111 protein-coding genes and 2 pseudogenes (1 of these 113 running past the window's edge) are annotated in these 115,343 nt (G+C 39.9%); 25 read left to right on the forward strand and 88 right to left on the reverse strand.

The window, feature by feature from the left end:
• Positions 1-1,595: 1,595 nt before the first annotated feature.
• A complete protein-coding gene (locus LF817_RS13045; protein WP_253936261.1) occupies positions 1,596-2,132 on the reverse strand; it encodes a GrpB family protein in 537 nt (178 codons plus the stop codon).
• 415 nt (positions 2,133-2,547) lie between these two features.
• Here LF817_RS13045 and LF817_RS13050 point away from each other — a divergent pair, with 415 nt between their 5' ends.
• Together LF817_RS13050 and LF817_RS13055 are read left to right on the forward strand one after the other, a co-directional pair.
• Complete coding sequence (locus LF817_RS13050; protein ID WP_253936262.1) at positions 2,548-2,913, forward strand: hypothetical protein; 366 nt, start codon at positions 2,548-2,550, stop codon at positions 2,911-2,913.
• A gap of 352 nt (positions 2,914-3,265) precedes the next feature.
• The gene (locus tag LF817_RS13055; RefSeq protein ID WP_253936263.1) at positions 3,266-3,850 is read left to right on the forward strand and encodes a hypothetical protein; all 585 of its coding nucleotides are present in this window, start codon (positions 3,266-3,268) and stop codon (positions 3,848-3,850) included.
• Between the two features lie 42 nt (positions 3,851-3,892).
• Here the strand turns inward: LF817_RS13055 and LF817_RS13060 are convergent, their stop codons facing one another.
• The 6 genes from LF817_RS13060 to LF817_RS13085 form a co-directional block, all read right to left on the reverse strand.
• Positions 3,893-6,829: an immune inhibitor A domain-containing protein gene (locus LF817_RS13060; RefSeq protein ID WP_253936264.1), complete on the reverse strand. Its 2,937-nt coding sequence runs from the start codon at positions 6,827-6,829 to the stop codon at positions 3,893-3,895.
• A gap of 224 nt (positions 6,830-7,053) precedes the next feature.
• Positions 7,054-7,497, reverse strand: coding sequence for a hypothetical protein (locus tag LF817_RS13065; protein ID WP_253936265.1), 444 nt, complete (start codon positions 7,495-7,497; stop codon positions 7,054-7,056).
• 128 nt (positions 7,498-7,625) lie between these two features.
• A complete protein-coding gene (locus LF817_RS13070; protein ID WP_253936266.1) occupies positions 7,626-8,333 on the reverse strand; it encodes a FadR/GntR family transcriptional regulator in 708 nt (235 codons plus the stop codon).
• 141 nt (positions 8,334-8,474) lie between these two features.
• The gene (locus LF817_RS13075; RefSeq protein ID WP_253936267.1) at positions 8,475-10,061 is read right to left on the reverse strand and encodes an L-lactate permease; all 1,587 of its coding nucleotides are present in this window, start codon (positions 10,059-10,061) and stop codon (positions 8,475-8,477) included.
• 285 nt (positions 10,062-10,346) lie between these two features.
• Entirely contained in the window at positions 10,347-10,886 is a 540-nt protein-coding gene (locus LF817_RS13080) for a GNAT family N-acetyltransferase (RefSeq protein WP_253936268.1), read from the reverse strand.
• A 34-nt stretch (positions 10,887-10,920) separates the two neighbouring features.
• On the reverse strand, positions 10,921-11,631 hold the full coding sequence (locus LF817_RS13085; RefSeq protein WP_253936269.1) for a sulfite exporter TauE/SafE family protein: 711 nt from the start codon (positions 11,629-11,631) through the stop codon (positions 10,921-10,923).
• A 214-nt stretch (positions 11,632-11,845) separates the two neighbouring features.
• Here LF817_RS13085 and LF817_RS13090 point away from each other — a divergent pair, with 214 nt between their 5' ends.
• The 3 genes from LF817_RS13090 (at position 11,846) to LF817_RS13100 (ending at position 14,671) form a co-directional block, all read left to right on the forward strand.
• A complete protein-coding gene (locus LF817_RS13090) occupies positions 11,846-13,033 on the forward strand; it encodes a cation:proton antiporter (protein WP_253936270.1) in 1,188 nt (395 codons plus the stop codon).
• Between the two features lie 289 nt (positions 13,034-13,322).
• Positions 13,323-13,868, forward strand: a complete 546-nt coding sequence (locus tag LF817_RS13095) for a sporulation protein (protein WP_253936271.1) — start codon at positions 13,323-13,325, stop codon at positions 13,866-13,868.
• 23 nt (positions 13,869-13,891) lie between these two features.
• Positions 13,892-14,671, forward strand: a complete 780-nt coding sequence (locus LF817_RS13100; RefSeq protein ID WP_253936272.1) for a TerC family protein — start codon at positions 13,892-13,894, stop codon at positions 14,669-14,671.
• A gap of 86 nt (positions 14,672-14,757) precedes the next feature.
• Here LF817_RS13100 and LF817_RS13105 read toward each other — a convergent pair whose 3' ends face one another.
• From LF817_RS13105 to LF817_RS13115, 3 genes are all read right to left on the reverse strand, one after another.
• Positions 14,758-14,931, reverse strand: coding sequence for a hypothetical protein (locus LF817_RS13105; protein WP_371925058.1), 174 nt, complete (start codon positions 14,929-14,931; stop codon positions 14,758-14,760).
• 50 nt (positions 14,932-14,981) lie between these two features.
• On the reverse strand, positions 14,982-15,695 hold the full coding sequence (locus tag LF817_RS13110; protein WP_253936274.1) for an LppM family (lipo)protein: 714 nt from the start codon (positions 15,693-15,695) through the stop codon (positions 14,982-14,984).
• Between the two features lie 125 nt (positions 15,696-15,820).
• Positions 15,821-16,147, reverse strand: coding sequence for a hypothetical protein (locus tag LF817_RS13115; RefSeq protein WP_253936275.1), 327 nt, complete (start codon positions 16,145-16,147; stop codon positions 15,821-15,823).
• Between the two features lie 207 nt (positions 16,148-16,354).
• On the opposite strand from LF817_RS13115, the gene LF817_RS13120 reads away from it, so the two are divergent.
• Positions 16,355-16,849 carry a GNAT family N-acetyltransferase gene (locus LF817_RS13120; protein WP_253936276.1) on the forward strand — a complete coding sequence of 165 codons (495 nt, stop codon included), beginning with the start codon at positions 16,355-16,357 and terminating at the stop codon, positions 16,847-16,849.
• A 60-nt stretch (positions 16,850-16,909) separates the two neighbouring features.
• Here the strand turns inward: LF817_RS13120 and LF817_RS13125 are convergent, their stop codons facing one another.
• The 6 genes from LF817_RS13125 to LF817_RS13150 all read right to left on the reverse strand — a co-directional run bounded on the left by LF817_RS13125 (position 16,910) and on the right by LF817_RS13150 (position 23,610).
• Complete coding sequence (locus LF817_RS13125; protein ID WP_253936277.1) at positions 16,910-17,392, reverse strand: GNAT family N-acetyltransferase; 483 nt, start codon at positions 17,390-17,392, stop codon at positions 16,910-16,912.
• Positions 17,393-17,526: 134 nt separating this feature from the next.
• Positions 17,527-17,817: a hypothetical protein gene (locus LF817_RS13130; RefSeq protein WP_253936278.1), complete on the reverse strand. Its 291-nt coding sequence runs from the start codon at positions 17,815-17,817 to the stop codon at positions 17,527-17,529.
• A 219-nt stretch (positions 17,818-18,036) separates the two neighbouring features.
• Entirely contained in the window at positions 18,037-18,675 is a 639-nt protein-coding gene (locus LF817_RS13135; protein WP_253936279.1) for a YczE/YyaS/YitT family protein, read from the reverse strand.
• An 890-nt stretch (positions 18,676-19,565) separates the two neighbouring features.
• A complete protein-coding gene (locus LF817_RS13140; RefSeq protein WP_253936280.1) occupies positions 19,566-21,020 on the reverse strand; it encodes a glycoside hydrolase family 32 protein in 1,455 nt (484 codons plus the stop codon).
• Positions 21,021-21,040: 20 nt separating this feature from the next.
• Positions 21,041-22,453: a PTS transporter subunit EIIC gene (locus LF817_RS13145; RefSeq protein ID WP_253936281.1), complete on the reverse strand. Its 1,413-nt coding sequence runs from the start codon at positions 22,451-22,453 to the stop codon at positions 21,041-21,043.
• A 194-nt stretch (positions 22,454-22,647) separates the two neighbouring features.
• Complete coding sequence (locus tag LF817_RS13150) at positions 22,648-23,610, reverse strand: LacI family DNA-binding transcriptional regulator (RefSeq protein ID WP_253936365.1); 963 nt, start codon at positions 23,608-23,610, stop codon at positions 22,648-22,650.
• Between the two features lie 422 nt (positions 23,611-24,032).
• Here LF817_RS13150 and LF817_RS13155 point away from each other — a divergent pair, with 422 nt between their 5' ends.
• From LF817_RS13155 to LF817_RS13165, 3 genes are all read left to right on the forward strand, one after another.
• Complete coding sequence (locus LF817_RS13155; RefSeq protein ID WP_371925059.1) at positions 24,033-25,169, forward strand: S8 family peptidase; 1,137 nt, start codon at positions 24,033-24,035, stop codon at positions 25,167-25,169.
• 468 nt (positions 25,170-25,637) lie between these two features.
• Positions 25,638-27,401, forward strand: a complete 1,764-nt coding sequence (gene ggt / locus LF817_RS13160; protein WP_371925060.1) for a gamma-glutamyltransferase — start codon at positions 25,638-25,640, stop codon at positions 27,399-27,401.
• A 183-nt stretch (positions 27,402-27,584) separates the two neighbouring features.
• Positions 27,585-27,845, forward strand: a complete 261-nt coding sequence (locus tag LF817_RS13165; protein ID WP_253936283.1) for an AbrB/MazE/SpoVT family DNA-binding domain-containing protein — start codon at positions 27,585-27,587, stop codon at positions 27,843-27,845.
• A gap of 78 nt (positions 27,846-27,923) precedes the next feature.
• On the opposite strand, the gene LF817_RS20275 is transcribed toward LF817_RS13165, so the two are convergent.
• The 7 genes from LF817_RS20275 to LF817_RS13195 form a co-directional block, all read right to left on the reverse strand.
• Positions 27,924-28,049 (reverse strand): hypothetical protein, encoded by a 126-nt coding sequence (locus LF817_RS20275; RefSeq protein WP_256558311.1) that lies wholly within the window; start codon positions 28,047-28,049, stop codon positions 27,924-27,926.
• Between the two features lie 75 nt (positions 28,050-28,124).
• Positions 28,125-28,424, reverse strand: a complete 300-nt coding sequence (locus tag LF817_RS13170; RefSeq protein WP_253936284.1) for a hypothetical protein — start codon at positions 28,422-28,424, stop codon at positions 28,125-28,127.
• Between the two features lie 83 nt (positions 28,425-28,507).
• Positions 28,508-28,675: a hypothetical protein gene (locus LF817_RS13175; protein WP_253936285.1), complete on the reverse strand. Its 168-nt coding sequence runs from the start codon at positions 28,673-28,675 to the stop codon at positions 28,508-28,510.
• 108 nt (positions 28,676-28,783) lie between these two features.
• Entirely contained in the window at positions 28,784-29,224 is a 441-nt protein-coding gene (locus tag LF817_RS13180) for a hypothetical protein (protein WP_253936286.1), read from the reverse strand.
• Between the two features lie 196 nt (positions 29,225-29,420).
• On the reverse strand, positions 29,421-29,876 hold the full coding sequence (locus LF817_RS13185) for a hypothetical protein (protein ID WP_253936287.1): 456 nt from the start codon (positions 29,874-29,876) through the stop codon (positions 29,421-29,423).
• Positions 29,877-29,924: 48 nt separating this feature from the next.
• Positions 29,925-30,545 carry a hypothetical protein gene (locus LF817_RS13190; RefSeq protein WP_253936288.1) on the reverse strand — a complete coding sequence of 207 codons (621 nt, stop codon included), beginning with the start codon at positions 30,543-30,545 and terminating at the stop codon, positions 29,925-29,927.
• Between the two features lie 337 nt (positions 30,546-30,882).
• A complete protein-coding gene (locus LF817_RS13195; RefSeq protein WP_253936289.1) occupies positions 30,883-31,254 on the reverse strand; it encodes a VOC family protein in 372 nt (123 codons plus the stop codon).
• Between the two features lie 399 nt (positions 31,255-31,653).
• Here LF817_RS13195 and LF817_RS13200 point away from each other — a divergent pair, with 399 nt between their 5' ends.
• From LF817_RS13200 to LF817_RS13210, 3 genes are all read left to right on the forward strand, one after another.
• Complete coding sequence (locus LF817_RS13200; RefSeq protein ID WP_253936290.1) at positions 31,654-32,025, forward strand: PH domain-containing protein; 372 nt, start codon at positions 31,654-31,656, stop codon at positions 32,023-32,025.
• A gap of 227 nt (positions 32,026-32,252) precedes the next feature.
• The gene (locus LF817_RS13205) at positions 32,253-32,477 is read left to right on the forward strand and encodes a hypothetical protein (RefSeq protein ID WP_253936291.1); all 225 of its coding nucleotides are present in this window, start codon (positions 32,253-32,255) and stop codon (positions 32,475-32,477) included.
• A 399-nt stretch (positions 32,478-32,876) separates the two neighbouring features.
• The gene (locus tag LF817_RS13210; RefSeq protein WP_253936292.1) at positions 32,877-33,215 is read left to right on the forward strand and encodes a YolD-like family protein; all 339 of its coding nucleotides are present in this window, start codon (positions 32,877-32,879) and stop codon (positions 33,213-33,215) included.
• Between the two features lie 600 nt (positions 33,216-33,815).
• Here the strand turns inward: LF817_RS13210 and LF817_RS13215 are convergent.
• The 15 genes from LF817_RS13215 to LF817_RS13285 all read right to left on the reverse strand — a co-directional run bounded on the left by LF817_RS13215 (position 33,816) and on the right by LF817_RS13285 (position 45,451).
• Positions 33,816-33,971: a hypothetical protein gene (locus LF817_RS13215; RefSeq protein WP_253936293.1), complete on the reverse strand. Its 156-nt coding sequence runs from the start codon at positions 33,969-33,971 to the stop codon at positions 33,816-33,818.
• 276 nt (positions 33,972-34,247) lie between these two features.
• Entirely contained in the window at positions 34,248-34,763 is a 516-nt protein-coding gene (locus LF817_RS13220) for an NUDIX hydrolase (RefSeq protein WP_253936294.1), read from the reverse strand.
• Between the two features lie 312 nt (positions 34,764-35,075).
• Positions 35,076-35,264, reverse strand: a complete 189-nt coding sequence (locus LF817_RS13225) for a helix-turn-helix transcriptional regulator (RefSeq protein WP_253936367.1) — start codon at positions 35,262-35,264, stop codon at positions 35,076-35,078.
• Positions 35,254-35,586 carry a hypothetical protein gene (locus tag LF817_RS13230; RefSeq protein WP_253936295.1) on the reverse strand — a complete coding sequence of 111 codons (333 nt, stop codon included), beginning with the start codon at positions 35,584-35,586 and terminating at the stop codon, positions 35,254-35,256. The genes LF817_RS13225 and LF817_RS13230 overlap by 11 nt, the downstream gene beginning before the upstream one ends.
• 389 nt (positions 35,587-35,975) lie before the next feature.
• Positions 35,976-36,389 (reverse strand): hypothetical protein, encoded by a 414-nt coding sequence (locus LF817_RS13235; RefSeq protein ID WP_371925061.1) that lies wholly within the window; start codon positions 36,387-36,389, stop codon positions 35,976-35,978.
• The gene (locus LF817_RS13240; RefSeq protein ID WP_253936296.1) at positions 36,386-36,595 is read right to left on the reverse strand and encodes a helix-turn-helix transcriptional regulator; all 210 of its coding nucleotides are present in this window, start codon (positions 36,593-36,595) and stop codon (positions 36,386-36,388) included. The genes LF817_RS13235 and LF817_RS13240 overlap by 4 nt, the downstream gene beginning before the upstream one ends.
• A gap of 239 nt (positions 36,596-36,834) precedes the next feature.
• Complete coding sequence (locus tag LF817_RS13245) at positions 36,835-37,134, reverse strand: hypothetical protein (RefSeq protein ID WP_253936297.1); 300 nt, start codon at positions 37,132-37,134, stop codon at positions 36,835-36,837.
• Between the two features lie 910 nt (positions 37,135-38,044).
• Positions 38,045-38,467 carry a hypothetical protein gene (locus LF817_RS13250; protein WP_253936298.1) on the reverse strand — a complete coding sequence of 141 codons (423 nt, stop codon included), beginning with the start codon at positions 38,465-38,467 and terminating at the stop codon, positions 38,045-38,047.
• A gap of 115 nt (positions 38,468-38,582) precedes the next feature.
• Positions 38,583-38,921, reverse strand: coding sequence for a hypothetical protein (locus LF817_RS13255; RefSeq protein ID WP_253936299.1), 339 nt, complete (start codon positions 38,919-38,921; stop codon positions 38,583-38,585).
• Positions 38,922-39,246: 325 nt separating this feature from the next.
• The gene (locus LF817_RS13260; RefSeq protein ID WP_253936300.1) at positions 39,247-39,825 is read right to left on the reverse strand and encodes a rhomboid family intramembrane serine protease; all 579 of its coding nucleotides are present in this window, start codon (positions 39,823-39,825) and stop codon (positions 39,247-39,249) included.
• A gap of 468 nt (positions 39,826-40,293) precedes the next feature.
• Positions 40,294-40,629, reverse strand: coding sequence for a hypothetical protein (locus LF817_RS13265; RefSeq protein ID WP_253936301.1), 336 nt, complete (start codon positions 40,627-40,629; stop codon positions 40,294-40,296).
• 117 nt (positions 40,630-40,746) lie between these two features.
• The gene (locus LF817_RS13270) at positions 40,747-41,571 is read right to left on the reverse strand and encodes a hypothetical protein (protein WP_253936302.1); all 825 of its coding nucleotides are present in this window, start codon (positions 41,569-41,571) and stop codon (positions 40,747-40,749) included.
• Between the two features lie 333 nt (positions 41,572-41,904).
• Entirely contained in the window at positions 41,905-42,192 is a 288-nt protein-coding gene (locus tag LF817_RS13275) for a hypothetical protein (protein ID WP_253936303.1), read from the reverse strand.
• A 288-nt stretch (positions 42,193-42,480) separates the two neighbouring features.
• Positions 42,481-44,292, reverse strand: coding sequence for an ATP-binding protein (locus LF817_RS13280; protein ID WP_253936304.1), 1,812 nt, complete (start codon positions 44,290-44,292; stop codon positions 42,481-42,483).
• Between the two features lie 10 nt (positions 44,293-44,302).
• Positions 44,303-45,451, reverse strand: a complete 1,149-nt coding sequence (locus LF817_RS13285) for an SIR2 family protein (RefSeq protein WP_253936305.1) — start codon at positions 45,449-45,451, stop codon at positions 44,303-44,305.
• A gap of 165 nt (positions 45,452-45,616) precedes the next feature.
• Here LF817_RS13285 and LF817_RS13290 point away from each other — a divergent pair, with 165 nt between their 5' ends.
• Positions 45,617-46,054 carry a hypothetical protein gene (locus LF817_RS13290; RefSeq protein WP_253936306.1) on the forward strand — a complete coding sequence of 146 codons (438 nt, stop codon included), beginning with the start codon at positions 45,617-45,619 and terminating at the stop codon, positions 46,052-46,054.
• A gap of 432 nt (positions 46,055-46,486) precedes the next feature.
• Here the strand turns inward: LF817_RS13290 and LF817_RS13295 are convergent, their stop codons facing one another.
• From LF817_RS13295 to LF817_RS13315, 5 genes are all read right to left on the reverse strand, one after another.
• Positions 46,487-47,740, reverse strand: coding sequence for an aminopeptidase (locus LF817_RS13295; protein WP_253936307.1), 1,254 nt, complete (start codon positions 47,738-47,740; stop codon positions 46,487-46,489).
• Between the two features lie 108 nt (positions 47,741-47,848).
• On the reverse strand, positions 47,849-48,328 hold the full coding sequence (locus tag LF817_RS13300; protein WP_253936308.1) for a GNAT family N-acetyltransferase: 480 nt from the start codon (positions 48,326-48,328) through the stop codon (positions 47,849-47,851).
• Positions 48,329-48,865: 537 nt separating this feature from the next.
• Complete coding sequence (locus tag LF817_RS13305) at positions 48,866-49,021, reverse strand: hypothetical protein (RefSeq protein ID WP_253936309.1); 156 nt, start codon at positions 49,019-49,021, stop codon at positions 48,866-48,868.
• A gap of 247 nt (positions 49,022-49,268) precedes the next feature.
• Positions 49,269-49,673, reverse strand: a complete 405-nt coding sequence (locus LF817_RS13310) for an acyl-CoA thioesterase (RefSeq protein WP_253936310.1) — start codon at positions 49,671-49,673, stop codon at positions 49,269-49,271.
• A 13-nt stretch (positions 49,674-49,686) separates the two neighbouring features.
• A complete protein-coding gene (locus tag LF817_RS13315) occupies positions 49,687-50,862 on the reverse strand; it encodes an iron-containing alcohol dehydrogenase (RefSeq protein WP_253936369.1) in 1,176 nt (391 codons plus the stop codon).
• Between the two features lie 192 nt (positions 50,863-51,054).
• Here LF817_RS13315 and LF817_RS13320 point away from each other — a divergent pair, with 192 nt between their 5' ends.
• The 4 genes from LF817_RS13320 (at position 51,055) to LF817_RS13335 (ending at position 55,539) form a co-directional block, all read left to right on the forward strand.
• The gene (locus LF817_RS13320; protein WP_253936311.1) at positions 51,055-51,744 is read left to right on the forward strand and encodes a response regulator transcription factor; all 690 of its coding nucleotides are present in this window, start codon (positions 51,055-51,057) and stop codon (positions 51,742-51,744) included.
• A complete protein-coding gene (locus LF817_RS13325; RefSeq protein ID WP_253936312.1) occupies positions 51,741-52,748 on the forward strand; it encodes a sensor histidine kinase in 1,008 nt (335 codons plus the stop codon). The genes LF817_RS13320 and LF817_RS13325 overlap by 4 nt, the downstream gene beginning before the upstream one ends.
• A 99-nt stretch (positions 52,749-52,847) precedes the next feature.
• Complete coding sequence (locus tag LF817_RS13330; RefSeq protein ID WP_253936313.1) at positions 52,848-53,609, forward strand: ABC transporter ATP-binding protein; 762 nt, start codon at positions 52,848-52,850, stop codon at positions 53,607-53,609.
• Positions 53,599-55,539, forward strand: coding sequence for an ABC transporter permease (locus LF817_RS13335; protein ID WP_253936314.1), 1,941 nt, complete (start codon positions 53,599-53,601; stop codon positions 55,537-55,539). The genes LF817_RS13330 and LF817_RS13335 overlap by 11 nt, the downstream gene beginning before the upstream one ends.
• A 43-nt stretch (positions 55,540-55,582) precedes the next feature.
• Here LF817_RS13335 and LF817_RS13340 read toward each other — a convergent pair whose 3' ends face one another.
• Entirely contained in the window at positions 55,583-56,200 is a 618-nt protein-coding gene (locus tag LF817_RS13340; protein WP_253936315.1) for an NUDIX hydrolase, read from the reverse strand.
• 149 nt (positions 56,201-56,349) lie between these two features.
• Here LF817_RS13340 and ymzB point away from each other — a divergent pair, with 149 nt between their 5' ends.
• Together ymzB and LF817_RS13350 are read left to right on the forward strand one after the other, a co-directional pair.
• On the forward strand, positions 56,350-56,715 hold the full coding sequence (gene ymzB, locus LF817_RS13345; protein ID WP_253936316.1) for a protein YmzB: 366 nt from the start codon (positions 56,350-56,352) through the stop codon (positions 56,713-56,715).
• 93 nt (positions 56,716-56,808) lie between these two features.
• Positions 56,809-57,717: a Gfo/Idh/MocA family protein gene (locus LF817_RS13350; protein WP_253936317.1), complete on the forward strand. Its 909-nt coding sequence runs from the start codon at positions 56,809-56,811 to the stop codon at positions 57,715-57,717.
• A gap of 40 nt (positions 57,718-57,757) precedes the next feature.
• On the opposite strand, the gene LF817_RS13355 is transcribed toward LF817_RS13350, so the two are convergent.
• Positions 57,758-58,315: a histidine phosphatase family protein gene (locus tag LF817_RS13355; RefSeq protein ID WP_253936318.1), complete on the reverse strand. Its 558-nt coding sequence runs from the start codon at positions 58,313-58,315 to the stop codon at positions 57,758-57,760.
• A 193-nt stretch (positions 58,316-58,508) separates the two neighbouring features.
• On the opposite strand from LF817_RS13355, the gene LF817_RS13360 reads away from it, so the two are divergent.
• A complete protein-coding gene (locus LF817_RS13360; RefSeq protein ID WP_253936319.1) occupies positions 58,509-59,144 on the forward strand; it encodes an FMN-dependent NADH-azoreductase in 636 nt (211 codons plus the stop codon).
• Positions 59,145-59,264: 120 nt separating this feature from the next.
• Here LF817_RS13360 and LF817_RS13365 read toward each other — a convergent pair whose 3' ends face one another.
• The 31 genes and pseudogenes from LF817_RS13365 to LF817_RS13515 all read right to left on the reverse strand — a co-directional run bounded on the left by LF817_RS13365 (position 59,265) and on the right by LF817_RS13515 (position 88,238).
• A complete protein-coding gene (locus LF817_RS13365) occupies positions 59,265-59,738 on the reverse strand; it encodes a GNAT family N-acetyltransferase (RefSeq protein WP_253936320.1) in 474 nt (157 codons plus the stop codon).
• 71 nt (positions 59,739-59,809) lie between these two features.
• The gene (locus tag LF817_RS13370) at positions 59,810-60,844 is read right to left on the reverse strand and encodes a serine hydrolase domain-containing protein (protein ID WP_253936321.1); all 1,035 of its coding nucleotides are present in this window, start codon (positions 60,842-60,844) and stop codon (positions 59,810-59,812) included.
• Between the two features lie 52 nt (positions 60,845-60,896).
• The gene (locus LF817_RS13375) at positions 60,897-61,088 is read right to left on the reverse strand and encodes a hypothetical protein (protein WP_253936322.1); all 192 of its coding nucleotides are present in this window, start codon (positions 61,086-61,088) and stop codon (positions 60,897-60,899) included.
• Between the two features lie 14 nt (positions 61,089-61,102).
• On the reverse strand, positions 61,103-61,342 hold the full coding sequence (locus LF817_RS13380; protein ID WP_253936323.1) for a hypothetical protein: 240 nt from the start codon (positions 61,340-61,342) through the stop codon (positions 61,103-61,105).
• 152 nt (positions 61,343-61,494) lie between these two features.
• Positions 61,495-61,686 carry a hypothetical protein gene (locus tag LF817_RS13385; RefSeq protein WP_253936324.1) on the reverse strand — a complete coding sequence of 64 codons (192 nt, stop codon included), beginning with the start codon at positions 61,684-61,686 and terminating at the stop codon, positions 61,495-61,497.
• Between the two features lie 17 nt (positions 61,687-61,703).
• Positions 61,704-62,096, reverse strand: a pseudogene (locus LF817_RS13390) (recombinase family protein); the annotation flags it as partial.
• A gap of 267 nt (positions 62,097-62,363) precedes the next feature.
• A complete protein-coding gene (locus LF817_RS13395; RefSeq protein WP_253936325.1) occupies positions 62,364-63,791 on the reverse strand; it encodes an SLC13 family permease in 1,428 nt (475 codons plus the stop codon).
• A 598-nt stretch (positions 63,792-64,389) separates the two neighbouring features.
• Entirely contained in the window at positions 64,390-64,608 is a 219-nt protein-coding gene (locus LF817_RS13400) for a hypothetical protein (RefSeq protein WP_371925062.1), read from the reverse strand.
• A 106-nt stretch (positions 64,609-64,714) separates the two neighbouring features.
• Entirely contained in the window at positions 64,715-64,957 is a 243-nt protein-coding gene (locus LF817_RS13405) for a DUF6429 family protein (RefSeq protein ID WP_253936326.1), read from the reverse strand.
• Positions 64,958-65,049: 92 nt separating this feature from the next.
• Positions 65,050-65,331, reverse strand: coding sequence for a DUF4190 domain-containing protein (locus LF817_RS13410; protein WP_253936327.1), 282 nt, complete (start codon positions 65,329-65,331; stop codon positions 65,050-65,052).
• A gap of 54 nt (positions 65,332-65,385) precedes the next feature.
• The gene (locus LF817_RS13415; protein ID WP_253936328.1) at positions 65,386-66,417 is read right to left on the reverse strand and encodes a replicative DNA helicase; all 1,032 of its coding nucleotides are present in this window, start codon (positions 66,415-66,417) and stop codon (positions 65,386-65,388) included.
• Between the two features lie 486 nt (positions 66,418-66,903).
• A complete protein-coding gene (rbsB, locus tag LF817_RS13420) occupies positions 66,904-67,836 on the reverse strand; it encodes a ribose ABC transporter substrate-binding protein RbsB (protein ID WP_253936329.1) in 933 nt (310 codons plus the stop codon).
• 24 nt (positions 67,837-67,860) lie between these two features.
• A complete protein-coding gene (locus tag LF817_RS13425) occupies positions 67,861-68,796 on the reverse strand; it encodes an ABC transporter permease subunit (protein ID WP_253936330.1) in 936 nt (311 codons plus the stop codon).
• Positions 68,797-68,799: 3 nt separating this feature from the next.
• Complete coding sequence (locus LF817_RS13430; protein WP_253936331.1) at positions 68,800-70,299, reverse strand: sugar ABC transporter ATP-binding protein; 1,500 nt, start codon at positions 70,297-70,299, stop codon at positions 68,800-68,802.
• A gap of 17 nt (positions 70,300-70,316) precedes the next feature.
• Entirely contained in the window at positions 70,317-70,712 is a 396-nt protein-coding gene (rbsD, locus tag LF817_RS13435; protein WP_253936332.1) for a D-ribose pyranase, read from the reverse strand.
• The gene (gene rbsK, locus LF817_RS13440; protein WP_253936333.1) at positions 70,709-71,605 is read right to left on the reverse strand and encodes a ribokinase; all 897 of its coding nucleotides are present in this window, start codon (positions 71,603-71,605) and stop codon (positions 70,709-70,711) included. The genes rbsD and rbsK overlap by 4 nt, the downstream gene beginning before the upstream one ends.
• The gene (locus tag LF817_RS13445) at positions 71,605-72,600 is read right to left on the reverse strand and encodes a LacI family DNA-binding transcriptional regulator (protein WP_253936334.1); all 996 of its coding nucleotides are present in this window, start codon (positions 72,598-72,600) and stop codon (positions 71,605-71,607) included. Before LF817_RS13445 ends, rbsK begins: the two co-directional genes overlap by 1 nt.
• A 469-nt stretch (positions 72,601-73,069) precedes the next feature.
• Complete coding sequence (locus LF817_RS13450) at positions 73,070-74,572, reverse strand: malate:quinone oxidoreductase (RefSeq protein WP_253936335.1); 1,503 nt, start codon at positions 74,570-74,572, stop codon at positions 73,070-73,072.
• A 245-nt stretch (positions 74,573-74,817) separates the two neighbouring features.
• Positions 74,818-75,516 (reverse strand): ABC transporter permease, encoded by a 699-nt coding sequence (locus tag LF817_RS13455; RefSeq protein ID WP_253936336.1) that lies wholly within the window; start codon positions 75,514-75,516, stop codon positions 74,818-74,820.
• Positions 75,516-76,364: an ABC transporter ATP-binding protein gene (locus LF817_RS13460; RefSeq protein WP_253936337.1), complete on the reverse strand. Its 849-nt coding sequence runs from the start codon at positions 76,362-76,364 to the stop codon at positions 75,516-75,518. The genes LF817_RS13455 and LF817_RS13460 overlap by 1 nt, the downstream gene beginning before the upstream one ends.
• 207 nt (positions 76,365-76,571) lie before the next feature.
• A complete protein-coding gene (locus LF817_RS13465; RefSeq protein ID WP_253936338.1) occupies positions 76,572-77,630 on the reverse strand; it encodes a LytTR family transcriptional regulator DNA-binding domain-containing protein in 1,059 nt (352 codons plus the stop codon).
• A 129-nt stretch (positions 77,631-77,759) separates the two neighbouring features.
• Entirely contained in the window at positions 77,760-78,785 is a 1,026-nt protein-coding gene (locus LF817_RS13470) for a restriction endonuclease (RefSeq protein ID WP_253936339.1), read from the reverse strand.
• Between the two features lie 109 nt (positions 78,786-78,894).
• Positions 78,895-79,047, reverse strand: coding sequence for a PDDEXK family nuclease (locus tag LF817_RS13475; RefSeq protein WP_253936340.1), 153 nt, complete (start codon positions 79,045-79,047; stop codon positions 78,895-78,897).
• A gap of 160 nt (positions 79,048-79,207) precedes the next feature.
• Positions 79,208-80,140, reverse strand: coding sequence for a selenium metabolism-associated LysR family transcriptional regulator (locus LF817_RS13480; RefSeq protein WP_253936341.1), 933 nt, complete (start codon positions 80,138-80,140; stop codon positions 79,208-79,210).
• Positions 80,141-80,414: 274 nt separating this feature from the next.
• Complete coding sequence (locus tag LF817_RS13485; RefSeq protein WP_253936342.1) at positions 80,415-81,653, reverse strand: DegT/DnrJ/EryC1/StrS family aminotransferase; 1,239 nt, start codon at positions 81,651-81,653, stop codon at positions 80,415-80,417.
• A gap of 29 nt (positions 81,654-81,682) precedes the next feature.
• Positions 81,683-82,948, reverse strand: a complete 1,266-nt coding sequence (gene hisD, locus LF817_RS13490; RefSeq protein ID WP_253936343.1) for a histidinol dehydrogenase — start codon at positions 82,946-82,948, stop codon at positions 81,683-81,685.
• Positions 82,949-82,987: 39 nt separating this feature from the next.
• Positions 82,988-84,439 (reverse strand): APC family permease, encoded by a 1,452-nt coding sequence (locus LF817_RS13495; RefSeq protein WP_253936344.1) that lies wholly within the window; start codon positions 84,437-84,439, stop codon positions 82,988-82,990.
• A 323-nt stretch (positions 84,440-84,762) separates the two neighbouring features.
• The gene (locus LF817_RS13500) at positions 84,763-85,986 is read right to left on the reverse strand and encodes a threonine synthase (RefSeq protein WP_253936345.1); all 1,224 of its coding nucleotides are present in this window, start codon (positions 85,984-85,986) and stop codon (positions 84,763-84,765) included.
• A gap of 39 nt (positions 85,987-86,025) precedes the next feature.
• Positions 86,026-86,400: a Rid family detoxifying hydrolase gene (locus LF817_RS13505; protein ID WP_253936346.1), complete on the reverse strand. Its 375-nt coding sequence runs from the start codon at positions 86,398-86,400 to the stop codon at positions 86,026-86,028.
• A gap of 4 nt (positions 86,401-86,404) precedes the next feature.
• Positions 86,405-87,067: a helix-turn-helix transcriptional regulator gene (locus LF817_RS13510; RefSeq protein ID WP_253936347.1), complete on the reverse strand. Its 663-nt coding sequence runs from the start codon at positions 87,065-87,067 to the stop codon at positions 86,405-86,407.
• Positions 87,068-87,182: 115 nt separating this feature from the next.
• Positions 87,183-88,238 (reverse strand): YeiH family protein, encoded by a 1,056-nt coding sequence (locus LF817_RS13515; RefSeq protein ID WP_253936348.1) that lies wholly within the window; start codon positions 88,236-88,238, stop codon positions 87,183-87,185.
• 363 nt (positions 88,239-88,601) lie between these two features.
• On the opposite strand from LF817_RS13515, the gene LF817_RS13520 reads away from it, so the two are divergent.
• Both LF817_RS13520 and LF817_RS13525 read left to right on the forward strand, forming a co-directional pair.
• The gene (locus LF817_RS13520; protein ID WP_371925064.1) at positions 88,602-88,757 is read left to right on the forward strand and encodes a kinase/pyrophosphorylase; all 156 of its coding nucleotides are present in this window, start codon (positions 88,602-88,604) and stop codon (positions 88,755-88,757) included.
• 16 nt (positions 88,758-88,773) lie between these two features.
• Positions 88,774-89,197 (forward strand): annotated as a pseudogene (locus tag LF817_RS13525) (putative PEP-binding protein); the annotation flags it as partial.
• A gap of 199 nt (positions 89,198-89,396) precedes the next feature.
• Here the strand turns inward: LF817_RS13525 and LF817_RS13530 are convergent.
• Positions 89,397-92,129, reverse strand: a complete 2,733-nt coding sequence (locus LF817_RS13530) for an AAA domain-containing protein (protein WP_253936350.1) — start codon at positions 92,127-92,129, stop codon at positions 89,397-89,399.
• 206 nt (positions 92,130-92,335) lie between these two features.
• Between LF817_RS13530 and LF817_RS13535 the strand changes: the two genes are divergently transcribed.
• Positions 92,336-93,535: a PDDEXK-like family protein gene (locus tag LF817_RS13535; RefSeq protein ID WP_253936351.1), complete on the forward strand. Its 1,200-nt coding sequence runs from the start codon at positions 92,336-92,338 to the stop codon at positions 93,533-93,535.
• Positions 93,536-93,808: 273 nt separating this feature from the next.
• Here the strand turns inward: LF817_RS13535 and LF817_RS13540 are convergent, their stop codons facing one another.
• Genes LF817_RS13540 through LF817_RS13555 form a run of 4 tightly spaced genes read right to left on the reverse strand, consistent with a single transcriptional unit; the run spans position 93,809 to position 98,614 of the window.
• Complete coding sequence (locus LF817_RS13540; RefSeq protein ID WP_253936352.1) at positions 93,809-95,260, reverse strand: NAD-dependent succinate-semialdehyde dehydrogenase; 1,452 nt, start codon at positions 95,258-95,260, stop codon at positions 93,809-93,811.
• A gap of 22 nt (positions 95,261-95,282) precedes the next feature.
• Positions 95,283-95,810: a formaldehyde-activating enzyme gene (locus tag LF817_RS13545; RefSeq protein WP_253936353.1), complete on the reverse strand. Its 528-nt coding sequence runs from the start codon at positions 95,808-95,810 to the stop codon at positions 95,283-95,285.
• 43 nt (positions 95,811-95,853) lie between these two features.
• The gene (locus LF817_RS13550) at positions 95,854-97,446 is read right to left on the reverse strand and encodes a BCCT family transporter (protein WP_253936354.1); all 1,593 of its coding nucleotides are present in this window, start codon (positions 97,444-97,446) and stop codon (positions 95,854-95,856) included.
• Complete coding sequence (locus LF817_RS13555) at positions 97,439-98,614, reverse strand: Zn-dependent alcohol dehydrogenase (protein ID WP_253936355.1); 1,176 nt, start codon at positions 98,612-98,614, stop codon at positions 97,439-97,441. The genes LF817_RS13550 and LF817_RS13555 overlap by 8 nt, the downstream gene beginning before the upstream one ends.
• Positions 98,615-98,900: 286 nt before the next feature.
• Here LF817_RS13555 and LF817_RS13560 point away from each other — a divergent pair, with 286 nt between their 5' ends.
• On the forward strand, positions 98,901-99,665 hold the full coding sequence (locus tag LF817_RS13560; protein ID WP_253936356.1) for an IclR family transcriptional regulator: 765 nt from the start codon (positions 98,901-98,903) through the stop codon (positions 99,663-99,665).
• Between the two features lie 354 nt (positions 99,666-100,019).
• Here the strand turns inward: LF817_RS13560 and LF817_RS13565 are convergent, their stop codons facing one another.
• The 7 genes from LF817_RS13565 to LF817_RS13595 all read right to left on the reverse strand — a co-directional run bounded on the left by LF817_RS13565 (position 100,020) and on the right by LF817_RS13595 (position 111,047).
• Positions 100,020-102,497, reverse strand: a complete 2,478-nt coding sequence (locus LF817_RS13565) for a restriction endonuclease-like protein (protein WP_253936357.1) — start codon at positions 102,495-102,497, stop codon at positions 100,020-100,022.
• Positions 102,469-104,208, reverse strand: a complete 1,740-nt coding sequence (locus LF817_RS13570; RefSeq protein WP_253936358.1) for an MrcB family domain-containing protein — start codon at positions 104,206-104,208, stop codon at positions 102,469-102,471. Before LF817_RS13570 ends, LF817_RS13565 begins: the two co-directional genes overlap by 29 nt.
• An 800-nt stretch (positions 104,209-105,008) precedes the next feature.
• Complete coding sequence (locus tag LF817_RS13575) at positions 105,009-105,275, reverse strand: hypothetical protein (protein ID WP_253936359.1); 267 nt, start codon at positions 105,273-105,275, stop codon at positions 105,009-105,011.
• 253 nt (positions 105,276-105,528) lie between these two features.
• Positions 105,529-106,953 carry a class III extradiol ring-cleavage dioxygenase family protein gene (locus LF817_RS13580; protein WP_253936360.1) on the reverse strand — a complete coding sequence of 475 codons (1,425 nt, stop codon included), beginning with the start codon at positions 106,951-106,953 and terminating at the stop codon, positions 105,529-105,531.
• 220 nt (positions 106,954-107,173) lie between these two features.
• The gene (locus LF817_RS13585; protein WP_253936361.1) at positions 107,174-108,280 is read right to left on the reverse strand and encodes a hypothetical protein; all 1,107 of its coding nucleotides are present in this window, start codon (positions 108,278-108,280) and stop codon (positions 107,174-107,176) included.
• Positions 108,270-109,118, reverse strand: a complete 849-nt coding sequence (locus tag LF817_RS13590) for a hypothetical protein (RefSeq protein ID WP_253936362.1) — start codon at positions 109,116-109,118, stop codon at positions 108,270-108,272. Before LF817_RS13590 ends, LF817_RS13585 begins: the two co-directional genes overlap by 11 nt.
• Before the next feature lie 3 nt (positions 109,119-109,121).
• Complete coding sequence (locus tag LF817_RS13595) at positions 109,122-111,047, reverse strand: hypothetical protein (protein WP_253936363.1); 1,926 nt, start codon at positions 111,045-111,047, stop codon at positions 109,122-109,124.
• 1,713 nt (positions 111,048-112,760) lie between these two features.
• Here LF817_RS13595 and LF817_RS13600 point away from each other — a divergent pair.
• On the forward strand, positions 112,761-115,343 hold the 5' portion of the coding sequence (locus tag LF817_RS13600) for an Eco57I restriction-modification methylase domain-containing protein (protein ID WP_253936364.1). 513 nt of this gene lie beyond the right edge of the window; 2,583 of the gene's 3,096 nt are visible here — the first part of the coding sequence; its start codon is at positions 112,761-112,763; its stop codon lies beyond the right edge, outside the window.

Here is a 115,343-nt window from a genome sequence, read left to right on the forward strand (position 1 = left end):
TCGGTGACATCACGCCTTCTCGATCTTTGATAGGAGCCGCTGACTGTACTATACTAATACCCGCTAGGGAACCATTTTCATATGTCATGGTGCGAAAAATTAGCATGAACGTCTATGTTAAAGGTGGTTGTTGATGATCATAAGAGAGTTATCCAACCATATGGCAGCATTGTGGTTGTTTTCGAGACATTGGGTGAGAGGAACAGGGCGGCGGGGAATGGTTCGCTTTCCGTGGGAGCGCGGTGAGCTTCCTCGGACGTTCCGTCCTGCGGGATCTCACCAAGCACTCTCTTCCCACAGGAGTCTTCACCATTCCCCGCCGCCCTTCACTAGATATGTGCTTCTCGAAATCGCTTCAAAACCTTTCTTAGTAATACTGGGGGAGTTAAACTCAAGTGGAGGGTATATAGTATTTTAGGTTTAATACTCGCTGTACTTTAAGGTTTCTCCAAGCATTTATTTGCACAAAAAAGTCTCTTTGGTTATCGCTCTAAAGCGGTTATTTTTTATACAAGCACCGTATATGATGTTTCCATTATCATCACAAAAGCAAGATAGTCCATGACATAGCGAGACTCCAAGGATGCCCAATCATATTTAATTATTTCAATAACTGGTTAATATTTCTGAACTTGGTGGTAGTTTCGAGTACCTTACAATCATATGGCGGCTTTAGAAAACGGTGAGACTCCTGCGGGATGTACATGTTCGGTGAGATCCCGGAAGGCGAAGCCTGAGGAAGCTCACCACATGCCCGCGGAAAGCGATCCGTTTTCTGAAGCCGCCGTATTCTCATACAAATCGCCATTCCATTAACAGCTTTTGTCCTACTCCAATTATTGTCCAGATCATAGCCATTCATCCTTCAACAACACATACCTGATTTTTTTCATAATTGGCCCTGATTACTTAAGTATTGATCTCAAGGTGATTCAGCACCATCTGATTTTCTTTCCCAGGTCGCCTCATACAGCCATTTGAAAAAAGTCGCAAATAAGGAGATCCCCATTATATCTAGCGGGGCAAATGTTAAGAACAATACCTGCCATAATGAAAGACCCCCAACCATGAATAAGAAAAACCAAAAATAACGCAACACTTGAATCACCTCTACCTTTACATCATCTTTTATGATAGACCCTTTAGTTGAAAAGAATATTTCCTACTAACCCGACTAAAATGATTAAGAAGAAGCCTCCGAAAAGAAAATACCCAATTAACTTTATTGGTAGTGGTAATTTTCCTCGGCCAGTTTTAGGGTAACCTTCAATATTCTGTTTATGGGCTATAACGTCGTTGAAAGGTTTGTTTTGGTTTCCATTACTCATAGACGATTTAACACCTCCATTATAGAAATTCCATTGACTTTCTCTTTCTCCTCTATTGAAATTTTCTTATTACATATACGATACAGGCCAAATTTAGTTTCATTTTGTCTATTATCTCGAAACTGAGTCTTTCACAGTTCTGCCCCTTAGCGCAATAAGCGATAGCCACTTTGCAGCTGCCGCCTCCTTTATCGGAAAATTGATTTCGTGATCCTCGAGTTGAGTGGAAACTACCGCAACTGCTTGTTGAAGACAAAAATCGAAAAATCACCTATCATGATTACGTTTCCACTCCATCGCTTTTCGTTCCAGATCTTGCACAAAATCATTTTTACCCTCACTATATCGTTCGATGTCTTTTGGGAACTGTTGAGCAAGCCTTTCTTTTAAATTCCCGTATTCATTCCTATCTTCACTATGAGATTTCAGGTAATCACGGACTGCAAGATGGCGTTCTATTTCAGATTTATTATCATTTTGAAAAAAATGAATTTGGTGTGTCCTGTTCTCTCCTCCTTTTCTAAAATACCTTCTTCCTACAATCCCCAACTCCCCAAGCGGCTCATAGCCTATTTCAATCATTTGTTCATTAAAATCATCAACTTTTTCCACATGATTTACTACTGGCATTATATCGATGATCGGTTTAGCTTTTAAGTGGGGTACTGCTGTACTGCCTATATGATGAATGTCAACAAGTTCACCATTGAATATTTCTCGTATTTTTAGTGCTTCCTTTTTGTACAGCTCATTCCAGTTTTCATCATACTTTGTAACCATAATGTTCATATCACGGTTAACCATTATAAACGCCTCCTTTCCTTCTTGCTTAGATAAGAGAAGCTTATCAATTAATAAACTATAAGGGAATTCTCCAATAATCATAAAAAAGTTTATGCGTAATTAAGATCATTCCCGCCTCGATTACAGGACGCTCATTCGTATATTCTCCTCAGCGGCCATATATAGCTTAATTTATCTGCGCTTCATTTCAAAATACACGTAAGAACCATTACCTTTTCCAATGGTCAAATTTAACTTTACATTTTTTCCCTATTATTAAATGGAATTCTAAGCCAATAATAAGTAATAACAAATACATAAAAAAGCGGTGATCTTCATTCTTTTTAATTTAATCGTTGCCTTTATTATTCCTTGGACGATTGCTATTGTGGCCTGCCGGCGGGTTCCTGTTTTATTTTTGACAGTGGCCCCACTTATGTCGTTAATGTCGATTACCTTTAACCAGTTAGGTATGGAAATGGGATTTTGGACCCTTAACCCTCAAACTGATTTGTTAATCTTTAATTCCGTCAATATAGACTTTGGCTATAACCCAGCGGCCGGATTGCTGTTTGTATTTATGGTTTATTTTAAGAAATGGAAGCGGTGGATCGTGTACTTAGGGTTTTTATTATTTTTAAACGGGGCGGAAATCGTAGCTCTGTCCTTCGATAAAGTCGTATACAGCGCCCCCTGGAATGTCTTCTATACGTTTCTTGCTTACTTCTTCGGCCTGATCGTGTTGGATTTGTATTATTTCTTCCTGAAAAAATCAATCCGAAAGCTAGTAGATTCAAATTGATATCATATGGATTTCATTGACGCTGCAATGATGGTTTCGACTTCTATCGTTACAGCAGTACTTGAGACTCGGACAACCCAAAAGTGTTTTAATTTCACAAAGATAGCCGCACACGTAAAAATAAGAGTTTATCTTATTCGCAGATCGGATATATTAAAGATGTAGCGTTAAACCACCGCTCCCCCTATTTTAAATAATCAATTGGTGGATATAAGCTAAGCCGAAAAGGAGTTCCGTTTCCTTTTCGGCTTTTTGTATGTTTGCTGTAATTCCCATCTTTTTGAAACGAATCTCCAGTTGGTACGTATGCATACCATGAGGGATAACCTATTCAAAGAGATGAGGAGATATTTTGAGACTCAGACATGTTTCTAGACGATGGAGCGTAGCCGCTCTGTTCTTCATGCTTTTAATCACCACCGCCTGTGCTTCTTCTACCTCCCCTTCAGGTGCAGAAGATAAGAATGGCGAGACTCTCGAAGCTTTTTTAACTAAACATTTTTCAACTGCGGATGAGGAACTTGTGGAATTAATAGAATCTCCGGAAAATAACACTATTATTGGAGAAGAGGGCGATGATGCCGCGGAACAGCCAGACTCCCCCACAGAGCTGGATGTGTATCTTGAAGAGGAGTATTCGGCTTATTTCACCGAACATGCGTATAGTGAATATATTGGCAGCCAGGCGTTCAGCTATGGATTAGCAGCTTATTACAATGACTATCAGCTGCAAGTCGATCGTGTGGATTACAAGGAAAGTTCAAGCGGTGAAGAAGCTTATGACTTCACGGTCACCGTCGATTACAAAAAAGAGGGCAGAGAAGAAAAGTCCGCTGACGTTTCCGGCAGAGTGAATGTTAACGAAGAAGGAAAGATCAGCAGGTTTATGATTCATGAGGATGAAGGGTTATTAGAAGCGATAGAATCCAGACGCTAAGCGATCAAAAAAGGAGCACCTATGGAGTGCTCCTTTTCCTATTTATTCATCTTTTGTAAGAGAAACTCTTCCGACAGAACGATCAGACGCTTCCCCTGTCACTTTGATCTTTAATCCATACTCAGGTACGTTACGTCCGGCGTCCGGAATCGCTTCGTTCAAGTAGCTGAGGCTGTCATCGAAAACTTTGACCGGCTTTCTGTTTTTATCCTTCAAGGTCAGCCCGGTAATATCCCGATAATCGACAAACAGTTTCTCGTCTTTCCTGAGACTGAATGCAGCATCGTGGATCTGGTAGCGTGTCTGTGCGACTGAGTCGTCACTCCAGAATAATTCCTGCTGATCGGAATCTACAACTCCGAGGAACCCTTCTCCTGGGTGGATACCTGTCCAGTTGTCCGTGTACTTATTATCGGCGTACCAGATGACAAGACCGGGGTCGTAAGCCATAAGACTGTTTCCGCGGCGGATGTTGCCTAATCCTTCATCCACTCCCTGATGATTTCTCCATTCCAGCAGATAGTAATGTTCGGATATTTTCACTCCATCGCTCTTCGTGAATCCATCGAGTGTCACTTTCGGCTCGCCTTCTGCATCATCAAATAGGAGCTCAAATTCTTCTCCTTCCGTCACGCTGCCTTCAAGCTGCAGCGTACCGGCTAGATCAGCGGAAATCGGTTTTTTTGGATCTCCGTCTTTAAGAATCATCATGCCTTTTTTATGGTGCTTGACGAGGACATATGGCTCGTCATTCATAATGAATAATCCATGGAGTGTTCCGTTATCTCCGTTCCCATTCGTGCGGAACAGCTGCATGCCGTGATAGAAAACAGAGACCCGGTTGCTGCCTTTATCATATTTCGCTTCATAGTTTCCTTCTTTGATAGATTCCTGATTTTTATCAAAATAGGAGCCTGCTTGCTTAGCGGAAATCTCTTTTTTCGGATCGGCATCCAGTAAGATCATATTTCCTTTCTTATAATGCTCGACTACGGTGACGGCTTCCCCGTCGACATCAGCAAGAGCTTTCAGTTTGCCGTTGTCACCATTTCCATTCGTGCGGTAAATTTGCTTGCCGTTTTTATAAACGTACACCCGCTCCCCTTTTTGTTCAGCGGTGAATTCTCCATCTTCATACGTTTCTTTTCCTTCCTGGGCGGTGACGCGGATTTCATCCACATATAATCCTGGATGGATGGCGGCTACATCTGTCCAGTAGTTGACTTTCACTTGAATATCCTTGCCTGCATAACTGCTCAAATCAAACACCGCATCAACCCAGCCATCCGATTTCCCAGTAATGCCGTGACCCGGGTTCTGTTCATTTGGATTCGTATCGGTCGTAATATTACCTGGAATGGACGTCCATTTCTCGCCATCCTCACTCACTTTAACCGATCCGTAATCCCAGTCGGTTTCGATGTCATACCAGGCTTTGAACGTCAGTTCGCCGGCTGTGGCGTTAGACAAGTCGGCATCGAATACTGCTGAGTTATCGAGCTCATCATCACTTCCGCTGAAATATTCATACTCTCCGCTATACGGGGTATTTATTCTCGTTTCTTTATTCGGAAGATTGACCCTCAGGGCATCCAGGTTGGTACCTTTCGTGTTGGCCTGATCGAGATACACGTCCATCCCCTTGCTGTCAATTTCATCTATATCGACTTCATCGTACTTCAACCAGTTTCCGTCATGCTTCGCTTGCAGGAACTCTTTCGACCAGGCGCTGAAACCAGTCGGCTCGGTGCCTGGAATATCTCCCGCCCAGCTGCCGCTCGACATAAGCGACCAGTAGCCGACCGCTTCACCTGCTCCTGTATACTGGGTATCGTACTCATCGGGAAGTCCGAGGTCATGGGCATATTCGTGAGCGAACACACCGGCTGCTCCGTCAGCGGGTTCAATCGTATAATCATAGGCGTACATTGAACCTTCACCCCAGTAATCCACTTCCGGTTCCGGCGATCCAGGAATAGGGAAAATCGATCCTAGGTTCCAGCGATGAGACCAAATGGCATCGCCGCCTAACTGACCACCGCCTGCTTCTTCACCGACCGCTGAGTGCACAACCATTAAATGGTCCACCAGTCCATCCGGCTCATGATAGTCCCCATCGCCATCAAGGTCGTAACGGTCTTCTTTGTCATAGTCAGCCAGATTTACGTCAGGGTCTTTTGCAGCTGCGGCTAACGCTTCTTTGACAAGCGAGCGGGGGTCCTTATCATTGCCGTCGGGCTGGGGATTATTTCCCCCGTAATAAGCGGCAGGCTCCGAGGCCTCATACCACCCGGCAACCTGCCCGTCCACCGTATACGCTCCGTTTGTCTGTTGTTCATAGAATTGCTTCATCGATACTAGATTTTCTCCGTTAGGTCCTTCATACCCGTCCTCGCCGAAAATCAAGTCTTCATAATGTTCTTTCACGTAATCTTCATAATACATATCCGTTTCTCCAGGCTCGATGCTGTTTTTAGGGAAGTCGGAAAATTCCATTAAGATGACAAGCACATCATCGGAGCGAACTTCTCCGTTATACTCTTCCTCAACGACAGGATCGAGGTTTTTCTTTCCGCCCTTTTTCTTCGCTTGATCGTTGGCCTTCCCTTCATTTTCTTTTTTCAGCTTTTCTTTTACGTCGCTTTCAAGCTCCAGTTCTTCTTTATGAAGCTCTCCGTTGTCTTCCATCTCTTTAAGGCCTTCCGCTTTGCTGTCCAGAAATTCATCGACCGCTTTTTCTGCTTCTTTAGCCGAGGCATCTTCAGGTATGTCCCCGCGTTTCTTCAGCATGTCAATCAATCGCTCTTCATTAGCTATCGCTAAGTCAAAAGGTCCTTGACCGTGGGAATGCTCCTCCTTCGCTTCTTTTTTTGTTGAAACCGTACTTGCCGCTTCTACACTGCTCGTTGCTGGTGCTGCAAATAACCCTAAACATAAAGACGCTATCATGGCCATGGACATTACCCGATTTGCTCCCAAGCTCTCACTCTCCCAATTTATGTATATTTTCACAACGTCTTTACTATATGTTATTTTCTGAAAAAAAAGAATATGACGTTGGACTTATTGTTTCTTGTTATTTTTACAATGTTTTACGAGAGGAGCCGGGACATGGATAAAAGTCGACATCAAGGCTTCTGCTTCGGCAGAAAACTTCATAGCAGCCATAAAAAAAGACTTAGGAGAGTCCTAAGTCCGCACGTTCAGCTTTCACTGTTTATATCCTGTTCGATCTCTTTTTTCAATTCTTCCAGGTAGGCTTTAGAATCCTTTTCATTAAAATCATGACCTTCCGCCTTTTCCTTCACATACTCGTTTAGGGCCTGTTCAATTTCTTCAGGGGTGGCATCCTCGGAAATGAAGCCCGATTCCTTCAGCATGCTGATTATGCGCTCATCATTAGCCATCATATCTACATGCTTCGGTTCGGCTGTGCCTTCCTCGTCTGCTTCTTCATTGGTTATCTCATCATTTTCTTCTTCGTTCGTAGTTGTTTCGTCTTTGTCCTCTTCTTCATTCGTGGCGGTACCATCATTGTCTACTTCTTCATTCGTATCGGAGTCGACCGGCGGATCCTGGTCCTGCGTTCCGCACCCGGCGATTCCAATTAGCAGCACGCTTAGCAGCAGCAAGCTTTTCCGTTTCATAGAATGTCCTCCATCCCATTTATAATCGCCTTCACTTAATTAGACGTCTTCTGTTGGAAAATAGTTACACTTTATAAGCTGATAAGAACAGCTGGTCCATGAAAAAGCGGAGAATACCCTTTTTCAAATTAAATGTCCAAATAATCGACCAGTGACTGCTCCACATTCCGCAAGTGCTCGTACATCATCTGGCGCGCCTTCATCTCATCTCGTTCGGCGATTGCTGTAAAAATCTGCCGGTGCTCTTCAAGCAGCCGCTCAGTCCCCTCTTTCGTATGAAGAAGCTTGCGCGTTTCCCGCATCGCCTGCACCATAATTTCTGAAACGCTTTGCATCAGATGAATCAGCATCGCGTTATGAGTCGCGTGAACTAACGCCACATGAAAATCGAGATCCGCCTGCTCGCCAAGCTCTCCGTCTCCTTTGGCTTTTTCCATCGCAGACAGCGCCGCTTCGAGCGCCTCAAGGTCTTCCTCACGATGATGAACAGCCGCCGAAGCCGCCGCGCCTACTTCAAGAATATGGCGAACCTCAAGTAAATCCTTAACATCCTCACGCTTCATCAAAAAGGCGACCGACACCGGAAGCGAAAAACGGCTGACATCAAAAGCCTTAACATACGTCCCTTCCCCCTGGCGCATTTCCAGAATGCCCATCGCCCTCAGTGCGCTTAACGCCTCACGAATCGCTGATCGGCCGACGTTGAAACTCTTTGCCAGATGCTCCACACTGTCGAGCTTATCGCCTGGTTTCAGCTCTCCATTTTTCAATGATTCCAGCAGAACATCCGCTACCTGTTCATAAATCTTTTTCGCACGCACTGGTTTAAAATCCATTTGTCCTTCACTCCTGCCTATCTAAATAAGGTCATCAGATGACCTGCTTAACACAATTGTATGTCTTTCGATTGGAAAAAACAAGGTGGCTAATCCAATTAGAAAAAAATCAGGCTGCCTCCTCCAGAACAGCCTGAAATCCTATATAAACAAAGTGAACACAAGCCCTACGAGTCCAGCTAGCGCTCCATACAACAACGCGGGCCCCAGCGTTTTGCGGATAATATCGCCTTCTCTGCCAGACAGGCCTACAACTGCACCAGCCGCTACTACGTTGTGCACACAGATCATGTTCCCCGCGGACGCTCCGATGACCTGCAGAGAAAGCACCGTATTCGTATCCAGTCCTGTCTCCTGAGCGATGTTGTACTGGATCGGAGCGAACGTTAACGACGAGACCGTCGCGCTCCCGGTAATGAACGAGCCAAGCTCCCCGAGAAACGGAGCCACCAATATCCACATCGGACCAAAACTTCCGGCCAGCGTCTGCGCAATGTACTGCGGCATACTGACGAGATCCTGAGCATTCATTCCAGAGTTTGTAAATACTTGAACAAGCGCAAGCGTAGCAATGAGCGCAAGCGCTGCATCTTTCATAGAAGAAAAAGATTCCTTAGACGCTTCCACAAAGTGACGAAACGGCTTTCTTTGGATGACGACCGCAAGCAGGGCAGCTGCCACGAGCACAGCTCCCGGAGAATATAGAACTTCCCAGTCTGAGGTAATCCCTTCGACTCCAAGGATATCCGTCCACGTCCAATCGACCCACGTGAGAGCCGCTTCCTTTATAAAAGGGACGATGCGCGTCACGAGCAGCAAGACGACAATGATCAAGTAAGGGGACCATGCGGTCAATAAAGACATAGAAGGCGCGTCACCGCTAGGCTTCATGTTCTCATCAAGTGCATCCTTCCACTCTTCCTTCGGCAAAAGGAACCCTTTTTTAGCCGTAGTCGTTGCCACTATAAGTCCGGTAAGCGATGCTAAAATCGCAACGAATTCATGACCGAACAACGTCGCATACAGCAAGGCGGAAGACGTGTAGGTAATGCCGACGAAGAACGCCCACGGAAACAGCTGAAAAGCATCCTTCCACCCTTTTTTCTTCCCAAAAAATATCGTTAAAATGACGACCAAAACGAAGGGAATGAACGTCCCGGCAAAAAGATCGAGGAAAGCGACCTGAGCCCCGATTTCTTTATACAAAGAAAGTCCGGCATCAGGCAGATTGCTTAAACCGACCTGGATCGGCGTACCGACAGCTCCATAAGATACGGCTGAACTGTCCGCAATCAACGCAAGAGCCGCCGCTGCCATCGGCGTAAAACCAAGCGCGACCATCAGCGGACCCGTGACCGCGGCCGGGGTGCCGAATCCGGAAGCCCCTTCAATCAAAGAACCGAACAGAAAAGCGACGATGACGACCTGGACCCTCATATCTGTAGAAATACTGCGGAAGCCTTGATTGATCCGGTCCACAGCTCCCGTGCGCCGAAGCGTGTTCAATACGACAATCGCACCGAATAAAATAAAGAGGATCGTCAACGTCTTATGTGTGCCTTCAAGTACCGAGGCAGCAATGACCCGTCCGTCGACCCCCCACACAAAAAACGCCAGAGCAAGGACGATCAACGCACTGAAGAACATTCCTATCTTAGCGGACATCCTTAACAGCACAAGAAAAATGAAAGGGGTGATAATGGCACTGAACGCAACAAGCAATAACATAACGATGACGCCTCCTCTTTAACTATTTTACCCATCTATAAGTCAGGTCATCAGATGACCTGATTTCCTAATACAAGTGTATGCTATTTTTCAGAAAAATGCAATATAAAAAAGCCCTTTCTTTCTTTGAATAGAGTCGTGGGATTCCATTTGACCTCCACGACCATCACAACAAATTCAAATTCACTAAGTCATACAATATTGATAGGGTTTATTTATAAATTCTACTATCTGTACATACCCCTGCTTCCCGCCCGACTCCATGAATCTATTAAAAAACGACCATCAATCCTCAGGGTTGATGATCGCCAACACTTGGTGATCTTCCCACCGGCCATTGATTTTCACATTTTTGCGGGCCAACCCTTCCTTATGAAAGCCCGCTTTTTCAAGCACACGCATCGAACCCGAATTATGAGGCATGACGCCCGCTTCAATTCGGTGCAGCTGCAGCTCCGCAAAGGCATAGTCCACAATCAGCTTAACAGCTTCCGTCGTGAACCCCCTCCCATTGTGCTTTTCATCCAGGAAATAACCGACGAAGGCACTCTGCAAAGCCCCGCGCATGACTTGAAATAAGTTGATCGTGCCGACGAGTCTATTGCTTTCTTTAGTAAAAATACCAAAATTATACTCCTGATCCTCTCTGCTTCGCTCTTCATACTCCTGAACCTTTTCCAACTGCCTGTCCATCGTATAAAATTCATCCTTGCGCGGCATGGAAGCCCTTTCAAAAAAGGTCCTGTTTTCCTCTTGTAAAGCAAGCAGAGCACGGGCATCAGCTGGCTGGAACATTCTTATGTATATACTTTTTCCTTTTTTCATTAAATGCTCCTTCCGTTTGTCAGACCAAAGACTTTCAATTTTCCATGAGCAAATATAAACCGGTAAACAACAAGATGAGATAAGTGAACACTCGAAATAATCCAGGATTTACCCAGTGAAACAAACGCTGCCCTGCATACATTCCAAGAAAAACGAGCGGCAGAGCAAGGAAGCTCGACTTCCAAACAGTTGAGTTCGTGCCCGCAAAAACGACCTGGATAATCAAACTGCACGCATAAATGAATAAATAGAATGCAAGGGTAGTCGCCCGTAATGTTTCTTTTTGCGTATCCGTACCTGAAAAATAAAGTAGCAATGGCGGTCCCGGCATCCCGATACTCGTCGTCATTATGCCGGATAGTCCACCCGTTAACCCATCTCGTCTCTTCGTTTGCAGGATGCGGACATTCAGTATAAGCAAAAGGGTTAAAGTGATAATGGTAATACTTACACCCAGTTTCAGTCGGCCGATATCCAGCCACAGAAAAACAGCCATCCCTATAGGCAATCCGACTAAACTCCCGATGACAAAGCGTTTGACCACGCCGAAATCTACATCATTCTGAATCTTGCGTAATAACGAGAATGAAATAACCAATGATAGCAGCAAATTGATTTGAATGGCTTCTCTCGGTTCAAACAGCAGCAACAGGAAAGGCGTAGCTAGAATCGAGAAACCGAACCCTGTACTCGTTTGCAAAATGGAAGCAATTATAATGATGAAAACAAATAGTAAAATATTCAAAACCCCAGACCTTTTCTAATCTGACTTTAATTTTATCACAAAAACCTCACCAGAGAGCCGCTTCTCCTCCCTCAACCCAACCAAATCTTAGTAGGCAATTGAGTCTATTACTCACACGATGTTTAACACCTGTATAAAAGATGGTATACACCAACAAATCCCACCGAACTGGAAAAACACCCTTTTTACACCAGCCGGGAAAGGAGTTTACGAGATGCACACGACCCCTATTATTCTCTTATTATTTATCGGATACATCATATTCACGCTGGATAAGAAAAAAGAAGATATTCCCGTGCCGCCGATTTTGGCCTTAATCGGCATCGGACTATTTTTCATTCCATACTTTTCATCCATTGAAGTGACGGAGAACTTGATCTACCACATCTTTCTGCCGGCTCTTCTATTTACTTCAGCTTACCGTTTTCCCCCTTCAGCATTGAAAAAGAATGGAGGAATCATTGGGTTTCTCGCTACAGCCGGCATCATGTTAACCGTTCTCCTATTAGGAGCGGTCATTTATGCGCTCAGCAGCCCGTTCATTTCCCTATCATTTATTGGGGCTCTAGTAATTGCGGCCATGCTGACACCGACGGATCCGGTCTCGGTGGCGTCGATTCTCAAGCAATCTACCGGAGATGAAAAAATGGCCGATGTCGTAGAGGGAGAGTCTTTGATCAACGACGGAACAAGCATAGTAATTTTTTCAGTCGTCACCGGCATGTTCCTTACGAATGAATCCTTTTCCATCAGCAGTTTTTTCGGTGAATTTTTATTAGTATCTCTCGGAGGAATTGCCATCGGACTGCTGTTCGGATGGATGTTCAGTAAGGCGATTCATTTCACCCACCACCGGGAATACCAGGTGATGCTCAGTATCGTCGTCGCCTACGGAATATTCAACCTGGCCGAATCTATTCATCTCTCAGGTGTATTGGCGACGGTTTTTGCCGGCATTATGCTTTCTTTTGAATTCGGACGCACCATTAAGGAAGATCATTTCCGGGAATCGCTGGACAGCTTCTGGGGCATCGTGGAAATTTCAATCCTTTCCTTATTATTTTTGCTGATAGGAATCGAGGCGGCCAACCATCTTTCCTTCGATTACTGGGGACTGGCTGTATTGATTTTCATCGCTTCTTTATTGGTGAGGTTTGTCATCATTGCAGGAACGATCCAGCTTTTCCCGATGTGGCGAAAAGAAATCAGCTGGCAGGAATCGCTCATTCTCAGCTGGTCCGGGTTAAAGGGTTCCATGTCCGTCTTCTTGATTTTAAGTCTGGCGACCCAGGCCGGGGACAAGGCTGACGTCATCATCTCGTTAACGTTTGCCGCGGTGCTGCTTTCTTTAGTCGTCCAAAGCGCAGGCATTCACCCTTTATCAAAAAAATTGTTAAAATAAATATTGACTTAATTGTAAAAATAATCTAATATAAGATTACAGTTACAGAGTAAAAACTGTGCTCTACATGAGCTTATAACACTCCAAAGGGGAGTAGCTTACAGTTATGTCGACATTACGTGATGCTTATATCACCGGCTTAACTGGCAACATAACGTTGTTTGCGAGACCTTTGCCATTTTTGGTAAAGGGATAAATATGACGATCCCAACCTTTACCAGATTGCTGGTAAAGGTTTTTTATATGTATTAGGAGGAGAACGACCATTCATTAGTTAGACGTTTCATTCATGAGACAGCTTCTGATTTTGCTTACGATGACGGTTACGCTTTCTTTATATGCCGTAACGATCATTACGCTCGACACCCATAACCCGCCCCGGAGTCTATCGTTACAACAGGGGCATACAAACACAACCCCTTTACAAAAAATTACTAGGAGGTCCGGAGTATTGATTGCCAGAATGTTTAGTTACTTTAAAATTGGTTCACCAAAAGTTGACCTTGTATTACACTCCCACAAAATTGAGGCTGGAGGGCATGTTTCCGGCTCCTTCCATTTATACGGAGGATGGTTCGCTCAGAAGATCAAGCGGCTGGAATGCGACTTAGTCAAGGTGTCAGCCGGCAAGTCGCAACCGATTCAGCCGGTCACGACCGTATTGATGTCACAGGTGATCGAACCCCGTGATCAAAAAGAGTTTCCCTTCCGATACCTCGTGCCGGAGGCTCTGACACCGACAGACGACGGATGCACGTATCGACTGCAGACGAAGATTGTATTTGAAGATGATATACAAACCTTTGATCACGATGAACTCATCGTCATCACATAATATAATTTAAAGGAGAACATGAATTGGACGTTACGTTATTAATGGAATACGGATGGGTACTGCTGATCCTTATTGGGCTAGAGGGAATTCTGGCAGCAGATAATGCGCTTGTCATCGCGACCATGGTCAAACATTTACCAGAGAATCAAAGGAAAAAAGCTTTATTCTATGGTCTGGCCGGAGCTTTCATCTTCCGCTTTGGATCACTATTCATCATTTCCTACCTCGTCCACATTTGGCAGGTGCAGGCGATTGGAGCGCTGTATCTTTTCGGAATCGCCGCCTACCACCTTTTGAAGAAGCATGTATTGAAGCCTAAATTAATCAAAGCCGCTGAACAGAAAAAAGGCTCAGGCTTCTGGATGACCGTCGTGAAAGTGGAGTTGGCCGATATCGCCTTTGCGGTTGATGCCATCTTAGCCGCTGTGGCGTTAGCGATCACTTTGCCAGCCGCCAACCTGCCTGAAATCGGCGGGCTCAATGGAGGACACTTCGCTGTCGTCCTTGCCGGGGGCATCATCGGCCTAGTCATCATGCGATTTGCCGCGGGATATTTCGTCATCCTGCTCGACCGTCGGCCAGGGCTCGAAACGACGGCTTATCTCATCGTCGCCTGGGTAGGCATCAAGCTCGCCGTCTATACGCTGGCTCACCCGGAACTTGCTGTATTAGCTGAAGGTTTCGCTAAAAGTGCAGAATGGAAGGCGATTTTCTGGACGGTCCTTCTTTCGATCGGAATCGGCGGCTGGTTTTTATCAAAAGAAAAACCTGTTCGTGCTGAGGAAACGACAAAAGCTGTTTAATTCAATTAAAGCTACAATATAACTGACGGATATGAGATACAAAATGGGGTGCAGAATCGCAAAGATTCCAGCACCCCATTTTTGGTTTATAGAACTTTAAACATATCTTCAAAAAGTGTAAGAGTAATAATCAAGGTGGATAACGTACCAACAGAAGTTAATGCAATGAGTTTGCGGCTGTTTTGTTCCTTCGAAGGTTTGATCAGCTCATAAATCGCGGCAATCCATATAACCACGGACGCAAGGATGATAAGGTTCATAATCATATCTCCTCTACCTCTTCCCTATTTTTATAATCCATTCACTTTTCTTATGCCTCTTTCTGCTTTTTTCTCCGTCTTACAAAGAACATCAAACCAGCAACAACCACAAGAACAACAACACTCGCCACAATTATGTTCGTAATATTGGGCGCTTTCGCCTCTACCATGATGTTATTTGTGCCGGTCAGGTCCACGTCCCACGTCAGCACCCTGCCGTCCGCTTCATCGGCGTTATGATCTGACGGCCGGATCGGCAACTCCAAAGTGAACGTCATATCCATTTGACTGGCCAGCATTTGCTCCATGCCGCCGAGCCCTGCAGAATTGGAAAGATCCATTTCCCCTTCAAAAAGGTACGTATCCGTAAACAAGCCTTCTTCCATCTTCAAATCAACCGGACTGTTCACGACACTGGAGTCATCAGCGGGAGCATCGATGCCCGCTTCGCTCAGCCCCTCTGTATCAGGAACAAGCTGCATGTCACTCACTTCTTCAAATTCCTTTGTGGCACGGAATCCGACGTATCCATCTTCATTATAATTTTCTACCGTATACCCTTGCGCTTCCAGGTCATCATTCGTCGAATCAATCGTCTCTCCTTCACTTCCCCCGAATTGTTCAAACACACTTTCCTCTATCCCGAGCGTAATCGTATGGACGCCGCTTCCATCCTTATTGATCTTCACACCGAAATCCCCCTGCACACACCCCGCCAAAGCAAGGACGAGCACAGCCCCTATCATGATTTTCACCCTATTCATATCGGTCTCTCCTCTTCTCGCAGCCAATGACAATATATACTAATTCTACTCCTATTGATTGAAGAATTACAATATGACCTTATGTAAAATTGAACAAGTCCCATAACAATAGAAAAAAGCCAGTCTCAACGCAGACTGGCTTTTTCCATCACTTCATCCTTCTCATTAAAAACAATCTCTTGAGGAATGAGACGGTATGTCGTGCTCGTTTCATATTCTTCTCTAAGTTCAACGTAGCCTTCCTCTATCAATTCGTCTTTCGCCCGGTTAAAAGACTCCTGATTCAAGGCTGCCCGCTTCATCAACAATTCATTATCCGCCGTACATTCCTTTTTCGGTCCCGATCTGAAGTTCGCCCACAGCAGCGCCAGCCAGAGGAGGCGCGCTTCAGCAGAGACGGTATGCCGCTCCGCATTCGTGAAAAATAAGATGAATTCCTTTTGATAATTCAATACCTCTCCCCCTTTTCTCGGTTCATCATTATAATCGAAAGAAAAAAGCAGTTGGTGTACTCTATGTTTCTAGTGTTTCACATAGAACTCTTAGGTATACTAAAAATAATAGCTATGTTCAATCTTTTCGTATGGACTCCCTTCTATTGATAGAAGGGAACGTGCAAGCTTTTATGAGTGAAGTAACCGTTTAAAGGAGGGATTTGATTGTTACACACAAGAGACGCCGTACTAGAAGATCTGCCTATTATGCTGGATATTTATAACGAAGCGGTACGCGACCTGACGGCTACTTTTGATTTAGAAGAACAAACGCTGGAGGAACGGAAGAGCTGGTTCAGCAAACACGGAGAGAAATATCCCCTGATTGTTGCAGAATTGGATGGCCAGGCATCAGGGTATTGCGGATTGAGTTCCTTCAGAGGAAAACCCGGCTACGCCTATACAGCCGAGGTCTCAGTCTATGTGTCCTCCATCCAGCAGGGCAAGGGAATAGGGTCTGTTTTGTTGAAAGAGATCCTGCAGCGAGCATTTGATCTGGGCTATCACACGATCATTGGCGGAATCAGCGGCGATAATCCCCAAAGTGTACAGCTTCATAAAAAATTCGGCTTTACATATGCAGGCAGTTTAAAAGAAGTGGGGTACAAGTTCGGGGAATGGCAGGATGTCCATTTCTATCAATATATCATCAGACCGTGATGGATAAGCTGAAAGGCCGGGACACTCCGGCCTTTCAGCTTTTTAATGCAGACTAAGAAATTATGTGTCTAAGTATTTTTTCATGAGGTACTGTTCACCAATTGGCCCTAATATTCTTTTTCCCGTATCGTGAAACCCTGCTTTAACGTATAATTTCTGGGCTGCTATATTTGTATGATTGACGGCTAATACAATTTCGTTACATTCAGGAAATTTTTCACGGACAAAACTTTCTAATAACAACATCCCCTGCCTGGCGTATCCCTTCCCCTGTTCTGGATGATTGATAGATAAGGCAGTCAGCAGCATAGCATGAGGGTTGGTGGAAAATTCTTTGACCCTATCGGTTTCATGCAGCAAAAAGAACCCGACTGGCACATCATCACTTACGATGACCACTCGATGCTCCCCTTCGGCCACTTCTGAAAATCTGTTTGGTAATGCAGTAAATCTTTCTTGTTCGTAAGGGAGTTTAAAAGCATGCAGTACGTCTGCGTAGCGGTTAGAGTAAAGTTTGAGTTGTATGGAATGTGCTGGATTCATTGGACTTCTCCTCGTTTTCCTTAAGGGGATCATTTTTATATGGAACATTATACAATATTTAGTGGGTTCTAGTTCACTTCACACAAAAAAGAGACAATGTTCACGATTGCCTCCGCTCATTTGACTCCTTTTTATTATCTTCTCTGCGTCACCCGTTCGGAATTCGCACTTTGCAGCTGCTTAATCTGTTCCTGAAGATCATCCAGCTGCTGCTGCATTTGCTGCTTCTCCAATTCCTGCTCCTGCTGGTCGATGATGTCCTGTATTCTTTCTTGCCTATCTTGTTCAATGGCAATGGTTTGACCGGCCAATGTTATAAAATCACCGGTTGATACGAGCCACTGTCCGAATAATTGCAGGAGGTCCGCGAAATTATAATCAACTTCTACTTCTTCACTTTGGTCATTATTAATTAAAAAGCTCATAATATCCACCCTCTTCGGAACTGTTTTATGTTATGTATGAAGGGCTTGGATTGCTTCTCCAATTCCGTTCTTCTTATCATTCAGCGACTAATAAATTATATGTGGAAAGCGGCAAAGAGTGAATCAAACTCTTTGGAAGCTTCTAACTCTCTCCTTATTCAAACTCAGCGAAAATAAAAAACTCTTACCCTGACCACGCTCCAGAGTAAGAGAATCCTATTACATTGCGAGTTCAAAGCGCTCGCGGTAGTGCGGATGCGCCATATAATACAAAGGATACCCCTTCGTATAAAAGAATTGAATGAGCGTACCGGCAAAAACAACGCCAAGCACCGTACCAAGTCCAACGGGTCCGCCAATCAGCAGCGCTGAGGTGGATGTGGTGAAAGCGATAGCCGTCTGGCTTAGACGCAAGCTCAAGTTGAACCTTTTGGCAACGACGAGAAATAGTTGGTCAACCGGTGCACGCGGCAGCTGAGGTAAAATATAAATCGCAACGCCTAATGCACTGAAGGCTACGCCCATGGACAGAATGACGACCTGAAGGGCAAGCGGCAGAGAAGCGAAACTGATATTTTTAAACACGATCTCTACCCAAAAGTCCAAAATCAAACTTTCCAATACGATAGGAAGCAAAGCTCTCACTTCCGGCGACTGCTTCATCAGCCTGCCATTCACAAAAATAATAGCCAGTTGAAAAATCGCGTACCACATCCCCACAGTTAAACCGAGGTGATCGGAAATCCCAACAAACAACGCCGTCCAAAACCCCGCCCCTAACGCAGCATTAATGATAAGAGCGACTCCAAAATAATTAACAAACATCCCAAGAATATACACAGTCATACGGTAAAACATATCTGATCCTCATCTTTCCTTTTAATTGCCGAGAGCTACCGTCATTGATTTATTATCCGGCCATTTTAATAGCGATGAAGGCTGTGGTCAATTACATTTATGTAAAAATGAATAGGCGGAGTTTTCTCAATTTTTCAGGTGGGGTTCCGGCGGCGAGATAAGGTCATCTTCAGGAATAAACACGACGTCTTCTTCTAGCGATAATTACAATTTCTTTTGGTCACAACAGAGTATGTCTTAATGAAAAATAAAGCGGTATGTTCTCGATAATCAATGGAGAACATACCGCTTTATTCTATTTATTTAGCTCTGTTAATTTTTAGTGTTGATATTCAAACAAGCTCCCTATTTTTGAAGTTTAGTTTCGAGACATAGTGAGAGTTTAGGGGCTGCAGGAAACGATTCGCTTTCCGTGGGACGGGCGCTGAGCCTCCTCGAGCTTCGCTCTGTGGGGTCTCACCTGTCCCGCTAATCCCACAGGAGTCTCAACGTTTCCTTCCGCCCCTCTGCCTAATAGGTATCTCGAAACCGCTTAAAGCAGAAATCTTAATGTAAGCATGTGGTTGTTATTGAAATACTTGCTATAGAGCGTTTGCTACTTCTAGGACAAGAATGATAGAAGACGCTCTCTCTCTGAGCAGGCGGTTCGTTTCTCCTCTTATCGAACGGGGTGGTTGGGAAGCTGCGAGACTCCCGTGGGAGAAGGAGGTAGGCGAGATCCCACAGGGCTTTAGCCCGAGGAAGCTCGCCAGTTCCCCCACAGGAAAGCGAGTAGCTTCCCAACCACCCCTGACTCTCAATACGGCAACGAACCCGGTTATCTCGGAATCAAGTCTTCCGCATTCCTGCCGTATTGTGGAATAACTCTCTTATAAACACCTATAGTAGAGTTACCCTGTTTCCACATGAGTGGTAATAGACCCTAAACAAAACAAGTCGCCTGTGACACTTTCTGAATGAACTACAGAGAGATCAGCTATGAACATCCGGCTTGTAAAAATGGTTTGCCCGTTATCACAAAAAATTTCAATGCTGGAGGAATCCACAAAGATACGAATACGATGGCTCTCTTTGTTCTGTCGTAAAGCATACCTTTTCACCCCATAACGTTCCGCAAAAAGGTGAGTCATGTTTGAACGGTCTAAACAATACTCCCCTCCATTAGAAGAGAACGTGATGGATTCCCCATCCTTGTTTTTAAATGTCATTTCAAATCTTTCATCCACAGACACTTCGATTTCAAACGCCCGGGAAGACAAAACGTGATTTTTCTTCAACGTTTCACGACCGGTTCGCAAACTCTCAAGCTCTTTTATTGGATGTTGAAGAAGACGATTTCCGCTTATCGTAATTTCCCGGGGGATAGTCAGCATGTGCGCCCACATATTTGAATCCGTCGGGTAATCACTCTTGGAATTACCGAGCCAGCCAATTAGAATTCTTCGACCTTGCTCATCTTGATACGTTTGCGGAGCGTAGAAGTCAAACCCTTTATCCAGCTCGATGAACTCACTTCCACCAAAGCTCAATTGGTCAACATCAAGGGGCTGACCGACCGCATACACGACAGAAAATACATTGTTGAAATTATATTTATCTTTTATTAAATCTCCCTGCGGAGAAAAAATCAGAACGCCTTGATCTTCCTCTTCGAAATAATTCGGACATTCCCACATATAACCCGGATTTTTCATCGTAGTATTCACAATGCCTTGATACGTCATTTCATGAATGGAGGGTCCGCTGTATAGAGCTAACGCCCCTTGCTGATGGACGGTTTCCCCTCCAACGAGCATGTAATACACTTCATCCCGTTTAAACACGACTGGATCCCGGAAATTATGTGTGAATTGCGGGGCAGGTGCTTCTGTAATGGCACCGTGCTTCGTTACGTTCAAGTTTTCATCCATAGACGCATATACCTGATTCTGGTTGACCTGGCCGTCTTTGCTGACTTGGTTCCCCGTATAGAAGAGATGAAGATCCTCTCCTTCGATAAAGCTTGATCCTGAAAAACAACCATGAGAATCATAGTTCTGATCTGGATAAAGTGCGACTCCGTGATCTTCAAAATGGATAAAATCCTTTGTAGACACATGATACCAATGCTTCAGGCCATGCACCGGACCAAGCGGAAACCATTGATAAAAGATATGGTGTCTCCCCTTATAGTAGGAGAGACCATTGGGATCATTCAAAAGCCCGTGACGGGGAGCCACATGATACGTCGGATAGTAAGGATCCTGTTTCGTTTTATTTTCGATCATATTCAAATAACCATCGGATACGTCCGTCATTGATAAAAATCGGTTCTGACGGTTAGAAAAGTCGATAGGCTGGATCATAGGAGGCTTCCTTTCTTTTATTAACCATGATTGACCTTGTAGTTTAGTGCCGGCTGTTCCGCTTCTTGTTTTTCACGGTACGCTGCGAATGTGACTAAGAAGGAAGTAGCAAGCGCTACTAGAATGACGAGAATGTATTGGAAAAATCCATCTCCGATATACAGCAGTAAACCTGGCAGCATCGTTGAACCCGTTCCTTGAGCTGCGATGCCGAGAATAGAAGCTAAACCACCGCCAACTGCTCCACCTAAACACCCGAAGAAGAACGGTTTCACTTTAGGCAGGTTAATCGCAAACATAACAGGTTCAGTGATTCCTAAAAAGGCCGGGATGACAGAGCCGTACATGTTGGAGCGTTTGATCTTGTTTTTCTGTTGAATGATCACAGCAATCGCAGCCCCGGCCTGCCCGGCGATGGCAGCTGTGCCGATCGGATTAATGAGATCATAGCCCGTTTCTGCTACCATTTTTACCGAAATGGGAACAATCGTATGGTGCATGCCGGTGATCGTAAGAAATTGAATGGCCCCTCCATAGACGAAACCACCGATTCCGAATGGCAATTCAAAGAAGTACATGATCCCTGAAGTGATCAAGTTTTCAATTCCTAGAATCAGCGGTCCTACCATGATTAAGCCGAGAACTAAAGAGAATAGCAACGTAATGAACGGTGTCAAAATCAAGTCCAAAGCTTCTGGAACAAACTTTCGTGCCTTCTTTTCAATCGTTGCTGCTAACCAACCCATAAAAACAGCTGGCAGGATCGAACTTTGCATACCGGTGATCGGGATATCAAATCCGAGGAACGGAAGCAGTAAAGGTTCAGCATCCCCAAAGGTCACTGCCCACTTATCCGGCAGCTGCGGCGCCACGAGCATCAACCCGAGCGCAACACCAAGAACAGGAGAACCGCCGAAGGTTTTCATGGCTGACCAGGCAACGAATACTGGAATGAACGTAAAGGCCGTGTCTGTCAGTACTTGAGAGAGTACTAATACGGTATCGGACATTTCCATCCCAAATCCGTTGATTAATAAACCACGCAGCCCCATCAATAGCCCGGTTGCAATCAAGACAGGGATTACAGGAATGAATATATCAGCAAACGTCTTCGTCAACTGCTGGATTTTAGTTTTATTCGAGCCGCCGGACGGTTCCTCTTTTTCACCTTGCTCTTCAGCCACGCCTTGATTAACCAATTCAGCGAACACCTTGTTTACAAATCCAGTACCCAAAATGATTTGATGCTGGCCGCTTTGAAAAAAGTAACCGCTCACGCCTGGAATCGAGTCAAAAGCCTGCTTGTCCAATTTTTGATCATCGTGCAGTTCCACTCTCAACCTTGTGGCGCAATGCGATACTCGATAAATGTTCTCTTTTCCACCGAGGGCTTCCAAAACACTATCGGCAACTACTTTAGGGTTCTTTGCCATTACATTTTCCTCCTAAGTTAGATTACTAAAGTGGAAACGTTTCCACTTTAATGAAAAATAAAAAGATCATTCAAGTAAAAAAGTTTCATTTTTTGGAAACGTTTCCACTTTTGTTTTTAAAAGAAAGCGACTCTAGAAATCGCTTTTTGTTAATAACCATAATAGCGCTTTCACTTTAGAATGTCAACACTATTTTATTTAGTACTCGTTCCGTTATGAAATTCGACAGGCAATATCACCTTCTCATCAGTCGGTTGATCGTTGATCATGCTGATAATCGCTTCAGCTGCCTTTTCCGCCATCAAATGCACAGGCTGCTTAATCGTTGAAAACGTCAATTCTTCTTCCTTACTGGCTGTAATTCCATCGTAGCCGATGACCTGGACATCCTCTGGAACGCGTTTTCTTTCGTTTTGTAAGGTGCTGATAATAATCCTGGCCCATTTATCATTCATGGCAAAAACGCCATCCACATCAGGATGCTCATGGAAGAATGTGCGTACACTTTCACTAATATCCTCCACCGGTTCTTCCAGTTCAAGCACATGGTAGGAAATGCTGCTCTGCTTTGCTTCAGCTTCAAAGCCCTGGCGGCGTCTCATCGATTCGTTCTTAATGTCCGAGACGCTTCCTAAGAAAGCGATCTTCCTGCATCCTCGTTTAATCAGTTCATCCGCTGCGATTTGGCCGCCTTTTTCATTGTCACTGGTGACGTAAACGACATCTTCCGTGAAGTGGCGGTCAATGCTGACGATCGGCAAATGGCTGGTGATATATTGATCAAGATCATGACTGTACGTAATCGCAATCAATCCGTCGATCTTATTTTTCTCCAGCATCGATATATAGTTGATTTCTTTCATTACATCACTCTGCGAATTACATAAGATCATTTTGTACCCATTGTTAGAAAGCACCTGCTCCACGTGGTAGGCGAATTTCGAGAAAAAAGGATGCCATATTGTAGGAACAATCAAGGCTACCGAACGCGATTGCTGCATCTTGAAGTTTCTGGCCACTTCATTTGGTTTATATTTCAATGTCTCAATCGCTCGCTCTACTTTGAGCCGCGTTGATTCTTTAACGGGACCATTTTTATTAATCACTCGAGAAACGGTGCCAAGGCCGACTCCTGCTTCCTTAGCTACGTCTTTCATATTGACCAAAGTATCACCTGCTTTACTAGTTCTTTATTAGTAATAGTTTATCATAGATCAATCCATTATAATCTTTCCTATTACCTGGAGAGTGTAATTACATGAAGATTTGAATTCAAAATATCAAGATGAATCTCCCTTATGCTTCTAAAATAATGAGGGACTCACTAAAGATCAAGTCCTAAGATGAGGGTCACCGGACTATAGCAACCTCACCATCATTTGTGTGGAATATATCTATAAATGACGCTTCAAGAATAATACCCTTGTTAAACTTTCCCAAGTTGATGCTTCCACACTGCCTTGAGCAGCCTCTTTTACATAGGTATTTCCCAAACATCCGTCATACTATCGACGTTATCATAATATTAGAACTATTCAGAATTCTATTGGAACTCTGAGTAAAAAATTAAAGGAGGACTTTGATGCGTAAACACATGTGGAAAGTAGCCGGGTTTATTTTAATGTTTGCTCTAGTCTTTACATTCAGTAACATAGCCCAAGCTTCAGCTGAAAAAGCGGCTGAGCAAAAGGCAGTGGTAGAAGAATACTTAATTGGCTTTAAATCAAAAGTGAACCAAAATGCCGTAAAAGGAGTCGGAGGAAAAGTAATTCACGAATATGAATATATGAATGTCGTGCATGCCAAGCTTCCGGAACAAGCAGTAAAAGCCTTATCCAACAATCCTAATGTGGCGTATGTAGAAAAAGATCATGTCGCACAGGCAACTAGTCAAACGACGCCCTACGGAATCTCACAAATTAATGCAGATGATGTACAAGCTCAAGGAACGACTGGGAATGGTGTAAAGGTAGCTGTACTGGACTCTGGTATTGATGGAGCACATGAAGATTTAAATGTAGCTGGCGGAGAGAGTTTTGTAAGCGGCGAACCTAACCCCTTAGTAGATGAGAATGGCCATGGTACACATGTGGCTGGAACGGTTGCAGGGGTAGATAATTCACTAGGTGTGCTAGGTGTAGCGCCATCTACTGACCTCTACGCCGTTAAAGTATTAAGTAGTGAAGGCAGCGGTTCTTACAGTGGAATTGCTCAAGGGATTGAGTGGGCAATTAGCAATGACATCGACATTATTAACATGAGTCTGGGTGGAAGCCGCGGATCAGCCACTTTAGAACAAGCAGTAAACAATGCTGATGATCAGGGCGTATTAGTAGTAGCTGCTGCTGGAAATGAAGGGTCTAAAGGGAAGAAAAACACAATCGGTTACCCTGCTAAATATGACGCTGCGATGGCTGTTGGCGCCGTAGACGATGTCAATAACAGAGCCTCATTTTCCAGTGTTGGGGACGAACTTGAAGTGATGGCTCCGGGTGTAGATATTTTAAGTTCTGTACCGGGTAATGATTATGAGCGCTTTAACGGTACTTCCATGGCAAGCCCGCACGTTGCTGGGGCAGCTGCTTTACTATTAGCAGATGATTCTGGATTGACTAATGATGAGATCAGACAAACGTTGAATGACACAGCTGTTCCTCTTGGTGATTCCTTCTCCTATGGAAACGGAGTTATCGACGTGCAAGCAGCTATTCAATAATATTCAAAAGAGGCTCCAATATAAGTAAAAAGTGTTTCTAATAATGAAAAAGCGTGTGAAATTATCGATTTCATGCGCTTTTTCATTTCCCTACTGGGTGGAAGTTGAAAACCCGCACAATACCGCGCCTTCATCAATAAAGACTGCGCACCTCCAACACGGCACTAAGAAGAAGTTTTCAACCCACTGGCTCAAGAGCAGTTTGGAATTTATAAAACTTAAATAAGTGTAGCTATTATTATATATAAACAGTCCCTTTCCTTTTACCTAGAAGCCAGCAGTCGATGCGTGTATTTTTATAACAGGTAAAGACAAATGGTGTCGATTACTGAGTTACACTTACTGTAAGTTTGAGAAAAGCGGATAAAGCAGCTGCATTAAATTGAAATTATTGGGAGTTATCGTCTGTATATACAATTCAGAATGTTCTGTAAAATGTAGAATAATATGGAAAGGAGGAGAATTTTATTGAATGTTAAACGAAGACAAACCTGGTCATTCATCGTGTTAGTGGTCCTTTTGTTCACTACAGCACTTCCGGGCGGAGCTTTTGCTAAGGGGGGTCCTCATTATTCTGAAGATGAAGTAGCTTATGGAGAGGAAGGAATGGTAGCCACTGCTCACCCTGCTGCCACAGAAATTGGTGCAGAGGTTCTCCGTAAAGGGGGAACGGCCATGGATGCAGCGGTTGCTATACAGCTTGCGCTAAACGTGGCAGAGCCGATGATGTCAGGCATTGGCGGTGGCGGCTTTATGATGGTGTATGAAGCTGAGGAGGACGATGTCTCGATCATTGACAGCCGTGAACGTGCTCCGGCTGGTGCGGAGCCGGATATGTTCCTTGATGAGAATGGAGAGGTTATACCTTTTTCAGAACGGCATATTACCGGAGATGCTGTTGGTGTGCCCGGGACGTTAAAAGGGTTAATGACAGCCTACGACGAATGGGGAACCCGCCCATTTAATCAATTAATCAACCCCGCCATTAAACTTGCACATAAGGGTGTAGAAGTAAATAGTGTGCTGGCAGAGGCTATTGATGATAATCAATATGAATTATCAAGAAGCGCAGCGAAAGATGTCTTTTTACCTGGCGGTGAGCCTCTGCAGGAAGGAGATAAGCTTGTCCAAAAAGACCTGGCAGATACCTTTAAACTAATCCGAAAAGATGGGTTAGATGCTTTTTACGGAGGTGAAATTGGACAGGCTCTTGCCGATACGGTTCAGGATTTTGGCGGCACCATGACATCTGATGATCTGGAAAACTATCAGCTTACAATAGATGAGCCTGTAACGGGGACTTACCGGGGGTACGAAATTGCTTCAATGCCGCCGCCAAGTTCTGGAGGCCTGACTGTTCTTCAAATGCTTAAAATGCTGGAAGGGTTTGATTTAAGCGAATATGATGTAAAATCACCTGAAAAATATCATGTAATGGCCGAAGCGATGCATCTCGCTTATGCTGATCGAAATGCATATATCGGAGACACGCAGTTTGTGGATGTACCGATGGAAGGCATGTTAAATGAAGAATACTTAGCAGAACGAGCTTCCCTTATCGAGATGGGGCAGGCTAATGAAAATGTCGAACCAGGTGATCCGTGGGAGTATCAAGATGGGGAATTAGACCCCGCAGCCAGTAGTGAGGACGACCGTGAAATCGGAGAGACCACCCATTTTAGTGTAGCGGATAAATGGGGAAATCACGTGTCCTATACGACAACGATTGAGCAAGTATTTGGTTCAGGGATTATGGTGCCGGAATACGGTTTTATGCTGAATAATGAGTTAACCGATTTCAGTGCAGTCCCGGGAGGACCTAACCAGGTGAAGCCTGGCAAACGACCGATGAGCAGCATGACACCTACCATGGTGTTTAAAGACGGCGAACCTTATCTGTCACTTGGTTCCCCTGGCGGCCCTACGATCATAACTTCTGTCTTTCAAACGCTCGTTAATGTAATCGATTATGATATGCCGTTGAAGGATGCGATAGAGGAACCGAGAATATACAGTGCCTCTTATCCTCAAATTAGTTGGGAAGACGGCATTCCGGATGAAACAAGAGCTACAATGGAAGACTGGGGCCACCAATGGCAAAGCAGCCCTGGAGAAATTGGAAACGTACAGGCTGTAAGAGTTCTTGAAGATGGCAGTTACGAAGGTGCAGCCGATTCATCAAGAGCCGGTACAGCCATTGGGCTTGATAAAACAACAGGAAAAAATAAATAAGCACCTTAGCAGAAAAAGCGGAGTCCTAAATCAGGACTCCGTTTTTGATGTTAGACTAATTATTTCATAAAAAATTAAGACTCAGTCCTACTTAAATAAAAACTGATAAAAATATAAACCCAGTATATAGATTTTTTAAATCATTCCCAAGTGTTATAATAGTTATAACATTATAATGAGGACGTGATCATTTTGGATCAATTCGAAAGAAAAGTTACTAAGATTGGAAACAGCTTTGGAATTACTCTTCCTACAGAACTACTGAAGCAAGTTGGCTTATCACAGGGAGATGATGTCCAAGTTGAAGTAAAAGACGGGAAAATTGTCTTAAGAAAAAAAGAGGAAATAAGACTTCCCGAAGGGGTCGATGCTGAATTCATGGATGTTTTAAATGATGTGATTAATGAGCATGATAAAGCGTTCAAAGGTTTAGTGGACAGATAATGAATGAGGTTGTCTATTTAACAACAAATCAAGTTATCGCTATTAACGCTGTCCAAATTCGCCTATTTCTCTATTACTTCATTCTTTTTCCTTTATTCCTTTTAACAATTCAAGAATTTGTTCATTTGTTTTATTCAATCTCCTCAGCTGTAACTCAATCGAAAAAACCGTTACGATTACAGCTATCCCAATAATGATCTCCATGGAATTGGTCTCCTCACATTTTACGATGCACTTCAAATTTCACAAAGAAGTTTTCAACTTTCAAACTTGCCTTCGTCAGTCTAATAATGAGCCCATAATAAATGGTGCGATGATTAATAGTATAGAAGTAAAAACAAGTGCATTCGAAACTTTTTCAGGCAGCTTCCTTCTTCCTTTTCCCTTATACCAACCAGAGAATTGCAACTTGTTTCTATATAGTACAAAATATAAAACTAATATTGCTAATGCACCGAGCCACGAATAGCTTTCCGTTGGTTCATGGATTGCATAAATTTCACCAATAAATGCAAAAACCAAGCCGCCAAGTAGTACAAAAATTAAGATGATGCGCAGTAATTCTAATATCGTCCTCATCTCTAACCTCCTTCCTCTTTTATTCATACCTTATAGTCCTCAAAAACTACTATTAGAAAAAATCAGGAGACGACGTATGACGACTAGGAGTAAGTTATATTTACCGCTGCTAAGGCGATGATAAACAAGACGTATAATGACAAGGCGATTTTCTTATTACCTTTATGTCCCTCTTTATTCTTAAGAACCGTAATGAGTTTATAAGTTAAAAATAGAGCTGCTAAAATTGAAACCAAAAACACGCCATTCATTGGGATTACCCCTCGCGTTCATTAACTTTAGTTTGCACTTGCTTAAAATTAGTGATGATAGTTTCCACGGGAAAGCTTAATGTTTCTAACGTATTGTAAAACTCTTAATCAATGTCTCTGCATGACATTACCGACCTTAGCAAACAAGCCAGTGAGACCGAAATAAATGTTAAAAAAGATCAGCCCGCAAAGAGCTCCAACTGCAATGTTTCTCAGAAAACCTGAGATTGAATTAGAGGATAAAAATCTCTGCACCGTAAAATCTTCAAAAATAATAGAATAAATCGGCGGGAAATACATAATCAAAACCCACAGCACAGCCCCACTCAACATATACACGAGAAAATTCGTCAGGTATCGATTTCTCCATTGAATCCACAAGTACATGATTTTAACAATTATTCCGCTGCCCACAAATACAATGAAAGCAATTAGAAATACTAGAAGCGCATATTCTTCGCTGCCTTGCCAATAGAAATAAAGACTCACGAGCAATGCAGCTAAAATACTTGTTAGGATTTGGATTACTCCTTCTCTCACCTTGTTCAAACCGACTCCTCCCTTAGATTTTGTCCTTTCACTATTTTCCCAATAGACTGAACAGTAATTAATGGGATAAGCCTCTATCTAACTAGCCAAATTTTGCACCGATGATATTCTCTTTTCGATATATTTATAAAGCTGGGTTACAGATTCTTAGAGGTCAAAGATTGTTACAATTACATGTAGTAAATCTGATGTTCCCTTATAAAATATTAATTCTGACGACCTCTCCTATATTAACCCCCACCCAGGTGACGATAAATGGAAGAGCGTCGGTAGGAAAGTCCATTCTTGCAGATCCAAAATCCAAAACAAATAAAAAAACTGTAAAAACAATGCTAAGAACACTCAAAAGTCCAGCTTCTATCATGTTTTTTCGTTTCCAGCGCTTCTCCCCCTTATTATCTCTTTCAAAATCCTCAAGAAAGCGGCTTGTCTTTGTTCCGATCGTCTTACCTGTCTTAAGCTTGTACAGTGAATATACTGTTACCCCCCAGAAAAACACGCAGCATAAACCAAGAAGGACGGCAGCTGACCCTCCCTCCTTCATATAATAAATAAACAGAACGAATGACAGCAGCATGGAGATATTGTGTTGGACCAAACGCTTCTTTTTTAAACGCTTAACTTCTTGAATATCCCATTCTGTTTCATCCATCATATCCTCCCTTTCTATATAGATTCCTTTCATTTCAGAATTAAACGATTACTGTGAATAACCAGCACTATCTGCTTCACCACTATTCAAATCATGCTCGGATAACCTTAATAAACCAATCGACACCGCTTTAATAATCAGGATGTACATTACAACCAACGCACCATCTCCTAAATATAATGTAAACCACAAAGCGCTAAAAGACTCTAGGGTTGACTGCCTCGACAAATAAGAACTCAAAACAGTTGTAGCTATCATGAGAAAATAATATATAGGGATATATAACGCTAGTCTTGATCCGATTGTATGTACAGATGAATTCTTTTTAAAATAGTCTGCCATCGTCGAATAAACGTTCCATAACCCATATATATTGTAAATTGGAATCAAAACACGAGCGATGGCGCCACCTGGTGTAATAGGGTAAAATTCATCCAACGCTTGTAAATCTTTGTGTACTTTAAATAGCCAGAAGAGATACATGATCGTATAGATAACTACGTTTACACTTACTACAACAGAAACGATAATATCATAGGTCAAGAAGGCTTCTCCCGCCCCGGCCACTCTTACAATGACTATATTCACCATTAATAGTATGGTTAGCCCGATATCTGCCCAAAGAAATTTTGTTAAGACATTCCCTAACCGCTTTGATCTTAACTCCATCTAAACCCTCCCATAGAAACTCTCCTCATAAATTAATTGTCATGTTATTTAACCAGAATATGAAACCCAACTACTTCTTCATACGACTGAACCAGTAGTTGGGTTTCATGACTATCCACAATTTAGTGGAGCAAACCGCTTATCAGTAACAACACTTCACTTCTTTTTTTAAAATTAATTTCACCCACATAAAAACGCCCGTCCCCAAAGAAGAAACAGGCGATTTTCTTATTATTTTTATGTCCTTCTTTGTTCTTAAGAACTGTAATTAGTTTATAAGTTAAAGATAGAGCTGCTGTTACTTTACTAATGTCCTTGTTAAAGTCTGTTGTGGAAATTATCTGTGTTGATCGATTAGGATAGGATTACCATCTGGATCTGTAATTGTAATATGCTCCGGACCTTCAGTAGTTTCATCAGCTTCAGAGTCCAGGTTAACTCCGTTTTCTTTCAACTGCTTCTGGATTTCTCGCACATCTGTAAACGAATCAATGTTTTCGGCATTTTGATTCCACCCGGGATTGAAGGTTAAGATGTTTTTCTCAAACATTCCTTGGAATAAACCAATCACACAGTCTTCATTTTTCATTATGAGCCACTTCTGACTGGGATCCCCTCCAAACGATTGAAACCCTAATTTTTCATAAAAATCTTTTGATTTGTTTATGTCCTTCACACTTAAACTTATGGAAAATGCTCCAAGTTTCATAAATAATCCCCCCGTTTTTTAGTTTCTAAATTAAAGGTTCGCTTTTATTATGTGAAATTCCTTGTTCTATCTATAAGTATATCGAGTATTTAAGTTTAAAAGATTTTGTAAAAGGGAGTTGTCTTCAGAAATGGGGGACTACCCCCGTTCTGCATATTAGACATTTATTTAAAAGACTCTGCCACTGTAATCAAGTCTTCTTTTGAGGAACTGGTTCAACTATTTCTCAATCGATTACTGCACGTTTCTTTAAGACTTCGTTTAGAAACAGAACCACTACCGCCCCAGTGTTTCATTACCTATAGATCAGGTAATTGTTCTTTTACAAGCCGTAAAGAAGTCTTATTGATGCCAAGTATTCGCATGTACTCCTATCCTTTACGTTAGCAGGTGAGGTAAATGTCTAGATCCTTAGAAAAAAATGAACATCAACTGGCGAAGTTAGATTGTCATTTTGCAGAGATGAATTACAATTTTGGTCCTGGGAAATTAATCGCAACTAATCAAAGGCTGTTTTTTTACAGTAACGATGCTTCCTTAGTACAAGGATTCCGTGAATTTTCTTATGAAAAGTTAAAACCGATTCGAAAGAGAAGCTCACGACAGCCATTTAAGTTTTTCTCAAAACTACTTGCCCCAGATGAATATGGGTGGTTTATGTATGATGGTGAAGTATATACCATTACTCTTCTTTCCGTGGATGAGGGTGAATTTGAAGAGTTTGTTAATATAGTTAATGAACAAATCAACAATAAACGGAATCGTAATTAATGCACCTTGTCGGGCTTAAAGTTTTGAATCCACAACACCTATTATGCTGTTAACGAGATAGTCCAAATGATGATGACTATCTTCCGGTTATTTATCAAAATTTAAGAAATCATTGAGAATAGTTAAGATTTTCGAACCCTGCTTTCTCATCAAAAGCAGGGTTTATTTTTTTTGACTTTTTTGTTTAAATAAGAAATAAATTCTATATAAGAGGAGATTTCTACAAAATGAAAATCATCGAACTCATCGATAGAGTTTACCTAATCGTTATTCTCGGTGCGCTAGTCATGTATTTAGCGGGAGCGCTAAACGGCGAGTATCTTATTCCGATTGTTGGCGGTTCATTCATCATTCGATCGCTTCGCAAATTTCTAGAGGACGAAATGACGTTAACTTATAGATTGTATGGTGGTCTTGGAGTGTTTTTTGTGGCTGTCGTCTTTTTTATTTAGAGGGGTTTCATTATTTTATGGATGCCATTTTAGGGTTATTTAACTATAGCTCCCTACCCAGGAAGGCTTACCACATCTTTTAAAGGGCGGAGAGTTGAACGGATATTTCATTTGAATAGATACTTGCTGTATGAAGAATGTTTTAACTAGGTTTTGTAAGCAGAGTGATAAAATTACTATTTTTTGTTTTTCTCCTGGTATACATAAAAAAATACATCAGAGGTTCAAATGAAAGTGCCTAAGTCCCGGTCGGATGCCGCTGTTTCAAGTTCCACCCCCCCTCCGCTTTTACGGCTTCAAAAGAAATCCAAAAGAGGAACTAACGGAATCTTTTATTGTATTGCTATGGCTCCTCTACCTATAATGAGAACAAACGTTCCTTGTATTGGAGGGGAAACGATGAGGAATACAAATGACCGCGGCACGATTAAATGGACATCGCTCATGCTTCCCGAACATGTTGAAATGGTTCAGGAGATATGGAGAGAGACGGAAAGAATTGAAAAGCCGGTGATCGATGAACAGCAGATGGAAGAAAACAGCTTTGCCTTACAGCGTTCAATGAATGATGACCTGACCGTTAACGTGAAGTATCATAATGGCTTTGATTTTAGCTACGCCGCAATAAAAGTAAACCAGATGGATCCGAGTACGAAGAAAGTGAGAGGGATTGATCCGAAAACGAAAGAGACGGTCTCTCTTTTGTTTGATGATATTTCAGAGATCACTTTTCCTTAATTCAACGCCTGATATTATTTCTGATTTCCACACTTCTATGTCGTTGAAAGAAATCGGTGCCTGCCCCCCGTTCTGCTAAAGTTTTAACGCAGCGGGGACAGGCACCATTATTGTTAGTTATAAAATTAGGATCCAATCTATCTATGATATTATTTCTTCTTTTTATAGAAACTCCCGCCTAAAGCAGCTATAAAGATTACAAATATCGCTACAATTATACTCATATCCATACTACCACCCCCAGTATGAATGCACTTACTTTTCCTTATTAGATTACAGACAATTTTTATCCACCATAGAAATAATTGGTTTCGTAATCTTATGCTTCCCGGTAGAGTCTTTGCACGCGATCAGAAGGCCTTTCGCTGGTGAATAACATAGGAAATGCTCCATGAAATGAAATATAGGAGTATTACACTAAGCACGGCTTCTGTATATAGTCTGAACTTGTTCAATAACTTTTAGCAAACCATTAAAAGCCCAAACTAACACTGAAATGGTGCCTGACCCCCATTCTTTAGATACTAAAAAAACCGCCCTGAAAAGCGGTAATTATAACTATCGATTTCCTTTTCTCAACGAATAAGAAAGTCATGTTCACTAATTTTTCTCCAATATAACAAGTGAAGAAACCATGGGAACCAATCCAACTGGACTCTGAGAAACGACCTTCCATCCTTCTTGAAGTAGTTGGTTTAACTCATCTACGTTATTCTTTTTATCGGATTGATAATTAACTGTGATGGCCTTTTGCATAATACACCTCCCCAACCCCAATATGCTAAACAACATTATACTCTATCAACCTCATTTTTTATTGGAGCCACAAACAGAGATCATTTTAGTTAATTATATAATAAAGGCTTTACATAATATATATAGCATGACGATATCCAGTAAATAAAGGAACATTCCTACATAAACATCATTTTAAATGACTTCGGTGCCTATCTCGTTCTGCTAAAGTTATAACGAAGCAGGACAAGGCACCCTTCTTTATGATGGTCCCAGTACAGTGTGGTACAAGAACCATCATCCGTGCGATCCCAGGGTGTTTCTCATATCAAACAGTACTTCAATCAATGACTTATGATAAGGGATAAATAAACCTTCTGAAATCATATCGACAATGTCTTCCTTTGATGCCCACTTTACCTGCTTCACTTCTTCAGTCGGCAGTGAAAGGTTTGAGGTTTTCAAATCGTTTTCTATGAGATAATAATCATCAAAACCATTTTCAAAGTTAACGGTTAGAGAAGGGCGTCTATTTCTAAGATTAAGTACATAGCCGATTTCTTCTTTAACCTCCCTTTCAGCTGCTTGTTGACTAGTCTCATTTGCTATAGCACTGCCTCCTACGGTAATGTCCCACAAGTCTTTCCAATCTTCCTTATCAGGCTGTCGCTGTTGAATCAGCATTTGTCCAAGTTGATTAAATATACACACATGGATTACTAAATGATAAGCACCTGGTTTAAATGTATCCCCCCGGTTCATTTGTTTGCCGGTTAAATTTCTATCCCTATCGTAAACATCCCACGCTTCCAATCTCCCACCCCTTAAAACTGTCTTGTTCATTTAAACTTTGCCGAATTGATTCACTCCCAATTAAACTAGGGTACGAACCATTGCAGGCGATAGTTCAATAGGTGTTAAATGAATTAGTGCGTAGTTTTTGTGAAATATTTATATAAACTTACTACTCCTACAAGAATTAGAACGGTCAAAGCGACACCATAAAAAATCGACTTAAAAGTGGAACTTAGTGAATTTATACTGCTTACCATTGCAGAGCCTAGAACAAAAAATAATACCACTGCCAACAATAAATTATTTTTCATGTATTTCTGTCCTTTTTAATTAGTTTTTAAAAACATTATCCACAGTTGTATTAAGAACTGCTGCTATTTTAAATGCAAGCTGCAAGGTAGGATCATACCTGTCATTTTCTATAGCGTTAATTGTCTGGCGTGATACTTTACATTTTTTTGCTAGCATACCTTGGGTTAATCCTGCGCTTTTCCGCAGTTCAAAAATTTTATTTTGCATTTCCACTTAACCGTCTACTATAAATTAGATAATATACAAAATAGCTTCCAATCAGTAGTAATAAGTAAAATAGCTCTGGATGATTGAACGGAGCATTTTTTAGAAAACCTGTTCTTAAGTCGAAAAAATTAAAAACAATGTTTATAAAAAATACGATTAATAGGAACGTCCAGCTTCCTACAATTGCTTTTTGTTTTATGTATTGAGATCGTTCATCGTCACTTTTATTAACACCTCCAAACTCCTCACCCCCAGTAAGCCGGCCAATAAACATAAATATAAATATCCCGACTAAAATAGAAACAGCCCATTCGATTCCCAATAATATCACCTCTTTAATATGTAAAAAGATCTTTACACTTCCAAAATATCACAGCATAACCAATTATGTCAAAAGTTCTTTACATCGATTTCTTGATGAGACTATTTTATTTTTTATGGAACCTTCAATCTTAGAGGAAAATTATTTACTAAGATAGATTCGCGTTAAAAAAGAAAAGCGGTTATCTATTATTAGATAACCGCTCCAGTTATGTGAAGACTTAATACCAAGTAAACTCGCTTTAAGTATCTTCTTTACTTCTTTGAAAATTAAACGAATGAAGAGAAATTCGGACTAAATCATAGGCATATGCAAGGAACAATAGATCTGCAATTACTGTTCTCAAAACTTCACGCTTCTTGAAATTACCCAGAGGAGCTTGCTGATATTTAGTTTTGTCGCTTAGTCCGTAAGTAATAAACATAAAGATAAGATGCAAGAAAACAAACGAAGACTATTCCTCCTACGAGTATTCCAGCACCCAAATCACCTGTAAAGGTAACTAAGACTCCAAAACCGATGGCAATAAATGTACTCACAACTATTGAAATGATTAATCCTTTTTTGGGGGAATTTTTACTCGATTCATGATCTACACTAATGCTCATGGATAAATATGCAGATACGACACCTGTAAGAATCAAAACATACCATACTGGATTATCTGTCATACTATCCATTCCTTTAGTGACCAGGTCAAATCCCAATATACCGATGATTCCAATGGTTTGAACCAAAAATAAAACCCTTATATTTTCTAAGTTTTTCAATTTCAATCGTTCATCCGTTATTTTTTTCATCATTTCGTCCGCTCCTCCTTATCCACCCAGAATAGTTCATCCAGTGACTTTTGAACGACGTCACAAATCGAAAGACATAATTTTAAAGTAGGATTATACTTCCCTTTTTCTATTAAACTAATGGTTTGACGGGTGACACCTATTTTTTCAGCTAATTGCTGCTGGGTTAAATCCACCTGAATACGAGCTATCTTTACGTTATTTTTCACCTATATAATCCCTCCTACCCTTCAACTGTAACATATAGTTTACATTATTCAATATATAAATTACAAACCACCCATAAAAATGACGCTAATCTTTTGATGAGAGAAGCGTCATTTCAGAAGAGATCATATGGTTTACTCCACGGAAAGGACCTATTAAGCAATATTGAGCGCAAAGCTTATTACGCTAAAGCCCCCGTTAAAGTAAGACTTGAAATCAAGATAGTATTTATATTTACCTACTATTTCTTAGGCGAGTGTTTATTTTCTACAATTTTAGATACCCCCGTAAGAAGCAACCCAATAGTAGCAATAATATAAGAAAAAAAATTACTCCCATTTAATTCATTATTCATAATAGCTAAAGCTAGACCTCCAACTACAAACATTAAGAATCCCAGCCAAAATAATTTTCTATGTATCATACTACACCTCCAGCAACGAATACCCTTAAAATCCTCTATTATAAAGGACATAAGAGTCCCTATCATCTTTATTGAACAATAGCCCCAATTAGCGAAAGACTTGAAAATAAAATCCATTTAAAGCCCTCCTTGCACAAATAACATTACCCTATAAACGACGTACCAGTGGCATCAGTCAAAGTTTTCTATTGAAGAATAGCCCCAGATTATGTAAGACTTGAATTCAAGATAATTTCACCTTTTATTATGTTTAATTTTCCAATTCATCCTTATTCTTGATAACATAAAAGATAATAAGAAAGGGGTTGCTTATATCACACAATTAACTAAAACTACGAAAGTTTTAATTGGAATAAGCATCTTACTACTTATTCCTGGATTTTTATCATTTTTTGGTATAGATACTATACCGCCAGGGTACTTTTTCCTAGCATTAGCCGCGACGCATTTTTCTCTTGCTTTTGAGTTTAAAAGAAACGATCACGAACACGCCACTTTTATGATATGGACGTGTATTGGGGCAACCGTGATGTTTTTGTTCGCTGGTCTCTTTGACTTAGGTATCCATTATAATCTTATACTTTTTATCTTTTAATATTTGCTATATTTAGAGTAAGAGGTGATGAATTCTCTATCGAGCAATCGCCCCAGTTAGCTGAATATTCGAATTCAAGATAAATCTTTCTTGTGTTGCTCAATTCACATTATCGTGAAACTATGTATTTTACTTTGTATTCGTTGTATCCCTCTCGTCTTATTTTCGAAAAGTTAAGAATACAGCTATTGTAAATATTATAAAGAAAACAAGACCAATTCCAATCAGTATATTCATTAAACTCATAACGTTCCTCTCCCCCTCACAGACCCTTTTTATTTAGTTATTTCAATTTCCTTTTAGTTACCACATATATAGTTCAAATTATTTCAAAATGGATCCAGAAACTCAATCTTTAGTTGCAAACATTAGAGGGCTTATCTATGTTGCAGATAAGCCCCATTATGCGGAAAACTCAGTTTCAAGATATTTTTAATCTTCTTTAATACCTGCCCCCGTTCCTAATACGTTAATGATTAGTAGATAAAAAGGATAAATGAATACGGCAAACATCATTGCAAATCCAGCTCCTGCTCCAGGTTCGTGTCCTGGATAATTAACGGGAAACAGATTAGCAAATATAAAATTAAAAAGAATAAAATACGGAAGCCAAAGAATAATTGACCAAAAAGAGGACTTTCTTTTATCCATCCATTTTTTAACTACCTTAAAAAGTAAGAAACTGAAGATAATAAAACCAATAATATAAAGGACTGTTACCAATTTCATTACAACATCTTGATTCAAACTAAATAAATCACTAATTTCATATACATTCAGCCCAAGTTCAACGGCTAAGAACAATACAAAAGCATTTAATATGCTAAATAAGTTTATTTTCAAAAATATATTCATTCAATCCCCCTTTCATATTATTAAGCAACTGCCCCAGTTAAAGGAAGACTTGAATTCAATATATACTAAGCAAATTTTCAACCAACGCTCTCTTTAGTGAAGAAGAAAATATAGCTTAAACTGTTAATCTTTTTTGCTTAGGATTTTTCGGAACAATTGTAAATTTGGCGATGAAAAGAATTGTAAGGAAAATAAAACAACTAGCACTGGTATTATTGCTTGTAATTATGCTTGACTGCATAAATTGCATTGAAACTACTAGGTTTAATACAAATGAAATCAAAAACCCAGCCATTGCAATACTTGTTAGATAATTTCCAAGTAATGACCTTTTGTAATCTACTGTTTTGTCTGAATTTAGGAGATCAAGAGTATGTTTTGTTTGTCTAACTAAGGCATAAACAAACCCGATAATTAGCAACCCCACTCCTAGATAACCAATTAGCTCATTCATAATTTATTCACCCTCTTACATAACTAATTTTAATACTAACATTTATTAACTAACCTGATTCTTCAAATTAAAAGCTATATGTAGATACCCTTATTCTTATGTGAATAAGGCGACTACTCTTTTGAGCAATCGCCCCAGTTAGTTGAAGTTTCGGAATCGAGATATCTTCGAAGAATACGTGTACCTACACTCACCGTTAGTACAATTCAAATTGTTAGATTTTTCAATTATATCATTACATTCCTTTTAAGAAATCTATCTTTCTAAAGTCTTTGTTATTATCAAGATAATTTGACTAGATAACTTTCGCAGCTAGTACATCAAATTAAAATAGATATAAACTCAACAAGATTCCAATCATAAAACCAACCACATGGGAAACAAATCCACCCAAGCCAATTAAGTTTCCTAAAATTGAATAGAAAATAATATAGTTTGTTTTCCAAGTTCCTAATTGGAGATTGAATAATTCAGGAGTTTGTAAAAACAGATAAAATATACAGCCTACCAATGCAAATATTCCTGGAGAAGCTCCTGTTCCCTTATTAAATGAAGTCAATATAGAAAATAATAAGGAAACCATCAAATTTCCGATTGCGTAAATGAGCAGAAACATAAAACTTCCAATTTTGTTTTCTAACACTAATCCGACGAAATAAATACCAAAAACGTTTCCCACAAGATGAATTATATTCAAATGAAAGTATGGCGCAGTAATGAGCCGGTACCATTCTCCCTTTCTCATGTTGTCAAAACTTTTCCCTGTGCCCCACTCAGACAATTTATCGCTCCATATTCTATCTGTACAAAAAATAACTATGTAAATAATTAATAAAGTAAGTGTCACAGGAGGTGTATCTAATATGGCGATGTTCTCAACTTCCTTTCTAAAAGTGATACTCAAAATTTATTTTCCTTCTTATCTTTTTACTTTACCCCCCCTATATACCGCTATTATGGTGACTACACTTACCCGAGTATCGCCCCATATACATTAAGATTTGAAGCCGAGATAAATTAAACAAAGAGGTTCATTTTATGTAGAATTTATTATTTATTTTTCTTCTTCGTAGAGTAAATTTGTAAGTAACAAAATAAGGTAGCTATAACAACCGCACTTATCCGTTCTGCTAAACTGTAATCAAAAATTGGCCCCAACATTAAAATTACTCCGGTAAGAAAAATGGGTGGTCCCAATATTTTTAGAATAATCAACATATCACCCTTCGTCACCTCACCTTTAAAGGTCTTCAATTAAACTCACCGAAGCAGTAAAAAGATAGCAATTTCATTATTAAAGAATCACCCAAGTTCTATAAGATTTGATTTCAAGATAAGTTGCAAAAGAACTTTAACTTTTATATCCATTTAATCATCCATCTTCTTTAAACTGATGGTAACTTCCACCTTCTCTCTTTACGATAATAACTTTATTACTCTCAACTGCTAAAAAAATTCCTTCTCCAACTTCTAAAATATTTGATGAGTAATTTGTTTTCGGCGTTCCTTCTATCTCTACTTTCTTATTAACTTCCCCAATTTTTTCTCCGACTGTAAATTCATTATTCTCAATTTCACCTTGCCACGTGTACTCCTCTCCATCAACCATTAAAATTCCTGCATATGGACCTTCTTCTACTGATTTATTACAACCAATTAACATAAGAAAAACAGATATTAGTGAGTATAATAAGACTTTTCGATACATTGTATCGCCCCCTTTACATGAAGACTCGAAACTGAGGTAAAGGTTACTTTAAATTATTTAACCCTATTTTTTGAAGGATTCAAATAAGCAAAAAACTGAATTCTTTTAGTTTTTTGCTTAATCTAAATCCAAGAAGAAATTAACAAAATCTCTTCCGAATTTAGACACTTCAAAGTTATCCTTAGATTTGAGCTTAGGTTCCTTTAGTTTCGGAAGAGATCGTTTGTGTTTTGGATTTGTTAGCTTTTCTAAGTAAGAGTATAATTCTTTAAACCTTTTTGAAATTTCTTCTAGATCAGAGTAAATATTTAAGTCTGTTCGGGTTGTTAATACACCAATTCTATTAAGATTATGACGGACTGCCTCATATTGCTCGTAACTTAGTCCATGTCTTTCCATTACATCTTGGTATGACTCTCTATTTGCGTGGTCAAGAACATAACGAGAAGAGTACATTAATTTTAATACTGCTATATCCACCATTCTTAATTCTTTCAAAACATCATAATAAGTAAGTAAAAAATCGTCTGATATTTGTTCATGTTGTGTAACGTTCACAAAGCCATTAACCATATAAGCTATTTTTTCATCTTGTTGTTCATCTATGACATAATCCATAATAAAGGCTAATAGTTGATCTATTTTTTCTTTTTGTTTATCCGTCTTTTCTTCCATATTCATATTGACTTCTTCGATCTTTGCGTACAACTCTTCAGTAAAAACAACGATATTTCTTTCAAATCGAGCACGTTTATATCCTTGAACAGCTCCAGAAACAACAGGGACAAGTGAACTTGCCGAATCAACAATAATGTCTCCTACCATACTACTGATAGAATCTTTTGCTACATTTCCAGCTGCACTACTTCCCGCATTTATTATAGAATCAATTGTAAATCCTTTACCTGTACTTTTTAAATCTTCTCTTTTATTCTCTTTCAATAGCAATCACCCTAATTTATTTTTTAAGAACACACGTACCATCCAAGTGAGTTAAGTATAGTAATTTCTTCAAATAAGGAACTCTTATATAAGACACACCCCCAATACTTGAAGGCTCGATTTTGAGATATATGCAGCAATTCTAATTAAACGTGGTTTATACACCTTACATAAAAATATCCATGGGATGAGAAATCACTTATGCTGCCACCAGTTTTCACTAACTATATTAAAAGGGGACAAATCTTTATTAGGATTCGTCCCCTTTTCTTTTGGATCACATTTGAAATATCACTATCTCTTCTTTAAAACCTAGTGTCCCGGTAAAAGACGCTATACTAAATCTGATGCACCTACTAGTTTAAACTCTTGGTAATCCATAGCATTTAAAACCGAAGTGACCAAATTGGCGTGCATAGCGTCATTTCCATTATATTTTACTACCACTGATCCATACACCCAGTCATCTTGATTATGGTCGACTGCACTTTCATCCTCAGAGAAAATGAACGAATCAACAGCTTCAAAATCCGCTACCAATTTGGCTTGTTTAGTAAACCTTTTTTCAAACTCCTTTGTAGAAAAACTAGGAGAATACTTAATTTTTAATATAGACTCCATTAGAAAACCTCCCTTATCCTCCATTCCTATGAAAAGGATAAAATTCCCTTCAAAAAACCGAACCTATAACCTTCTATGTGGGTGTACTTCTCAACAGTAACTCGCTTCAAATAATGATATAAGGAGGATTATCAATTTATTAATGTAGGTTCTGTTAAAGTTTAGTGTTGATTACTAACAATAAATAAATACCAATTTTATGGAAGTGTTTTTCTTATATTAGATTAATTTAATTAAGGCCCCCTATAGTTGAAAGCTCAGTATCAAGGTTTTAATCTCTTTTCTAAATTATCTTGATAGGTTTTTCACCCATTTGTCTGTAGTTTCTTTAATACCTTCAACTAAAAATTGTTCATTTTTCCAACCTTGCATAAAGTCCATGTCAGAAGAATCTGGTAGTTTATCCTCTGGAAGCTCATTTATTTTAATTCTACTCGGAAGAGCGGCAGCTTCTCCCACAAATATTGCTTCTCTTCTCGTTAAAGACGGCAGAATTGTTGTTAAACCAGATAAGCTATCAGGTATAAAATTCGTAACATAGCTTTGGTCATTTGAATTGGTTAACCTGAGTATTATCCAAGTATTACATTGAGATAATACAGTTGACTCAAGATCAGAAGGTCTTTGTGATACAAGCATTAGACCTATCCCATATTTTCTGCCCTCTTTAGCAATTCTCCTTATAGCTATTTGTGCCTCCTTATATTGTGCTTCCCCATAATTAGGCACGTACCTATGAGCTTCTTCGCATACAAACAGAACCGGATCAGCCTTTCTTAATTCACGATCTTGCCATAATTTATATTGAAATATTAACCTTGAAATGAGTGCAGTCAATATACCAGCTACTTCATTTGGCAATCCAGAAATATCAATAATTCTTAAGTTTTTATCATTATCTTTCTTCCCTACTAGCTGGCTAATTATATTTGGTAATTCAATTGAGCCATTTTCATACTCTTTCATTATAAAATGCAACTGTGGATTGGACCTTAGTATCCTTAACTTTTTTAGTATACCATCAATTTTAACCCTTCCTGATTGAGCTAACTGCTCAAATTTACCGGGCTTTCTTCCTTGAACCTTATCAATATGAAAAATAAAGTCCTCTAGTTTAAATGGCACTGGCTTGTCTCTATCAAAGTTCAATCTCTCTTCTTCTTGCACACCCTCGTTAATTTCAGGCTCTGTACCACCTTTTGCATTCTCTTCTTTGATTCGTTTAATTATTCCAGCATTGACCATCCTAGCATATGATAAAGCTTCATATACTATATTATTTTGAGTAGTTGCTTCAAATTCTGTTTTCCCAATAACTAGAGACCGAAATTCATCAGCTGTCATAAGCCAATATGGGAGCTCTATTTCGCATGTATCTTCATCATTAGGATTGGACTCACTATAAGCGTTATAGATTATCGCATTGTTTTTAAAAGCTTTTCCATACTCTCCATGCGGATCAACCATTAATATTCTAGGGTGGAGATACTGGCCTTCCAAATCCCTTGCTTCTATAACTGAATGCAATATTGAAGATACAGTTCCTGACTTACCAGATCCAGTTGAACCTAAAATTGCACAATGATTTCCAAAAAGTTTGTTAATATTCGCACGTACTAATTGATTACTACCTGAGTATTTCCCTATCTCTATAAGAGGTGATGATGAATTATTTTGAACATTTTTTTCAGCTCCACTATACAACTTATCTAATTCTTTATCTGTCATTAAATAGACAGACTGTAGAGGTAATGGGTATAACTCTACACCTCTAGAAAAGTTAAGAATCTCATTAAACTTATCCCAAATTCCTTCACCTAATAAGTCAGCTTCGATAATCCTAGAATCATCATTAATCGTGTTTTTTTCGAATTCATCCACATCTGAGTTCATCCTTAAGAGTCTGACATTTATAAAAAGTATCTTTCTCCCAAAGTGTATTTTTAAGATACTCGCTATCTGACCTATTGAATAAACCCTGCCCTCATATGATCGAGTTAGATCATCTAATTCCTTATCTAGCTCAATCTTCACCCTTGTTCCTTGAACTTCTATAACTCTGCCTATGCATAAATCATGTGCTACTGAAAAATTCTCCACTTTATCTCCCCTAGTCAAGTAAATTAGTCATACCTTTAAACGTCCACCAATCAAATTGCTGGTCGCCCGATGAAGGAATATTTAACTCACTATTTCCGTTATATATACCTTTATCAGTTAGAACAAATACTCTGTCCCTAAAACTACTCTCATCTAGCCAATTATAAATATCTGATGGTAAACAACTTTTTTGCAAGTCTTCATCCCATGTTTCTTTAAGGAAAATTATTAAGTTGGTTTTATTGTTAGGTAATGACATCGCCATTTCTACTTCATTATTTATATGGTTATCTCCAAAACTATAACCACATGCCACCAAAATATTATCTCTAGAAACAATCAAACGTTCCCTAAATTTACTAAATAATAAGGCAAATGGGTCTTTCTGTGTTTCTACATACTTTGTAGCTTGAGGATAAATAAGTAAATTAGAGTTATCCGATAAGTACTTAGTGCCGAATCTTGATCTAAGCAGACCTTTCTCATCATCCTTATACCAGTCTATTGACCCGTGTAACTTGTAAACTTTATAAGAATATGAATTGTCTTTTTCACTAAACACATCAGGATTCCAGAACCCCATTGCACCTCCAGTAAAGCCGTCTATAACTTCTTTTTTTTCAAGTGTCAATGCATCTTCTAATAAAGTATCGTAGTTTGTAGTGAAAAAGTTAATACTTGTTATATTTTCTAGGTTTGATCTTCTGTTGAATAGCTTCTTCACAAATTCTTGGTGAGGACCAATCTCAACTATTGGCGACTCAATATCCCCTTTCTCATCAACACTATGTTTATATCCAAATCTCACTAATTCTCCTATTATGCGAATTATTTGTTTATATAATGTGTATAGAGAACTATATTCATATTTAACATTGTTCATTGTTATTTCGCTTGCGTGTGATCTATCAAGAAGAGCTAGCAAATCTCCAATATGACTTAAGTAATGTTCAACATGAGATGAATTAGGGAGGAATTCCTTAATTTTGCAAAAAGTATCAAAATCGTCTCCTTCCAATTCGCTTTCAATTTTTTCAGTCATTGGGTACATAAGAGGAATATTTGATTCAAAACTTATTCCAGCTCCAAATAGCCAATTTTGGTAAGTACAATCAAGATGCCTATGTATTTGCTCTAGTAGTTCATCAAATTTACTCAAGTGATTTACCCCTCCAAATTATAATCTAATGAAATTATCTCAGACCCATGGACATTCCACAATATGGTTATATTAATGAATTTATATATAGGCTGGATAATTTATGGAAGGAATGTTCTTATGATAAAATTAAATTTCATAATTATCTGAAAGAGGGTGGTTACAATGACTGAAGCGAGTCCAGGGATTAGGAATATGTATACTGGACCTGGAGGTGGTGCTTATTCCGGACCAGGCGGTGGAATGTACACTGGACCCGGTGGAGGTGCTTATACAGGACCAGGCGGTGGAATGTACACCGGACCCGGTGGAGGTGCTTATACAGGACCAGGCGGTGGAATGTACACCGGACCCGGTGGAGGTACTTATACAGGACCAGGTGGTGGTTTGTACACTGGACCCGGTGGAGGCCTTTACAATGGGCCAGGGGGTGGATTATATGCAGGACCGGGTGGAGGAATGTACACAGGTCCTGACTCTTCCCCGTATATGGCCATACACCCGCCTTGGCCATTATTTGCGAAAGAACTTCGTAAGATAGGCAAGATAAGAGAAGCTGAAACGATTGAAAAAGCTTTAAAAGAAATTGGTTGGAATAATTAATCATAAAGGCTACGTCTTTTAGGTAAAGAGTAATTATTGTCACCCAAAAGAAGGACTTCCATATTTTCAGGGTAGTCCTTCTTTCTTCATTTTTCTTCAGATTCAAGAACATATTTATAATAATTAATATATACCTCTATATGGCTTAAACCATGTAAGTTATCTCGAATTCAAGTGTTCCACAATCCTGCCCGTTAGCGAAAAAGCGATTGCTCATATTGAACAATCGCCCCCGTTTACGTAAGACTCGAATTCGAGGTATACCTACTTTTATTTCACTTTAGCACCTGTGTATTTAGGTACATTATTTCACTAAACTTAACCCATAGTCTTCATTTGGTATAGAATGCTGCCCAGGTTGTTTTCACTATAACTAGCACTATGTATAATCAACCTGAAATTAGTTGTATCTGTTTGTAAGTTGTAGACTATTTAGAATTGGAAATCCCCATCCTTCATTAGCAGTTCTTCAGTTCCACCTTCTTTATTGCCCACTACTTTCATATCTTCGGTACCAAAAGTCACATTGACTGATAAAAGAGAAGTATTCAGCCCTACTGCCTTTAAATCTTCCTCAGATTGATCATTGCCATGTTGAATATTGGAAGGAGATGCATTTCCGATTCCAATATGACAGGACGTATTTTCATCAAACAATGTATTGTAAAAAAGAGTATCTTCCTGACCAAGAGAAGATTTATTAGAGACCAAGGCAATTTCACCTAGATAATGTGAACCTTCATCTGTTTCGATGAGATTTTGTAACACTCCCTGTCCCTTTGCGGCATAATAGTCGCTAATCCGTCCATCTTTAAAAATCAGACAAAATTCTTCGACGACACTTCCCCCATAGATAAGAGGTTTAGTACCTACCAATTTTCCATTCACCTTATGTTTATGGGGAGCAGTAAATATTTCTTCCGTAGGAATGTTCGGAAAGAAAGGTATTCCATTTTTATCTCTGACACCCCCACCAATAAAGATGTGATTGTTAGGCATACCGATGACTAAATCCGTTCCTCGACTATTGGTAAAATGCAGGGTGTCAAACTGGAAATCGTTTAGAAACGTTTTCCGTGACTCGAAGGCGCGGTCATGATTTTCCCAGTTTTTGATAGGATTTGTTCCATCTGCTCGCGCTCCACGTAAAATGGCTTGCCATAACGATTGCACGGCTTCTTCTTCACTTACGTTCGGAAATACTTTCGTGGCCCATGCGAAGGACGGGACTGCTAGAAGACACCAGCGTATCTCGTGGGACATAATCTTTGCATAATAACTTTCCAACTTGGTCCGTGAAGCCTTTTGAAAGCGACTGATCCGTTCTGGGGAAACCTCCTTAAATACATCTAAGTTTTCACTAATAATATGTATGTAAGCAGCACCTGCATCGTCCCACTCCTTAAAGCGGGCAGCCTGCCAATCAGGAAAGTGATCGATAAGACGATCTGCTGCATTTAAGTAAAATTCTTTAGTGGACTGTTCATCTGTCCAATCTATAAATACATTTGAAGCTCCTGCCTCGTAGGCTACTGTCTGGATTAAACGGGCAAACGTAGCATTTTGTATATCACTATGAATAACCAATAATTGATTTTTTTGCAGATTCACACCAGCTCGTACAGCAAGCTCTGCATACTTTTTTAACTGTGCTTCACTAATAAATTCATATATTCCTTTAATCATTTAATATCTCCCCTGTGATACTGTTGTATATGTTTATTCAAGAAATGCCTCCATCAGCGAAAGGCTTAGACTCAAGAGATTAGAGTGAAATACAAACTACTCTGGCTATTATCTTAATAATTTTTCGAGCTTTATTTCGTCTCTAATAGGAATACCATCGTTACCTTCAAATGGAATTTCGGGCTTCAATTTCCTTGCTTTTCCAACTGAATTTCTATATAGATCCGCTAAAACATAACCACGCTTTTGGTAAAACTTCAGTGCTAATAAATTATCATTAGTGGTTATAAGGTTTATGTATTTACATTCATTCTCTAATGCACCTCTCTCAACTGCTTGTATAAGAGAGGCCCCGATCCCTTTATTTTCTTCTGTGCTATCCAAAGAAATAATTTCGCATGTATCATCGGTAATTATATAAGTAATTAAACCAATAACTGTCTTGTCACTATCTAACACCGCATATCCGTCCAGTTTACTACAATCATAAATCCCAGAAGAAATAACCATTTCTGTACTACCCCAATGCTGCTTGAAAAAATCAATTACTTTAGCCTGGGAAATATCACTTATTGCTGTAATCTCCATTAATGGCCCTCCAAAGTATAGATAATTAGAATGTCACGCATTGCACATTAGACAAAAACTCTATTGAGCAATCAGCCCCAGATACAGTAAGAATTGATTTCGAGGTATCTTGATGTTGTTTGAAACTAAACTAATAATACCTTTTAGTTGCACAATGACTATTCACTACCACAAATACTCCTGCTTTAAATATCAATTTTGTTTTTATTCTTATAGAATCCAAATATGCTTTGAATAGTAAATAATGAACCTAATAATAAATATAATGATGCCCTTTCAATTCCCTGAAAGCCTATTATAATGAAGATTATTGAAATAATAAGTATAAATGAATGAAATATTAACCTAAAATTTCTATACCCTTCTATCGACTCGCTCATTGTATCCCTCCATTATTTTTAATTTTATTATTACACCTTTCATTAACCACTTCTTGTTAATTCTAATCTGATGAAAAGCTATTAACTTTATTAGACAATAGCTCCCGATGATGTAAGACTCATTATCAAGACAAGTAACTAACGTGATTTGAATGAATTAAGATAAAAAATAGAATTCCTTATTTAGATGAATCCTTTTCTCATCTAAATCATCATCGTTCTCTTCAGTTCCCCAATCATAACCTGATTTACCCCAATAAATAAGAAATACAGCAGGTGCTACTATCATTAATATAACCGTAATTAACCCCATATTAGTAACCACCTTTTCTTCAATATTCTCATCTCATAACTTTCATAGTTTTCCACTAGTGAAAATTCTCTTATTACACATACGATACCAATCAAATTTAGTTTCAAAACCCCTAATATCTCGAAACTGAGTCTTCAACTAACCTGCCCTTATCTGTAAGACTCAGTTTCGAGATACCTCCCCATCTACCCCTTAAAATTCACTCAATACAAAAAACGCCCGTCCCCCTTTTGGGCCAGGCGCTTTTCTACATAGAACCCTCATCAATCAAATGACCCAGCAATTCCTCCCGAATATCGTCCGGAATTCGTTCCGGCGTTTGTTTCTCCAAATTGTAGTTCACGTACGTCGTATGCCCTTTTGCACACAGCGTATCATTCTGCCAGACTTCTTCATACAGCTGCAGGCTTGTATTGCCAACCTTTTTTACCCATGTGCAGATGTCGACGTTGACACCGAAATAAATCTGGCTGACGTAATCGATGTTCATATTGATGATGATCATTTTCCAATGGTCAAAATTGTCGTCAGGAGTAAAGAGTTTGAACAGCGGGTTGCGCCCGGCTTCGAGCCAGACGGGAACGACGGTGTTATTGATATGTCCGACTCCATCGGTCTCTGAGACGCGAGGTTCGATAGTCATTTTAAACATGGCGATCCTCCCTTTACCGGTTGTGAGTGAACGTACCTTGAAAGGCATTATAGTAAATCTCTTTTATGCCTTTTTCATCTAATTGTTTCGGGCTTCTTTTCAGCAGCCTGGCTTGTTTAAGAGCGTTTTCAGATAGCGACTCTATGTCTTCTCTTTGGATGTTATAGGCGATGAGCTTCGTTGGTAAGCCCACATCCTCGACAAGGTAAAATAAAGCCTGGACCGTGTCCTGGGCGATCGTCCGACGGTCTTTGCCTTCGGTCGGCACACCCATCACGTCAGCGACTTTCACTAGTTTATCGAGACACGCCGGCCAGATGCTGTCATAGACGTAAGGCAGCAATACTGCATTGGATTCACCGTGGGGGATCTTGAATTGACCGCCGAGTGGGTAGGCTAATGCATGGACGCCCGCGACGCCTGCATTGTAAAAGCTGAGACCGGCGATTAAGCTTCCTGACGCCATTTGCTCTCGTGCTTCCCTGTCCGCTCCATTCCAGACGGCGGTCCTAATATTAGCTGTGATTTTGCCGATCGCCTCTAACGCCAGCGAATCGGTAAGAGGCGTCGACTGAGTTGAAGTATAGGCTTCTAAAGCATGAACAAGCGCATCTACGCCACTCGCAGCGGTTACTTTTTGCGGCAGTGTGTAAGTTAATAACGGGTCGACGATCGCATAGTCAGCAAGCAGATAATCGTGGGTGATGACGTCCTTCGTATCCTTCAGGGAGAATACGGAAATATCGGTCACCTCCGAACCTGTGCCTGCGGTCGTAGGGATGAGCACTTTAGGGACTCCCTGGCGTTTTAATACCTTCTCTCCGTTTAGGTTCAAGTACTCATGGATCTCCCCTGGGTTCTCAAGCAGGACGGACACGGCCTTGGCAAGGTCGAGCGCACTCCCTCCGCCTATGCCAATGACGAGTTCCGGCTGGTAGTGGCGGGCTTGTTCGACCGCTTGATCCGCCGTTTCAATCGGCAGCTCCGCTACGACGTCTGAGATGACGTTCCATTCTATCTCCTTCTCGCGTAATAATTCTATAACGGGCTCTATAATTTTAAGTTCTTCGAGCATCGGGTCCGTGACGATCAGGGCGTTCTTGACGTCGAGTGTTTCGATGATGTCGGTCAGCTTATGTAAGGACTCTTCTCCATAGTAAATGTGTTTCGGTGAAATGAATGGATAGATACGATCACTCCTTCACGATTTAGGTAACGCTTCCAATATATTGATTTTAAAATGGGTACGTATGAACGTCAAATATTATAAAGGATGTGCAGCAGGTGCTTTTGAGTAAAAGTCTACGTGAAGCTGATTCCCCGCCTCTCCCTCGCGCTGATAAAGTTTGATATAATTTCCATAGAAAGCGTGGTGAGTTCGTTGTTTAACATTTTACTTATTGAAGATGATGCCTCCCTTTTTAAAGAAATCCAGGAGCGGCTGGCTCAGTGGGAATATAACGTTTACGGAATTGAAAACTTTCATGACATTATGGGCGTGTTTACGAGCGTACAGCCTGATTTAGTGATCATCGATATCCAGCTGCCGAAGTTTGACGGCTTCCACTGGTGCCGGATGATTCGCGAGCATTCGAATGTGCCGATCATCTTCTTATCGTCCCGGGACCACCCGACAGACATGGTCATGTCGATGAACCTCGGAGCGGATGATTTCGTGCAGAAGCCGTTTCATTTTGACGTGTTGATTGCTAAGATCCAGGCGATTTTGCGCCGTGTTTATAACTATAGTACGGAATCGCCGGAGCTAAAGACGTGGCTCGGAGCGACGGTCGATTTTCAGCGGAACCGGGTTACGAATGAGCAGGGAATGATGGAGCTGACCAAAAACGAGATGCTCATATTGAAGCTTCTGATGGAACGCAAGAATCAGATCGTCAGCCGGGACGAGATCATGAATCGGTTGTGGGATGACCAGCGGTTTGTCAGTGACAATACGCTGACGGTCAATGTGAACCGGCTTCGGAAAAAGTTAGCGGAGCTCGATCTTGGTGATGCGATTGAAACGAAGGTCGGCCAGGGGTATATGGCAGTCGATCAGGTGAGCGGATGATTCGTACATTCTTAAAGGAGCGCCGGAGCTGGCTGCTTGTTTTTGTGCTGCTGCAGCTGCTCGCTTTGCTGATTGCGTATCTTGATTCCGCCATGACTTATCCCGCTATGTTGTACTATGTGTTTTTGTCGACGGTGCTGTTTACGACATTTGTAATTGTTCGCTATCCGCGTGAGACGAAGTTTTTCAAAGAGCTTGAGGAACGAAAGCATGACCTTGATCTTACAAGCCTGCCTGAGCCCGAGAGGCCGTTTGAATATTTGATCGATCACAACATCACCGAGCCGATCATGGAGCTGCAGGAGAAATCATCAGCTCATCACTTACGGCTTGAACAGGAGAAAGATGAGCTGCTCTCCTGGATTCATGAAGTGAAAACGCCATTGACGGCGATGCACTTGATCATCGATCGAGTGGAAGACCGCGAGCTGAAGGCGCAGCTGACACACGAATGGCTGCGTGTGCACCTGTTGCTGGATCAACAGCTGCATCAGAAGCGTATGCCTTTCATCGAAAATGATTTATATGTAGAAAAAGTGGAGCTCGAGCCGCTCCTGCACAGTGAAATCAATACGCTGCGTTCGTGGTGTATGCAGAAAGGAATCGGGTTCGATGTGGACCTTTCTATTACCACCGTACTCAGCGACGCCAAATGGCTCGGCTTTATCCTACGCCAGCTGCTGACGAATGCCGTGAAATACAGCGAGCAAGGCTCTGACATTACCGTCATAAGCCGCGAGCACAAAGGTCAAGCCAGCCTGCAAGTCATCGATCGCGGACGCGGCATTGAACCACGTGACCTGCCTCGCATCTTCGAGAAAGGCTTCACGTCAACGAGCCAGCACCACGATACCGCTGCTACCGGCATGGGCCTTTATTTAGCGAAAAAATCCGCAGCACCGCTTCACATCGAAATCGATGTTCAATCGACGCCCGGGTCTGGCGCCACTTTTACGCTCACCTTTCCGAAAGCGAACGAATTCATTGAAATCCAGGGCGTGTGACAAAAATGTCACTCGCTTTTCTTTTTTGTTCGGTGAATGAAAGGACTCTCCCTGCCGGAACTTATACAATAGGGGTATCACGAAAACCGGGGGTACAATATGAACATACTGGAAGCTCATAAAATCCATAAAAGCTACGGAAATAAATTCACCAAGCAAGAAGTATTAAAAGGCATTGACGTAAACATCGAGAAAGGCGAATTCGTGACGATCATGGGTGCGTCGGGCTCAGGAAAAACGACGCTGCTGAACGTTTTGTCTACCATTGACCGCGTCAGCCATGGAACGATTAAAATCGAAGGCAAGGAATTGACCGGCCAAAAAGAAAAACAGCTGGCGGAATTCAGAAAGCACCACCTTGGCTTCATTTTTCAAGAATATAACCTGCTCGATACATTGACGGTCAAAGAAAATATCCTGCTGCCGTTATCGATTTCAAAAGTATCGAAAAAAGCAGCTAATGAAAAATTCCAGGCGGTGGCAGCTGAGCTCGGTATTGAAGATGTCGCGCACAAATATCCGAATGAAATTTCCGGCGGACAGAAGCAGCGAACGTCAGCCGCACGATCCTTCATTCATGAGCCGAGCATTATTTTTGCCGATGAACCGACCGGCGCGCTCGATTCCAAGTCGGCCTCGGATTTGTTAGATAAAATGAGCAGCTTAAATGACAAGCGGCAGGCAACCATTGTGATGGTGTCTCACGATCCGGTCGCTGCCAGCTACAGCAGCCGCGTTATCTTTATTAAGGATGGCAGCATCTATACTCAATTGAACAAAGGCGATCAGACGCGCCAGACGTTCCTGAAGGATATTATCAAAACGCAGGGCGTGCTCGGCGGGGTGCACTATGAGCATTAATCAACTCATTTTCCGCAATTTGAAAAAGAACCTGAAGAACTACTACTTGTATGTATTTGCTTTAACATTCAGCGTCGCGCTTTACTTTTCATTTGTTACTTTGCAATACGAGCCTTCGATGGATGAAGCGACCGGTTCGATTAGAGGGGCAGCCGCCGTAAGAGCCGCTTCGGTTTTACTCGTTGCCATCATTGCCATCTTCCTTTTTTATGCGAATAATTTATTCATTAGACGGCGCAGTCAGGAAATCGGCTTATTCCAGCTGATCGGGATGACAAAAAATCGCATTTTCAGCATATTAAGCATCGAAAATCTGATGATCTATTTCGGATCGCTGCTGCTCGGGACGCTGCTCGGCTTTTCCATATCCAAACTCGTCACCATGACGCTGTTTAAAATTATGGAAGTCGATGATGTGGCTGCCCTCAGCTTCTCGTTTCCAGCTTTTCTGCAGACGATGATCGTGTTTGCCGCCATCTATGCCGTGATTATGCTGATGAATTATTGGTTTATTAAACGACAGAGTATCCTCTCTTTGTTTCATGTAAAATCAAAAACCGAAGGACGAGTGAAGAACATCTCGATTTTCGAAATCCTGATGGGGATCCTCGGAATCGGACTGATCGCGACGGGATATTATGTATCCTCTAAATTATTTGACGGTGATTTCACCTCGATCAACACGCTGTTCATGGTGATGATCTTCATCCTCGCCTCCGTCATTATCGGGACGTACTTTTTCTACAAAGGATCAGTACGGTTTGTCGCCAATCTCATCCGTAAAAACAAAAGCGGCTATTTGAACATTAATGAGGTGCTCTCCCTTTCCTCAATCATGTTCCGCATGAAATCGAATGCGCTGCTGCTTACGATCATTACGACGATTTCCGCTTTAGCTATCGGACTATTGTCATTAAGTTATATTTCTTACTATTCCGCTGAAAAAACAGCCGAAGCCAGTACCCCTGCCGATTTCACGGTTGTCACGGAAGAAGCAGCCGATGAGCTCGGGCAGACCTTTTCTGAAAACGGCATCGAGTATAGCGAAGAGAGGATCGAAGTCGTTATCGCAGAGGCGGATATCACTAATATCGTTGGAGCCAACTTACAGGAAATCAGCTTAAATGACGGCATTACGGATATGGCCTTCATCAGTGAGGAAGCCGCGGATATGGACATCCAGGAGACGGAAACCCGATTTACCGGGTACAATGATGCCTTACAGCAATTGATGAACCTGGAGGATTCCGGGGACATCGTCATCCATACAGCGAATGAAAATTTAGAACAGCAATATACCGGCCTTGCCGAAGAAGACCTGCTTCCCACTTACTTTACTGGCGGATTTCCTACAGCCGTTGTTGATGAAAAAACGTTCGACATCCTATCCAATGACATCGATGAGGACATTCAGCGTGAGTCGTCCCTGTATATCGGACTTCAATTAGAAGAAGGCGAAAACAGAGCAGAAGCGGATGAGCTATTTCAAAGCCTGGCCATCAGTGAAGAATACGGCAATGACTCTCAATATGACAGCGAACGCATGCAGAAGCAGAACATGGGACTCGTCATGTTTATCGTCGGATTCCTCGGCCTCGCGTTTCTGATCACCTCGGGCTGCGTATTATACTTTAAGCAAATGGAAGAAAGCGAAGAAGAACAGCCGAACTACACGATCTTAAGAAAGCTCGGCTATACCCGCCATGACTTGTTAAAAGGAATCCAGGGCAAGCAGGTGTTCAACTTTGGAATCCCTCTGCTCATCGGACTGCTGCACAGCTATTTTGCCGTTCAATCCGGCTGGTTCTTCTTCGGAACCGAACTCTGGACTCCGATGCTGCTTGTGATGGGGGTGTATACGGGACTGTATTCGATTTTTGGACTGTTGTCGGTCTTGTATTATAAGAAAGTCATTAGAGAATCCCTGTAAAAAAAAGGATCCAGAGCTGCCATCGCTCTGGATCCTTTTTCATTTATTCGATGGAGTCTACGAAAGCCGCAAGGATCCTCGCTGTCAGTCCCCAGATCACCCGGCTTTCATATTGATAAAAATACTCTTCCATTTTCCGAGTCTGCCACTCATAATCCTCACCGTTCGCAATCAAATCATAAGGAAAGCCATCCTCAGGCTTCACTTCAAAATTCACATAGTGAACCTCCGGCTTTGTATGTCTAAAAAAGGAAAGCGGCACCGTAAACACCTCTTCCACCTCAGCAGGATTAGACTGTATGTTTTCCTCTGTACAGTCCAGAAAGCCGACATACGTATCGACCATCATTCGGCCAAAAGGAGAAAGCATGTAGTCGAATGGATACACCTCGCCAAAGTCCCCATCCTCAATGCCGAGCTCCTCTTTTGCTTCCCTTACCGCAGCCTCCTGCGGCGATTCCATCCGGTCTACTTTTCCCCCGGGAAAACAAATCTCACCTGGCTGCCTTCTCATCTCAAGCGAACGTACTTCAAACAATAAGTGAAGCTCTCCGTCCTTTTCGATGAGAGGAATAAGAATAGAAAAGTGGTTCAATTCCTTCTGGCCGATTACGGAGGGTGTGTGATTTTTTAATATATGTGTAATCGCTTTTCGTTCCATGATTTCCACCCTTTTTTACGAAATAGTCATAGGTTCATTATACGCTGATGAGCCGGGGGTTTACAGAATATCGCTTCTTTCTGCCAGTAAAACCTGAATTCTGTATGAATCCACACTTCTAGGAAATTATAAAATCAGGAGGGATGACGATGAATGAGCGATCTTTATCCGTAGAGGAATTCAATGAGCTGCTGCAGAAGTGGAGCGGTCAAACGATTAGAATCATGAAACACGAGCTGGATGACCTGGACAGGGTGGTCATGGAATTGAAGGACATTTCCTATGAAACGAATACGAGACGATCCGATCAATATGAAGCGATGCATACGTTACTGCTGAATGGGACGGGGATTACGGAAACCGTCGCTTCCAACATGCAGCCGCTTCCCGACTCGACGTATGAAATACCGCTCGAAGACTCGACGTTGTACAAATTCGACAATCAGCGCTTTTCCCTGCTTACCGACAGAGGGACGTATACCATAGAAGTCGCTTCAGAAAATTATCTGCCCTAGTTAAAAACCACCTGAGTGCTCAGGTGGTTTTTGATTGCCCTTCACTTTAGGTAAGGTACAATGAAGATAATGAAAAATTTGGGAGGAATGAGGATGAAAATCGGAATTGTTGGATTGGGAGAAATTGCGAAGAAAGCCTACTTACCCGTTCTTTCCGAAAAAGAAGGAATCGAGCTTGTCCTTTGCACGAGAAATGAAGAAACACTGAACAAATCAGCCGCCAAATATAAGATCGAGAAAAAGGTCCAGACCGTAGACGAACTCATCGACAAAGAAGTAGATGCGGCGTTCATCAGTGCCGCGACCGAAGCTCACTTTGAACTCGCCGAAAAGCTGCTCCTAAACGGCATTCATGTTTACATAGACAAACCGATTTCCATGAATTTTGACGAAACGGAAAAAATCGTCCAGCTTGCCAAAGACAGCGGCAAAGTCGCCATGGTCGGATTTAACAGAAGGTTCATCCCTAAAGTGAATGAACTTAGAGAAAAAGGAAAACCCAGCCTGATTCTTATTCAAAAAAACAGATTCGCTTCCCCTGACTATGTGCGAAGGTTTGTTGTCGAAGACTTTATCCACGTCGTTGATACTCTCCGCTTTTTAATGAACACCGACGTCAAGGATGTAAACGTGCAGTGCCTGAAAAAAGGAGAAATACTGGATCATTTGATCATCCAGCTGATCGGTGACGACTGCACCGCTATGGGCGTCATGAACAGAAATGGCGGCGTCACTGAAGAAATCATCGAATACTCGACCGGCCATGATAAATACGTAGTAAAGAGTCTCGTGGAAACGACCCACTACCACAATAAAGAAATCAACCTATCCACATTCGGGGACTGGGAACCGACTTTGTATAAGCGCGGCTTCTATCAAATAGCCGACCACTTTATCGATTGCGTACGAAATAACGAGACGCCTGACCCGTCTATCGAGGATTCGCTTCTCACTCATGACATATGCGAAAGAATTGTCAAAGCGATTGACGAAAATGCGTAAGCTTAAAAGACCTCACGAATTCGTGGGGTTTTCTCAATGTTTAATAGCGACTCAACTCCTCTAAAGAGACACGACCGGCGACTTCATATCCTTTCCCCCGCCCAAGAGGCTTCACGACGACAGTCCCCATATTAGGTATGGCACCTAACCCTGCATATTCAGGAAAGCTGTGTGCAACAATCACTCGATTCGTCCCAGCAGGCGGAGGAAATTCTAAACGTGACTGCACAGAGCGCAGAATGTCAGCCTCCTCTGCCTGCGACACATTCCTGCTCAACCGGTACACTTCCACCCAGAAAGGATCGACTTGAACGACCCCACTTCCAAACGCCAGCTCGGCAGTTTCTCTATTTCTGCAAAAAGGACTGGCGAGCACCGGAGCGACCAAAGGAATACGTAAACGCCGCAGGGCCGCTCCATAAGCTGCCGCCTGCTTCCTTCCCGCTTCTGATAAATTTCTCTGCGTCGTACAATCCATAAAGGTAAAATTCATCCCATCTTCTCCTACGGTAGCTTCCGCGTGCCGGGCATACAAAATATACCCGCCTCCCCGCAGCAACGATAAAAGCGATCGATGCTGCGTGTGACGTACTGCCATCGGCTTCCATGTATGATTATTGATTTTTTCCGTGCCTCCTCATAAGAGCTTTTGGAGTCTGATTTTCCAGCAAGTATCATTCTAGTGTAGTCCTTACTTTTATGAGGCATGAGTATAATATTTGATATCTCGAATTCGAGCCATTATACTGAGTACTATGAAAAAATAAGATGTAAACAGGAGGATTTCACCCATGAATGTATTAGTCATTAAAGCTAATAACCGTCCAGATGGAATATCTACAAGAATGTATGATACTTTTCTGGAAAATATAAAAGATAACAAAGAAGTAAACGTCAGCACGTATGACGTGTTCGAGGAAGACACGCCTTACTTCGGTCAGGAAGTCTTCACAGGACTAGGAAAGCAGCACGAAGGCCTGGAGCTGAACGATACGGAGCAGCGCCTTCTGGATGCTAAACAGAAGGCAAAAGACGTAATCAGCGAAGCAGACGTCGTTGTTGTGGCGTTCCCACTATGGAACTTCACGATTCCTGCCAAGTTGCAAACGTTCATCGATTATTTAGCAGAAGCTGGCTTCAGCTTTAAATATACAGCAGAAGGTGCGCTTCAACCTCTACTGACGGATAAGCGCGTCATCTTCCTGAACGCACGCGGCGGAAATTATTCCGATCCGAACGCGGCTCCACTGGAAATGTCACTCAATTATATGCGCAATATCTTCGGCGGACACTTCGGCATGAAGGTTGTTGACGAAGTGGTTATCGAAGGTCATGCGGCAGCTCCTGATCAGGCTGATGAGATTATTGAAGAAGGTCTTGAGAAGGTTGCTAAAGTTGCGTCTGAGCTTTCTTATCAAAACGCGTAAGAAGTAATGATCATTAAAAACCCCCGCCTGGGTGTAGGCGGGGGTTTTTTCGAAGGTAAGATTACTTTAGTAGGTTTTGACGTAGATTAGCCAATCTACACTAAAAAGGATGAAAAACTGTTAATTCAAGTGTTTAACAAATATAACTCTATCTTGTCCAGGACCATCGTAATCCGAAGATACAGAAATTCCATCAGTTACTTTATCTCCATCCTTAATATCAAAGCCCATTTTAGTATGGTATGCAACCGACGTCTTGTTTACTGGTGAGGTAATTGCTTTTATTATATACCGATCTTCTTTTTGCGCAGCATTGTAGAATTCTTCGTATAGGTGTTTACCAATATGTTTTTCACGATAATCTGGATGAACTCCCACAAAGTGTATGTAAGCTTGATCTACCTTAGATTGAGACATAAAGCCAATTAAAAAACCTACAATTTCTCCATTATCCTCTGCAATAAAACTACTGTTATTAAAATGGTCAAAGAACAGTTTAGGCAGCATAGCTGACATTTCTCTGCCTCCCCACCAATCGTTTATCAATGGTGAAATCACATAATAATCTGAGCTGTTAACAAAGCGAATATCCATTTATCTGCCCCCTCATAGTTTTTATTAACCGCAAGATGTATTGAATTCCGATTACTAAAATCCGCTGCCTGTTAACTTTCTTTTAATAAAACACCCTCAATCACTTTAGTAACCTCAAAAGGACCAGACTCAATATTGGAAGGGATAACAATCTTTAAATTTGATTTCGGGTATACAGAAGCTCTAAAGCTGACTCCGGGATCATATCCCATCACATGATATTTATAAATTTGATTGTTTCGTTGGTTCATCCATATCCCATAACCATAGGATATTTCTCCATTTACATGAACATGAGGCCTGAGCAATCTCTTGGTAGTCTCTTCATTTAAAAGTTTAAAGTTGAATAGCGATTCCCACAGCTTCATCATGTCAGCTGCTGTAGTGAAAGCCCCTCCATCTGACCCGCCTTTTTTAGGAATAGAATAAATATTAGTTCTCCACGTATTTTCTTCATGATCATCAATGTATCCTATCGCTGTATTCTCAGGGAGTTGATCCAAAGCAAAATACCCTGAATCCATCATATGGCTCTTACGAAATATTTCAGATTCTATGTATTCATTAAATGACCTTCCCGTTTGTTCTTCCAGAATAAGACCTAAGAGGATATAACCCGCGTTGTTATAATGGAACCTATGTCCAGGCTTGAACTTCATGGGTTCTTTTTGAAATAACGGTAAAAAATCTTTCAGAGAATTGATTTGATAGACAGGATAGTCTTTCCACAAATCTTCATAATCACTCATTTTCTCTTCATCAAAGTAATCAGGGATGCCGGAAGTGTGCGTTAACAAATGGTGAATCGTAATTTCTTTATCAAAGTTAGGAAAATGTATATCTAAGCAGTCGACTAAATAAGTATCATAGTTTAATAAACCGTCTTCAATTAATTTACTAATCCCAATAGCGGTAAATAACTTGCATCCAGAGGCTATCCCAAAGCGGGTATGTAAATTGTTTTTCCTTTTTTCCACTCTGTCTGCGTAGCCAAAGGCAAGGTTTGATATTATGTTCTCGTCTTGTTTCACGTATACCACACCAGAAAAGTCGATGGTTTCAACCTCGTTCGTAATGATATGGTTTAATTCACTATTTTCTTTCACATTGGTTCTCCTTCCATGCAAACAAATACTTTCTTAAATTCCTTCCGTCCCATCACTTCTTTTGACAACCCTTAATAGTAACGCCGCTTTGAAGGATGGACTCTCCAAAAGGTAAAGTCCAAATTTTGCCGTATTCTCTTTCTGCATTTTTAATGATTTCCTGCTTTTCTTGTTCTGTAAATAGTACTTTCCTTAAGTAATAAACGTATTCGTACGTCTTTCCTACTCTGTATTTAAACTCCATAATGTAATTTGCTTCTACAAGATCGTTGCAGTACTAACTGATTTCTGCCCATCCTTTATAAATCTCTTATATAGCTCAGTTTTATGTAGTTCCCATGTTGTTGGATAAGAAAGCAGATTAACCAGTAAGCCTAATGTTTTTAAAGATAACGAAGTATCACTAATATTATTGCTTGTATTCTTTTGTGGTGCTTGTGCTGTGGCTACTGGAATAACTATATTATAATCATGTGGGATTTGTACTATCTTAGCCATGATTAACTACCTCTTTTTGTGATATACTATCCATAATTATTAGTACTCCTTTATCCACCTTTGCCGAGGTGGGTATTTTTTTGTTTATGTTCCTGAATGAGATAAACAGAGATGGCCATTCTTGACATTGTGTAATTTATTCTAATAGGTAACTATTTAAAATCATCTGAAAGCCTTCTATTTGGCTTATGAGTTATTTCGGTTTCTTCATACTTTTGAGTAAACCGATCCAAAGCCTTATCTCTCTCATCTTTATCTTTAGTGTAATCAGAACGTTTTGGACGTGTTACCTCAAGTTTATCATCAGCTGTATAGATAAACCTTTCTTTCCTGATATCACTCATACTATCACCCCTTTATTTTATACTGCTGCTGCCTCTAATTTTTTCTTAGCTCTAATTAATGTGCTTTTGCTTATCCCGGTCATTTCTTCAACTTGTTTGTAAGACATTGTTTCTTTTAATTCCAGAGCATGTTTTATTTGTTTCTTAGAATATACATTAGGCCTACCTTCTCTAAAGTCTGGATTTTGCCTTGCAATTGCTTTTCCTTCTTGTGTACGTTCTACAATCATATCCCTTTCAAATTCCGCAAAAGAGCTCATTATATTAAAAATAAGTCTTCCGGTTTGTGAATCTTCAACAATCCCCATATTCAGCACATGTACTTTCACACCACGTTTAAATAAGTCCTGGACAATTTCTATTACATCTTTAGCTGATCTTGCTAAACGGTCTAATTTTGTTATGACTAGGATAAAATACTATATTTTCTTAGGGTTGATTCTTTTATATTCATTAGTTTAGCTATATCTGCCGGACGATACACCTTCATTATGTCACACACCTTTTTAGTTCCATTATAGCGATTGGTTCCGTTTCTTGTAATGTTTTTCCATGCTATGTACGGTGTGCTCCAATATAAGTTTCACAACCTTGCTGATATTTCCAAACTATTCTCCTACGAACGACATTTACCAATAAAACATAAAAGCTCCCCTTTTCACAGGAGAGCTTTCCTACTAATATTGCAAAACGACAGGCTGCCAGAAATAAACGAACAGGACGATAACAATAATAGATAGAATGTTCATCCAGAACCCGGCTTTCACCATATCGTCGATCGTTAAATAGTCCGAGCTGAACACAGCCGCGTTCGGCGGTGTTGAAATCGGCAGCATAAAGGCACAAGAAGCTGTTAGAGCGACAATACCCATGATCGCGTATGGATCTGCGCCGATACCGAGCGCAAGCCCGATGCTGATTGGAATCAGCATGTTCGACACGGCCGTATTAGACATGATTTCCGTCATGAACAGTACGATCGTGGCAAGGGCAATAAGGATGAATAGAAACGGCAGGACTTCAAGCCCCTGCAGCAGTTCACCGAACCATCCGGTTAAATCCGAGGATTCAAATGCCGCCGCAAGCGAAAGACCGCCTCCGAACAGAAGCAGCAAGCCCCAGGGCAGCTCTTTCATATCCTTCCACACCATCAAGCCGCCTTTAGCCTGCTTCGCCGGGAATAAGAACATGGAAGTCGCCCCGATCATGGAAATGGATGTATCCGATAAAGTATAGGCTTCTGGTATGAAACCACTCGACATCCAGAGCGCACCAACGACCGTGAAAACGGTCAGGACCGCTTTTTCTTCATACGACATCGGCCCCAGCTCTCTCAGCTGATTTTTAGCAAAATCAGAAGAGACATCTTTTTGGCTCGTAATTTTGAACTGGATTCTCGTCAGGTAGAAATAAAGCCCGACTAACAAAATAATCGTGAGCGGGAATCCGAATAAAAACCAGTCGAAAAAAGATACCGTTCGATCGAGACTGCTTGACGCTACAGCGACAAACGCCGCGTTCGGTACAGAACCAATGATCGTCGCCAGCCCGCCGATAGAAGCGGAATACGCCACAGCAAGAAGCAGCCCCTTCGCGAAGCGATTCAATGAAGCTTCATCAAAAAAGTTCTTCTCCTTAATTTCCGTAATCAATGCAAGTGCGATCGGAAGCATCATGAGCGCTGTCGCCGCGTTTGAAATCCACATCGAAAGACCGGCCGTCGCAATAATGACACCCATGACAATGCGCTGACTCCCCGTTCCAACAAACGAAAGAATCGTCATGGCAATTCGTTTATGTAAGTCCCACTTCTGAATAGCTAGAGCGATCGTAAAACCACCCATATACATGAACACAATCGGATCCGCGTACGCCATCGACGCCGTATCTTGATCCGCTCCGCCCGTAATCGGCAGCAGAAAGATCGGCAAAAGCGACGTCGCCGGAATCGGCAAAGCTTCCGTAATCCACCATGTCGCCACCCAGGCCGTGACTGCAAGAACAGCCCGCGGTTCGTCCCCAAGTCCGGTGATCGACGGAATAAAATAAAAGATAGCAAAAAGCAACGGACCGAGAATCAGCCCAATTTTTTGTCTGCGTTCCACATGAAGTTCCTCCTTCAACAGTTGAAATCGTTTTCATAAATTGATAGAATAATACAACAATTTCAACTTTAGCACGCCAATCGACAAAAGTAAATATCCCCCATGTAAGGAAATAGTTGTGGTTCATATCGCTCATTGGCTTTTGGTAGGTTCGGTAAAAAGACTTCATTATGATCATGATTGAATTCTTATATTGTAGTAATAACTCTGTTACCATTAAAAGAAAACACTGTCTGTAATAGTTTTATAATTTCGTTTATAAAAGGAAGTGGCGTTTTTGAGCAAACACGTAACAAGCATTACAGCTTTAACATTTTTTTCAATAATACTATATTTAACAGATCATATGCCTGCAAATATTTTTATTATAATATTTATGGTGACTGGGGTAATGATGTTATTTATTGGGATGAAGGAATTCTATTCTGCCGTTAATAAATAAGGTACTTTTGATGCTGGCAGTGGCCTCGACACGATACAATCGAAACTTTGACACTATCTGGGCAGCCGTAGAATTATGGGCTTAAATCCAGTCATGTCCTGGGTATTGCGAAGGGAAACACGAAGTACAAGTTTTTTTCAAAAAAACCCCAAGTGATCATGAAAAGACCAAAACAACAAGAAAGATACTCACTACTCCCCAGGCTGTGGTACCCACGACCCACCAAATTATGGCTTTTGATTTTATAGAACTTTCAGCGCTTTCCGGATTTTCTTTTATAAAAGCAAGCTTACTTTCCATACCTCTTTTCATAGATACGAGGACAACGAATCCGATCATGATGAAACCAATAGTTACCCAAAGCAAGACGTCCATATTCTAACCTCCACTGTTTGGTGAATGGCTTTCCTTACAACTTTCTACAAACTCTCTCCATAGTTTACTAGTTTAGCTTCCCTAACCTTTATAGCCCCACTCGACTTTACTGCTCCTCCTTAATCTGATACTTTTTCATCAATTCCTTCGCCACCTTTTCCCCTTCTTCACTTAACATCACCGATTTGGCACGACGGCTGCCGTAGATGTAGTTATCTTCCATTAATTCATCCAATGAGGAAAATGGGTAGCCCTTCCAACTTCGCAGTGCCTCTTCTCCAGCCAACTCTTCTTTAAATGATGTTAAATACAATAGCAATAAGGTCAGTTCATCTACTTGATTTTTCATACAGCATCCTCCTTTTTCATTCACTTCTTCTCCCTCAATTATACCAAAAAACGCAATCCCAATGAGTGGAATTGCGCTAGGTGAGCCTTTCCTCAAACCACCATAAAAGCGACAAATGCAATGACCGATAACAAAATCGGCAGTACAATGCCTAAGCTGCTGCAAATAATCCCGGCAACCGCCATCTTTTTACCTTCCTGATCCTGCCGCTTAATCTCCTTTAAACCGATGATACCGAGTACTAAACCAACGGCGCCCATGATCAGCCCGACCACCATAAGGATCATGGTGACAATCGATAGAATACCAAGTACAAGGGAAGCCACGGCTTTTCCATTCGTCGTACTGCTTGCGGAAGCCTCAAGCTGACTCATTTTCATCCCCCTTCCTCTTAAATCTCACATGTATTTACTATACATACGAATTCATCAAGCGATCGTTTCAGAAAAGTTGAATTCAGCTTCCTGCACTTTCCCTTTGACTCCCCTGTCCAGAAACTGCCCGAACTCTTTCTTAAACTGAAACTTCACATCTCCTACCGGACCATTCCGCTGCTTACTGAGCAGAAGCTCCATTTCTCCTTCGTCCTTCTGCCAGTTATAATAATCTTCCCGATGCAAAAATCCGATCACGTCCGCGTCTTGCTCGATGTTGCCCGACTCTCTCAAGTCCGACATAACGGGACGCTTGTCCTTGCGCTGCTCCACACTGCGGGAAAGCTGTGATAGTAAAATGATAGGAATATTAAGCTCACGCGCCAGCAGCTTCAGTTCTCTTGTGATCGAGCCGATTTCAAGGTCGCGGCGTTCGAAGCGGCTGCCGGAGCTCATCAGCTGAAGGTAATCGATGATGATCATATGACGGGCGTCTTTGTCCGCTTTTACAACTTTTCTTACATTGGCCCGGATGTCGCTTATGGTCCAGTCCGTCTGGTGGATGTTCATCTGCCATTCAGCGATTTGGCCAATCGATTCCAGCGCTTGAAGATAGTCCTGACTGGAGAATTTCTTCGTCCGCCATTTATGCCCGTTAATCGAACCTTCAGAAGAAATGAACCGGTGCAGCAGTGATTTCATATCCATTTCAAGACTGAACAGCTGTACACTGCCTCCCTGCTTACAGTGGTTGGCTGCCAGATTTAAGGCAAAAGCGGTTTTCCCCATCGACGGCCGACCAGCGAGAACAATCAAGTCACCGCGCTGTGCGCCTCCTGTCATACCATCAAGATCCTGATAGCCCGTCGTATAGCCTGTTATTCCGTTTTCATTAGGGGATACCATATCACATGCAATTTCCAACAGCGTTTCATAAACGGTAGGTTCCTCCGTCGGTACGCCGGTCCCACGAAATGCTCCCCTATACTCGTCCAAACTATCAAACCTCTGACCATTCGCCGACGAGGAAAGTTTGTCCAAATCTGTTTGATCATGAAACGTATTCAATTCTTTTAAGTAATTCATTTATATTCCTCCTTGTATTTAGACCATAAAAATCCCCTGCACTTCTAAAATCGAAAGAAGTGCAAGGGTGGTGTCAATTTTAAGAAAAAGTTTTTTGAAAGTGTTTCGGGAAACATTCATGTTTGTTTTTTCTCTAGAACATTATTCTGTGCTAAATTCCTCACTCTCACTTTTAATCGTTTATCTTCTAGGCTTTCCTCTATATACCTCTTGATTAAACGAGGTCAAATCTTGAAGTGTTTACGAGCTTCCCTGCTTTAATAACTATGGATTTCCTAGACCTATGTACTTTTTTTAACGACTTGGAATCTCTCTGCATAAATCTAACTATAATTGGAAAATATACAAGAAAAAAACCGAAACGTTCCAAAACAGTTTAAAGTGTTTAGGGCATAAGTATAAAATTACTATTGCGCATTCAAAAAACGAAATAATAAACGCGTGAAATCATGAACCTGATTTCACGCGTTTATTTTGCAACTCATATTATTCTGTAACTAGATCAAGCTCAACTGGTACAAATTCCTCTACTTCTTCACCTTCGACTACTTGAGCAGCTGTAGTAATCGCTTCTTCGCCTATTAATTCAGGTTGCTGAGCAACTGTTGCATCCATTCTTCCTTCTGAAACGGCATCGCGTGCATCGTCTATTGCATCAAATCCTACTAAAACGACTTCATCAGCTAAGTTATTCGATTCCAGCGCTTCAAGTGCACCTAATGCCATTTCGTCATTATGAGCAAAAACAGCATCAATTTCACTGTTACTTTGAAGAATATTTTCCATTACATTAAGTCCGTTCGAACGATCAAAATCAGCAGATTGCTTCGCCACTACTTCTATACCATCTATCTCGTCCACGATATTGTGGAAACCTTCTCCCCGCTCACGTGTAGCGGAAGCCCCGGAGATTCCTTCAAGTTCAACAACGTCCCCTTCTTCCTCAATTTGTTCTGCAATAAACTCCCCTGCCATCTCTCCACCTTCCACATTATCTGAGGCAATATGTGTAGCTACTTCTCCCTCATCGGCAGTACGGTCCACAGTAATAACCGGAATATCTGCACTATTCGCAGACTCAATCGCTGATGAAATTGCTGATGAATCAGTGGGGTTTACTAATAAAACGTCAATATCTTGCTGAATAAGGTCTTCAATATCGCTCACTTGCGAAGCTGAATCATCTTGAGCATCTGCCGTAGTAATCTCATAACCTGCTTCCTCGGCAGCAGCTTCAGCCCCATCACGTAATGATACAAAAAATGGGTTATTCAATGTCGAAATCGACATTCCTATTTTAATAGACCCATCTCCATCACCGGAATCTTCGTCTGACGAACTCCCCGGACTTTCCGTAGAACAAGCTGCCATTACAATCAATAAGCTTACAACACCAACTGTTTTCAACCATTTTCTCATGTTTCTTTTCCTCCTTATATTAAATTATTTGGACCTGCGATCAAGTACTACAGCCAGCAATATGACACCACCCTTTACAATCTGCTGATAGAATGAGGAAACGTTTAGCAAGTTTAGCCCATTGTCTAGCACTCCTATAATCAATGCCCCAATCAGGGTACCCGTGATCCAGCCTCGTCCTCCTGTAAGGCTTGTCCCCCCGAGAACTACAGCAGCAATGGCATCTAGCTCATACATCGTTCCCGCTGTGGGTTGGGCTGAGTTTAATCGGCTCGTCAGGATAATACCTGCCAATACCGAAAGCATTCCGGTAATAGAATAAACCCAGATTTTCACCCGGTCAGCTCTTATACCAGATAAAATAGATGCTTCTTCATTACCACCAATTGAATAGACCTGTCGTCCAAAGACTGTATTTCTTAGAATGAAAAACAATACACCAAAAGCGATAAGCATTAAAATGACAGGAAAAGGAATCCCAAACACATAGCCTTTACCAATCATTTCAAATGAGAAGCTGTCCGATAGACCTGTAATGGGACGGCCTTCGGTATAAACTAGAGTAGCTCCGCGGAAAATCGTCATGGTCGCTAACGTTGCAATGAAAGGAGCCACTTTTCCTTTTGTAATAATCAGTCCATTCATAGCTCCCATGAGTAATCCAGCTAGCAAACCGATAAAAACAGCTAACATCGGGTCCATCCCACTTGAAAGCATTCCTGCGGTAAGTGCGCTACCAAAGGCAAGGATCGAGCCGACTGATAAATCAATTCCTCCAGTCAATATGACGAACGTCATCCCAAATGCAATAAGAGCATTAATCGATATTTGCCTTAATAAATTTAGTATATTGTTAAGAGTGAAAAAGCTATCGCTTGTAAACCCGAGGATAATAACAATGATGATAAGACCTATCAGGGGACCCAATTGTGAGAGATTATTTAATATTTTCTTCTTCATCTCTTACTCACCTCCAGTGGCAGCATGCATAATCTTCTCTTGATCAGCTTCGCCTTTATTGAAAATTTGTGTCACTTTTCCTTCATGGACTACCATGATCCGATCGCTGACTCCTAGTATTTCCGGTAATTCAGAGGAAACCATAATAATGGCAACGCCTTGTTCAGTTAATTGGTTAATAATGTTATAGATTTCCTTTTTAGCTCCTACATCGACGCCTCGAGTTGGTTCATCTAATATAAGTAAGCGCGGTTGAATTCCGAGCCATTTGGCAATGACTACCTTTTGTTGATTCCCTCCACTTAACGATTTAACTTCCTGTTCACGCCCCGTTGTACGAACATGCAGTTTCTCGATTAAATCATCAACTAACACACTTTCTTTTGAGCTCGAAATCCATCCGTTTTTAGAAACCGTTTTCAAATTTGTTAATGCGACATTCTCTCGAATGGATAAATTAAGTACGAGTCCTTCATCTTTTCGATCTTCCGTTATGAAGCCAATTCCAGCTCTTATAGCGTCTCGGGGATGCGTTACATTTAACGGTTTGCCATCGAGCAGCACTTGTCCTTTGGACTTTTTAGCTGCCCCAAAAATCGTCTCCATAATCTCCGTACGTCCAGCGCCCATAAGTCCTGCTACACCCAGCACTTCTCCTTCTTTGACTTGAAAGTTTATCCCTTCAAACAACTCTTCCCTCGATAGATCTTTAACTTCCAGTAATGTTTCCCCAATCACACTAGACCTTTCAGGGAAACGATCACCTAATTCTCTGCCAACCATCATTTTTACAATCGCATCAAAGGAAGTTTCTTTAATTTGTTCTGTACCAATCGATTTGCCATCTCGCAACACCGTGATTCGATCACATATTTGAAAAATCTCTTCCATACGGTGCGAAATGTAGACAATACTCACTCCCTGTTTTCGAAGCGACTCAATGACTTTAAATAAACTCGTGATTTCTCGATCAGTTAAAGCAGCTGTTGGTTCATCCATAATAATCATTTCTGCATTTGTTGAAATTGCCCTGGCAATCTCAATCATTTGCTGCTTCCCAACAGATAAGTTTCCAGCGGTTTCATTTGGTGGAATATTGTCTACACCGAGACGTTTTAAGTTTTCAAGCGTTTGTTTATGCATATCTTTTTTTCGAAGAATGCCTGTTTTTCCGATTGATAGTTCTTTTCCTAAAAACATATTTTCGGTCACGGTTAAGTGAGGAATGATATTTAATTCTTGATGAATGACTACAATGCCTTGCTTTTCAGCTTGTTTCGGGTGGGAGAAATCAACCTCTTTACCCTTTACAGTAATTGTGCCGTTGTCTCGAGGGTGGATTCCTGTTAATACTTTTACCAGGGTCGACTTTCCCGCTCCATTCTCCCCCATCAGAGCATGGACTTCTCCTGGTTGAACGGAAAAGTTCACTTTCTGTAAGACATGGTTTCCTGAAAAAGACTTATCAATTTCACTCATTTCTACAAGCGTCGGTTCATTCATACCACTCACCCCATTTCTTAAAAAATGACTCCTGAATGTAAAATAAAATTGGAATAAGGTGTCGCTTCTCCCGTCCTAATAACAGCCTTTGCCTCTTTTGCTGCTTTTTTTAACTCATCATGTGAGACAATGCGAACATCTTTAGAAGCAAAATCTTTGTGCAGTTCTGTGAACATTTGCTTATTATTGCGTTCCATTTCCTCAGCAACCGTTACGGCTTCAACTTCCATGTCTTCAATTAGTGTTCTCATCACTTGCAGTACTCCAGGAATCCCGAGGGAAAGCGAAACGTCAATACATTTCGTTTGGTCATGGACTGGCAAGCCGCAATCTGCAATAACAATCGTGTCTGTATGTCCTAATCGTGCTAAAACACTAGCGATTTCTCTATTTAATACACCGTGTTTTTTCATATCTCTTCTAACCTTTCTTTTAAGAAGTTCTGTACCTCATCTAACGTCGGCATTCCTCCTTGCGCCCCTTTCTCAGTTACAGATAAAGCGGCCGCTGCATTCGCAAAGGATACAGCTTTCTTTGTCGAAATGCCTTGGGCAAGCTGAGTTGCTAATGCTCCATTAAACGTATCTCCAGCACCCGTTGTATCTTTAACAGGTACAGGATAACCAGGAATGTGCACCTCTTTTCCATTTACATATAGGCAAGAGCCGAGCTCGCCTTTGGTTGTAATCCACTTCTCAAGCAAATCGTCAGCTATAGATTCCTGTTTAAAAAGCTCAGCTTCTAAAGCGTTTGGAGTCATATAATCAACTTGATTTAAAATCGCAGCTGGTAAAGGCTGATAGGGAGCAGGATTTAATATAACTGGGATCTTAAACTCCTTAGCAATGGTAACAACATAGGAAATCGTTTCTATCGGTATTTCCATTTGCAGCAGTATGATGTCGCTTTCTTCAATTGCTGCTCTGTGCTTTTCCACGTAAGAAGGCGTGACCAATTGATTCGCTCCTGGAGCAACGATAATTCGATTATCGTTGTTGGATAAAATAATCGTTGCCGTACCAGTAGATTGTTCATTGAAGAGTTCCGTTGAGGAAGTGTCAATTCCTTCTTGCTGAAGATGTTCCTTTAAGCTAATGCCGAACACATCATCACCGAGAGCTCCCACCATTTTAACGTCGCTTCCTAATCTTGCTGCCGCGACAGCCTGATTTGCTCCTTTTCCACCTGGGTAGGTAGCAAAGCTTTCGCCCATTACCGTCTCTCCCTGGTTAGGAATAACAGAAGTTGAAACGGTTAAATCCATATTGATGCTGCCAACTACACATACCGTTGATGTTTCATTCATTATTGATCCTCTCCCTTTTTCCGAGTAGAATCTCGTTCAATAAGCTTTACGGAGAATTCTTCGACTAAGGTTTTAGATTCATTTTCTTCCACTTGTTGGATAAGTATCTCTGCAGCACGCGCCCCAATTTTATAAATAGGCTGAGCCATGGTTGTTAATGCGGGTGACGTGGTCTCCCCAAGCTTGATTCCATCAAACGAAATAATAGAAAGCTGGCCTGGAACGGATATACCTAAAGACTCTGCACCCTTGATCGCTCCTACTCCCATTAAGTCGTTAGCTACAAATAACCCATCAATTTCAGGGAACTTTGTTAAAAGGGATTCTGTCGCTTTTTTTGCACCTTCAAAGTGATACTCTCCCTGTTCAATAAAATCAGAGGTAAACCATTCTTCCTTTTCTACTACATCTAAGTAACCTTTTAATCGTTGTTTTGCGTTACTGACATGATCAGGCCCCGTCACATGAGCGATCCTTTGGCAACCGATTTCTTTTAAATACTGAACGGCTTCCTTAGCCCCTTCACGATTATTTACGGTTACTGATGAAATATTTGAATGTATAATACGATCCAACGCCACCGCTGGTATATCAAAGCTTTCAATGTATTCTGCCGTCATCGTACTTGATACAATAATGATCCCATCAACAGACTTTTGTTTTAATGCATCTAAATAAGCCATTTCTTTTGTAAGATCATCATCTGTATTACATAAAACAAAGGTAAACCCTTGTTGTTTCGTCATGTCTTCTACTGCACGTGCCAGCTCCGGAAAGAAAGGGTTCATAATATCTGGAACAAACAAAGCAATCATCTTAGAACGACCTTTAAAAAGACTACGCGCTACATCATTGGGGCGATAGTTCAGTTGTTTAATTGCCGCTGCAACTCTTTCTTTTGTATCACTCCGCACATAACCATTTCCATTAAGTACGCGGGAGACCGTAGCGACTGAAACTTCCGCTAACTTTGCTACATCTCTAATCGTGGACATATCGGCCAATCACTTCCCTGTTTTCATACATATGTAACCCGTTACATACTACACAAAAAAATATAAGTTCATGCATATGTAACCCGTCACACACATAGTAAAGCGCTTTCATTTAATTGTCAACCTTTTATTTTCAAATATTTAACTCGTCCTTTTACACCCTTAACAGGAATCAAGCATAGCTCAATACACGTCTAAGAGAATACCAGAAAGAAAAAAATGAGGCATTACCACAAGCATCTCCCAACGAGGGGACAGCTTCGATAATGCCGTCATTTAATTTTTATACTCTTCTTTAAAGTCCGAAGAAATCATTCATTACGCCGAAACTAACTAATCATACCTTACGATAAAAAGTCGAGTCGTCCATGAATTATGATCAACCTTTTCATAAGTCAGACTGCCGGCTCTAATTGAATGTAGAGTCATGGCAGCCTAGGTGTTTCTTTTTAGTTTTATTTAGCCTTATTTACATTGATTCTGCGTACTTCTCGCCTTCCAGCTTAAGCGCCCGATCCGTTGAAGCATGAATCTCACGGATCAGATCAGGATTTTCCGATAATGAGATTCCGTAAGAAGGAATCATCTCTTTGATCTTCGGTTCCCACTCTTTGATATGCTGCGGGAAGCATCGTTCTAATACTTCAAGCATGACGGATACTGCCGTTGACGCGCCAGGTGAAGCACCTAATAAGGCCGCGACGGTACCATCAGCGCCGGTGACCACTTCTGTTCCGAATTGAAGCGTTCCTTTTCCGGCTTTTGTATCTTTGATTACTTGAACACGCTGTCCGGCCGTGACTAACTCCCAATCTTCACTTTTTGCGTTCGGAATGAATTCACGCAGCTCTTCCATACGCTGTTCTTTGGACTGGATGACTTGTTCAATCAAGTATTTCGTCAGGGACACGTTTTTGACCCCTGCCGCCATCATCGTGAAGAGGTTATCTTTTTTCACAGAAGTTAATAAGTCGGATAGAGATCCTGTTTTTAAGAACTTCGGCGAGAAACCGGCGAATGGGCCGAATAACAGCGACGTTTTATTGTCGATCAGGCGTGTATCCAGGTGCGGCACAGACATAGGGGGAGCCCCTACCTTCGCTTTACCATAAACTTTGGCATGGTGCTGTTCGATCACTTCAGGATTTTTACAGACCATGAACTGACCGCTGACTGGGAAGCCGCCGATGTTCTTGGATTCAGGGATACCGGTTTTCTGAAGCAGGTGCAGACTGCCGCCCCCGCCTCCTATGAAGACGAACTTCGCCGTATGGTATTCAAGTTTCCCATTCTCATGGTCAAACACTTTGACTTCCCACAGACCGTCGCTCGTGCGTGTAATATCTTCCACACTACGCTTGTAGTTGACCTCAAGATTGTTGCTCTCTAAATGATCGAACAACTTGCGTGTTAAATCACCGAAATTCACATCCGTGCCGGCATCAATTTTTGTAGCGGCAATCGGCTCTGTCACTTTACGATTTTCCATCATGAGCGGAATCCATTCTTTAAGCTGCTCCGGATCATCGGAAAATTCCATATCCTTAAACAATGGGTTCGCCCCCATCTTTTCATAGCGCTTTCTTAAAAACTCAACGTTCTTCTTCCCTTGCACAAAACTCATATGAGGCAGTGACAGAATAAACTCCTGTGGGTTACGAATCATATGACTGTTCACGAGGTAAGACCAGAACTGTTTAGACACCTGGAACTGTTCATTTACTTTAATCGCTTTCGTAATATCGATCGAACCGTCCGGATGTTCATGCGTGTAGTTCAGCTCGCACAAGGCAGCATGTCCCGTCCCTGCATTATTCCATACGTTGGAGCTTTCCTCTCCCGCACTTCCTAGCTTTTCAAACACTTTCACATTCCAGTCCGGCACTAATTCCTTCAGCAGTGACCCCAATGTAGCACTCATAATACCTGCACCAATTAAAATCACATCTGTATTAGCTTCTCTGTTGCTCATCATTAACCATCCTTACATCCAAATATTTGGTGAAAAGATGCAGACGTTCACGTAAGTACACCTTTTCTGTGATTAATTCCTATGATAGCGTTTTATAGATTTAAAAATCACTCTTGTCTGATAATTAAATTATAAACTATTTCCAGTTAGGTTAAAAGTGAGAGCCTGAACATTCATAGAGTTAAGCCCGCTATACCATAAAAAAAGCCCATTACTTTAAAAAGTAATGAGCAGGGAACACGCGATCAATCAAACCGGCGCTTTTTATAAATATAAATCGTGACGATCACACTGGCGACCGCCCATATCGATAAGACGAGGATGTGGTCACCAACAGCCTGACCGTTATTCAACTGCAGAAGCAGCTGGCCGATTTGCTGATCGGGCAAATAGCCCATTGCATCAATAAGCCACTCGGCTTCAATCATCGTTTGAAAAATGTCACCCATGCCAAAAATGAACAACACAGGAATGCCGATGACCGACGTTTCCATGACCGTACGAGAAACCAGTCCGAGAATCGTCCCGATACTGATAAATATAGTGAGACTAATAACCATCGCTGCCGTGGTGAGCAGCATCTGATCGGGCAGCGGTATGTTCCCGATCAGGACGACCGCCACAATCATAATGAGGCTTGCAACAGCAGAAATCACACTTTTCCCAATGAAAATCTCTACTGTATTGAGCGGAGACAGGAGCAGTCCTCTCAACGTGTTCTTCTCTTTTTCTTCCGCGATGACAGCCGCCTGTATAAAAGAACCAACGATGACCATCGTAAGCGTGATCGGCATAAAGACAGCCGCTGTCTGAACTTCTCCCTCCTGATTTAATAAAAGCGCAAAGAACAGCGGAATGACAGCCGTAGACAGCATATACGCATTTTTCAAAAGATCCCGGTAATCCTTGATCACAACCGCTTGAATTCGTTTGACGGATATCATTAGAACAGCTCCTTTCCTGTAACACGAGCGAAAATATCACCTAAAGTTGGCTCATTGGAATGCACAGACGCCAGCTGTTGACTGGCGATCGCTGCCCCAATACGTTCCGCTCCTTCATGATCGTTGCCGACGAGCTGCTCTCTTCCATCTTTCAGCAAGAGCGTGATCGAAGAATCCGAATGGCTCACCCGCAGATCCCGCGGCGGCCCCTGCAATTGGATGTGTCCTTTATTTAAAAAAGCGACACGGTCACATATTCGTTCCGCTTCATACATATCATGGGTCGTTAAGAAAATTGTGGTGCCTTCTTCGTTTAACGTCCGTAAAATGCTGTGAATTCGCTCGGTACTGACAGGGTCCAGGGCAGACGTCGGCTCATCAAGAAATAACAATTCCGGCTTATGCAAAATCGTCCGAGCCAACGTCACACGCTGCCTCATTCCTTTGGAGAGCTTGCTGACAATCTTAGATTCTTCCCCTGTTAATCCTACTTCATGCAGCACCTCGTCAATGCGTTGATAGGATACATCGTACAATTTACAATACAACCTTAAGTTCGCTTCGACCGTTAGCCGCTCATACAAACCGGTATTATCCGTCAATACACCAATCCGCTTCATCTGCTTCGGATGTTTTAACTTTTCCACAGAAGCCCCAAACACGTGAACATTTCCCGACTGATACCCCTCTTGAGCCGTCAGCAGCTTAATCGTCGTCGTTTTACCCGACCCGCTCGGCCCTAAGAAGCCAAACGTTTCTCCAGGTTGAATCGAGAACGACAAATCGTCCAACGCTTTTTTTCCGTCATATTCCTTATGAACATTCGTGACGTCAATAATGCTATTCATATTCATTTCCCCTTTTCTGCTTTCGCAACTGGATGACTTAAGCTTATAACGCTCTCGTCAACCCAGCATTAAAAGCAGCATGAAAGGAGTGAATCACAGGGTGAATGGAGCTATGAAACTATGAATGAAACATCACAAAAGGCCAATGGAGTATAGAAAGCTGTGAATCAAACGACTTGTCCCGACAATTTCCCGGGAAATATTCACTTACATGCGCAATACTTGCTTTAAATCCTGCAGCTTGCCTTTCGATAAAGGAATATTGCTCTTATGATGATCATCAAGAATTAAGCTGTAGCTGTTTCTCGTCCACGTCATCACCTCTCGCACCTTCTGCAAGTTCACAATATACGAACGATGGCAGCGAAAGAACCCAAACGGCTCCAGCCGCTCCTCCAACTGCTGCAACGTAATCGCACACGGAAACACACCGCCCTTCACGTGCAGCTGCACCGTACCATCCACACTTTCCACATAATCAATCTCCGTAGGATCAAAAAGAATCATCTTCTCCTTCACCTTCGCAGGAATCCGCTCCAATTGAACGTGCGCACTCGACTCAGGCTCCGGTTGGCTGTCATCTTCCTGATCGGGCTGATCGCCCCCCGCTCCCTCGTCCGGCTCCTGCACATCCATCTTCTTCAAACCCTCTTCATTCAAGCGGTACACCTCATTCGTCAAGATCACCGCACTCTCCATATTACTCGTAATCACCAAAGCCGCACCGCCTTCAGCCGTATGCACATTGATCAATTCCCGCAAGAGCACCTTACTTTCTAAATCAATGTTCTGATCAGGCTCTTCTAAAATCACAAGCTCCGGCTGATGAACAAGCGCCTTCACAAAAGACAACCGCCTTCGCTCCGAATAATTGAGGTGCTTAATCCGACGAGACTTCCCGATCGGTAGATTCACTTTATGTAATAACTCATTAATATCGGCTTTCCTGCCATAAAGCTGCTGGAAAAACTGTACATATTCATAAGGAGTCAAACGCTCATATACCCCTTCATCATGACTCACCAACCCAATACGATGGCTATACCGCTTCCAGTCTTTAGGGTGAGGCTGATCAAAGTAAGACATCCTGCCAGATCCCGCTTCTTCTCCGGTTAGAACATTAAATAATACCCGACCCACTATGTGATCGCATTGGATGGCAGCCACTTCGCCCTGGTTTAGCTGGAAGTGAAAGGGATGAAACCATACTTTATCGCCTTCGACTTTTCCTACGTTTTCTATTTTGAGAATGGGTTTCTGGGACATGGGAGGTCACTCCTTTTTGAGTTGGATAACCGAATATCGTTAACAACTTTCATTGTTATTATATACAGGGGAGTTAAAAATTTCATTAAAAGAAGGGTTAAAACCTGTGGGATGGTTTTAACCCTTCTTTTAGCTATCACTCTCATCCATCATCCATACTCTCTTAATCGGAATCTCTTTTTTAATTTCGTCACTTAAATGCTCATAATTTTTGAAGATCTCATTGATTACCGTTTTCGAATCCCATAAGCGTACTTTAAAGAACTGCTTTGGAACTTCTCTCATCACGGAATTTTTAAAGCCACTCCATGAAACCAATAAACCAAAACCTGCACTAAAGTTACTCATCGTACCAATTAACTGGTCTAATGTAGGTCGGTCAAGAGGAGTATCAGACGTCTTCACCTGTACACAAATTCTCGGATGCCCGAAGCCGAGCGTATCAGAGGCAGCCAGGATATCAACGCCGTGATCTGCTCCTTCTGGACTTCGATAAGTGGTAAACCCTTTAGCCTTAAGTAATTCTTCAATTAATGTCTCCATGTTATGTCCTTTAAATCGCTGAATGATGCGCTTGGAAATCTGATCATAAATGTACTCATCTAAATCAAACGTAACCTGGTCTTCATTTTCATCAACCAGATCCTCGATCGTTTTGTCTTTTTTGATATGCCAGTGATTCCGATACATCTCACGGATTCTTTTCTCCGCATCGTTTCGTTTGATCTTACAGACTGTCATAAAGGCGCCAAATGAATACAACAAGTCCTGGTCAAAACGGTCCCGCGGAATATCCTTCGCAAACCACTTCACATCACGAAAATGATAATAAGGGCTCCCGTTTGATTCTTCGTACTGATAATCCCCAGTAATCTCCCCAATATGTATTGTTCGGTTCATTTTCGAAGGAAGAACTACCCAGTCTCCAACTTCCATCCTATGAGCGATCGGCCAGATCTGTGAAGCCCAGTTAACCGCCTTCTTTTCTTTTTCAAGATCATAGAGGTTAATAAGTGCCTGATAAAGCTCTCCCTTTTCGCTGATCACAGATAAATCTATCTTTAAATCATCCCAGGTCAAATACACTCGATTATCCTGTAAAAACTTGTTCTCGTACTCCCCCTGCCTCCCAGCTCGGAACAACCATATACTCATCTGTTTCCTCCTCTTTCAATCATTTCTTCCATTTTATCACAAGTACTTATCGTTCTCTGTTTCCTCATAGAATTTCCTTGCTCGACTCTGATATTTTCAAGTTCAATCCTTAATAGGGATATTTCTTCAGTATTTCATCTTTCATTTGATCTCTATTTAACTGCTTTGGATTATTCTCATGAAACTTGTATCCATCTACTTCAACTACTAATAGAGGCTTTTTATTGAAAATACCAAAGTCGGTATGAGTAAATTCATTCATGGCATATTTTCGTCCTTCAGGTATGAGCCACGCTGTATCATTGATTAGCATCTTTAAAGGCTGATGAAGGGCTATAAGGGCAGACCCCAAAATCCTCTAGAACTAGAAATGTAACAAAATCTTATGTACTTTCTATTTATGTTTGGTAAAATTAATCAGTTTAAATATGATCATAAGAAAATGGTATACTATTCTCATTTCGATAGTAATCGACAACGAAAGATTGAAAAGTTTCTCCCGGTAGAGAAAGGTCATAATCCTTAAAAATGGTATACAAAGACCTTGTTAAATTTATGTCCACGATTCTTAAAGGTTTAAGAGTATTTAGACGGATCTCTTTCTGAATAGCTGCTCTCGAAATAATAGAAATTCCCATACCTGATTCTACAGCTGATTTAATGGATTCAGTATTTTCTAATTCTAGAATAACGTTCAATTTTGAAGGATTTAAATTATTATGTTGTAGTTTTTCTTCTATTACCTGTCTTGTGCCAGAACCTTCTTCACGTGAAATAAAAGGTAAGGAAAAAAGTTTTGAAGTAGAAATATAACCATTTTCTCCTTGTAAAGTAGATTTATCACAAGAAGCTATGATAACCAATTCGTCTTGCAAAAAAGCTTTTTGTGTAAATTCAGGGTACGAAATCATAGATTCGATAAACCCAAGGTGAATTTGTTTGTCATTTAATTTTTCGATGATTTGCTGAGAATTGTAAAATTTTAATTCAAGTTTTATATTAGGGTATTTACGACTGAATTCTGCTAAGAGATAGGGTAGAATATATTCTCCAATAGTTAAACTTGCACCTATGATTAAATTACCACTTGTCTTTTGTGAGAGCTTTTCAATGCTTTTTTTTGTATCATTTACTTGCTTTAAGATATTTTCTGCGGATTCTAACAAAAGTTCACCTGCAGGAGTCAAATATACACTTTTAGTAGTGCGTTTAAATAAGGTGACTCCTAGATATTCTTCCAATTGCCTGATTTGCAAACTAACACTTGGTTGAGAAATATGTAAGGTCTTTGCCGTTTGAGAGAAATTCTTTTTAAGAGCAACTGTATGAAAAGTCTTTAAGTGTTCTAGATTCAAAAGAGGCCCTCCTTATTTACATTCTATTGGATACAGATAAAAACTGACATTAAATAGGGTTTAAAAGGCTTAGGCAGCCAAAAGATAAAAGCCTGCTTTTGAAAAAGATTGATCAAAACAGGCTCTAAACATATTTGATATCGGGGGCTAATTATAAGAAATTCTATGCCTATTTAAGGAATTTAATATAAAGAACACGATTGTTTACTAACTATAGCATTCGAAAAGAAACCCAACCATTGTGTAGATGAAAAGCTCGCAGCACCCTTATAAACTAAGGCATAACTTCTTCAGTAACTTGCTGAATAATAGTTGTAATCTGTTTACAGTCATCTAAACTAAAAGTTAAAGGTACTCTAAAATCACACATGAAATTTAAGAGTTCGGCTGTTTTGGGTAAAGGATTTGTTTTGCCAAAGTATTCCCAGCTTTCAAACCTGCTTGTGAACCCCTTAGGTTCCATACTCCCAAACCATTTAATTTCAATTCCTCGATCTGAACATGTATTAATAAATTGTTTGACCTTAGAAACCGGGGCACCTTTAATGGTGAACTGAAAGGATGAGCCAACAAAGTGTTCCTTTACGCTTCTCTCAGGTAGACGGATATAGGGAGTCCCCCTGAGTCTTTTCTCTATCAGTTTATATCGATCATTCCAACGAGTGCATTGCTTGTCCAATTCTGGAAGCTGGGATCTTATTAAAGCAGCAACGAGATTTGACATACGCAAACTGAAATTAGGTATCATTTGTTTGTATTTTTCAAAGACTTCTAATGGCGGTTTGGCAATATGCTTTTCGTAAAGCATATAGGAGCCAGAGTACAGAATAACTTTTGCTGCCACGTTATCATCGTTTGTAACTAACAGCCCACCTTCACCAGAATTGATATGCTTATAGGTTTGAGTGGAAAAACATCCAACTTCACCAAAAGTTCCTGTGAATTTATCTCCCCATTTTGCCCCCATCGTGTGCGCGCAATCTTCAATCATTGTAATTCCAAACCGGTTGCAAATTTCCGTTACGCGATCCATATCAACAATATGACCTCTCATATGCGATAAAAGGAAAAATTTAGCGCCTGATGCTTCAGCTTTCTCTTCCAAATCATCAAGGTCCGTTAGATAATTCTCATCAATTTCCACAAAAATTGGTTCTGCTTCCGTATTCATTATTGCGCCAGGCACGGGAGCTAATGTAAAAGCATTGCAAAGGATTCTGTCACCTGGCAACACACCTACACTTTTTAGTGCAACATATATCGCACTCCCACATGACGATAAACCAGTACAATATGCTGTTCCTACATAATCAGCAAACTCTTTTTCTAGAAGACTGGTCTCAGCAACTTCACCCCTCACAGTATTATATCGATGAAGTCGGCCGGTCTCCATAATTTCCATGGCCCGTTTAATCCCATCCTCTGGAATAGGTTCCTGTCTCGTAAACTCTTTATTAAAGACTAAACGGTTTTCTGATTTTGGGTTACACATAAATTTAACCTCCTTAGCCATTAACCTATACTTCATTCTTCATGACAGAGCTAGAATTTTTTCTCTCTTACTTCTGCAGTTACGGCGTGGGCAGACATGCCTTCATAACGACACTGGTTGGCAATAATCGGTGCTATTTTTTTGCTAGCTTCCTTTGTACATTTTTGATAAGTAACCGTTTTAAGGAATTTACCAACCCATAGCCCACCAGTATATCTTGCGGCTTTGCCTGTTGGTAGAATGTGATTGGTGCCGATACCTTTGTCTCCATATGTTACAGTCGTTTCTTCCCCAAGGAATAACGAACCATAGTTCCTCATGTTTTCCAAATAATAATCTAAATCTTCAGCCTGTATTTGAACGTGTTCAATCGCATAATCATTTGCAACTTTTATCGCTTCTTGTTTATCCTCCACTATAATAATTTCACCATATTTCTCCCAGGATCCTTTAGCTACTTCTGAAGTGTCTAAGGAAATGATTTGTGTTTCCATTTCTTTTTGGACTTTTCTCGCCAATTCTTCCGATGTTGTAATAAATATAGTCACAGCATTGAAATCATGCTCGCATTGTCCCCAAATATCTGCTGCTATTAGAACGGGATCTGCAGACTCATCTGCAATAATTAAATTTTCGCTTGGCCCCGCAATTTGATCAATTCCTACTTCCCCAAATACCTGTCGCTTAGATTCAGCAACGAAAGCGTTACCTGGACCAACTATAAAGTCCACTGGTTTAATACCCTCAATTCCATAAGCCATTGTTCCTATAGCTTGGATACCTCCAAGTGAATAGATTTCGTCAACCTCTGCTAAGTTCATCGCATACAGGACACCTGGGTGAATTCCTTCACCGTTTCTTGAAGGAGAACATGCAATAACTCTCTCGACTCCGGCCACTTTTGGAGGGATAGTGCTCATCTGAACAGAAGCAACAATAGGAAAACGACCTCCAGGTACATATGCACCTACATTGTCCATTGGAATTAATTTCTGACCCAAGAACACTCCCGGCTGAGTTTCCTTTTCAAACTCAGATAGAGTTTCTAACTGTGCTTTCGCAAAATCTCTAACTTGTTGTTGACAATACTGGGTATCTTGTTTAAATGTCTCAGGAAGGGTTTTGATGGCTCGACTTATTTCCTCTTGTGAAACTCTGAAAGATTCAGGGTTCCACCCATCAAATTTCTCAGACAATAACCTGACTGCCTCTTCCCCATTTTCTTTAATATTATTTAACTCATTCATCACAATTTCTCTTACGTTTCCTGTGTTTTGCTTAGATTGCTTTTCGCTCTCTTTAATGTACTTCACCATTTAATTCATCTCCTAATTTAGGTATAGTTAAGGAAGGTATCACATGCCCGTTCGTGAGATATCATCCGATTCGTCGCTGATATCCGACAGTTCTTTTCCAAGAATGTAGTAATCCAATTCATTTTTGGGTATTTTATTGTATCTTTGTCTGTTAATTAGATAAAATAATGCACCCAGTAAAACCCAAGCTACTAATGCAATGATGGATGGTAAAGCGAGGAAAGCTGGAGATCCTGGAATAAAGAGCAAGCCTAAAAATACCAGACTGATAAGTGTTCCTGCTAAGGAAAAAACCTTCCGGACAGGATTATCTTGCCAATTAAAAAACGTATATGCTGATGCACAGGTGTAAGCATATGCAATTGCAACCCCTGTTGCTGTCATATCAACAATCCATAACAGTGCTTGACGTCCAAACCATGGCGAGATAAAGCAAATAAATGCGGCAGTAATAATGCCGACATAAGGTGTGTTAAATTTCGGATGAACTTTGGTAAAAATACGTGGTAAGATTCGTGCTCTTCCCATAGCAAGTAACATTCGGCTGGAGGAAACAAGAAAACCGTTAATTCCAGTAAAAATCCCCATACATAGTGCCACTACTAAAATCAACATCCCTATTCCACCAAACATATCAGTTGCCACATCACCAGTACCCCACACAGGATTAGTGCTTGTCAGTTGCTGCCAAGGAGCACCCATAGCAGTTGCATAAACCATTACAGCATAGACGATTCCACCGCAGGCAAGTGCGAAGATCATCAACTTGAATGCCATCTTAGAAGAGAAATTAAATTCTTCAGATGCCTGCGAAATATTGTTAAAGCCTGAATATAAGAATGGCGCAGTTGCTACAATTACGAGAATGGATGACCACCCACCTATACTCGTATTAAAAGCGGGCTGAAGATTTGAAAATGAGGTGTCTGGATGTAGAGTCATAGCTATCCCCATAAATAGTACGCCCGAAAACAAAATCACACTAAAAATATATTGCATTCTACCAGTGATAGAAATTCCTTTTATATTCGCCAAACTAAATACAACTAAAGCTATACCTGCTAAGACAATTTGACTGAAGTATATTTCCCACCCGGCAATTGTATACATATAACCTATTTCAACTACATTGGGATACAAAAATTTAAAAAGAACAACTATGGCAGATGCGTTCAAAGCCACTGAGGTAACATATGACAATGTTACAAACCACCCACATATGTATGCGTTTGTTCGTCCAAATCCCAAGTAGGTAAAAACAAACTCTCCCCCGGAAACAGGGAATTTTTCAACCAGGTAACCATAACTCACAGCTATGACCATTACCAATATAGCGCCAATTAAGACGCCTAATATCACCCCCATAGGCCCAGCCTCTCTCATCCAATCAGTAGGGAGCACGAATGCCCCCCACCCTATAGCGGAACCAAAAGCAATTGCAACGACCCAATGTGGTTTTAGTGTCTTTGATAACTCCGTCCTCTTTTCCACTAACTATCACTCCTTTTCGTAATTTTATTAATTGACAAGGAATTGTTTATTTCTATTTTAATTACCAGGGCATCCATCATCCCCAAATAAACAATGACTGTATATTTCACATATCTAAGGTAAATGAAGCCCGATAAATAAAATAATTTTACATGTGAGCGAACTATTGGACTTATATCGGTAATTATCACGGGGAATACTCTTGCATAACAATCCCTACTATAAGCAGGCAGGTGACTTCTTCGCCATATTATTATTAGTGTGGTCCACACTAATAACTTTACCCTCACTGCAAAGAGGGGCTATTTTTAAATAATAATGAGTTATCTTACATAATCCCTTACAATTTTATCCTCGGGTTGCAAAATCGGTGCATCGACTTCAACAGTATTTGGATATTTAATACCAGCACCCGTATTCAATACAACTACACGATCATCCTGCTTAATCCAATCGCTCTCCCGCAACTTACGAGCAGCGGCGAATGCTGCAGCTCCCTCTGGGCAAACAAAAGCACCTTCAGCTGACGCAACCTTATTTAGTTCTTCTAATAGAGTTTCATCACTGACCGCAATAGCACAACCGTTTGTTTGCTTGATGGCATCCAAAATTAAAAAGTCTCCCAAAGCTTTTGCTACATTTATGCCAAAAGCGACTGTTTCAGCATCCTGCCAAGGTTCTGCTGATAATTTTCCTTCTTTCCAGGCTTTCACAATTGGGGCACATCCTTCAGCTTGTACAGCAACTAATCTTGGCATCTTATCCTTAATCCACCCCAGCTCTTGTAATTCTTGCAACGCTTTGTATATTCCAATCAGTCCTACGCCCCCACCGGTTGGGTAAAGAATCACATCGGGTACCTCCCAACCAAATTGCTCAGCTATCTCTAGTCCCATCGTTTTTTTACCTTCGATCCGGTACGGCTCTTTAAGTGTAGAAGCATCAAATAAATCATAGTCTTTTACTGCTTGTGCAACAATTTTTCCTGCATCGCCAATTAATCCATTTACTAGATATAAAGAAGCACCAGCTGCGGTACACTCTTTTCTGGTTATCTCAGGAGCGTCCACTGGCATTACAATAGTCGACGTCACTCCAGCTTGTGCACAATATAGTGACCATGCTGCCCCTGCATTGCCGTTTGTAGGCATGGCTAGTTCCTTAACACCTAATTCTTTTGCTTTTGATACTCCTACAGCAGCCCCACGGGATTTAAAGGAACCAGAAGGGATTAAACCTTCATCCTTCATGTATAAATTAGGAATATTCATGTCTTGCCCTGTATTTTTCATATGAAGTAAAGGTGTCAATCCTTCTCCTAATGTAACAACATTCTCAATATTCTGAATAGGAAGAAGTTCATGATAGCGCCACAAATCCGCTTTTCTCTCAAGCAAATTTTTCGGTTTTAAGTTGGCCTTAAGTTCTTGCATGTTATAAGCTACTAGAAGTGGTGAACCACATTCACACAATTGATTTTTTTCTTCCACGCTGTACGTGTTATCGCACTTTGGACAATATAAATGAGATACATAACTAAATGACATGGATAAGCCTCCTAAAATTTATTTGCTATTTTCTAATAATTACCGCATTGCAATTGATTCTATTTCTATTGATGCATTCTTTGGTAGCTCTTTAACACCTACCATTGCTCGAGCAGGTTGAGTTTCTCTGAAAAACTTGGCATAAACTTCATTTACTGCCGCAGCTTGTTCTAATGAAGTAACAAAAATCGTGTTTTTAACAACGTGTTCTAAAGTCATATCAGAGGCACTTAGAATCGCTTGAATATTCCTAAGTGATTGCTCTGCTTGCTCTACTATACTTTCACTCATTTCGTTGGTTTCAGGATTTATAGGTAATTGGCCTGAAATAAAAAGCAAATTTCCTTTCTCTACTGCTTGAGAATATGCTCCAATTGCTGCTGGTGCTTTTTTTGTTTGAATTGTTTTTACCATGTGATCAACTCCTATTTATAATGAAATCTGTTTCTGAACGAATTTTTTGCAGATAGTTATATATTGTATATTTGGATACCCCTAGTACATTTGCTAAGTATTCAGTAGAACCTTTCATAAGAAAAACCCCTTTTTTATCAAGTTCTCTTATTACATCAACCTTCTCTTCCATCTCAAGCAATGTAGCTGTCTTATGGTATTTTTGCAAAACTCTTTGGGTCATGTCTTCAATGACTTCATGAATGGTGTTATAAAAGTTTTCTTTGTTAGTTTTCTCCTCATTAAATTTAATAAAGTCCTGAATCTCACCTCCTATTTGAATAAGTAAACTTATATCAATGTTAATGCACAATGCTCCAATTACTTTGTTGTGCTGATCTCGAAGAAACACCGTAGATGACTTCATAACCAACCCTTTTTTGGAAACTGTTTTATAATTAGCAAAGTCATTCACTTCACCATCATCTGTTTGCAGTTCTCTGAGCACAAGATCAGTAATCGGTGACCCAATTCCGCGCTCAGTTAATGTTCCCGCTAAATATATTAATGATTGTTCTAGATCACTAAAATCATGGATCGCCACTTCACACTTTGAACCTAGCATTTCCACTAAGATGTCTGCAGTACGAATCGCCTGATTAAAAACCAATTCATTTTCAGATTCCATAAGCAACCTCCACTTTCGCAAACTTTTAAATATTCAAAATATTTTAAAAACAATGATAACAAGAGAAAATTTAAATTACAACAATTTTTTAATAATTAAAATATTTTTGCAAGGACTACAATGTGAAATAAGTTATGACCGTTAGCAATATTGAAGTAATGAGCATAGCGACTAATGGACGGGCAGCCTTAGTGCGTATTGCCTGAAAACTAACATTAAGACCAAGCCCTACCATAGCCATGGTTAAGATAAAAGTGGAGAGATCTGCAATTCCATCCATCAGATACGAAGGGATGGAAATATAAGTTCCAATAACATAACTTCCAAACAGACTCATAATTATGAATCCAATTAGAAACCAAGGAAAGGCGACTTTTGTTTTGCCAGTATCAGCATTTCGTTTATTCATCCAATAAATGAGAATAAAACATAAAGGAATCAATAGCAAAACACGACCTAGTTTAGCTAATAACGCAATTGCTAGAGCATCCTCTCCCCCAGGAGCAGCAGCCATAGCCACATGGGCAATTTCATGTAAACTTATGCCAGACCAGATTCCATAATCAGAGTCCGAAATCGGCAAAACAGGGCGGAGCACTGTATAAAATAAAGCAAACACGGTGCCAGCTAAAGCTATGATACCTACCCCTATAGCCGTGTCCTCTTCTTTTGATTTAACGATCGGTGATACAGCCGCAATTGCTGCAGCTCCACACACCGCTGTTCCAACTCCAAGCAATAGAGAAAGTACAAAATCTGCTTTCAACCACTTGGCTATCACCATCATAACCACCATTACAAAAGCAATGGTTGCAATATCACGTAGAAGGAGTGGCATTCCTTGGTTAAAAATCACTCCAATATTCAATTTTAGACCATATAAAACTATGGCAACCCTCAGCAATTTTTTAGCAGAGAATTCAATGCCTGGACGGATTTTCTCTGGATATTCCCAAATCTGGCGGCATACAATTGAGATAATTATTGCACTAGCCATTGGCCCCACACGATCGAACCCCCAGAGTTGCGATAAACCAACTCCTAATAAAGCAATGAAAAAAGTAAAAGCAATTCCGCCTATCCACGCTAATTTCGAATTTGATTTTAATTCTGGACTTTTATTTTGTTTTTTAGAATCCTCTAATTGATGTGCAACTGATTGTTGTGCCATATTCAATAAGCTCCTTTCTTGCTTACTAAAAACATAGCATAAGAAAATGCCTTTCTTTTATATGAATCACTAATAACTGTTATCTAGGAAATTAATAGAAACCTTTAAAACAAGAGAATAGAGGCGTTCTATAAAGTAGTAAATATAAAATGATTTGAAAAATTTATAATTTTATGAATTATAATATACATAAAGAACTTCTCCATTATTTAGAGGTCTTCATTCTGTCAATAATATTGTTATCTCTTAAACTCAGAGAACATATTGAGAGAACTTGGGAGGGGAGTAATAAGAAATATATGGGTTCTATACTTAAAAATGCTGTTTCTATTACTTTAAGAAAAGGGGAATTGATAGTGATTAATAAATAAAACGGTCTTTGTCGTTTCAGATTCGATTGGGGATACAGCTAAACTAATGGTAAAGGCTGTCGCAAGCAAATTTTTTGGACAGAAAGTTAAAATTAACCACTTTTTTTATGTCGAGAACAAGGTGCCGTACATTCGATGCCTGGAATGATGGATAATGCCATGTTGTGAATGAACTTAAGAAGATGCGCAAAATGGTAACTACAATTGGAGACCAAATTCAGGGAGAAACAGGGAAGGCATTCGACTACTTGAATGGAACCATGATTGAAACACCCCGCGCAGCGCTAATAGCCGATCAATTTGCCGAAGAGGTAGACTTTTTCTCTTTTGGAACCAACGATCCAACTCAGACAACGTTTGGATTCAGTCGTGGCGACCGTGGTGGTGAAAAAGAATTGATCCAGTTCTGGCTTTGATCCAGGCATGGATTATGTAAGCTGCTCCCCTTTCCGTGTTCCTTCTGGACGGCTTGCAGCAACTCAGGCTACCATACTTCATGAGCAAAGAATCGTCTTAAAGAGCCTCAGTACAATTAATAAAGAAGCTAAAAAAAATAAAGAAACTCTAAACCACTCCTCATCGGAATGAGGTTTTAGAGTTTCTTTATTGTATGAGTCAAAAATTTTAATTTAAAAAAGGAACTTCCCAAAAATTTAATTTGTGAGGTCCCTCTAAAATTCAATGAAAGTGCCTGCTCCCACCACGTTATCGCTTTATCAGAGCGTGGTGGGGGGGGCAGGCACTTTCACAGAGGCAATATGCAAATCGCCATCAAAATCTTAAGAAATTACACTTCTTTAATGTTTAACAATTCATGCAGCTTCTTACGAAGAGCGTTTTCTTCCCCACTGCCTGTTGTCTTGAATCGAACGATTGGGATGTTATATTTCTCCAGTATTTCATCTTTCATCTTGTCTCTATTTAACTGCTTTGGATTATTCTCATGAAACTCGTATCCATCTACTTCAACTACTAATAGAGGCATTTTATCCAGCTTATTGAAAATAACAAAGTCGGTGTGAGTCAATTCATTCATGGCGTATTTTCGTTCTTCAGGTGTAAGCAACTCCGTATCGTTGATTAGCATCTTTAAAGGCTGGTGGAGCACACGGCCTAAATTTCTAAATTCATCGCAGTCTAATACATTTTCTATCACAATATTCATGAGGTTCTCAGACGTGTGTTCAGATACTTTTTTAATTTTAGCCATTACTTCCAGTAACTTATCTGAATAACTACTATATAAAAGATCGAAGGTTGAACGAATGTTACTGTTGATGATTTCGAAGTTATTGTATTTTATATAATTAACTAGACCTCCAATATTAGTACCACGCCACTCCTCGCTGTCTTTGGCAGAAACTATAATTAGTTTTTTTACTGCTCTTGAAACGGCAACATTGATAAGATTTGGATCATCCACAAAGTCATTAACATTAACCTCATTAGAGACTGTGGAGAGTATAATCACATCTTTTTCTCTACCTTGGTATTTATGAACGGTATCCACTTCAGTATTTAAGGAAGTGGCCCTCTTTTGAATCCCCTTTACTTGTAATCGATAAGGAGCTGTTATTCCAACTGATTGATCACCTGTATTTAAACCCATACTCTCTACGACTTCATTATAAATAACATCAATCTGTCGGTGATTTATCATGCCCCGTGCATGGTTACCTTTAACGGTTTGAAACAAGGTTAACGGATCGTCACTTTCCTGCTCTTCAGTTAAGATAATTAATTCATTGTTGTAAAACTTTTGATTACAGAAATTTATTATCTTAGGATGGCAGCGATAATGCTCCTTTAACAAAGTTCTCGGGATTTCGTTATACAAGCTTACAATTGATGACAATAAACTATGTTCCGCGTAATTATATTCATGGTCAAGGTTATATTTTTTATATATTTCACCTGTTAACTTCTTTTCCTCTTTAGATATCACATTAGGTAATTGTTTAGAGTCTCCGACTATTACTGCGTTTTTAGCACAAGACAAAGCAAGGGCTCCCGTTACCAAATCTACCTGAGAAGCCTCATCTATTAAAACATAATCAAATAGGTAATTACTTTTAGCACTGCTGAGTAACGAATGAGTCGTACTTAAAATTACAGGATATTCTTTAATAAAAGAATCGAAATTTTTCCATAGATCTTCTTTCTGAAAGACTCTTCTATTTTGGTTTAAAGCGTACTTTTGTGCTAAGTAACTTTTAAGTGATTTCATGGATTTCTCGCTATAATCCTGCATCTCATGTTCAAAGTCGAACCGTTCTAATTCCTTAGTTAATAGGTTTATCTTTTTCTTTACTTCTTCCATTCTTGTTTTATAATATGTATCCTGCAAGTAAGAAACGACCTCTTCAGGTGAGGATTTGTAGAATCCAAAATCATAAATTCCATACTTAAAGAAATTATGAATCTTCCCAATAAACTTGAGATTTCTGTTTCTTAATTTATATTTGTAATCGATTAGTAAGTTTAAAATTCTGTCAGCATTTAGACGATATAGAGTCTTCAGCGTAAGGTCAGAAGAATTATATTTCAAAGAATAGTCGGCAAAATATTTATATTCAGTTTGAAGAGCTCTTAATTCTTGTTTTAGTAACGCTTGTTGGTTCTTCTTGTGAAGCATTTCATCTAATTTATGTTGTGATTCGTTCAACTGCGTTTTTAGTTCGTCATAATCATTGTCATCTATAAGCCAGTTGCTCATATCAGGATAATTAGAAGTTTGATTTGTGAAAAAGGTTTCCTGATTTTGCTTATTGCCAAGAAATGCGGCTATAAAATCAAGATCATATTTCTCTAGCTTTTCCAAAACATTATTCGTAGCAGAATTATTATTCGATACTACGGCGACTGTTTCCCCATTCATAATGGCATTTGCAATAATATTTAATATAGTTTGAGTCTTCCCTGTTCCAGGTGGACCTTCTATGACGCTTAACTGATCGGACATAGCTTTTTCAACAGCAGATTTTTGACTAGAATTAAACCCAAAAGGAAATACGATTTCTCTCTCATTCTCTCGGCTCGCAAAAGGTTGCCTCTGCAAGTACTTCGCCAAAACACTACTAGAGCTTACGGTGCCTAGCTTCTCATACTGTTTACTCAAGAAAGTTTTGTCCTCTTCATTTGGATTATAGTTGGCTATTTCTTTAAAGTATCCAAAACAATTGCGTGCCTTTTGATCAGATAAACAGTTCTTTTCAAACCTTATTTCATCCTTTGAATACGTTTTTTTAAAACCATTGTTAAATATAATCCTTACATATGAATCAAAATCTAAAATTTGGTTTATACCCGTAAGAGGATGATCGTTCTCATACACAATAATATTTTTTAGGTCCTTTAAAATGGGGTCACAAAAAAACTTTATATTCTCTTCCTTGTAGCTATATATTTTAGAATTATTAAAATATCTTATTCTCCAGTGTCCATTGTCTTTTTCAAATAAATCAATTTGCTCAGTCTTATCCTTTTCTTTTACTAAAACCATGTATTCTTTTAAATCCACCCCACTCATTCTCCCCTTTCTTTTTAACCACGTCCAAATGCTTATATAGAATTTTAACACAATCAGACTCATTCAAAAGAAATACGTAAGTTCTTCAGTGCATGGATCTTCTGTTTCCTAGGATTATTAAAGCCATTGGATTATTTTCTTTAAGAGGATTGGCTCTTGTATAATGGATAAGGGCAACCATTTAAGGAGGGTGATTTATGAGAAAAACAAAAATAAAAACTACCAACCGAAAAGCTTTAGAGCGATTTTTAATGGACATAGAAATCTTAGATGATATAGACTCCAAACTTGCACACTTTAATGTCTTTGAAACGTTAGGAATGATACATACTGAGATTCGCCACAGCAACGTTCTAAGTTGGTTATTAACACCAAACGAAAACCATGGACTAGGAGACTATGTGATTAAAAAAGTAGTTCAGTCTATTGTGTATCAATACCATAACGATAACTCCAATTTTGCTTTCAAGCCACTGGACATTTCTTTACTTGAGTACCATGACTTTGTGGTTCGCAGAGAGTGGAGAGACATAGATGTCGTAGCCATTTCTGAAGCGAATCAACTTGTAGTAGCTATCGAAAACAAAGTGTGGAGCAAAGAATCCAAGCATCAGCTGCAAAAATACCGCCACATTATTCAAGAAGAGTTTCCTGAATATCAACCACTCTTTATCTTCTTAACCCCCTATGGGGAGCCTGCCAGCGACGAAGAAAACTGGCTAAGCTTTGATTATAGTCAATTTATAAACATAGTGGAAAAAGGAATGAAAGTAAAAGAAGACACTATAAGTAATCGTGTTAAAATTTTCTTAGATCAATACATAACAACCGTAAGGAGGTATATTGTGGGGGACGATGAGTTAGAGAAAGTATGCAGAGAAATTTATTATAAACATAAAAAAGCACTAGACCTTATATTTGAATATAAGCCGGACGTTTACTCTGACATTGCTGATGACTTGAAACACCTAATCAACCAAGAACCTGAATTAATTTTAGATACTTCTACAAAAACATACATACGCTTCACTACCAAAAAATTAGATGCTTTGATAGAAAAGAAGGGAAAGGGGTGGACATCTTCCAAACGTATTCCATTATTTGAGTTTCAAAATAAAAACAATAAATTAGTTCTAAAATTAGTCATAGGGCCTGGAGATCAAGATTTACGACAAATAATATATAACATTGCTATAAACAATAAAAGTGCTTTCCGAGGTAAAATTGGAAAGCTAATGACCCAGTATACAACAATCTACACACGTGAATTTCTTCCGAAAAACTTTGAGGGTGAGAGTAATTATGAAGATATTCTGAAAAAAATTAATGCCAATTTCAATCAATTTCTTAAGCACGACCTTGATAGCATATACCAGACCATTAGTAAAAATTTATAATACAGATGTGCCTGACATTTACCGTGCTTTAATAGAGCGAGTGGGCAGGCACTTTTTCGGTGGGAGATAGATTAAAAGAGATAACACAGTAATATCTGAATCAAAGAAGGTTATGTGAATAGTAATATAACCACCAAGCAAAGAACCAATAAGGACAAGTGCTCACTCCCGCTATTTTTCAAAGATGGACTTCAGTAAAAGAACCCCTATAACTTAATTAGGGGTTCACAAGATTGAAAAAGCTACACTTTTAATAAAGAACTATGGATATCCTTACATCCCAATTGATAAATATTTTGTCTCTAAGAAGGCTTCTATCCCTTCTTCTCCACCTTCTCTGCCTAACCCACTTTGTTTCATTCCCCCAAAAGGAGCTTGAGCTGCGGAAGGTGCCCCATGATTCCAACCAATAATTCCGTAGTCTAGACTTTCCGCAATTTTCGTTCCGCGACTCATATTTTCAGTGAAATAATAAGCAGCTAACCCAAACGGAGTATCATTGGCCAGTCGAATGGCTTCCTCTTCAGATTCAATCTTTTGTATTGGGACTACCGGCCCAAAGGTTTCTTCTTTCATACATAACATGTTTTCTTTTGCTCCAAGGAGCAGCGTTGGCTCATAAAAGAGAGAGTCTTGATCATTGACTTGATAACCTTTTCCTCCGACTACCGTCTCTGCTCCTTTTTCTACGGCGTCTTCTACATGGCGAACCACTTTGTTATAACCTTGCTGATTAATAAGTGGTCCGATATCCACATCTTCAATTAAACCATTACCCACTTTTAATTCTTCAATTCTTTCCCTCAGCTTACTAACAAATTCACCGTAAATTCCAGATTGAACATAAAGTCTATTGGCACAAATACACGTTTGCCCTGCATTTCTAAATTTGGAAGCCATTGTACCTTCTACAGCTTTTTCTAAATCGGCGTCATCTAGGACTATAAGCGGCGCTTGTCCACCAAGTTCAAGAGAAATGTTTTTAATCTGTTCTGCACTCTGCTTCATGAGCAACCTTCCAACTTCAGTAGAACCAGTAAATGTCAATTTACGTACTTCCTCGCTGTTTTTTATGGTGTCACTAAAATCTTTGTCCTGAGTAACCACCATATTTACTACACCCGGAGGTATGCCAGCATCTGCTGCGCATTCCATTAATTTTGCTGCTGTAAGTGGTGTTTCCTTAGGTGGTTTAACAATAAATGTACATCCCGCTGCAAGTGCAGGTGCTAATTTTCGAGTAATCATAGCAGCAGGGAAATTCCATGGAGTAATAGCTGCCACTACTCCCACGGGCTGCTTAATGACTTGGATTCGTTGGTCGGCACCTTTAGAAGGAATCGTCTTTCCGTAAACACGTTTCCCTTCTTCGGCATACCACTTTACAAAAGATGCAGCATATAAGACTTCACCTGTTGCTTCTTTCAGAGGTTTTCCATTCTCCAGAGTAATGATACGGGCAATTTCATCTTTTCGTTCTATAATTTTTTGATAAAATGTTTCTAAATAGTTTGATCTTTTTTCTGCCGATAGATCTTTCCACTCTTGAAACGCTGTTTGTGCTCCTTCAATAGCTGCTAGGACATCCTCTTTTGTACCGATTGGCATCGTCCCTACTACTTCATTAGTAGCGGGATTGGTGACTTCGAACGCTTCTGAAGAGAAGCCTTGCCATTCACCAGCAATATAGTTTAATAGATTTAGTTGCTCTACATTTGTTTTCATGGTTTTCCTCCCTATCTTATAATCAATTACCCTTATAAAAATTATTGCGGGCATTTTCGTAAAAATTTAATTGATCTTGAATGTAATTCTCAGTGACCGGTTGTGTGGCTTTTACAATTGCTTCGTACATCGCTTTTCTAGCATTTAAACGAATAGTTGTTTCCTCTTTTGCATCGGGATCAAGCCAGCAGGCCACAAGCAAAGCAAGGTCTTCAATAGATTGTTCATCAATATAATTTTCTTTAATCGCATCAAGAACTCCTTGACTCAGACCAATTTGAGTTGCTCCAGAAAATAGCCGTCCATATTCTTCATCTTCCAACGTTACTTTGTTTACTACTACGGTCGTAGGCCTTACAAGATTATTAGCTCCCAAACAAGCTAGAAAAGGAACATGTCCTTTAGATGGACTCGCCATAGACCGAACAGCTTCAGCATAGGTAGCACTACCTCTTTCTGCTAATACTACATTAATATGAACACCGTTCGGCAAATCTCCACCGTATGCTTCACCAAATCTCCCATCGTAACCTTTAATAGTACTATTCATAAACCTCATCCTTTCTTTTATTAATTAATGAAAAGTAAAAATCTTACATTGAAGCGTCCGTGTATTCTTGGTCTTGCTCTTGGTAATCGCTACCCTTCATGGAACTCTCTTCTTCATATCGAGTACTAGTTTTATCGTACATCCATGGATTCTTTGCGATTTTCATTAATGAACCAAAAACCACTAATTCCAAAAACAATGCAGGTACGCCACCTAAGTTATTTAACATTTTTACGCCATCAATGTTGGCAAAACTAATCATTGTCCAAGAAATAACACTAACGGTAACACCCCAAACTACCTTTATTACTGTAGATGGCTCTGGATTTTCAGGGGAAATCCCGTGAGAGCTAATACCACTCATCGCGGCATTATTAGAATCACATGCAGTGACAAAGGTAACGAATACAATAAAAATGAAGAAAGGTATAATCAGTTGAGACCACGGAAGAGCTGCAAAAACTCCATAAAGTACGGTCTCTGGACCACTGCTAGCCAACAGGTCTGTAAGTCCTCCTCCATTCAAATCCGAAAACAAAGCTGTTCCTCCAAAAACACTAATCCAGATGGCACCAAATATTGCTGGAAAAACGAAATTAACGAGGATAACCGTTTTTACTTTATAACCATAAGCTACTCTTCCAAGAAATAAAGAAATGATCATTGCCCAAGCAAACCAACTCGCCCAATAAAAAGTGGTCCAACCGCCTGGCCATGGATCGTTAGATAATTCACCTGTAAATAAGCTTTTTTCAAAAAAATTAGTTAAAAAATTTCCAAAAGACTCAGTTCCAGCATTTAAAATAAAACTAGTCGGTCCTACTATAAATACGAATATAGTGAGAATAACAAAAACTCTTATATTTATATTCGAAAGGTATCTAATGCCTTTCATCAAACCTGTGGAAGACGAGATAACGAAGGTAAACATGACTACCGCCGCTACAATGGCCCACAAAAGAGGAGTGCTTTCTATGCCGGAAACATAGTTAATTCCTCCAGAAAGGTTCAATATACTAGTTCCCATGGAGGCCGCCATACCCGTAGCCAAAGTATATAAGGATACAGCGTCTACCACACTCCCTACTTTTCCATTAATCATTCTTTCACCGAACAAAGGCACTAAGGGAGAACTTAAACTATATGGCAACCGCATATTGTAATAAACAAAAGCAAAAACAACTGTTGGTACTGTATAAATTGCATAAGGTGTTATTGTCCAATGTAAATACATTGTAGAAAGTGAAAACATAGCAGCTTCCGGCGAATGAGGTTCTATACCTAAAGATGCTGGTGGTTGAGATACATGATAAATTGGTTCTACTAAGGACCAAAAAGTAAGCGTCGCTATGGTCGTAGTAAGAGCAATAGCAAACCAAGTTACCATCCCCAAAGACGGTTTTGCCTCCCTTCCTCCAATTCGTACATTACCTAAGGGGGAAAAATATGCACCAATACATCCAGCTACCATTAATAACCCTGCCACACTGAATAACCATCCCAATTCATTGATCACCCAATTATTAGCATTGGTGGTCATTTGAACAAAAACATCTTTATTCACGAGACTTAGGATCGCGGCACCAATTAATAGTAAGAAAGGGGGCCAGAATACCGCATGCCGCAACTTAAGCATAATAACTATTCACTTTCCACGTTTCACTTACATCTTTCGGGGGAGTTAACACCTGAGATTTGAACTCTATTAGCGAACGTCCCACGTTTGCGCATGTATGGTCTTGAAAGGAATCAAAGACTCGGTTGATATCTTCCAGTTGTATCCGACTTAATATTAGCTCATCCAGTTTATAACGCCCTTCTAAATAAAGATTTGCAATATTGACAAAGTCCCTAAAAGGTTGAGTGTCCCCATAGAAGCTTCCTTTTAATATTTTCCCTACACGATGGAATCCTCCAGCCGGTAGATTGACGATCATGGAAGCATGGAAAGCTCCAACAACAACCACAACCCCTTTCTTTCTTACTCCATTCCATGCACTTTCCGTAGCTTTAGTATTTCCTGAACAATCAATAGCGTAATGGACACCCAATCCTCCTGTGAGTGACTTTAATGCTTCCTCAACGTTCTCTTCTCCTACTTGGATAGTGTGTGTGGCACCAAAATGTTTTGCCATTTCTAAATTAGCCTTTTTTACATCACAAGCAATAATTTTTTGTGCCCCCGCGATTCGAGCACCCTGAATAGCATTTATTCCTACTCCCCCAATACCAAACACTGCGACTGAAGTTCCTGGTCTTACTTGTGCCGCATTAATTGCGGCACCATAACCTGTAGCGACTCCACAACCAATTAATGATGCTTGAGCAAGTGGCATTTCATTAGGCAATTTCACACATGACATTTCTGGAACTACTGTGTATTCAGCAAATGTTGAAAGAAGTGAATGATGGTACATACGTTCACCGTTTCTTGTGAGCCTAGTTGTTCCATCCAGCAGTGTTCCGTTAAACATAGGTCCAAAAGCTTCTTCACATAAATGAAAATCTCCAGATGTACAATACTCACATTTTCCACAATACGGAACCCAGTTTAAAGCAACCCTATCCCCAACCTTCACATTCTTCACATGCGGGCCTATCTCTTGCACAATTCCTGCACCTTCATGGCCTAGGATAGTAGGAGTAGGAGTAGTTGGATCATTAAGGGCATTAAGATCACTGTGGCAAATACTTGTTGCCTCTATTTTCACTAACACCTCATTTACTTTCGGGTTATCTAATTCAACCTCTTTGACTTGGAGCGGGCCACCCACAGACTCCATTACAGCTGCTTTCATTTTCATTATGCTTACCCCCTAGTTAATACTAAAGCGAACCTAACCAGCCCTTATTATTTTCCTGAACAATATTCCTCCTCTTTTTAAGATAAAGCGCTTTCATAATAGTTCAAAAATTAAGCGATACGTTCGTATTATGAACATACCGTTCTTTTAATGAACTTTGAGTGAATTATATAACCTATAATTTAGGTGGGTCAATGGTTTTTTGTATTTTATTTACAAAAATTCTTATATTTACAAAAAATGACCTTTAATGACAAAACATAATTAGTAAGATATAATTTAAAGTATGAATATCAATAAAGAAGAAAATTACGTACAATCTGTAGTCAGAGCAGCTCATATCCTTCAACTAGTCGCAGATAGCGACCATCCTATTACTATTAACCAACTATCAGAAGAAACCAACCTTAATAGAACTACTGTGTGGAGATTGTTAGAAACACTAGAGTTCCTTCATTATGTGGAACGGGATCCACCCACAAAAGGGTATCAACTCGGGTATACCCCATACCGTTTGTTTTCAAATAATAATATGTATTTATCATTAATCCGAATGTCACGTCCATTGTTAGAAAAACTTAGGGATGAAATTGATGAAACTGTTCTCCTTAGTGTACCTAAACATAACGGAACATTAACTATAGACCAAATTGATGCTCCTCATAGTATTCGCCCTATCAATTTAGTCAACCGTTTATTGCCTTCCCATTGTACTTCTAATGGCAAGCTGTTACTGAGTCGCCTATCAATTGAAGAATTCAACTTAATCCTGGATAGGGAGTTAGAGCCCATTACACGGTTTACCATTACTGATCCAACGCTCTTACAGGAAGAATTAAATTGGGTACGTGACCATGGTTTTAGCTTGTCTTTAAGAGAATGGGATGAAAGTGAGAATGGGATGTCTGTCGAGATTACAGATAACCGAAATGAACTAATAGGGTTTATTAGTTTACTAGGACCTTATCAGAGGTTATCCAAAGATAAAATGCTTACACTAGCTCCGAAAATTAAATCCACTGCTAAAGAAATCGCTGAAAAATTAAGCTAGAAATAAAAAAGGTTACCTGATGGTTATAAAACATCAGGTAACCTTTTTAAAATGCCTGCACCCACCGATCTATCGCTTTAACGGAGCGGGGGTCAGACCCCAAAATTCTATTGTATCTCAAAGTTAACCCTGAAAAGGTTGAGCTAGAACCTGGCTTCAGCCGTGATGTCAGAAATATTGGTCACTATGGGACAGGCGATTTAGAGATTGTCATAACGAAAGATGAGGTTATTGAGAAAGCAAAGCATTATATTGATTGGAGTTATGATAATAGTTAATTTAAAAAGTGCCTGTCCCAATTGTAACGTCATGGGAACAGGCACTTTACCTGATATCAAGGAACCAAAGGAAACGTCATGACCCTCTCGACTGAAGGTTCACTATTTCCCTGAACACTTTATTCACGTTGTGCACCACATCCTCATAAGAAAAAGCTAAGCTTCCCTTATGTGATCGTACATGAACAACCGGTTCATCCACCTCTACTGTTATTCCATTAGTAATAGTCCTGAAAGAGGTAACTTTGCCCGCCCTTTCAAGCTCCTTATGGTCGAGATCCATACGAATATCTTTAGAAAACCTTCTTAACACTTCCCACAGCTGTCTTTCCATAGCACTCTTCATATAGAGTTGAGGTAATTCTTTAGCTGCCTTTAAATCCGGTAAAGTACTTAAAGTGGAAGTACTAATACCATAACCCACTGGCTTGATCGAATGCTTGAGTCTTTTCCACGTATCCATGTATAGACGGATTCCACCACGTTGATAATCTACTTTTACATCACGTAGTTTAGCGTACTGGTAGATCCCACCATCCTCAGCAAAGGTAGCTTTCGGTTTATATAAAGCTATGTAACTTGCTTCCTTCCAGCCCTTACATAAATACGAATCCGGAATAAACATCTGGCCTGACTGGTTGATGTTCCTTACCTGTTGTTCACTCTTCACCTTTGCGATTAATACTTTCTCTTTCACTCTAGAATTCCACTCTTCAAGCGTACCTTTAGGTAAAATCCCTTCTTCCTGTAACTGTTTAGGTGAGCACTCTATTAATCGGTCTAAAAAACGTTCCACTAATGCAGTTGATTGAGGTAGAAAAGGAAAGCCACCTATATTTACTTTTTGAATGCTTCGGTAGAAAGCGTGTTTTTCGTATTCGTGTTCTTCGCCCCAAGGAAATAATACGTAGGCACCAAACGTATTACGTTCATAGGCGCTAGCATTATTTTCTACTATAGCATCTCTATATCGGTGCATCGTGTTGATATCTTCTTCCAAAGGACCGGGACTATGATAAGTCCGTCCATAATAACTTCCTTCTGCAGCAAAATCGACGCGGTACTTGGCATCAAAGACATATTCGTAGGCATGATCTTTTCCCACTTTTTCTATGCTTAACATAGAATCTGGTTTTTGCCTTACCGTTGGCAATGTTCCTGAATGCTTTTGGAAATGTAAGGTGATCTTTTCATTCGTATGAGGATGACGAAAGACTCTTTTCGCCGACTTCGACTGATTTAACGTTACAAAAAGACCCTCACGATTGACCTTAATAATATCTTGACTGATCACCTTATACTTTGAAGCTAAAATCTGCCCTAACTTTAAAAACGTCCAATATTCATAAAGGGTGGCCACATCCTTGACAGACATCCTCGCTAATTCTCCATGTAAAACTAAACCACGAGATAGCGTCAGATAGGCTTGATAAGCTTCTCGGTATCCAGGGGCCATTTGTAGTACGAGGGACATCACAGAGCGATCAAGCTTCCCTATGGTTCTCCAAAAGGGAGAGGCTAGCTTTCGTTGGATAGAGGACTCCATCTCTTCGACTACTTTTATTTTATCTTGATTGGGATTTTGCTGATCAAAGGGTTTTCTCTCTTCCAGCTTTCGTTTTAATGAATTCAATTTATGCGATAGCCTCACCATCATCCATTTGACGAAGCGGTTTTCTAACGTGTCGTAGGTCGGTTCTTTTTGAACGTTTATCCCTTTTGTCGGCATCATCTTTTTTTCATGAATGGGAATGCCATGGGGAGATTCCACAAATAGACCAGGACGTTTACGCAGATATTTCAAGCCAACCGTATCCTGCCTTTTAAGCTGGTCCCCCCTCACTAAGCGATGTTCTTTCTTCAATTGGTGGTGGGGTTGCTTTTCGACTTGTGTAACGGCCTTTGTAAACTGTTGGAAGTATTTCATTACTAAACGATAAAATTCTGCCCAGGAGGGGTCGGCCGTTTGCGTGGTGGTAGCTCCCAAATAGGTTTTCTTAACGAAATGATAGGCTAAGTTATAAACTTCCTCATTCACTTCCTCTAAGAGCTGCTGGTAATCTTCCTTATACGACAGTTTAGAAGGAAAGACTTCCAACGTTACATCCAACTGCTTTTTCCCTTCACTAAGGATAGAGAAAGTAGTGTACCCTACTTCATTCGTAAAAGATAAATTCCCCATTAATAGTTGATGAGGATGCTTCCCCACCTTACTGACCGCTTTCCTTAAGGCAGGGTGTTCATGTTCAAACTCTAATGAATTGTGATTTTTAGGAGTTACCACGAGTTGATAAACTCCATTTTCAAAAAATAAAGGCGGCACACTCGTATGACCCGTGAGCTTCTCTTCACGCACATCAAGAACTCTAACGGATTCAATAGATTCTCCATTTACTGAAAAATACATTGATTCATACGGCTGAATAGCCTTGTATTGCTTCAAACTCTCATAACGACTGTGGTACGGTTTTCCCTTAATGTAGAGGGAAAACGAGTCCGTCTCTATTTCAATCAGTTCTCTTTCATCAGCTGCTCCAGAAGGAAGTAAATCCATCTAAATCACCTCGCCGGATCATCTCATGAACCTTTCGACCACTTCTCGGAAAACGTGCCTGGCCCAGTATGTCCTCGATCTGATCTGATGGTAAACCTTCTTCATAAGTATGGTTCGTAAAGTAAGTAAATAAGTTCATTAACACTTGAAAAGCTTGTCCATGACTAGCTGTAAGTCGCGGAAGAATCTTTTGGTAAAACTGAAAGTCTAACGCTTCATCCTCAGTCATTAAATAGCGACTATAAATCGTATAGAAACAAACCTCATCACGGACACGGTAACCCACATGTGCCTGAATGGGTTTAAGGATCTCGTTGATCTGGACTAACTCTTTCGTTACGTGTTCTACCGTCTCTTTATTTGATGAGTAAGCGTCTTTCAAGCGAAGGTATTCTGATTGTATCCGTTGATTCGGAAGGTTTACTTGTTCCTGTTGCCCTTCCTCTTCTTCAAGAAAAAATAAGGTATCCAAATGAACGTCGTTCCATTCAATTGTATTCGCACGATCTAATACCTTTTTACTAAACGGATGAGTAGTTTCATCCATATTCACTGTCCCAATAATATATAAATTGGGCGGGATCGTTAGCCGTTCCCCCGCTTGGTTTTCACTCATAATCGGGAGGCTTTGAACTTCTCCATCCACCCATTTCCTACTTTCCATCACACTTAGAAAATCACTAAAATAATACTCCACACGTGCCAAGTTCATTTCATCTAGCACGACGAAGTAAGGGTGGTCTTTATGTAGCCTTGCCTCCTTAATCACAGAGGTTAAGGGTCCTTCCTGAAATACTCCTCTTATATCGGTGTAGCCTAGAAGGTCAGATCCGTCACTCCAGTCGGGCCTTACTGGGATTAAAGTAAATTGCTTGTTTTCCTCTGTTGCTCCTATACTTTCAGAAAACAACTCTATAATTTTTGTTTTCCCTGTTCCAGAAATACCAGATAAAATCACAAAAGGCTTTGTTCTGAGCGAGAGGAACAAATTTTTCACATCTTCTAATTCATAGTAAAAACCTTGATTCCTTATGTAAGAGTGTATATGTTCGATGATTTTTTCATCTGACCACTCTATCTTGTGATCTGTATCATTTTCCTCTACACGTTCACTTTGAACGCGGATGTAATCATCATAGATATCAATCATGGACGATAAATCTTGTTGAAGGTCAGCTTCTGAAGGCAGAGAGTTCGGATCGTATTCAATATACAAAGCCGTAGACTCTTCATAGCTCTTTCCCTTGGAGCTGCTTCCGATGTTAATCGCGTCATCTTTGTGTATAGGTGACGAAGTAAGATAACGATCTGTCTGAATCGTACTTCTAATATCTTCCCGGATGTGCTTGAGCTGTTCTTTCGAAGCTTTTGTAATTCCTTGAGCGAATGAAAGATAGACCCTCTCCATATCTTCACTAAACAAATACCCTAAATAGTAGCCTTGTTGCGTACTTGTTGTTACATGCTTATCTAAGATAGTAATCCAAGGAATTTGGGCCCAATTCCCTTGTCCCACCGAACCTTTCACTATAAAGCGGTCTTGATCAATAAAGTCCAGCGAGTTGATTATTTTTGGAGCATTAGTTCGAACAAATTGACCTAATGAATTGGATTTAAATTGCTTATTTTTTTCTGTTAAATATTCACTTGTAATCTTGATTAATATCGAGTGAAGCTTGTCTTTACTTTCTAAATTTACTTTTTCACTCACCGGCCCAACTCTCCTTAAACAAGTATGTAATTATCCTGATTTCCTATCACTTCTGACAATTTATATATTCTTATAAATAATAAATAGTTATCATTAACACTAAACTATGAAATCATGTTTTAAAAGCAAAAAAAGAAGAGTAACACCCCCGTGTTGATAAGAAAGGCAGCTTTTTTCATATATTGAAAAATTATTCATTCTTAGAGTTGAACATTTTAGCTTTAGAGAACAACAACGTTAATCTCACAGTAATCGCAAATGTGATTCCCACCCCGATGAAATAAGAAACCCAGTGTTCAGGATAGACGGAAAGGAATGAAAGATCCTTGGTAGTGGAAACGAGGAAGATAGTTATCGCATGAAAACCCGGAAAAGCATCTGTTCAGCAGAAGTGTTAAAGGAAACGTACAAAAAGTGATGAAAGAGAATTATATTATCAATAGATAAATGAAACTAACCTGATCCCACTCTATGATCGCGTAAAAAAGCGTAGCACCAATTATACAATTGGTGCTACGCTTTTCTTTAATGCTCTAACGCGCCGGGGGACTGTCCCAAAATTAAGTAAAAAAATTACTCAGTTCTGGACAAAAGGAACAGAGTAATTCTTTATTTTCTTTCTTACTACATCATTAAAACTTCATTTACTGATGGTACGGTTCACCGTAATGTTAAATAGGGTAAAACAAGAATAAAATTACAAATTAAAAATAAGGGTGGCAGTCGTTTATGACCGCTACCCTATTAATTTCAAAGGCTAAAATTTTGGTAAGGATAATTTATTAGCCATTTAAAATATACTAAATCTCTCTATATTCTTCTCCAGAAAACTTTTTACCTTCTGAGACTTTATTCCATTCTTCATCTTTAAGGTTGGAAATCCAGTTAACTGCACTTGTTGATGACGCCTCATTTAAATTATTTGATTGCTTATACATACTACCCATTTCTGTAGCGATACTTCTGGGCACGTTCGTTGAACGCATTAATACTGCTTCTCTTGAATTTACGCCATAATACACCATTGATGGTATATTTATTACATGTATCTTTTCCTCTTCACTCAATTTATCAAACTCTATACCACTTGTTGGAATTTTTAATAATGAGGAGAGTCCCCAAGATGCCGCATTAACTATTTTGGAATAAACCGCTCTACAACACTCTGTAATGGTTTCTTCATTAGAATTCCCGAAATACTTATTCGAAATTTCATCAAGGGTATTCCAGGCTTTAGAGACACTACCAACAGATCAAGTAAAGATAGATATTTTGGAGCAGCTTGAACGAATTATGACAATACAAGGTTCATTAGACAATTTATATTTTTGAGGCCGATGGCTTTTGATCAGTTGCATCTATGATAAAAACCTGAATTTCTTTTCCAAGCTTTTCGGTTAGACTCACTGCTTCATCCTTTAGATTTCTTGCTTTAGAAAGTTCTTCATCTTTTTGAACTATGACAACATAATATCCTACCTTCACATCCTCACTAGCTAAGTATTGTGGAAGTTGTGATTCTAAACCATGTTCCAGCTTTGAACTGTTAGCCCTTTTAACTTCGATTAAAACCCTAGGTTTGTACCCATTAGAAAACTTAAAGTCTACTGGTCCTCTTCCAGCATCTGATTCACGGGTCAAGTCTACATTATTTAATCTACAATGTTCCTTTACCATTCCGTATAAGAGTAACTGTGAAGCCTCTTCTTTTCTAGGAACTCTGGGCTTTTCATTCCAGAGAAGTTTATAACCACCATTGTTTACAATATAATTATTAAATGCTTCTATAAGCTTACTCACAAAACTTTTTAGCCCTTCCTCATCCTCAGGTGTAGGAAGTTGTACACTCTCTTTTTGAGCAATTCCTTTAGAAAATTCATACCACCTGTAAACCAATTTTTTATCCAGTTCTAAGTCATATGCATTGGAGCCTTGTCTCTCTACATATTCTATAAACCTATCCACCAAATCTGTTCTTTGTGTTGCAAGTTCAATAATATCTTGTTTGTTAATTTGGCTTTTTATCTCAAAATTAAAATCGTTTCGAAGAATCTCATTCTCATTCGTCCAAGCCCAATCTTTAAAACTATCAGGACCAATACTAGGTAGATCTCTAAGGATACTACTTGGCACAAGGAGAATCGGCTTTTCATTATAAGGATTGAGAGGTAAGTCATAATCATTTAATCTCCATTGCAAAAACCTTTCGTTAAAAGTACGAACTCTTAATGATTTAACTGGAACAGAATACTTTTTACATATTTTCTGAGTATATTGTATTAACTCCTCTTTAATAATATTGGCACACATATCACTAATCCTATCAGGACCAATACCTGACTCTAGTATTGCAATTTCTTCAAAATGGTTAAATTCCTTCATTCCTACATCTATAGCTTTATGAATAGAGGAAGCAATGTTTTCCGAAAATCCTTCACCAGTCCCACTACCTCCAGTACTATTGCCAGAATACCCTAAACAGATTTCATCTACCTCAGGAAATGTAAGTATTCTTTCTAGTTTTTTCTCAACTAGACTCTCACTTTTTCTACTTGACGTAGCTGCGAGTTTAAATGCATCACTAAAAAAGTTAACAATCTTTTTATGAGCATCATTAAAGTTTTCGTTTTCATATTCAAATAAGAGAAAAGGATCAATGAAGACTTCTGTATCAACATCTAATATTGGATCAAACCAATCATCTTCAGGGTTCTGTTGAAGCTTAAATTGTTCAGTAAACAACATATTATCTCTCCTTTTGCACCAGTGGTTGATGTAGTCCATTCTCCGTCGAAGTAAGTGAGTTTAGCCGTTCCTTTAAGCTTTAGTAAATGGATCATAATGCAGATAAACTTGCGTTATTAGTTCCGGAAGCCACCCCTATAATTCTTTTATGAGTAATTTAAAATAACTCCTGAAAATATTTTTTCCTGACTACAGTGAGCGGTTACGATTGAGCTTGCACTCAAGTATAAAGCATCCATGCTGGTTTATTCTTCGAGGCTTTCCCACCAATGGGTCTAAATTTAACCTTTAACCCTCTATCTTGCAGAGGTTCTAAATACCATTCTAGGCTCTTACCACCAATCACCCATAACATGCCGCCTTTATCCCTATGATCGACATACTCGAATTGTTGTTTGTTAAGATAAGCTAAGAGCCAATCATCACTCAATTCAACATGTTCGTCCTCATCTACTGATGGATATGCACCGCTTTCTGCGAGGTGATCTTCCAGTGTGCGAGGTGGAACATCCCCTTCACTAAGGCTCGACGTTTGAACAACCGCTGCAACTTCCCCGAATGATGATTGCTCATCATGTGACAACTGAGATACATCATAATACTCACCTAAGTACTCTAAGAACAACTTCTTCAACTCTTCTTTATTCAGTATTGGAGACATAATGATTGGGTAGCTTTTGTTAAATTCAAAAATGACACGACGTCCGACACGCTCATCATCTCCGAGATCTTCTCTGCCTTTAATCTTCGCCTTCAGCACCTTGGAGAGCTGCAACTCATCAATGATACTTAAAATGTTTAACAGGAAGTTCTCATTCCTAAAAATCTCGTATTTGATCATGTAGTTATACAGATCCAAGTTCTCAATGACTAGCTCATAGTAACGTTCTCTTTCTTCGTGACTCTCGATATTGTCTTTGATGTATTGTGCGCCGAGGATGACCTTGTAGATATAATTCTCCCAGTCTAACTTCTTCAACACTATATTTCGGAAGGTGTTTTCTCCGTTGGCCACTTCTGGATATTTTGTTAGGATATAGTTTTGTTTTTGTGCTACTAAAAGAGAATGCCAAAACCGTTCATCTAACAAATGCTCTCTTCTTGTATCCAAATAGGATTGAGACACAACACGAAAGGCTTCAAGGAAAGCCTGTCTCTTTTCCTCTTCACTTCCTTTCCCTATATAGATCGGGAAATCAGGAATCGCTCGAATATAAGCTGTTTCACTAGAAAAGTATTCTTCTTTGTCTTGAAGGGTCCCGTTTAGGAAATCTTGATAAAGAGACTCCATCTTCTTGTAGTCTTTGTCTAATAATCTAACTTCCATTCGAAACGACCTCCCCAAGTGCTGCTGTATATTTCTCGATAATGCGATCGGAAATAAGATAGATCACTTCATCAATGTTGTCCATATTCAATTCCGTCACTTGCTTTTTCTTCATTAAGTTGTAAAGCTTTAAATCAAGTGATCCTTCTGGTTCTGGTAACTCTTCTAAATCAACATCGCCATCTTCCCCGTTGTTGATAATGAATGTCTGAAGAGCTTTAGATAAACCAGCATAGATATATGGATTGTTAAGAACCGTACTGCGAGGAAGGTGATTGAATTGGAAGTCTGGACTACGGTAATGAATGACAATCGTTTCTTGTCCTAATTCCACTTTAATATCTGACTTCAAGTTCTCATCGACTTTTTTCTCAAAAAGATCAAAAGGTTTTGTGATACTGCCATCAAATACAATGACGTTCGAATACCCCAGAAGCGAGAACTTCGGCACAACGATTTCCTTGCGAAATGGAAGATAAAACTCACTCAAATCATGATTCGTATCAAAAGAAAGTTTTTCCAACGCCTGAATGTGCAACTGAATAGACGTCCGTCTACTTAAAGAAACACGTGTTTTCGGTATCGATACGGACTTTTGCAAAGGATCCAGCTTAAAGAATTTATTATCTTTCGATTGGATAATAAGAATCAATTGGGCTTTCCCGTTGCGAATTTGCTGTTGGATAAATTCCGATTCGATCTCATAGTAAAAGTAGAAATTGTATTTACCTGCATTTTCACTCACGTTCACATCGAGTTCGAACGTATTAAGTGCATAGCTATGGGATGTGTTCGATAAGACAGGGTACGGAAAGTTGGCATCTTTTCGGTAAATCACCTCTTACACCTCCACATAGTATCCAAACTTCAACGAACGATTGAAAGCGTTTCTTAAATTCAATTGAAGTTGTACGATACCATTTTTAATTTGAACACCTTGAATAACGTTTTTTCTGTAAGAACATATACTTCCAGAATGAACATCCACAATGTCTACATAACTGTTCTGAATGCGAAATTCATCTTTATATTCAACGCCCATGCCATCTATGATAGACAAGGCAATGTCACATGTACTTGCCCCTTTAATTTCCTTACTATTGGAAAAATCAAATTGGAGCATCTCCCTATCCCCTACGAGTATTCGTTCAACTATATCAGGGTGGGTGCTATAACGTTCTTTCTGTTCTTCCATGCCACTTGTTTCGCTCTCATTCTTCTGTCTTTTAAGAGGTTTTCTCTTCTTCTTCGGACCCTCTTTTTGAGAAACCTTCTTCTTTCCTTCCCCTTTATCCCGTTTTTCTTTGGAAGAAGGAGTAGTAGAGGATTTTACCAATGATTGACCCTGGTTGATCTTTACGGTTCCCATCGACTTCTCTAAATCCTTCTTAAACTGCGTTTCAACCACATACAGTAAGTCTTTTGTATCCATGAGTCCGTCCGTAGGGTTATTTTCTTTAACAGCCTCATCGATCACTTTGGCAATTTCTTTGGATAAATTATTTATAAATCGTGTAGCCCGTCTCTTTAAATGAGCATCACTAAAATGATCTTTTGACAGTCGAGTATGCGATTCGTTTTCCAGTGACTTCAAATAAGCATCTTCATCGTGACCACCGATAAGAACAGCATTAAACGGCTTCGTCGCATTGGACTTCACCGTAAAATCCTCGATCTTCATTCCGATCGTTCGAACAACCGCTACTCTCCCCTTTGGAATTCTCTCGTCATATCGAAAATACAATTGAAAACGAAAATCCTTGTGTCCATTGGATACCACAATCTCCTCAGGGGACGTGTTCAAGTATGTATCGAGGTAGAGTGGCGTGAATTCTTTCTTGGCCTCAGAAATTTCTTGATTATAGTACTGCTGGTTCCTCACATACTCTAAGATGGTATCTTTATTCACAACATTTCCATTTACATGTACTTCCAATTTATTCTTTAAGATTGAGATAAAGAAACTGTTGCAAATGCTGCGAATGATATCTTTCTCATCATCGTACTCCTGACGTAAGTATGGGATAACAATCTTTAATCCCCTTGTATCTTTTTTGAATACATTATGGAAATTGTTCTCGTAGGGATAAAACTTCGATTTGTTACCCCCAAGATGCTCGATATCGGTAAAATAACCTGTAGAGCGAAACGCCTGGTTCTCGTGTACGTGCTCAATTAGCTGCACCGTACCACCTAAGTGTTGATTACCCTCGGCATCACAGTTTGCAAAATACATCACGTGAAGATCAGAGGCTGCGTTCGATGCAATCTTCCCAACACCGTGCGAACCACCTCTCGACACCTCCACTTCAGCCTGATCTTCTTCAAAGTGAACGCCTTTGTTGTAAGCATAGATCCCCCACGTATCCTTTTTGGATCCGCTTTGGCCATTGCGTGCTCCAGTAAGCCCTCGTGTATTGATGTCTTCAAACGACATATAGCGAACTTCTTCTTGATTCAGTTTATTTTTCATATGGCTGATCGTTTCATTAGTGTACGCATTTCGTCCTTCCAGTTGCGAAATACGAGCATGTACTTCATCAACCCCTGGAATATTCCGTTTATGCATTGTCCCTGTTTCAATCTTTAATACAATGGGACCATCGTAACCTAGCAATCTACCATCCAATGAATTTTGGATATTCTCTCTAGTTAATCCACTAACGCCCATATCGTAAAAGCGTTCCAGGGATTTATTGAAGTTTGATTCTTCGATGTTTGGAATCGGAGAGAATTTCCATTTATCTTTCTGAAGTGTCTGCTGCACTGTTGTCACCCTCCTCAAAGAAATGTATGCATCATATGTTTGACCACATTCGCTTTTTATTATGAAATAGTGGTACATTTTATTGGAACAGTCTTAAAATTCAACATATTACATACTATTTTACCACGATTTTCTATTATCAAATTCAATAATTTCAGATAAAAGTTAATTGATTGTGAGAGAAAATATTCATTATAATACATAGTGATAATCTGTCGGTGTCCGAATAGAATTGGATAGGGAAATGTTGTTGTATCAGACCCCAAAACCATATAAGCTAATCCCCAACAACATGTATTGCGGTTTCATGGGATTAATACATACGTAATCTTTTATGATGATGAAGGTTAGAACAAACCTTAGTAACATGTCGCCCAAATAAAAATATTAATACAAATGACAAAATTCCCACCATTTATATTCTGTAAATTTACAAGCTTATTCACGGCGCTTGAACCTTTGTATAGCCTGACTAACAAGTTTGAAGGCTATTGGTATAACCCTGATCAGTATGTAAAGAAGAGGTTAAAAACCTGTTAAATCAATACGCTCTGTTATTTAGCCGAATATAAAATAAAGGATATGGGGCAGGAACAATAAAATCCTTCCCCATTATATAATCCGGTTTCTACATTACAAAAGTAACCTCCACCAGCAACTGAATAGGAATATTTATAAAGAAGTCCTAAATTGAGGATTTTAAATTAAACACTTTCACAAAGTTAAAGCGGTTAAATACATTTCAAAGTTACTTTACTTTAATTAAATTTCCACTATTTCTTTATACAATATTGGTCTTAGAGAATCTCATTATTTCCCTAAGGAGTTCTGTTCTGCACAAATACTACGATTGTATTAGCAGTAATCATAAAGTCATAACTTGACCTTTCAAAGGTTATAGAGCAGTTTAATGAGCTAAGTCGACCGGCTGTTTTAAATCTCTTATAGTCTTCACTTAGGTTTACTCGGTCACCAAAAAAAACTACGCTCTTCAAACTTCTAAAACCTGACGTAGATGAAGTCCTTACTTCTATGAATATCTGTATGCTAAACAGAGAAGAGAAACTAAATATAGGAAATGCTCTAAAAAATAAAATAATCCCCACCTTTGGCGAAAGATGAGGATTGTCGCTTACATGAGAAATAGTAAAACTAGGATATGATTTAATTATTTCACCATCTTTTTTGTTCTTTTTAAATTATTCCTTCGCATCTTCAAGCGCTCTTTCGTGCTTGCTTACTCACAGTTAGAAGTTTGGCGTAGTACTTCATTTAAACTTCTTATAAGAACTTAGTATATGTTATTACCTTCTAATCCAAACTAAAAATATTGACTTAATTTTGTTACTTTAATTTCAACTAACTCTGGTTGAAGGTTAAGATGAATTTCCATGAATTTTAGATCATTAATTAGCGTTAAATTGGATCATCATTTAATATAGGTAATTGAAATATGTAAGATAACAATACCTTTTTCGCTGATTTATCCAACACCTGTCCCCTTTTATACCTGATTAAAATAAGCATAACCTCTTCAAGATCCAGCCTTATTTTATTTACTTATTGTATTGATATTGTTCTTCTTGATTAGCTATCATAGAGTAAAGGATCGAAAATTGTAGTCCAGAAGTTTATTTAATGACCAATCACTTTTCTATACTCACACTACTTAATGGCAACATACTAAAAATCATTACATTTTAGGAGGAAACGATGATAAATTTACAAAGTAAAGAAAAAATAAAAGACTTTTTCATCAATAATGGATACGCAGATCAATCAATTTTTGATTTTGATAAATCTAATTTAGATTTCAATTATGATTGGTTGAAAAAAATCCACTTAATTAGCGATACTGATGATTTTAAAATATGGATATTCGAAATTGATGAAATAAAAACTGATTTAATGAACAAAATAACTCATCGCTTTTATAGAAGAAACCCTTTTGATTATAACCTTTTAATTTTTACTAACGTTGACTTTACTCATACTGTATTTTTACATTATCACAAGGATAATGACGGTAAAATTAAAATCAGGCGATTACGAATAGAAAACAACCGTTTAACGGCCACAGATATTAGAATATTATCCGAACTAAAACTCACTGGAAAGGACATCATTGACGATTTAGACATAGCCAAGTTGCATAAGAGTGCTTTTGATATAGAACGTGTAACTAACAAATTTTTCGAAGAATTTAAAACTCAAATAGAAACATTTTCTGACAACATATCAGGGCTAGATACAGAAAAAGATAAAAAAAACTATTCTTTATTAGTAGTTAGTAGGTTAATTTTCTTGTGCTTTATCCAACAAAAAGGTTGGTTAAATGGCGTTAAAAGTTATTTGTATGATAGATTTCAATACTCTGAATTAAACAATAAGAATTATTATAATGAAATCCTAAAACCGCTATTCTTTGAGTGTCTAAACAAGCCCATTGAAGAAGATATGTTTAAGGAAAATTCTCGGAGTAAACAAGCAAGAGATTTGTACGAAGGTTACGAACCTGTTTTAGATGATATGGAAATAAATCACAACTTTCAAGGGATCCCATATTTGAATGGTGGTTTATTTGAAGCAAACCAGTTTTATGAAATTAATACGGATGTACAAATTGAAAACATCTTGTTTAAAAATTTATTTGAAAATCTACTAAATAAGTATAATTTTACAGTCAGAGAAGATCTTGGCTATGACACAGACATTGCCGTCGACCCTGAGCTTTTAGGTAGAATATTTGAAAACATGATTATTGAAGAAGAGAGATCAAGTACAGGTAGTTTTTATACTCCAAAAGAAATAATTAATGAAATGTGTAAGACCAGTTTAAGAAAACACTTAAAAAACAGATTAACAGAAAACCTATATGGCAAAGTTGATTACTTAATTAGTCATTTAGAAGATGAAAACCTTTATTCAAAACAAAAAAAAATTATTACTGATGAGATTAACCAAGATACAGAAATACAAGACTGCTCCTACTATAAATTTTCTAAAAATGAAGCTGACGAAGTAATGAACACATTAAAAGAGCTAAAGATATGTGATCCAGCAGTTGGGTCAGGAGCCTATATTTTAGGAATGTTGCATATTCTTGTAGAAATTTTCCGCAAAATCACATACTACTCATTTGGAACTAGAATAAATATTTATGATGCTAAAAGAGATATTATACAAAGTAATCTCTATGGAGTAGATAGAGAAGAAGGCGCAATTGATATCGCTCGATTAAGAATTTGGCTTTCTTTATCTGTTGAATATACAGCAAGTTCTGTTGAAGAAATCAAGCCACTTCCCAATCTCTCATACAAACTAATGCAAGGAAATAGTTTATTTTCTTCTTACGACAATATTGATTTTGATAAGGAATTTGACAAAGTTGGTTTTGGTCAAGTTTCTCTATTTGAAGAAAAAACTGAATTGCATTTACAAATAGAAGAATTAACAATGCAGAGAAGTAATTTCTTTAATGCAACAATTAATAAAGAAGAAATAGAAGAGAATATAAAAAAATTAGAAGAGACACTTCTTAATTCATTTGCATCAAATAAAGAAACACAACTTAAAAAGCTGAATAACAAGAGTTTATTTTCATGGAAAATAAATTTCCCTGAAGTTTTTGAAAAAAATGGCTTTGATATTATTATTGGAAATCCACCTTACGGAGCAGAGCTTAGTGAGTCTGAAAAAAAGAGGTTAAAAACTAAATACCCTAGTGTTGCTGATTATGAGTCTTCTCAATATTTTTATTTAAGAGGGTTAGAATTATTAAACAAAAATGGATTAATTAGTTATATTACGACAAATACCTTTCTCTTTAACGTTCATGCTAATCGTTTTAGAAAAGAAATAATAACTTCCTCCACTTTAAAAGGCATATATGATCTAACTGAAGTCAATGTATTTAAAAAAGCACAAGTTAGAACTATTATCAAGTATGGGTCAAACTCTATCAACAAGAATTATGAGGTTGAATATTATAATTTTAACCCGGATACTCAAACATTTTATTTTAAGAACAGAAAATACTCGAAAGACTTGTTAAAAAATGACAAGAGATGGATCTTTATGATGCGCTTTACAGAGGAACAAGAAAAGCTAATAGAAAAAATTTCATTAAAAGGTTCCCCTTTAAAAAAGGATTTTGATTGTAGTCAAGGCTTAATTCCTTATGATAAATATAGAGGACATTCTAAAGATATAATTCAAAATAGAATCTGGCATAGTGATCACAAGAAAGATGATACATTTAAACCCGAGTTGAAAGGGGCAGATGTTGATAGGTAC

This window comes from Halobacillus sp. A1 (assembly GCF_024189295.1).
In the GTDB taxonomy this organism is placed as follows: Bacteria; Bacillota; Bacilli; order Bacillales; family Halobacillaceae; genus Halobacillus_A.

Excerpts from the sequence above, each read along its gene's own strand:
- LF817_RS13145 (WP_253936281.1), bottom strand. The coding sequence starts at position 22,453 with ATGGCAAAGAACCCTAAAGTAGTTGCCGATAGTGTTTTGGAAGCCCTC.
- LF817_RS13065 (WP_253936265.1), bottom strand. The coding sequence starts at position 7,497 with ATGAAACGGAAAAGCTTGCTGCTGCTAAGCGTGCTGCTAATTGGAATC.
- LF817_RS13555 (WP_253936355.1), bottom strand. The coding sequence starts at position 98,614 with ATGAAAATGAAAGCAGCTGTAATGGAGTCTGTGGGTGGCCCGCTCCAA.
- LF817_RS13250 (WP_253936298.1), bottom strand. The coding sequence starts at position 38,467 with ATGAATATATTTTTGAAAATAAACTTATTTAGCATATTAAATGCTTTT.
- LF817_RS13380 (WP_253936323.1), bottom strand. The coding sequence starts at position 61,342 with ATGGCTAAGATAGTACAAATCCCACATGATTATAATATAGTTATTCCA.
- LF817_RS13130 (WP_253936278.1), bottom strand. The coding sequence starts at position 17,817 with ATGAGCTTTTTAATTAATAATGACCAAAGTGAAGAAGTAGAAGTTGAT.
- LF817_RS13125 (WP_253936277.1), bottom strand. The coding sequence starts at position 17,392 with ATGAATCCAGCACATTCCATACAACTCAAACTTTACTCTAACCGCTAC.
- LF817_RS13200 (WP_253936290.1), top strand. The coding sequence starts at position 31,654 with ATGTCTAGATCCTTAGAAAAAAATGAACATCAACTGGCGAAGTTAGAT.
- LF817_RS13545 (WP_253936353.1), bottom strand. The coding sequence starts at position 95,810 with ATGAATAGTACTATTAAAGGTTACGATGGGAGATTTGGTGAAGCATAC.
- LF817_RS13295 (WP_253936307.1), bottom strand. The coding sequence starts at position 47,740 with ATGATTAAAGGAATATATGAATTTATTAGTGAAGCACAGTTAAAAAAG.
- LF817_RS13580 (WP_253936360.1), bottom strand. The coding sequence starts at position 106,953 with ATGTTGTTTACTGAACAATTTAAGCTTCAACAGAACCCTGAAGATGAT.
- LF817_RS13470 (WP_253936339.1), bottom strand. The coding sequence starts at position 78,785 with ATGAGTATATGGTTGTTCCGAGCTGGGAGGCAGGGGGAGTACGAGAAC.
- LF817_RS13450 (WP_253936335.1), bottom strand. The coding sequence starts at position 74,572 with ATGAGCAACAGAGAAGCTAATACAGATGTGATTTTAATTGGTGCAGGT.
- LF817_RS13585 (WP_253936361.1), bottom strand. The coding sequence starts at position 108,280 with ATGGAAGTTAGATTATTAGACAAAGACTACAAGAAGATGGAGTCTCTT.
- LF817_RS13275 (WP_253936303.1), bottom strand. The coding sequence starts at position 42,192 with ATGGAGTCTATATTAAAAATTAAGTATTCTCCTAGTTTTTCTACAAAG.
- LF817_RS13150 (WP_253936365.1), bottom strand. The coding sequence starts at position 23,610 with ATGAAAGACGTAGCTAAGGAAGCAGGAGTCGGCCTTGGCACCGTTTCT.
- LF817_RS20275 (WP_256558311.1), bottom strand. The coding sequence starts at position 28,049 with ATGGAGATCATTATTGGGATAGCTGTAATCGTAACGGTTTTTTCGATT.
- LF817_RS13190 (WP_253936288.1), bottom strand. The coding sequence starts at position 30,545 with ATGGAGTTAAGATCAAAGCGGTTAGGGAATGTCTTAACAAAATTTCTT.
- LF817_RS13105 (WP_371925058.1), bottom strand. The coding sequence starts at position 14,931 with ATGAACCTTATCATCCTTGCGTCCGTGGTTATATGGATTGCCGCGATT.
- LF817_RS13540 (WP_253936352.1), bottom strand. The coding sequence starts at position 95,260 with ATGAAAACAAATGTAGAGCAACTAAATCTATTAAACTATATTGCTGGT.
- LF817_RS13455 (WP_253936336.1), bottom strand. The coding sequence starts at position 75,516 with ATGATATCCGTCAAACGAATTCAAGCGGTTGTGATCAAGGATTACCGG.
- LF817_RS13515 (WP_253936348.1), bottom strand. The coding sequence starts at position 88,238 with ATGGCACAACAATCAGTTGCACATCAATTAGAGGATTCTAAAAAACAA.
- hisD (WP_253936343.1), bottom strand. The coding sequence starts at position 82,948 with ATGGTGAAGTACATTAAAGAGAGCGAAAAGCAATCTAAGCAAAACACA.
- LF817_RS13475 (WP_253936340.1), bottom strand. The coding sequence starts at position 79,047 with ATGAATGAATTTACTCATACCGACTTTGGTATTTTCAATAAAAAGCCT.
- LF817_RS13175 (WP_253936285.1), bottom strand. The coding sequence starts at position 28,675 with ATGAATGGCGTGTTTTTGGTTTCAATTTTAGCAGCTCTATTTTTAACT.
- LF817_RS13430 (WP_253936331.1), bottom strand. The coding sequence starts at position 70,299 with ATGAATGAACCGACGCTTGTAGAAATGAGTGAAATTGATAAGTCTTTT.
- LF817_RS13535 (WP_253936351.1), top strand. The coding sequence starts at position 92,336 with ATGAGAAAAACAAAAATAAAAACTACCAACCGAAAAGCTTTAGAGCGA.
- LF817_RS13110 (WP_253936274.1), bottom strand. The coding sequence starts at position 15,695 with ATGAATAGGGTGAAAATCATGATAGGGGCTGTGCTCGTCCTTGCTTTG.
- LF817_RS13225 (WP_253936367.1), bottom strand. The coding sequence starts at position 35,264 with ATGCAAAATAAAATTTTTGAACTGCGGAAAAGCGCAGGATTAACCCAA.
- LF817_RS13385 (WP_253936324.1), bottom strand. The coding sequence starts at position 61,686 with ATGAGTGATATCAGGAAAGAAAGGTTTATCTATACAGCTGATGATAAA.
- LF817_RS13405 (WP_253936326.1), bottom strand. The coding sequence starts at position 64,957 with ATGAAAAATCAAGTAGATGAACTGACCTTATTGCTATTGTATTTAACA.
- rbsB (WP_253936329.1), bottom strand. The coding sequence starts at position 67,836 with ATGAGAAAATGGTTGAAAACAGTTGGTGTTGTAAGCTTATTGATTGTA.
- LF817_RS13415 (WP_253936328.1), bottom strand. The coding sequence starts at position 66,417 with ATGAATTACTTAAAAGAATTGAATACGTTTCATGATCAAACAGATTTG.
- LF817_RS13500 (WP_253936345.1), bottom strand. The coding sequence starts at position 85,986 with ATGTCATTTAGTTATGTATCTCATTTATATTGTCCAAAGTGCGATAAC.
- LF817_RS13550 (WP_253936354.1), bottom strand. The coding sequence starts at position 97,446 with ATGCTTAAGTTGCGGCATGCGGTATTCTGGCCCCCTTTCTTACTATTA.
- LF817_RS13090 (WP_253936270.1), top strand. The coding sequence starts at position 11,846 with ATGCACACGACCCCTATTATTCTCTTATTATTTATCGGATACATCATA.
- LF817_RS13255 (WP_253936299.1), bottom strand. The coding sequence starts at position 38,921 with ATGAATGAGCTAATTGGTTATCTAGGAGTGGGGTTGCTAATTATCGGG.
- LF817_RS13465 (WP_253936338.1), bottom strand. The coding sequence starts at position 77,630 with ATGTCCCAGAAACCCATTCTCAAAATAGAAAACGTAGGAAAAGTCGAA.
- LF817_RS13360 (WP_253936319.1), top strand. The coding sequence starts at position 58,509 with ATGAATGTATTAGTCATTAAAGCTAATAACCGTCCAGATGGAATATCT.
- LF817_RS13330 (WP_253936313.1), top strand. The coding sequence starts at position 52,848 with ATGAACATACTGGAAGCTCATAAAATCCATAAAAGCTACGGAAATAAA.
- LF817_RS13305 (WP_253936309.1), bottom strand. The coding sequence starts at position 49,021 with ATGGGGTTAATTACGGTTATATTAATGATAGTAGCACCTGCTGTATTT.
- LF817_RS13365 (WP_253936320.1), bottom strand. The coding sequence starts at position 59,738 with ATGGATATTCGCTTTGTTAACAGCTCAGATTATTATGTGATTTCACCA.
- LF817_RS13050 (WP_253936262.1), top strand. The coding sequence starts at position 2,548 with ATGTCGTTAATGTCGATTACCTTTAACCAGTTAGGTATGGAAATGGGA.
- LF817_RS13425 (WP_253936330.1), bottom strand. The coding sequence starts at position 68,796 with ATGAAGAAGAAAATATTAAATAATCTCTCACAATTGGGTCCCCTGATA.
- LF817_RS13300 (WP_253936308.1), bottom strand. The coding sequence starts at position 48,328 with ATGGAGATTACAGCAATAAGTGATATTTCCCAGGCTAAAGTAATTGAT.
- rbsK (WP_253936333.1), bottom strand. The coding sequence starts at position 71,605 with ATGAATGAAACATCAACGGTATGTGTAGTTGGCAGCATCAATATGGAT.
- LF817_RS13235 (WP_371925061.1), bottom strand. The coding sequence starts at position 36,389 with ATGATGAAAAAAATAACGGATGAACGATTGAAATTGAAAAACTTAGAA.
- rbsD (WP_253936332.1), bottom strand. The coding sequence starts at position 70,712 with ATGAAAAAACACGGTGTATTAAATAGAGAAATCGCTAGTGTTTTAGCA.
- LF817_RS13170 (WP_253936284.1), bottom strand. The coding sequence starts at position 28,424 with ATGAGGACGATATTAGAATTACTGCGCATCATCTTAATTTTTGTACTA.
- LF817_RS13460 (WP_253936337.1), bottom strand. The coding sequence starts at position 76,364 with ATGAATAGCATTATTGACGTCACGAATGTTCATAAGGAATATGACGGA.
- LF817_RS13095 (WP_253936271.1), top strand. The coding sequence starts at position 13,323 with ATGAGACAGCTTCTGATTTTGCTTACGATGACGGTTACGCTTTCTTTA.
- LF817_RS13245 (WP_253936297.1), bottom strand. The coding sequence starts at position 37,134 with ATGGATTTTATTTTCAAGTCTTTCGCTAATTGGGGCTATTGTTCAATA.
- LF817_RS13195 (WP_253936289.1), bottom strand. The coding sequence starts at position 31,254 with ATGAAACTTGGAGCATTTTCCATAAGTTTAAGTGTGAAGGACATAAAC.
- LF817_RS13310 (WP_253936310.1), bottom strand. The coding sequence starts at position 49,673 with ATGTTTAAAATGACTATCGAACCTCGCGTCTCAGAGACCGATGGAGTC.
- LF817_RS13410 (WP_253936327.1), bottom strand. The coding sequence starts at position 65,331 with ATGAGTCAGCTTGAGGCTTCCGCAAGCAGTACGACGAATGGAAAAGCC.
- LF817_RS13510 (WP_253936347.1), bottom strand. The coding sequence starts at position 87,067 with ATGGAATCTGAAAATGAATTGGTTTTTAATCAGGCGATTCGTACTGCA.
- LF817_RS13210 (WP_253936292.1), top strand. The coding sequence starts at position 32,877 with ATGAGGAATACAAATGACCGCGGCACGATTAAATGGACATCGCTCATG.
- LF817_RS13070 (WP_253936266.1), bottom strand. The coding sequence starts at position 8,333 with ATGGATTTTAAACCAGTGCGTGCGAAAAAGATTTATGAACAGGTAGCG.
- LF817_RS13045 (WP_253936261.1), bottom strand. The coding sequence starts at position 2,132 with ATGGTTAACCGTGATATGAACATTATGGTTACAAAGTATGATGAAAAC.
- LF817_RS13485 (WP_253936342.1), bottom strand. The coding sequence starts at position 81,653 with ATGGCTAAGGAGGTTAAATTTATGTGTAACCCAAAATCAGAAAACCGT.
- LF817_RS13505 (WP_253936346.1), bottom strand. The coding sequence starts at position 86,400 with ATGGTAAAAACAATTCAAACAAAAAAAGCACCAGCAGCAATTGGAGCA.
- LF817_RS13265 (WP_253936301.1), bottom strand. The coding sequence starts at position 40,629 with ATGTATCGAAAAGTCTTATTATACTCACTAATATCTGTTTTTCTTATG.
- LF817_RS13355 (WP_253936318.1), bottom strand. The coding sequence starts at position 58,315 with ATGGCAGTACGTCACACGCAGCATCGATCGCTTTTATCGTTGCTGCGG.
- LF817_RS13290 (WP_253936306.1), top strand. The coding sequence starts at position 45,617 with ATGACTGAAGCGAGTCCAGGGATTAGGAATATGTATACTGGACCTGGA.
- LF817_RS13445 (WP_253936334.1), bottom strand. The coding sequence starts at position 72,600 with ATGTCCACGATTAGAGATGTAGCAAAGTTAGCGGAAGTTTCAGTCGCT.
- LF817_RS13375 (WP_253936322.1), bottom strand. The coding sequence starts at position 61,088 with ATGGAGTTTAAATACAGAGTAGGAAAGACGTACGAATACGTTTATTAC.
- LF817_RS13215 (WP_253936293.1), bottom strand. The coding sequence starts at position 33,971 with ATGCAAAAGGCCATCACAGTTAATTATCAATCCGATAAAAAGAATAAC.
- LF817_RS13080 (WP_253936268.1), bottom strand. The coding sequence starts at position 10,886 with ATGAAAAAAGGAAAAAGTATATACATAAGAATGTTCCAGCCAGCTGAT.
- LF817_RS13205 (WP_253936291.1), top strand. The coding sequence starts at position 32,253 with ATGAAAATCATCGAACTCATCGATAGAGTTTACCTAATCGTTATTCTC.
- LF817_RS13075 (WP_253936267.1), bottom strand. The coding sequence starts at position 10,061 with ATGTTATTGCTTGTTGCGTTCAGTGCCATTATCACCCCTTTCATTTTT.
- LF817_RS13400 (WP_371925062.1), bottom strand. The coding sequence starts at position 64,608 with ATGGACGTCTTGCTTTGGGTAACTATTGGTTTCATCATGATCGGATTC.
- LF817_RS13140 (WP_253936280.1), bottom strand. The coding sequence starts at position 21,020 with ATGATCCAGCCTATCGACTTTTCTAACCGTCAGAACCGATTTTTATCA.
- LF817_RS13135 (WP_253936279.1), bottom strand. The coding sequence starts at position 18,675 with ATGTTTTACCGTATGACTGTGTATATTCTTGGGATGTTTGTTAATTAT.
- LF817_RS13185 (WP_253936287.1), bottom strand. The coding sequence starts at position 29,876 with ATGGATGAAACAGAATGGGATATTCAAGAAGTTAAGCGTTTAAAAAAG.
- LF817_RS13335 (WP_253936314.1), top strand. The coding sequence starts at position 53,599 with ATGAGCATTAATCAACTCATTTTCCGCAATTTGAAAAAGAACCTGAAG.
- LF817_RS13560 (WP_253936356.1), top strand. The coding sequence starts at position 98,901 with ATGAATATCAATAAAGAAGAAAATTACGTACAATCTGTAGTCAGAGCA.
- LF817_RS13350 (WP_253936317.1), top strand. The coding sequence starts at position 56,809 with ATGAAAATCGGAATTGTTGGATTGGGAGAAATTGCGAAGAAAGCCTAC.
- LF817_RS13340 (WP_253936315.1), bottom strand. The coding sequence starts at position 56,200 with ATGGAACGAAAAGCGATTACACATATATTAAAAAATCACACACCCTCC.
- ymzB (WP_253936316.1), top strand. The coding sequence starts at position 56,350 with ATGAATGAGCGATCTTTATCCGTAGAGGAATTCAATGAGCTGCTGCAG.
- LF817_RS13325 (WP_253936312.1), top strand. The coding sequence starts at position 51,741 with ATGATTCGTACATTCTTAAAGGAGCGCCGGAGCTGGCTGCTTGTTTTT.
- LF817_RS13565 (WP_253936357.1), bottom strand. The coding sequence starts at position 102,497 with ATGGATTTACTTCCTTCTGGAGCAGCTGATGAAAGAGAACTGATTGAA.